Origin of the sequence: Microbaculum marinisediminis (assembly GCF_025397915.1) — a bacterium.
In the GTDB taxonomy this organism is placed as follows: domain Bacteria; phylum Pseudomonadota; class Alphaproteobacteria; order Rhizobiales; family Tepidamorphaceae; genus Microbaculum; species Microbaculum marinisediminis.
Map to the genome: position 1 here is coordinate 111,582 of NZ_JALIDZ010000005.1, position 114,181 is coordinate 225,762.

Consider the following 114,181-nt stretch of genomic DNA (forward strand, 5'->3'; position numbering starts at 1 on the left):
GCAGCACGAGATCGCCTTCGATCCGCGCGAGCTGGAGACCACCGAGGAGCGGCTGTTCGCGCTCCGGGCGGCGGCCCGCAAGCACCAGTGCGGCGTCGACGACCTGCCCGGCCTGCGCGAGGGGATGCGCGCCGCGCTGTCCGACATGGAAACCGGCGAGGAGCGCCTCGGCGCACTCGAAGTGGCGGCGAGAGCGGCCGCGGACGCCTACGACATGGCGGCGGCGAAGCTGACGGAGAAGCGGCGCAAGGCGGCGAAGGCGCTCGACAGGGCGGTGGTGGCCGAGCTGGCGCCGCTGAAGCTGGAGCGGGCCGCCTTCGAAACCCGCATCGAGACCGACGGCGACGGCGGCGGCCCGGACGGGCGCGACCGCGTCGAATTCTGGGTGCAGACCAATCCGGGCACCCATCCGGGGCCGCTTCTGAAGGTGGCCTCCGGCGGCGAACTGTCCCGCTTCCTGCTCGCGCTGAAGGTCGCGCTCGCCGACAAGGGCAGCGCGCCGACGCTGGTGTTCGACGAAATCGATACCGCCGTCGGCGGGGCCGTGTCGGATGCGATCGGGGTGCGGCTGCAGCGGCTCGCCGACCGGGTGCAGGTGCTGACCGTCACCCACGCGCCGCAGGTCGCCGCCCGCGCGCACCGGCATTTGCTGATCCGCAAGGAATCGCCGAAACGGGGCGCCGACGTCGTCACCCGGGTCGACCCGCTCGATCCGTCGCACCGGCGCGAGGAGATCGCGCGGATGCTGGCCGGTGCGACGGTCACCGAGGAGGCACGGGCGGCCGCGGGCCGTCTTCTGGCGGGAACGGAGTGAGGATGGCAGGGCTGGAGAAGACGCCGGTTTCGGACCTGACGGCCGAGGACGCGGCCGCGGAACTCGAGCGCCTGGCCAAGGAAATCGGCGAGCACGACCGGCGCTACTATCAGGAAGACCAGCCGTCGATCTCGGATGCCGCCTATGACGCGCTGCGCCAGCGCAATGCCGCCATCGAGGCCGCGTTCCCCTCGCTCGTCCGCCCCGACAGTCCCTCGCTGCGGGTCGGCGCCGCGCCGTCGGAGAAATTCGCCAAGGTCCGGCACACGGTGCCGATGCTGTCGCTCGACAACGCCTTCGACGAGGAGGATGTGGCCGGGTTCGTCGATCGCATCCGCCGGTTCCTCAAGCTCGATGGCGACACGGCGATCGCCTTCACCGCGGAGCCGAAGATCGACGGCCTGTCGGCGTCGCTGCGCTACGAGAACGGCGTCTTCGTGCAGGCCGCTACGCGCGGCGACGGCGAGGAGGGCGAGGACGTCACCGCCAACGTCGCCACCATTCCCGACATCCCCAGGCGGCTGAAAGGCGACGGCTTCGGCGACGTCTTCGAGGTGCGCGGCGAGGTCTATATGAGTCATGCCGACTTCGAGGCGCTGAACGCGCGCCAGGAGGCGGACGGCAAGCCGGTGTTCGCCAATCCGCGCAACGCGGCGGCCGGGTCGCTGCGCCAGCTCGACCCGCGCGTCACCGCCTCGCGGCCGCTGAAGTTCTTCGCCTATGCCTGGGGCGAGGTCGGCGCGCTGCCGTCCGACAGCCAGTGGGGCGTCTACCAATCGTTCCGCGACTGGGGCCTGCCGACCAACCCGCTGATGCGCCAGGTGAACTCGGTCGCCGAGATCATGGCGTTCTATCACGAAATCGAGGAGACCCGGGCGCGGCTCGGCTACGATATCGACGGCGTGGTCTACAAGGTCGACCGGCTCGACTGGCAGCGCCGGCTCGGCTTCGTCTCGCGCAGCCCGCGCTGGGCGATCGCGCACAAGTTTCCCGCCGAGAAGGCGATGACGGTGCTCGAGGATATCGAGATCCAGGTCGGCCGCACCGGCGCGCTGACCCCCGTCGCCAAGCTGACGCCGGTCACGGTCGGCGGCGTGGTGGTGCGCAACGCCACCCTGCACAACGAGGACGAGATCGCCCGCAAGGACGTGCGCATCGGCGACACGGTGATCCTGCAGCGGGCCGGCGACGTGATTCCGCAGATCCTCGGCGTCGTCTTCGAGAAGCGGCCCAAGGATGCCGAGCCCTACGCGTTCCCGCACACCTGCCCGGTCTGCGGCAGCCACGCGGTGCGCGAGGTCAACCCGCGCACCGGCAAGGAGGACGTGATCCGGCGTTGCACCGGCTCGCTGGTCTGTCCAGCCCAGGCGGTCGAGAAGCTGATCCATTTCGTCTCGCGCAACGCATTCGACATCGAGGGGCTGGGGGCCAAGCAGGTCTCCGCGTTCTTCGAGGACGGGCTGATTACGAAGCCCGCCGACATCTTCACGCTGCAGGCGCGCGACGCGCAGTCGCTGAAGCGCTTGAAGGATCGCGAGGGCTGGGGCTCGACGTCGGTGCGCAACCTGTTCGCGGCGATCGACGCGCGCCGCGACATTGACCTGCACCGGTTCATCTATGCGCTCGGCATCCGCCATGTCGGCGAGACCACGGCCAAGCTGCTCGCCCGCCACTACGGAACCTTCGAGGCGTTCCGCACGGCGATGAAGGCGGCGGGCGAGGGGGCGGACAGCGAGGCCTACCAGTATCTCCTGTCGATCGAAGGGATCGGCGACACGGTGGCCGAGGCGCTGGTCGAATTCTTCGCCGAGCCGCGCAACGAAGAGCAGATCGACGCGCTGCTGGCCGAGGTGACGCCCAGGGAGGCGCAGGCGCCGCAGGCGACCGAGTCTCCCGTGGCCGGCAAGACCGTGGTGTTCACCGGCTCGCTGGAGCGGCTCACCCGCGACGAGGCCAAGGCGATGGCCGAGCGCTACGGGGCCAAGGTGGCAAGCTCGGTCTCGGCGAAGACCGATCTCGTCGTCGCCGGGCCGGGTGCCGGGTCCAAACTCAAGAAGGCCGCCGAGCTGGGCGTTGAGGTCATAGACGAGAACGCCTGGTTCGATCTGGTTGAAAGCGGATAGTTTCGGTTTTCCCTCAAGGCTTCATTCACTGGATCGGCAGGATCGGCTGTTCGCGCATCCGGACCCGTGCCACAGTGATGACTGTCTCGGTTCTGTCGCGTCCTGGGGGTGTCATGCGCAGGTTCGTTCCAATAGTCGCTCAAGTCTTCCTGTGCATCGCGATCCTTGCGGCCGCGCCGTCCGCGTTCGCGCAACAGGAGCCGGACGCCGTCGTCGGCGAGATCTACACCAGCTATGAAGATAACGGTCTTGGCGTTTCGCCCACCGACCCGGCCTTGCGCGACCGGTTCTCCGCGCGGCTGCAGGCGCTGCTTGCCGAGGAGGACGACCGCATCGACCGCGACGGCATCGGCAACCTCGATTTCGACGTCTTCGTCGACGCGCAGGATTTCGATATCACCGGCATCGAGATCGGCACGCCCGAGATATCCGGTGATAAGGCCGAGGTCGCGGTGGGCCTGCTGAATTTCGGCCAACCGCGCAAGTTCCGCTACCTGCTCGTTATGGAGGATGGCGCCTGGCGGATCGACGATATCGTCGCGGTCAGCGACGACATGCCCTGGACCCTGTCGGTGCTGCTGGCGGGGAACTGAGGTCCGGCGCCCGTTCCACGCCCCCCACCAGCCCCAGGAGGGGGCGCAATCTCGTTCAAGACGCACAGGCGCGGGGCTGCTAGTCTCCGGGCCATGGACGTGAAAGACCAGATGACGGCGCTGTCCGAGCGCGGTCTCGACGCGGGCGACAGCGCACGCTACTGGCGTGCGCCCCGCTACGGCGGCCTGGAATGCCTGGCCGCCCGGTTCTTTTCCCACCGCTACGCCCCGCACACGCACGACACCTATGTCGTCGGCGCGATCGTCGCGGGCTGCGAGACCTTCGTGCTGCGCGGCGAGCGCCGCTACGGCCGCCCCGGCGACCTGTGCTTCGTTCATCCCGGCGATGTGCACGACGGAGAGCCATACGGAGACGGCTATGCCTACCGGATGTCCTATCCGAGCGTCGACCTTCTCCGCGAGATCGCCTGCGAGCTGACTGGCCGCGAGACCTGCGCGACGCCGTTCTTCCCTGAGCCGGTCGTCAACGACCCCGACGGGACGGCGCGCTTCGTGGCCGCCCACAAGGGGCTGGGCGGCAGCGATCTGCTCTACAGCGACGAGCGCTTCGTCTCGGTAATGGCGATGATCCTGTCGCGCCACGCCCGCCTGGGCGATCCCGCCCCGGTGGGCACGGAGCGCGGGCCCGTGCGCCGGGCGCAGGACTATCTCGACGCCCATTATGCCGAGTCGATCGACCTGCCGACGCTGGCCGGCGTCGCCGGTGTCAGCCGCTTCCACCTGATCCGCGCGTTCCGCAAGGAAACCGGCCTGACGCCCTATGCCTGGCTCGCCGACCGGCGCATCAAGGCGGCGCGTGGTCTGCTCGCCGGCGGCCGGACGCCTGGCGCGGTCGCGCTCGACTGCGGTTTCGCGGACCAGAGCCATCTGACCCGGGCCTTCAAGGCGCGCGTCGGCGTCACGCCGGCCCGGTTCCGCGCCGCCGCCCTGGATATCGCGGGCCAGGATGCGGCCTGAGACCGGGCCAGAGACCCGTCCTGAGACCGGGCCTGAGACCGGGCCTGAGACCTTGGCGGAAATGCGCGACGGCGCGATCGACGTCCTGCCGGCCGCCGTTGCCGTCGTTCCCTTCGCGCTCCTGCTCGGCGCGCTGGCGGCGCAGAAGGGCATCAGCGTGCCTGAGATGGTGCTGATGAGCGCGACGGTGTTCGCCGGCAGCGCCCAGTTCGTCGCCGTCGACATCTGGCGCGAGCCGGTGCCGTGGCTGCTGCTCACCGTTACCGCGCTGATGATCAATCTGCGGCATCTGCTGATGGGGGCCTCGCTCGCCGGCAAGATCGGGCACTTCGGCACCGGCACGAGCCTGATCGCGCTGTTCACAATGGTCGACGAGACCTGGGCGCTGGCAGAGCGCCGGGCCGCCCGCACGAAACTGTCCGCGACCTATTTCCTGACCATGGGCCTGATCCTCTACGTCAACTGGATCGGCTGGACCGGGCTCGGCGCGGCGCTCGGCGGCCTTATCGGCGATCCGTCGCGATACGGCGCCGATTTCGCGTTTCCGGCAATCTTCCTGACCCTGCTGGTCGGCCTCTGGCAGGGGCCGCGCACCGGCGTCGCCATCGCCGCCAGCGCGATTGTCGCCGCGCTCGTGTACCTGAGCTTCGAAGGCCCCTGGTTCATCGCCGCTGGCGGTATTGCCGGGGCGCTCGCCGGCGCGGTCATCGGGCCCGCCGACGAAGCGGTGACGGAGACGGTCGAATGACGCTGGACGCGCTTCAGATCGATCCGCTGGCGCTTGCCGCGATCGCGGGCATGGCGCTCGTCACCTACGCGAGCCGGATCGGCGGCTGGCTGGTGATCCGCCGGCTGGTCGTGTCCGGCCGGGCACGGGCGGCGCTCGAAGCGGTGCCCGGCGCGGTGCTGGCCGCGGTGATCACGCCCGCCGTGCTGGCCACCGGGCCGGCGGAGACGGCCGCCGCGGCGATCACGGTGGTCGCTGCGCTGCGGCTGCCGCAGCTCGCGGCGATCGTCATCGGCGTCGTCTCCGTGGTGATCCTCCGGGCCGTGCTGTACTGACTCTGCCGCTGGATGCCCTTGGGCGAGCGTCCGTTCGCACCCTCCCGACACCGTGTCTTGCTTCCGGAGCCGAAGGGCTTTCGAGACATTGCCATTTCGCAATGCACGCCCGGCCTGGCGCGCGATAGTGGTGATGAGGCGACCAAGCACTTTTGTCGCAATTGTATATATTCAATATTTGGAATATGTTTATTCGAGAGCATAATCGTGGGGCAGTCGGCCGGGGCGTCCGGTGACGCTGGGAGGGCGGCCGCCAAAGGCAGGAAACAGGCAGATGGCAAACGTAGTCGTTCTCGGTGCCGGCCTCAGCGGCGTGCTGATGGCCTACGAGCTGGTTCCCCAGATGCGGCAGGAAGACAAGGTCATCCTGATCGGGCAGGGGCCGACCTATCACTTCGTACCCTCCAACCCCTGGGTGGCGGTGGGGTGGCGCAAGCAGTCGGACATCGAGATCAACCTGCCCGACATCATGCAGCGCAAGAAGATCGAGTATGTCGGGGCGGGCGCGAAACGGGTGCATCCGAAGGAAAACCGGATCGAGCTCGAGGACGGCAACTCGGTCGCCTACGACTATCTCGTCATCGCCACCGGCCCGGACCTGGCTTTCGACGAGATCGAGGGGCTGGGACCGGAGGGCAACACCCAGTCGATCTGCCACGTCGATCACGCCTCCAGGGCCTATGACGCGTTCCAGGCCTTCGTGGAGACCCCGGCACCGATTGTCGTCGGCGCGGTGCAGGGCGCGTCCTGCTTCGGCCCGGCCTACGAGTTCGCCTTCATCCTCGACACCGAGCTGCGCCGCCGCAAGATCCGCGACAAGGTGCCGATGACCTTCGTCACCTCCGAGCCCTATATCGGCCATCTCGGCCTTGACGGCGTCGGCGATACAAAGGGCCTGCTCGAAAGCGAGATGCGCGAGCACCACATCAAGTGGATCACCAACGCCAAGGTGAAGACGGTCGAGGACGGCAAGATGATCGTCGAGGAGGTCAACGAGGACGGCTCGCCGAAGACCACGCACGAGCTGCCGTTCGGCTACGCGATGATGCTGCCGGCCTTCCGCGGCGTGCCGGCGGTGAAGGACATCGAGGGCCTCACCAATCCGCGCGGCTTCATCCTTGTCGACGAGCACCAGCGCAATCCGGCCTATCCCAACATCTTCAGCGTCGGCGTCTGCGTGGCGATCCCGCCGACGGGGCCGACGCCGGTGCCCTGCGGCGTGCCGAAGACCGGCTTCATGATCGAATCCATGGTGACGGCGACGGCGCACAACATCGGCGCGCTGCTGAAGGGCCAGGCGCCGGAGACGCAGGCGACGTGGAACGCGGTGTGCCTGGCCGACTTCGGCGATTCCGGCGTCGCCTTCGTCGCCCAGCCGCAGATCCCGCCGCGCAACGTCAACTGGGCGTCGAAGGGCAAGTGGGTCCACTTCGCCAAGATCGCGTTCGAGAAGTTCTTCCTGCACAAGATCCGGCGCGGCACCGCCGAGCCGTTCTACGAGAAGTTCATGCTCGAGCGCCTGAACATCACCAAGCTCAAGGAGGTCAAGTGAGCGCCAGCCTTCATGTGGTCTGCCCCGGCTGCGGGGCGACCAATCGCCTGCCCGAGGACAAGCCGGCAAAGGCGGCGCGCTGCGGTTCGTGCAAGGCGCCGCTGTTCGCCGCGAAGCCGCTCAACGTCGACGGCGCCGCCTTCCAGCGCCACATCGCGTCGAACGATATCGCGGTGCTGGTCGACGTGTGGGCGCCGTGGTGCGGCCCGTGCCGGTCGATGGCGCCGAACTTCGAGGCGGCGGCGGCCGAGCTGGAGCCCGACGTGCGGCTGTTGAAGCTCAACGCCGACGAGGAAGGCGAGATCGCCCGCCAGCTCGGCGTCAGCGGCATTCCCGCGCTGATCCTGTTCCACGGCGGCCGGCCGGTCGCCCGCACCGCCGGCGCCATGCCGGCCAGGTCCATCGTCGACTGGACCCGGCAGAACCTGGGCTGAACGGCGCTCAGCGCCCGCGACCCGGCCGTATTCCGGGCATGATCACCGGGGCAACGGGCCCTGACGGAGGGGCTCAGAGCGGTGCCGTCGCGGCCTCCAGCCATGCCGTGTCGTCGCCGTCGAGCTGCGGCCCGATCTCGGCCCGGACGCGGGCGTGGTAGGCGTTCAGCCACGCCTTTTCCGCCTCGCTCAGCAACGCCACGTCGACCAGCCGCCGGTCGATCGGGGCGAGCGTCAGCGTCTCGAAGGACAGGAGCGCCTTCTCGCCGCCGGGAACCGGCTCGGGCGGCTTCACCAGTTCCAGGTTCTCGATGCGGATGCCGTAGTGGCCGGTGCGGTAGTAGCCGGGCTCGTTGGACACGATCATGCCGGGCCGGAACGGCACGGTGCCGGTCTTGGCGATGCGCTGCGGGCCTTCGTGCACCGACAGGAAGCTGCCGACGCCGTGGCCCGTGCCGTGGTCGAAGTCGAGGCCGGCCTGCCACAGCGCGTAGCGGGCGAGCGTATCGACCTGCGCGCCGCTCGTGCCCTCAGGAAACCGCGCCGTGGCGATGGCGATGTGGCCCTTGAGCACCAGCGTGAAATGGCGGCGCATGTCGGCTGTCGGCTCCCCGATCGCCACCGTGCGGGTGATGTCGGTGGTGCCGTCGACATATTGCGCGCCGGAATCGACCAGATAGAGCGAATTCGGCTCCAATGGCCGGTTGGTGTCGGTGGTGACGCGGTAATGGACGATGGCGCCGTTGGGGCCGGCCCCCGAGATGGTGTCGAAGGAGATTTCCCTGAGCTGGCCCGTGGCGGCGCGGAAGCCTTCCAGCGCCTTGGCCGCACCGATCTCGTCGACGCCGCCGGACGATGCCTCGCGGTCGAGCCATGCGAGGAAGCGGCTGACGGCGGCGCCGTCGCGCAGGTGGGCGGCGCGCGCGCCGGCGATCTCGGCCTCGTTCTTGGTCGCCTTGGGCAGGGTGCAGGGATCGTCACCGTCGACGATCCGCCCGCCCGCCGCCTCGATCCGGTCCGCGATCCAGCGCGCCGTGGTCGCCGGGTCGAGGCGAATGGCGCCCTGGCCGCCCGCCGCCTGATCGAGCGCCGGTCCGAACTCGGACGGCTCGGCGATGTCGGCGACATCCTCGATATGGGCGCGCGAGGCGTTGGTGAGCTTGCGCGAATCGATCAGCAGCGTTGGCCGCCCCTCGGCGGGAACGATGGCGAAGGACAGCGGTAGCGGCGTGTGCTGCACGTCGGCGCCGCGGACGTTGAGGAGCCAGGCGATCGAATCGGGCTGTGTCAGCACGGTCGCACCGGCCCGTGCCTTCGCCAGCGTCTTCTGGATATCGGCGAGCTTGTCGGCGGCGGAACGGCCCGCGACGTCGAGCGGGTGCACGACGACCTGGCCGAGCGGCGGGCCCGGCCGGTCGCTCCAGACCGCGTCGACCGGATTGTCCGGTGTCGGCACCAGACTGGCGCCGGTCTTCTCGGCGATCTTCTCGAGCCTGCGGACGCCGGCGACGGTATGCAGCCAGGGGTCGTAGCCCAGCGTCGCACCGGCCTGCAGCTGCTCCTCCAGCCAGGCATGCCAGCCCGGATCGATCAGGTGCAGCGGCTCGAAGGCGCCGGTGTCGACCTGGTCGCGGACCTGCAGGGTATAGCGGCCGTCGACGAAGATCGCCGCGGCGTGCTTCAGCACCACGGCCAGGCCGGCGGAGCCGGAGAAGCCGGTCAGCCATTTCAGCCGCTCGGCGCCGGGCGGCACGTATTCGCCCTGATGCTCGTCGGAACGGGGGATCAGAAAGCCGTCGAGGCCGCGCCGCTCGAGCTCGGCCCTGAGTCGGGCCAGACGCTCTGCACCGTGGCTTGGATCGGCACCATCGTCGAAGGTCTGGAACATCGCTCTTAACTAATTGGTGAGGATCGGCGGATCAATCGCGATTCTCGGACGACGATATGCGCACAATGTGCGCGTTTTCCGTGTCCGGATGCCTGAATCTTTTGCAGTGCAGCAAAATTTTTGCGCATGCGAAATATGCAGGCCTGTCATGTAGCGATCGGTCTTCTAAAAAGGTCAGGGTAGCTTACCTTCCTTCTCGAAACGGCACCGAATTCAGTTCCAGCCGAGGAGGTTGTGATGGCCACGACGATTTTTGCCCCCACTCACATCGCTGTAGAGCCGCGGCAGCGCCGCAGTGTGCTCCGGCGCATGTTCGACCACATGGTGAAGGCCCGCGAGGCCGAGGCGCGCCGCCTGACGGCGCGTGCGCTCTGGTCCTACAGCGACGAGTCGCTGAAGAACATGGGGCTTACCCGCGAAGAACTCGCCCGCTGGCATTCGGGCGCGACCGACTGACCGGTCGACGGCAGATTTCCTCCTGACCTTGCGATCCCCGGTCCGGCGTCCCCGGACCGGGGATTTCTTTATCCGGAAGGTTCCCGATCAGGCCGGGGCGCTACCGCGCCTCCAGCGCCAGGGTCGCCCAGCCGTCGCGGGCGATGCGGAACAGCGGCACGCAGCCCTGCGCCCGCCAGGCCGCTTCCACCTCGCGGCGCTGGCCGACCAGCAGACCCGACAGGATGACGATGCCGCCGGGCGCGACCAGCGGCCGGACCTGCGGCGCGAGCTTGACCAGCGGCTTGGCCAGGATGTTGGCGAAGACCAGGTCGTAGGGCGCGCCCTGGCGCACGGCGGCGGTGTCGACGCCGTTGGCGGTGAACGCCTTGACCTGCCCGCCGACGCCGTTCTTGACCGCGTTCTCCTTTGTCACCGTGACCGCCAGCGGGTCGATGTCGGTCGCCATCACGGCGATGCGCGCGGCCTTGGCATGGGCTATCGCGAGGATGCCGGTCCCCGTGCCGATATCGAGGGGCCGGAAGAAGCGCCGCCGCTTCAACAGCCGGTCCAGCGCCATCAGGCAACCGAGCGTGGTGCCGTGATGGCCGGTGCCGAAGGCTTGGCCGGCCTCGATCTCGATGGGGATGGCGTTCGCCGGAATGCGGTGGCGGTCGTGATGGCCGAACACGGCGAAGCGGCCGGCATGGATCGGCGGGAGGGCCTCCAGGCTCTCCTTGACCCAGTTGCGGTCGGCGAGCGCCTCGATGGTGATCTTGTACCTGGCCGCGCCCTTGCCGAGCGCATTGACCATCACCGCGCGCAGCGTCGCCTCGTCCGGCTCGTCGGTGTAGTAGGCCTCGCCGAGCCAGCCCTTTTCGGCCTCCATCATGGAGACGGCGTTGGTCTCGGGCTCCAGCGCGTAGCTCAGCGCGTTCGAGAGGATATCGGCCTCGGTCTCGTCTTTGACCGGAATGCGGACCCTGAAAATGGCGAACCTCCAACCTGAACCGGCGAGCCTGCGAATAGGAATCCGCCTCTCATACTGCTATGCCGCTCGCGCGGATAGGGGCGTTCGATCGACGATGAGCAGCTATGGCCGGGACACTGCCTGACGAAACCGCCGGCGACGGCGGAAACCTGCGCCGCTGGCTGCCGCTCGGCGTCGTCGCGGCCGCGGCCGTGTGCCTCGTGCTCGGGCTGACCCTGCCGAGCCTGCAGTTCTACCGGTTCTTTTTCCTGTCCGAGGAGCATTCGCTGCTCGGCGTCACCGTCGCGCTGCTCGACGAGGGCGAGTATTTCCTCGGCGTCGTGCTCGGCGCGTTCTCGGTGGTGTTTCCGGGGCTGAAGCTGCTCGTACTGGCGCGGATCGCGGCCGGTCGGGCGTTCGGCCGGAACGGCTGGGCGGGGGCGGCGCGGCTTGCCGGGATCTTCGGGCGCTGGTCGATGCTCGACGTGGTGCTGCTCGCGCTCGTCGTGTTCGCCGTCAAGCGCTCGGGCCTGGCCGATGCCGCGGCGCTGCCGGGCATCTGGTTCTTCGCCGCCTCGGCGGGGCTGTCGATCGTCGCCGCCCGGCTTCTGGACGTCCACAAGGTCTCCTGACCCCCGGGGGGCTGAAACGCGGGACGCCCTTAAACGCAAAAGGCCGCCCCGATGGGGCGGCCCTGCGATTCGGTAGTGACCGAACGATCAGCGCGAGTAGAACTCGATGACCAGGTTCGGTTCCATCATCACCGGATAGGGCACCTCCGAGAGGGCAGGCACGCGGGTGATCGACGCCGTCAGCTTCTTGTGATCGACATCGAGATATTCCGGAATGTCGCGCTCGGGGCTGTCCACGGCTTCGAGGACCAAGCCGAGCTGCTTCGACTTGTCGCGCACCTCGACCACGTCGCCGACCTTCAGGCGCATGGACGGGATGTTGGCGCGGCGGCCGTTGACCTTGACGTGGCCGTGGCTGACGAACTGACGGGCCGCGAACACGGTCGGCACGAACTTGGCGCGGTAGACCACCGCGTCGAGCCGGCGCTCGAGCAGGCCGATCAGGTTCTCCGAGGAGTCGCCGCGCAGCCGCTGGGCTTCGTCGTAGATGCGGCGGAACTGCTTCTCGGAAATGTTGGCGTAGTAGCCCTTGAGCTTCTGCTTGGCCTTGAGCTGCAGGCCGTAGTCGGACGTCTTGCCACGGCGGCGCTGGCCGTGTTCGCCGGGGCCGTATTCGCGCCGGTTGACCGGGCTTTTCGGGCGGCCCCAGATGTTCTCGCCCATGCGGCGATCGATCTTGTACTTTGCCTGGATGCGCTTCGACATCGCGTGTGTAACCTCTGTATCTTCGAAAGTGTGTTCAGTTCGAGTATGACCCGCTCCTCCTCTGCCGTTCGCACGGCTGACAGGCACCGGAGAAACTCCCCGAAACCACGGAAGCGGAAAGAAATACGCGGACCCAACAGCCCGCGCACGCCGTCAAATATAGGTGCGGGGGGCCCGTGTCAAACGGCGGCGGGCGCTCACGCCGGCGCGGACAGGCGCGCGTCCATGGCGATCAGACCCGCAGGGCCAGGGCTTCGGGCGATGAGAGCGCGAAGCGATCCAGGAGCGCCGTCATCGTCTCGGCGTTTGCCGGCATCGCGGTGAACAGGACGACGGTCTTGCCGGCCGCCGGCTGGTCCGGGCGGTCGGCGAGCAGGCTGGCGACGCGCCGCGCGATCGCCGGTGCCGGGTCGATCCAGGCCACTGGCCAGGGCGCCAGGCGCTCGAGGTGGTTCAGCACGAGCGGATAGTGGGTGCAGGCGAGGACCACCGTATCGGTCCGTTTGCCGCCCTTTTCGACGAAGGCGGGGGCGATCTCGGCGCGGATCGCCTGTTCGTCGACCGATTCGCCGCGCATGGCCGCCTCGGCCAGCGCCGCCAGGCCCGTGGCCCCGACCAGCGTGACGTCGACATTGGCGGCGTAGGTGGCGATCAGGGCCTGGGTGTAGTCGCGTTTCACCGTGCCCGGCGTCGCCAGGACGCTGACGAGGCCGGTTTTCGTGCCCGCGGCGGCCGGCTTGATTGCCGGCACCGTGCCGACGAAGGGAAACGCGTGGCTGGCGCGCAGGAACGGCAGCACCAGCGTCGAGGCGGTGTTGCAGGCGATGACCGCGAGATCCGGCGCGCGGCGCGCGGCGACCCCTTCGAATGTGGCCAGCACGCGGCGGACCACCTCCTGTTCCGACAGGGCACCATAGGGAAAGCCGCCGGTATCGGCGACATAGGTGATGTCGGCGCCGGGGCGGGCGCGGCGCACCTCCTTCAGGACCGACAGGCCACCGAGGCCGGAATCGAAGACGACGATGTGCGTCATGGCCTAATTCGTATCGGTTCCGCGCCGTTGCTTCAGTTCGCTCAACGCCCTGACGACGCCGCGCAGGGAGCGGACCTCCTGGTCGGTGAGATCGGCCTTGAGGAAGATCGTGCGCAGGTTGCGCACCATGGTGGGGCGTTTTTCGGGCGGAAACAGGAAACCGGCGGCATCGAGCTCGGATTCCAGGTGCTCGAACAGGCGCTGCAGGTCGGCCTTGGGCGCCAGCGGCGGCGCGGCCTGGCGCGGCCGGCCGCCCTCCAGCCCGCGCGTGCGGAACCATTCGTAGCCCGTCAGCAGCACCGACTGGGCGAGGTTCAGCGAGGCGAATTCCGGGGCGGTCGGGAAGGTGATGACGGCGTCGGCGAGGGCCACATCGTCGTTGTCGAGCCCGGCGCGCTCGCCGCCGAACAGGATGCCGGCCGTCTCGCCCGCGTCGATACGCCCGGCCAGCCGCTCGGCGGCGGCCTGCGGATCGAGCACCGGCTTGGCCATCTCGCGCGGGCGCGCGGTGGTGGCGAGCACCACGCCAAGATCGGCGATGGCCTCGGCCGTCGACCCGTAGACGCGCGCGCCCTCGACCACCCAATCGGCGCCGGAGGCGGCGGAGAGCGCCTTTTCGCTCGGCCAGCCGTCGCGCGGATTGACCAGGCGTAGCTCGGACAGGCCGAAATTCGCCATAGCGCGGGCGACCATGCCGATGTTTTCGCCCAGTTGCGGGGCGACGAGGATGACGACGGGGGCGGGCGATGCGGTCACGGGCGGTCCGGTCGGTTGTTGTCCGGTCCGTCGGATACAGGATCAACGGCCACGAAGTCGAGGGGCGAGCGGTCCGCGCGCCTCAAGGCCGTTCCGGGCAGGATGATGGGGGTGCGGCAGATATGTGGGGCGTTTCGGACGGGATCCGGCGTCTCCGTCCAAGGGTCGGCTTCAAAGTCGCGGACGGGGGTGCTATAGGGGCCGCGACATTCGTGCTGGCGGCGCTGTCGCGCAGGTGCCGGCTTCCCATTCCATACCGTTAGCGACGCGAAAGGCCCGTTTCATGGCGAAGATCAAGGTCGAAAATCCGGTGGTCGAACTCGATGGCGACGAGATGACCCGGATCATCTGGCAGCTCATCAAGGACAAGCTGATCCATCCCTATCTGGATATCGATCTGAAGTACTATGACCTCGGCATCGAACACCGCGACGAGACCGACGACCAGGTGACCGTCGACGCGGCGGAGGCGATCAAGCAGTACGGCGTCGGCGTCAAGTGCGCGACGATCACGCCGGACGAGGCGCGCGTCGAGGAATTCGGCCTGAAGCGCATGTACCGCTCGCCGAACGGCACCATCCGCAACATCCTCGGCGGCGTCATCTTCCGCGAGCCGATCATCTGCGAGAACGTGCCGCGCCTGGTGCCGGGCTGGACCAAGCCGATCATCATCGGCCGTCACGCCTTCGGCGACCAGTACCGCGCCACCGACTTCAAGTTCCCCGGCAAGGGCAAGCTCACGGTCAAGTTCGAGGGCGAAAACGGCGAGGTGATCGAGCACGAGGTGTTCCAGTCGCCGGGCTCCGGCGTGGCGATGGCCATGTACAACCTCGACGATTCGATCCGCGACTTCGCGCGCGCCTCGATGAACTACGCGCTGAACCGCGACTATCCGCTGTACCTGTCGACCAAGAACACGATCATGAAGGCCTATGACGGGCGCTTCAAAGACATCTTCCAGGAGGTCTTCGACGCCGAGTTCAAGGACAAGTTCGACGCCAAGGGCATCACCTACGAACACCGCCTGATCGACGACATGGTCGCCGCGGCGATGAAATGGTCGGGCGGTTACGTCTGGGCCTGCAAGAACTACGACGGCGACGTGCAGTCGGACACGGTGGCCCAGGGCTTCGGCTCGCTCGGCCTGATGACGTCGGTGCTGATGTCGCCGGACGGCCGGACGGTGGAAGCGGAGGCCGCGCATGGCACCGTGACGCGCCACTACCGCCAGCACCAGGCCGGTCAGGAGACCTCGACCAACTCGATCGCCTCGATCTTCGCGTGGACGCGCGGTCTGGCGCACCGCGCCAAGCTCGACGACAACGCGGCGCTGGCCAAGTTCGCGTCGACGCTGGAGACGGTCTGCGTCGACACGGTCGAATCCGGCTTCATGACCAAGGACCTGGCGCTGCTCGTTGGCCCCGACCAGAAGTGGCTGACGACGACCGGCTTCCTCGACAAGGTCGACGAGAACCTGCAGACGGCAATGGGCTGAGCCGTCGTCCGACACGAATGCAAAAGGGCGCGGTCTTCCGCGCCCTTTTTGTTTGCGGCGTGGCTGGCCCGACGAGGTCAGATCTGCGGGGTCAGATCCGCAGGCTCAGCCTGTCGGGCTCACATCACCGAATAGGTCGCGACGGTCGCCAGGCGGTCGCCGACCTCCGCGTGCGCGGCGGAGACGTCGTCGATGTCGTCGCCGGTCAGGACCAGGAGCTGGGTTGCCTCGATGGCCCGCACGCGGGCGTCGACCTGGGTGATGCGGGTCGCGTGGATCTCGCCGAAATACCCGCTTTCGCCGAGCTGCTCGCGCCGGCCGCCGGTGTCGACCTCGACAAGGCCGGAGACGATGAAGAAGATCGCGCGGGGAACCTCGCCGCGCGGCACGATGATCTCGCCGGCGTCGACGCTGCGGGCCCGCAGCCGCGGCACGATCTCGGCGAGCGTCGCCGCGTCCAGGGCGGCGAACACCGGCAGGCGGGCGACCATGCCCCAGGTCACCACGAAGGCGCGCCGGCGGATCACCTCGATGAAGGCGGTGGCGAAGATGCCGACCGGCAGGGCGAGCATGAAGATGCCGGCGACCATGGTGACGCCGCCGATGACCCGTCCGAGCGTGGTGACCGGCACGACGTCGCCGTAGCCGACCGTCGTGACGGTGACGACGGCCCACCACATGGATTCGGGGATGGACCCGAACTTGTCGGGCTGAGCGCCGCCTTCCGCGGCATAGATCGCCGACGCGGAGACCAGGATGGACCCGGCCAGCAGCACCAGGCAGGCGACGAGGCCGTGGCGTTCGGCGCGCAGCGCCTCGATCACCGAGGCCAGGCCGGGCGAATAGCGGGCGAGCTTGAAGAAGCGCAGCAGGCGCAGGATCGCCAGGCTGCGCATGTCGGCATCGAACAGGTGGATGGCGACGAAGGGAAGGAGCGCGACGAGGTCGATGATCCCGCCCGGCGAGGTCGCGTAGCGCAGCCGCGCCTTCCAGGCGGGCAGTCCGCGATAATGCGGGCTCTCGACGCACGACCACAGGCGGGCGACGTATTCGACGGCGAAGACGAGGAGCGAGACCGCCTCGATGACGCGCAGGTCGTAGGGGAACAGGCGGGCGAAGCGGGAGTCGGTATACAGGACCGCGGCGCCGACATTGACGATGATGACGGCGACGATGATCCGCAAGACGATCTTCGCGGCCACGTCGTTGGGATCCTCCCGCTCGAGGATCGTGTTAACCCGATGCCGCAAGGTCCTTGCCCGTTCCGCCATAGTCGTTCACTCCAGCCGCGCATTCCGAATCGGTGGGATGATAAAGCGCGGCGGGCGGCGTCGTAGCGCCCGATCAGCCCTTTTTTCCGGCGTCGGTATCTTCGGCGAGCTCCAGCTCCTCGGAAATGAGGTCGCCGCCGCGCATCACGCGTTCCTTGCCGACGCGCTCGGCGGCAATCGTCTTGATGCTGTCGGCGATGTCGGGGCGCCGGTCCATGAGGGTGCGGAAATCGTCGGCGGAGAGCGTCAGCAGGTTGACGCGGGTCACGGCGGTGACGGTCGCCGAGCGCCGGGATTTCCGCAGCACCGCGACCTCGCCGAAGAAGTCGCCGGCCCCCAGGCGGAGGGTCTCGCCCTTGAGCGTCAGCTCGACCTCGCCGCTGGCGATGAAATACATCGCCTCCGCCGGCTCGCCGCGCCGCGAGATGGTGCCGCCGGGCGGCACGGTCTGGGCCTTCAGGAGCGTCATGATGTCGGCGATCTCGGAGGCGTCCAGGTTGGAGAACAGCGGCACGCGGGCGACCATGCTCCAGGTGACGACGAACTCGCGGCGATGGACCTCCTGGGCAAACGCCGTCGCGACGATGCCGATCGGCAGGGCGAACATGGCGAGTCCGAACAGCATGACGACGCCGCCGAGCATCTTGCCGCCGACCGTGACCGGCACCACGTCGCCGTAGCCGACCGTGGTCAGCGTCACCACGGCCCACCACAAGCCCTGCGGGATGGAGCCGAACACGTCCGGCTGGGCCGTGTGCTCGGCGGCGTACATCAGGGCGCCGGCGACGAGAATGAGGCCGGCCATGATGATCAGGCAGGCGGTAAGGGCCCGCCACTCCGACCGGACCGCGCGGCTGAGGCTGCGCAGGCCGGTGGAATAGCGCGCGAGCTTGAAGAACCGGACCAGCCGGAAAATGCGCAGCAGGCGCAGGTCCCACGGCATCAGGAACGTCAGATAGAAGGGCATGATCGCCAGCAGGTCGATGATCGCGTAGGGCGTGAGCGCGTAGCGCAGCCGGGCGGCATTGGGCTTCATGCCGCTATAGGGCATGTGCTCGGGCGCGACCCACAGGCGGATGGCGTATTCGACGGTGAAGATCGCCACCGATACGATCTCGATGACGATGAACAGCGTCTTGTATCTGTCGTAGATCGAGGGGACCGTCTCCAGGCAGACGGCGACGACGTTGACGGCGATGAGCGTGACCAGGAACGCGTCGACCACCGACGGCAGGACGCGGTCTGAGGGGCCTTCCTCGATGATCTCGAAGGCGGCCCGGCGTGCGGTGGGTCCCTTGCCGCGCGGGTGCGAGCGACGTTTGGTCTCGCCGATTGCAGCGAACAGCGCCGCGAACCAGCCCCGCATCGGTCCTACTCCTTCCCGCTTTCGAGCTGCACCAGCTCGCGCTCCCGTTCCTGGTCGATGCGGCGCGAGACCGCCTCGTCCGGCCATCCCAGACCGGTCAGTATGCGCCCCGCCAGCCGGAGGCTGCCCTCCACCGCCTCGGGCACCACGACCTCGGCCCCGAGCTTCGCCAGCGCCATGGCGTGGTCGGTGTCGCGCGCCCGCGCATAGACCGGAGCGTTGGGCCGGCGCCGGCAGGCGGCGCGCACCATGTGCTCGGCATTCTGCGGCGAGTCGACGGTGACGATAAAGGCCCGCGCGCGGTCGGCGCCGGCGCGGTCGAGGATCTCCTCGCGGCCGGCATCGCCGAAGAAGATATGGCGGCCGGACTGGCGCTCGCGTCCGACGAGGCGGGCGTTCTGGTCGATGGCGACGTAGGGCACGTTTTCGGATTCGAGCACCCGCGCGATGGTGCGCCCGACGCGGCCGAAGCCGCCGATCACCACATGACCCTCCAGTTCATCGATTTCCTTCTCGGGCGAGGCGGCATCCTTCTGCTCGATTTCCTCAACGCGGCGCGACACGGCGACGGAGATCCGCGACAGGAACGGCGTCACGGCCATCGACAGGCCGATCACGACGATGAGGAACTGGGTGGTCTCCACCGACAGGATGCCGTTGGAGCGGGCGAGCGCGAAGACGACGAAGCCGAATTCGCCGGCCTGTGCCAGCATGATCGCGGTCTCGGCGGCCGAATGCAGCGATACGCCGAAGACGCGGGCGGTCAGGAACGTGACGGCGGCCTTCAGCGCGATAAGGCCGATAACGGCGGGGATCAGCCAGACGATGAACTTCGCCACCACGGCAAGGTCGATGCTCATGCCGACGGTGATGAAGAACAGGCCGAGCAGCAGGCCCTTGAACGGCTCGATGTCGACTTCGATCTGGTGGCGGTACTCACTCTCGGCCAGAAGCAGGCCGGCGAGGAAGGCGCCAAGCGCGGGTGACAGGCCCGCGGCTTCGGTGCCGATCGCCGCGGCCACGACCGTGAACAGCACGATCGCCATGATCAGCTCGCGGATGCCGGTGAGCGCGGCCTGGCGCAGGAGCGGGCGCAGCACGTAGCGGCCGAAAAGGACGATGGCGGCGACGACCAGAAACGCCTCGATCATCGCGACGCCGATCTCGCTCCAGCTCGCCACGCCGGAGCCGCCGGGTTCGGAGGCGGCGAGCAGCGACACGATGATGAGCGCGGGAACCACCATCATGTCCTGCATCAGCAGCACCGACAGCGACACGCGCCCGGTGGTGGTGGCCAGGCGGCGCTCCTCGACGAGGAGCTGCATGACGATCGCCGTCGAGGACAGCGCCAGCGCCAGGCCGACGGCCAGCGCCACCGGACCCGGCTGGCCCAGAAGCGCGACGATGGCGCCGATCAGGACGGTGGTGGCGACCACCTGCACGGTGCCGACGCCGAGCACGTAGCGCTTCATCTCCCAAAGGCGCGCGAACGACATTTCAAGGCCGAGCACGAACAGCAGGAACACGACCCCCAGTTCGGCGAACGGCTCGACGCGATGCGGATCTTCTAGAACGAGGAAGCGGATCAGCGGGAAATCGAACTGGAAGCGGCCGAGCCCGAACGGGCCGACCACGACGCCGGCGACGATGAAGCCGAGCACCGTGCCGAGGCGGAAGCGATGGAACACCGGCACCACGACGCCGGCGACGATCAGGAATACGAGCGCGTCGCTGAGCCAGGCCTGATCTTCCAACCGTACTCCCCCTTCCGGCCACCGGCGTCTGGCGCGCGGCGGTACGAATCCCGTGTACGAGACATATAGCCGGTAATCCGGCCCGGCGCGAAGTCTCGCGCCCGGCGCGTCCGGGGAAATTCGGGCGTGGCCAGGGGAGAAAGTCGGGGGAGGGGGCTGCGTGCCGGTCTAGACGGCTTCGGCGATGCAGAGCTGCGGCGCGCGCGCCGGGGATGCGGACGGGCGCGCGGCCGGTGTCTTGGCCGGTGTGTTGGACGGTGTCTCGGACAACCGGGACGCCAGGGGCGCGGCCGTTCCGGCGTCTTCGAGCGCGGCGCGCTCCTCCAGCAGGTCACGGTAGGGGGCGAGATCGACTCCGGCCCTCGCGGCGACATCGATCGTCCGCTCGACGCCGAGGCGGGCGAGCGAGGCCTGCGCCCACAGAAGCGCGGCGCGGGTGCCCGTGCCGCAATAGAACAGCACCGGCCCGCCCAGGCCGTGCATCAGCGCGCGGAAGATCGCGACCGGCTCGTCCTCGGCGATATCGATGCTGGCGACGGGATGATAGTGGAAGTGCAGGCCGTTGCGCCGGGCCGCCGCATGCGCCTGCGCGCGCGGAAGCTGGTCGGCGGCTTCGCCGTCCGGGCGGTTGGCGACGACGGCGCGTATGCCCATCGCGGGCAGCCGATCGAAATCCCCCTCGCTGAGCTGCGAGGCGATGAAGATGCCCCGTTCGAGTTCGACGATGTCTGCCATTTCGCACGCCTTCCTTGCCGTGGCCGCGCTCGTTGCGTCATCGGTCGATTCACCGGCGGCGTGACCAGGGCCTTGATCTATATACGAAAATAGGCTTCGCGCGCGGCCAACCCCAAGCATTCCGAACCAAAGTTTCGAACGGCGGGGAAAAATCCTGCTCCCGCGCGCGCCGGCGATGGAAAACCGTTCCCTCGGGCGGTTCTGGCGCTCCCGGCGTGGGTGGAGAGGCGCGGGCGGAGTAGAGGGGGAGAGCGGAAAGGTCCCGGGGCCTGCACACGGGCGTGTCGGGGGGCGCGGCTCGAGAGGCGAGGTCCGCGACGTTGCGGACACTCCTGATGATCCGACGGCGCCGACGAAGCGTAGTGCGGCATGGACGACAACGCGCGCGCCAACTGGGCGCAGGCGGCGCGAATGCAACGCCGCGTTGCAAATTTGGTTAGGTGGATCATAATTTCGCCCGATCACCTCATCACGGTGGCCGAACCGGGACAGAGTGACCTATGCCGATCGTCCCGGTCACCGGGCGGCGCATCCGAACAGGGGACGTTCATGCGAACCGTGCTTTTTGCCTGCCTTTTATTCGTCGCGGCGAGCATTCAATCCGCGTTCGGCGAGGCGGACGGCCCGGATTTCTTCCGCGTGGTGAACGTCGCCGCCGATGATGCGCTCAATATCCGTACCGCGCCGGATGCCGATGCCGACCGGATCGGCGCCATCCCGCCGGATACGGATGGCGTGCGCAATCTCGGGTGCCAGGGCGGCCTCGGCTTCGCCGAATGGGAAAAGGCGACGCCTGCCGAGCGGGAGGCGGCGGCGCGCAACCGCTGGTGTCGCGTCTCGTGGGGCGGCGTCGAGGGCTGGGTGGCCGCCCGCTTCCTGGCCGAGGGGGCGGCGCCCGCCGCCACCGAAATGCCCGCCACGGGAGTGCCCGCCGCCGATGTGCCTGCGGCACCGGAAGACGGCGGACCGCGAAACTGGGAAGTCGCCGGCGTGGCGACGGCGCTGAACCTCAGGGAAGAGCCGTCGACGACGGCGCGCGTCCTCGCCCGCTATGTCCCCGGCACGATCCTGAGCAATCTCGGCTGCCGGCGCGTAGAGGGGCGCGCCTGGTGCGACGTTCAGGAGGTCGGCGGCGGTCCGCGCGGCTTCGTCGCGGCCGACTACCTCAGGCCGGCGGTGGCGCCGGACGGCGCGGTCGCGGCCGGTCCGGACGAGTCATCGCTTCGGGCGGGACAGGGCGATTTCGACGCGACCGGCAAGGTTCCCTGTGCCCAGTATCCGGGGCAGCCGATGGCGCAGTGCGATTTCGGCGTCGCCCGATCCGGCGGCGGAGACGCCACGGTCGTCGTGACGCGGCCCGACGGAACCCGGCGGGCGCTGTTCTTCGCGCGCGGCCGGTTCGTCAGCGCCGATACCAGCCAGGCCGACGGCTATCCCGCGGTCGGATCGGAAAAACAAAGCGATCTCAATAGGATCAGCGTCGGTGACGAGCGCTATGAAATCCCCGACGCGGTGATTTTCGGCGGCTGAGACGCCGCGCCGGCGCGGCCGGACCACGGCGGGCGAAACGACCATGACGCAACAGCGAGGTAAGCCATGAACCGTGTCCTCAGCATCCTGTCCGTCGTCCTCCTGATCGGTGTCGCCGCCTGTTCCGAGGAGGAGGAGACGACCGAACAGACGGCCCCGACGAGCCAGTCCGAGCCGGCCACGACCGAGCCGGCCACGACCGAGGCCCCTGCGGCCGAGACCCCGGCAGCCGAGGCGCCAACGACGCAGGCCCCAACCACGCAGGCCCCGGCGGCTGAAGCGCCGGCGACCCAGTCCCCCGCCAGCGGCACTGCCGCCGGCAGCACCGCCAGCGGCAACACCACCAGCGGTGACACCACCAGTGGTGACACCACCACCTCCGAGGTCTCGGACGCGGCGATCAACGCCTGCCTCGCCGCCGTCCGGCAGGAGACGGGCGAGCCCGACGTCGCCGTGCTCAGCACCGAGTTCTCCGAGGCCAATTCGCTGGTGATGATCGGGGTCGGGGCGCAGCGCGCGCCGTGGAAATGCCTGGTCTCCAACGACGGCCAGGGCGCCGAGGTGTCGTTTGCGGGCGACGAAGGCAAGCTGTGACGTAAGCAAGCTGTGACGTAGGCAAAGCTGTGACGTAGGTCCGGGGCGCGCATCGCGCGCCCCGGCCGCGGCGCGCGGTCAGCCGGGCGCCTTGTAGGACGCGGCGAACTTGCCGGCCTTCTTCTGCATCTCGGTGAACTCGGCCGAGGAGAAGGCGCGGATGGTCTGGACGTTGGTGACCGCCCCGGCCCCGCCGGCCGCCATCAGGCCGGCCATCAGCGACGTCACGTCGTCGATCGACACGGTCATGGAGAAGTCGGTCGGCCCCGTGGTGATGTGAAACGCCTCGAGCTTGCCGCCCGCCGCCTTGGTGATGGCCTTGGCGGCGGCCTCGCGATCGCTGGGCTTGGACATCATGCCCTTGATCGCCGTCGGGGTGTAGCAGCCCGTCACGATGAACCTTGCCATGGTGAACCTCCCTTCACGGGGGCCTCTGCGCAGCCTGCCGGCCTGCCCGGTGCAAGCCTGTTGCGGCCTGCGTGTCCCCCCGGAAACCATACACGCATTTTTAGAAGCCGGCGAAGAAAAACATGCCCCTCAGGGGGGACGCGGGCGCCGGTCAGTCGTCTGCCTCGCGGCACAGGTTTTCGATCCGCCGGGCGATTTCGTTGCGGAACTCGTCGATGTCCACCGGCCCCTCGTCCAGTGGCGGGGCAAGCGGCCCGCGGTCGCGCTGCAGCCCGCGCTCCACGTCGACCAGCGTCTGCAGGGTGCGGGCGAGGGCGGCCAGGTTCTGCGCGGCGCGAATCGTGTCGGCGGCCGCGTCCTGCGCGTGCAGGTCGCGCAGGTGCCGGTCGATCGCCCGCCACAGGCGCCCGGCCGTCGCCGCGCGGTCGATGTCGTCGTCGCCGGCCGGTGATAGGGCAACCGCCTGACGCGGATCGCCCTCGGGCAGCCCGGTCTCGCCTTCGCCGGCCAGCGCCTGCAGGGCGGGCGTCGGGGGCAGGGCTGGGCGCCGCTTCTGCCTGCGCGGGCTGACGCCGGGCCGGCGCGCGGTCGCCCACTGCTCGCGGCGGGCGCGCTGGTAGATCGCGGATTCCGACACCTCGGCGAGAATGGCGATCTCGGCGATGGTCAGTTCGCTGGCCTCGTAGAGCTTGCGGACCAGCGCCAGCCGGTCCTCGGGCAGGTGGGGCATGATGGGGCTCCGGTGTTGGAGTGGACGGGAAGGGGGTGGCGGCGCGACGGGGACAGACCGCCCCCACGCCATCCACGTCCTTGCCGGGCTTGACCCGGCAATCTCAGGCGGCGTGCCCCAAACAACGAGATGCCCGGGTCAAGCCCGGGCATGACGTGCGAGGGGGAAGGGGCCTCGATCCGGAGCCTGTCCTCGGGCCGCGCCTGCGCGGACCCGGGGGAGACGGTCGCTGTCGCGACCTCCTCAGGATGAGGAGACACTCGGAGTGAAACCCTCATGGTGAGGCGCGTCCCGGACACTCGTGTCCCGGACACTCGTGTCCCGAACCAGGCGGGCCCGGGCCTCTGCGTCGTCATCCCGGACGCGGCCCGCGACATCGGGTGCTCCCGATCTCCGCATGGGGATGAGACATCGGAAACATCCGATGTCTCGCCGCGATCCGGGATCGGAGCGCCACGGACAGCGCGGGGGCCCGCCGATCCCGGCTCTCCACTGCGTTGCGGCCGGGATGACGACGGAGAGGGCGGAGGGCGCCGCCCTGGACCCCCGCTTTCGCGGGGGCGAGCGGCTGGAGGACGGCCGCGCCACACACACCGCGCATTCCCGCGAAGGCGGGGGGCCGGAGGCGTCAGGCCCGGACGCAGAAACACCGCCGGGCTCGCCGCCTTCCCGTCATTGCCGGGCGTTCGTCGCTCGAAACGCATTTGCGTTTCGTCCGCCCAGGCGGACCGCGCCTTACCCCCTTACTCGCGCTTTTGGCGCGACCTCTCCCCGCCGGGGAGAAGTGGAGGCTTGTCGTGTGGCCGGGGGAGCGAGGCAGTCGCGCACACCCGATCCGTCGTCATCCCGGCCAAGCGACGCGCGAGCCGGGATCGGAGAGCCCCCGCACGCTCCGAGGCTCCCCGATCCCGGATAGCCGCCGCGCGGCGTCCGGGATGACGATGGTTACGTCGGGTCGAGCCGACAGGCGCAAACGCAAGAACGCCGCCGGGTTGGTTGCCGCCGGCGGCGCGCGGATTACAGGCGCAAGTGTCGAGTGTGCGAGCAGTCTACCAGAGGAGCGACACGCTGCGCAAGGAATTTATTCCTATTTTCGCGTGAAGCAATACGATTGGTCCGATGAGAGAGGATTTCCTAAGCGGATGCGGATACATCGAGTGCATGTCGCGAGGATGAGGATGAAATGAGAATCCATCTAGGGAGGGTTCATTTCTGAAAAGAGGGGAAAATTTCCTATTAGCGCCGATGGGTCACTTGCTAAGTATTTTTGGTCAGAAAGATCAATATTTATCAAATATAGTATATATTCTGATTGAATATTATTTATTATGGTTTTATTCGTAATGCATTCTAAATCTCGAATCTTTGAGTATATTTCGTGCCTTGCGGAAATAGTGAAGGGGCCGGGGCCTTTTCGCCCGTTTCGCCGAGAGGAACAGCGGTTGTTCGGATCGTTTCTATATTCGGCAAGCCATGATCGGAACGTAAAGAACGGACGAAGCTCATCGTAGCCAGAATTAATAAGATTTTCCGCAGACTTGTCATTGCGAACGACAGTGCACGTCCAGCAGCCGAACCTAGCCTTGCTGCAAGGTTTGTCTTTAAAGTCGCGGATCGCAGGGCATTCTCCACTGCCATCTTTGTAAAGAGTGGCCAGTGTTGTTACATCTATAGCATGTGGTTCCTTAAATTCGCAAAGTATATCCCATACATCAGTTGTTCCGAAATCTATAATGGGCGTCAATAGTCGAGTTTCTCTGTTTCCTTCACGCTGTCTCTGAATAAACCGACTAGGTGAAGACGAATCTTCGTGCTTCTTAAGGGACCGATCCCGCTGAGCGCTCTCACCATATCTCGTCCCAATTGCTATCCATGGAACTTCATTTTTCGATCCAAGATAAAGCTGAAAGGGGCGAATTCGGATATCTTTTGTGCACCATCGAAAGCTATTTGTGGGGGGTGGATATCCGCGGCCAATTATCCGAACGAAAAATCCTCGATGTATTTCAGGTTTAATTACTTCGCAAGAAATACGAATTCCGTTATCATTAGCTTCTGCTTGCAGCATGCGCAGGGTTTTTTTTACATGAGAGTCGATTACGGGATTTTCGACTTCCGTGTCGCAATATACAATTTTTAGTGGTGGGCAGTCAGTTTTCAAAATTCGGGCGCAGGCCCATAAGAGCTTTACGACGGCGCTGCTATCTTTGCCGCCGCTGAAACCTACCGTAAGCGGATAGTCAATAGACTTAAGAATTTCGCAAATTTCGTGCACGCGTTGAAACTTATCTATCATCGGTTTGAGCAACTTTAACGATGCCTTTCTCAAGTTCATCTTTTCTGTGACGTATGATATAATTGCATTGTCCTCGCACCATGGTGCGATGTCGCGATGTTAGAGTCCAGGAAATTGGAAAAGAAGAAATGAAACCGACAGAAAATATTACCCAGCTCTTTAGAATTTCATTTTCGTTAAAGTCGTTGTATATTCCGCATTTTGATGCAATCAAAAATAAAATTAGAATTAATAATGACACCCCTGATATTGCCCGAAGATCAGCTGCGCTACTCCAAAGCGTTCCATTAAATCGAATGGTTTGAGATCTCATTTTTAGTGTTTCATCATTATCAATTAATTTATAATAAATATCTTTAAACTCATCCCATTCTATTCTATCCAAATTGTTGTTATTGCGGATAAATGGTTCTTTTAGAGTCGTTATTATATATTTATTGATGATATCTTCGTGTTTCGAATTTGCGAGTTTTCTAAGCGGCAATAAATCATAAAAAAACGCAATCAGAAATACAGCCGTTAGCTTCATAACCTCATCTAAACTGGCCGGCCAGTCAATGTTGCAGAAATTCCCTCCAAGGCATATGAAATAAAGGGAGAAGTACCCCAGCATTCCGGGAATAACGAAGCGCAAATAACGTTGCGTAGTGTAGCTCATATCACCCTTGTGTTTTTCTGACAGGTACTAGAAAGGGCTTATGATACATCATGTTCGCACCTATATCGATGCTTAGCAAGGCCGGTTGCCTATCCCAATCAGTTTCTTACGTGGTTCCTCGTCGAGGCTTCACTGTGGAATCTGAAGTGGCTGTTCATCCGTCGTGATTGTATGAAGCTATTCATTGCGAGATGCCACGAAGCAGGTACCGAGGAGTGAAAGCCTCGCCCGCAGATGCACACAGGTCCCGCGGGCTGGATTGGTGACGGTGGAGGCATCGTCGAGAAGAATTTTCCGGTCGTGGAGATCGCTGCGGGCTTCCCCGTCAGTGTACGGATGGCCCGCAAATTGTTGGTGCGCCAGTGGAAAGAAGTATCAAGGCGCGGGATTACCGCTGGTGTTTCTCCTCGGACTGGCTAAAGGCCAGATACGGGGGCGGCACCGCGCGGAAGTAGAACGCTGAAATACGCGGGAGAAGGCGGGAAAACTTGGGGCTCTAGGCCGGGGCCTTCTCCTCCAACGCTGCCGTATTTGCTTGGAGTGCCCCGTCGTTTTCGCCGGCCTGGTCCATGTCGACGGGGCCGCGGTCCTTGCTACCCAGCGCCCCCGGACGCGCGCCTTCGCGGTAATGAGCGGTGGGGGAGGGCCGTGCCATAGACCGCGTGTCCCCGCGAAAGCGGGGACCGGGCTGCGGGAAGGCTGAGGGCTCTGGCGCGCGAGTTCCGCCGCCGCTTGTCCGCGGACCGGCCGAAGGCCGAATCCGGGGCGGGACCGCGCAGGAAGCAAACCGCGGACTGAGGCGGGAGAGGGCGCGGGGATTGGGGGAGGGCGTCAGGCCGGAGCCTTTTCCCCCAACGCCGCCGTGATCGCTTCAAGCGCCTCTTGGGCCTTGGCCCCCTCGGGTCCGCCGGCCTGGGCCATGTCGGGGCGGCCGCCGCCGCCCTTGCCGCCCAGCGCCGCGGCGCCGACGCGCACCAGATCGACGGCGCTGATCGTATCCGTCAGATCATCCGTGACGCCGACGACGAGGCCGGCCTTGCCGTCCTCGGTGACGCCGACGATGGCGACGACGCCCGAGCCGATCTGCTTTTTCGCTTCGTCGGCGAGCGGGCGCAGGTCCCTGGGCTGGACGCCCTCGACCGCGCGGCCGAGGAACCTGACGTCGCCAACGGTCACGATCTCGGGGCCGCCGCCGCCCCCGGACCCATCACTCATCGCGAGCTTGCGGCGGGCCTGGCCAAGCTCGCGCTCCAGCGTCTTGCGCTCGTCCAGCAGGCTTTTCAGCCGCTCCTCGACCTCGTCGGGCGACACCCGCAACTCGGCGGCGACGGACCGCAGGCGCTGGTCCTGGCGGCTGAGATAGTGGCGGGCGGCATCGCCCGTCAGCGCCTCCAGCCGGCGCACGCCGGCGGCCACCGCGCCCTCGCCGACGATCGCCACCAGGCCGATATCGCCGGTGCGGCGCACATGCGTGCCGCCGCACAGCTCCACCGACCAGGGGGCATTCGCCCCCGTTCCCTTTGAGCCTGACGTACCCTCGGAAGGCTGGCCCCCCGGAGGATTGCCCATCGAGACGACGCGGACCTCGTCGCCGTATTTCTCGCCGAACAGCGCCATGGCGCCGGACTCGATCGCCTCGTCGACATCCATGACGCGGGTGACGACCGCGTCGTTCTGCAGGATCACGTCGTTGGCGAGATCGGCGATGGTCTCGATCTCGGCGGCCTCGACGGGCTTGGGATGGGAGAAGTCGAAGCGCAGCCGGTCGGGCGCGACCAGCGAGCCCTTCTGGGCGACGTGATCGCCCAGCACCTGGCGCAGCGCGGCATGCAGCAGGTGGGTCGCCGAATGGTTGGCGCGCACCGCGGCGCGGCGGGCGTGGTCGACGGCGAGCTCCAGCGGCTGGCCGATCTCCAGCGCGCCGGCCTCCAGCCGGCCGACATGGGCCCAGATCCCGTGCAGCTTCTTCTGGGTGTCGGTGACGCGGAAGAGGGCGCGCGCGTTCCCCGAGTCGGGGCCGGCAGCGTCGGGGCCGGCGTCGGGGCCGCGCATGACGCCGGCATCGCCCACCTGGCCGCCGGATTCGGCGTAGAAGGGGGTCTGGTTGAGGACGACGATGCCCTCGTCGCCGGCCTCCAGGCGCGAGACCTCGTGGCCGTCCTTCAACAGCGCGGTGACGACGCCCTCGGCGGTCTCGGTGTCGTAGCCGAGGAACTCGGTGGCGCCGGCCCGGTCGCGCAGCGCGAACCAGACGGTCTCGGTGGCCGCCTCGCCGGAGCCGGCCCAGGCGCGGCGGGCGTCCTCGCGCTGGCGCGCCATGGCGGTGTCGAAGCCGGCGGTGTCGACGGCGATGCCGCGCGACTTCAGCGCGTCCTGGGTGAGATCGAGCGGGAAGCCGTAGGTGTCGTAGAGCTTGAAGGCGGTCTCGCCGGCGAGCTCGGCGCCGGCGGCCATGCCTGCGGTCGCCTCGTTGAGCAGGTCGAGGCCGCGCGCCAGCGTCTTGCGGAAGCGGGTCTCCTCCAGCTTCAGCGTCTCGGTGACCAGCGGTTCGGCGCGGACGAGCTCGGGGTAGGCGCGGCCCATCTCGGCGACGAGGACGGGGACCAGGCGCCACAGCAGCGGCTCGCGGACGCCGAGCAGCTCGGCGTGGCGCATGGCGCGGCGCATGATGCGGCGCAGGACGTAGCCGCGGCCCTCGTTGGAAGGCAGCACGCCGTCGGCGATCAGGAAGGCTGAGGCGCGCAGGTGGTCGGCGATGACGCGGTGGCTCGGCCCGTGCGCGCCCTCGGCCGGCACGCCGGTCAGCTCGACGGAGGCCGCGATCAGGTGGCGGAACAGGTCGATCTGGTAGTTGTCGTGGGTGCCCTGCAGCACCGCGGCGATGCGCTCCAGCCCCATGCCGGTGTCGATCGAGGGCCGCGGCAGGGACACGCGCTCGTCCGGCGTGACCTGCTCGAACTGCATGAACACGAGATTCCAGATCTCAATAAACCGATCCCCATCCTCATCCGGGCTGCCGGGGGGGCCGCCGGGGATATGGGGGCCGTGGTCGAAGAAGATCTCGGAGCAGGGGCCGCAGGGGCCGGTCTCGCCCATCGCCCAGAAATTGTCGCTCGTGGGAATGCGGATGATCTTGTCGTCGGACAGGCCGGCGATCTTCTTCCACAGGCCGTGCGCCTCGTCGTCCTCGGCGTAGACGGTGACGATCAGGCGGTCCCTGTCGAGGCCGAACTCGCGGGTGACGAGGTTCCAGGCCAGCTCGATGGCGAGATCCTTGAAGTAGTCGCCGAACGAGAAATTGCCGAGCATCTCGAAGAAGGTGTGATGCCGGGCGGTGTAGCCGACATTGTCGAGATCGTTGTGCTTGCCGCCGGCGCGCACGCACTTCTGGGCCGTCACCGCGCGGGAGTAGGGCCGGTGCTCGGCGCCGGTGAAGACGTTCTTGAACTGCACCATGCCGGCGTTGGTGAACATCAACGTGGGATCGTTGCGGGGCACGAGCGGGCTCGAGGCGACGATCTCGTGGCCGTTCTTGTTGAAGTAGTCGAGGAACGCGGTGCGGATCTCGTTGACGCCGGTCATCGGGCGGTACACCTGTCTTGCACTGGAAAGGGCCCTGCACTGAAAGTGTCGGGGCGGCGGGCCGATCCCGCCGGTCCGGCCAAATCGGACGGCCGCGCGTGGTTTTAGCGACGGGTCCGCAGGCTGTCCACAGGATCACATAAGCGAAACGGCGCATCGCACAAGGCGACGCGCCGTCCCGGCACGGAATTGCGATGGTGACGGGCCGGTCAGGCCTTCAGCGCGGCGTCGCCATCGTCAGCGGCCCCGTCATCACCGGACTTGCTGGCCAGGGAGATCGAAAGACCCGCATTCTGGCGGATCGCCGTCTCGATCTCGTTGGCGATCTCGGGGTTGTCGCGCAGGAACTGCTTGGAGTTCTCGCGGCCCTGGCCGAGGCGCTGGCTGTCGTAGGAGAACCAGGCGCCGGATTTCTCGACGACGCCGGCCTTGACGCCGAGGTCGAGCAGCTCGCCGGTCTTGGAGATACCCTCGCCATACATGATGTCGAACTCGATCTCGCGGAAGGGCGGGGCGAGCTTGTTCTTCACCACCTTCACGCGGGTCTGGTTTCCGACGACCTCGTCGCGGTCCTTGATGGCGCCGATGCGGCGGATGTCGAGGCGGACGGAGGCATAGAACTTGAGCGCGTTGCCGCCGGTGGTGGTCTCGGGGCTGCCGAACATCACGCCGATCTTCATGCGGATCTGGTTGATGAAGATGACCATGGTGTTGGAGCGGGAGATGGAGCTGGTCAGCTTCCTGAGCGCCTGGCTCATCAGGCGGGCCTGCATGCCGGGCAGGGAGTCGCCCATCTCGCCTTCCAGCTCGGCGCGCGGGGTCAGCGCCGCGACGGAGTCGATGACGAGAACGTCGATCGCGCCGGAGCGCACCAGCGTGTCGGCGATCTCGAGCGCCTGCTCGCCGGTGTCGGGCTGGGAGATCAGCAGGTCGTCGACACTGACGCCGAGCTTCTTGGCATAGGTCGGGTCGAGGGCGTGCTCGGCGTCGACAAAGGCGCAGATGCCGCCGCGCTTCTGGGCTTCGGCGACCGTGTGCAGCGCCAGCGTCGTCTTGCCGGAGGATTCCGGCCCGTAGATCTCGACGACGCGGCCGCGCGGCAGGCCACCGATGCCGAGTGCGATATCGAGGCCAAGCGACCCGGTCGGGATCGCGGCGATCTCGACGACCTTGCCGTCCTGGCCCAGCCGCATGATCGAGCCCTTGCCGAAGTGGCGTTCGATCTGTCCGAGCGCGGCTTCGAGTGCCTTGTTCTTGTCCATTCCGTCTCCTTCAACGACGCGCAGCGGAGATACAGCCATCGGTCCCACTCCTTATTCCACAAGGGGCTCGTGATTCACCAGAGCGAATGCGATCCGGTTGTGAAGAATGTACCCGGTTTGTTCCATGAACACAATAGGAACATCTTGCCGGGGTTGGTTCGGCGGTGTGGCCGTGGTTCGGCAGGTTGTCGCGTGCCTAAGTCTTGGAGTGTTTCTGATAAACATGATCGATCACAATTCGAGACTGTGCGGTTATTGAGTTTAACAGCACGAACCAAGGCTATTTCGTCGTTGTCTATCGAGGCAAAAGGAGTAGCAAGGCAAAAAAGTAGGGATTTGTCCGGTTCGGCCAACAGGGTGAATTTCGCGGTACTTGTCACCGCGCTACAAACGCACTGGGGAAAGTTATCGGCCCGGTTTCCGGGCATCGACGATATCACCGTTATTGGGATCGGTCTTACGCTGAGATCGAAGTAGATACGGCCACAGTCGGTACACGGCCCGGGGAGTTTCACATATGCTTCCACAGCCGGCGCGGCGCCAGCTCCAGCAGGTGCCCGTCGGGATCGCGGAAATAGATGCTGCGGCCGCGCTTGTCGGGCCAGTCGACGGTGCTCTCGATCTCGATGCCGGCGGCGGCGAGATGTCTTTCCCAGGCGGCCAGGCTGCGGGCGGAGACGGCGAAGGCGATGTGGATCGGGCCGGAGCCGTCGTGCGGCGGAATGATGCCGCCCGGCAAGTGCGCCTCGACCGCGCTCGCGCCGCGCTTGAAGAGCAGCAGCACCCGGTCGTCGCCGACGGCGAAGGCGGCCATCCGCGCGTCGGAGAGGATTTCCGCAAACGCCATCGTGTCGGCGTAGAAGGCCCTGGCGATATCGAGATCCTCGACATAGAGCGCGGTCTCGAGGATTCCGTCGAGCGCAGGGGCCTTGCGTCTCGTTCGGGGGGCGGTCACGCCGACATCACCTCCTTAACGGTGGCCGCGAGTTCCTTCAGGTTGAACGGCTTGGGCAGGAAGTGGAACTGCTCGCCGCCCTCCAGGTTCTTGGCGAAGGCGTCCTCGGCATAGCCGGAGACGAAGATCACCTTCAGCTTGGGATTGCGCTTGCGCACTTCCTTCAGCAGCGTCGGCCCGTCCATCTCCGGCATCACCACGTCGGAGACGACCAGATCGACTGTGCCCTCGTGGCTGTCCATCACCTCGAGCGCGGCCACGCCGGTATCGGCCTCGAGCACGGTGTAGCCGCGCGAGGCGAGCGCCCGGGCGGCGAAGGCGCGGACCGCCTCCTCGTCCTCGACGAGCAGGATCGTGCCGCGTCCGGTCAGGTCCCTGGGCGCCTCTGCGGCGACTTCGCGCTTCGGTGCCGCTTCCTCTTCCGTGGGCACGTGACGGGGCAGGTAGATGCGGAAACACGTGCCCTTGCCCGGCGTGGAGTCGGCGAAGATGAAGCCGCCGGTCTGCTTGATGATGCCATAGACGGTCGACAGGCCGAGGCCGGTGCCCTTGCCGACCTCCTTGGTGGTGAAGAACGGATCGAAGATCTTGGCCATGACCTCCGGCGGCATGCCGGTGCCGGTGTCTTCGACCTCGAGCAGGACGTACTCGCCGGCCGGCATGGTGGCGTCGCCGCTGGTCATCGGCTCGTCGCGGCCGTCGTTGCGGGTCCGGATCGTCAGCTTGCCGCCTCCGGGCATGGCGTCGCGGGCGTTCACGGCGAGGTTGATGATCACCTGCTCGAGCTGGTTGACGTCGGCCCTGATCAGCCACAGGTCGCGGGCCTGGTCGAGGTTGAGCTCGACCTTGGCGCCGAGCAGGCGGGCGAGCAGGACCTGCATGTCGGCGGACATCACGTCGGCGAGCTTGAGGACCTGCGGCCGCAGGGTCTGGCGGCGCGAGAAGGCAAGCAGCTGCCGCACCAGGCCGGCGGCCCGGTTGGCGTTGTGCTTGATGTTCATGATGTCGTTGAACGAGGGATCGGTCGGCCGGTGATTGGCCAGCAGCAGGTCGGAAAAGCCGATGATCGCCGTCAGCACGTTGTTGAAATCGTGGGCGATGCCGCCGGCGAGCTGGCCCACCGCCTGCATCTTCTGGCCCTGGGCGAACTGGGCTTCCAGCGCCTTCTGCTCGGTGATGTCGAGGGCGTAGACGATCGCCGCCTCGCCGTCGCCGTCCTCGACCGGGCTGGCGTAGAACCGGGCGATGCGCACGGCGTCGCCGGCCACGGGCGCGTCGACGGGCTTCAGTTCGGCCTGGCCCGAGAACGCCGCATCGAGCGTGTCGAGCAGGGCCTCGCGGTCGCGGTCGCCGACGCAGTCGGCGATGTTGCGCACGCTGCGGTCCTTGCCGGCGAACAGGCGGGCGAAGGCGGCGTTGGTGCGCTCGATGCGGCCGTTGCGGTCGACGGTCGCGATCGCCAGCGGCGTGTTGTTGAAGAAGCGGGCAAACCGCACCTCGGCGGCGCGCAGGGTCTCGGCGACATCGCCCGCGCCGGCGCTGCGGTTGAGCACGATGGTGCGCGAGGTGCCGGGGTTGCCGGCCTGGTCGAAGGCGACGCGGTGCAGCAGGCGCACCGGCAGGGTGCGGCCGTCCCGGCGCACCAGATCCAGGTCGATGGTCTCGACCCGCACCTCGCCCGGCGCCGGCTCCATGTTGTGGACGAGGGCGGCGGAGTCGCCCGACATGATCCGGTCGAGCGTGAGCGATGCCGTTTCGGTCTCGGCGATATCGTAGCCGAGCCAGCCGGCCAGCGTGGCGTTGACGTAGCGGATGCGACCGGTCGCATCGGCGGAGAAGAAGCCGGCGGGCGCGTGGTCGAGATTGTCGATCGCCCGCTGCAGCTCGCGGAACACGTCCTCCTGGCGCACGCGGTCGTGGGTGATGTCGGCGACCTGCCACAGCAGGTCGCGCTTGCCGCGGCTGGCCAGCGGCTGCACGCGGATGCGGTACCAGGTGGCGCGCCGGCCCTCGCCATCGGGCGCGGCGCGTTCGGTGCGCACCTCTTCCTCGGCGCGGCGGCCGGCGGCGGCGGCCTGGGACAGGCGGAATATGGCTTCGGAGGCTTCCGCGTCGCCGGCGAAGGCGCGCTCGACGCCGCGTACGTCGGCGGCGCGTTCGGCATCGGTCAGGCGCATATAGGCGGCGTTCGCGAACAGGATGCGGCCGCCGCGGCCGGTGACCAGCATGCCTTCCGGCACGTCCTCGGCGATTATCTCGCCGAAACCGTCGCCGCGGCGCTTGTCGGAAAAGCGCACGAGGCCGACGGAGGCGGCGAACAGCGAGAACACGCCGACGACGGCAAGGAAGGCAAGCAGGCCCAGCACCACCGGACGGGCTTCCTCGCGCCCCATCAGCGCCAGCGCCACGGCGATGGTGATCAGCGCCATGGCGAGCAGGATCACGACGCCGATCGACCCTTCCTTCTCGGGCTTCTCGGGCGCGGTGTCGCTCGCCGGCGGATCAAGTCGCGTTTCGGTCATCCCTCAAGGCCATCGCTCGGGCCGGGGCCGGACGTGCAGATCGGCGGGCCTTCGGCCGGCAACGATACGATCTGCGCAATCTGACGGTCCCATCTGGCCGGATTGGGGCAATCACGCACCAAGTTTACCGCATGGTGTCCTGATTCGACCGCCATGCGGACCTGGCTTTCTTCTGCATAACGTAGCCGATGATTTCCGCAACCGCCTTGTAATGATCGGGCTGGATCGTTTCGTCGACGTCGACGGCGGCGTGCAGCGAGCGGGCGAGCGGCGGATTCTCGATGACGGGGATGTCGTGCGCCTCGGCGATCTCGCGGATGCTGAGGGCGACCCGGTCGATACCCTTGGCCACGCAGACCGGGGCCGCCATGCCTTTCTCGTATTTCAGCGCCACGGCGTAGTGGGTCGGGTTGGTGACCACCACCGTGGCCTGCGGTACCTGCGCCATCATGCGCTGGCGGCCGCGCTCGGCGCGGACCTGGCGGATCTTGGCGCGCACCATCGGGTCGCCTTCGGTCTGCTTGTACTCGTCCTTCAGCTCCTTCAGCGACATGCGCTGGCGCTTGTACCAGCTGTGTCGCTGCCAGGCGTAGTCGAGGGCCGCAACGATGGTCATCACCGCGATGACGCCGGCGAGCAGCTTCAGCGCCATTTCCTGAACCGTCGACATCAGCATGGCCGGGTCCATGCTCATCAGGCTGTCGAGACGGTCGCGCTCCGGCCAGGCGATGACGAACATGACGCCCGAGACGATGGCGAGCTTGGCCAGGCCCTTGGCGAAATTGATGAGGCTCTGGGGCGAGAACAGCCGCTTGAACCCCGCGATCGGCGAGACCTTCGAGGCCTTGGGTTTCACTGGATCGAGCGACCAGACGAACTTGTGCTGGATGGCGTTGCCGGCGAAGGCGGCGACCATCAGCACGAACAGGGGCAGGCCGATCGCGGCGATGCTGGCCAGCGTCACCCGCACGAAGACGTTGCGCAGGCCGTGGCTGTCCATCGGGATCTGGTGGAGATTGCCGAGCAGGCCGGCGAAGGCCTCGGTCAGGCTCGCGGTCATGGAATGACCGAAGACCAGCAACACCAGGGTCGCCCCGGTCAGCACGAACCAGGTGTTGACCTCCTGGCTCTTGGCGACATCGCCGCGCTTGTGGGCTTCTTCCAGTTTTCGGTCTGTCGGGTCTTCCGTGCGTTCCGACTGGTCCTGTTCTTCGGCCATGGCGGTCCCGTCGGGCTAGCGCAGGAGGAAGGGCTCGATGGAGCCCGCCACATGCTCGAGGAACCACGCCATGGTGCTGCCCAGCACGAGGGCCAGGAGCAGGAAGCCGATCAGGATGTTGGCCGGCATGGCGACGAAGAAGATCTGGATCTGCGGCATCAGGCGGGAGAGCACGCCGAGGCCGAGATAGAAGATCAGGCCGAAGGCGATGAAGGGGGCGGACATCTGGACGCCAACCTTGAAGGTGCCGGCGAAGGTCTCCAGCGCGATCAGCGCCGCGTCGCGGACGGGCAGGGGGGCGCCGGGGCGGAACAGGACGTAGCTGTCGCGGATGGCGCCGAGGAACAGATAGTGCAGGTCGGTGGCGAAGATCAGCGTAATGCCGAGCATCGACAGGAAGCTGGCGAACAGCGCGCCCTGGATGCCCTGGGTGGGATCGACGTTCTGGGCGAAGCCGAGGCCGATCTGGAAGGCGATGGTGGAACCCGCGACCTGGAGGCAGAAGGTGATGAAGCGCGTGGTGAGGCCGATCAGGAAGCCGATCGCGAACTCGATGATCAGCAGCCGGAGGATGGTGCCGAAATCCGCAGGGACCGGGGGATAGTCCGGGCCGACGACGGGATAGAGCACCAACGCCAGCGCCAGCGCGAACACGAGCCGGAGGCGGGCGGGAAACGAGGATTCGCCCAGCGCCGGCATCAGCATCAGCATCGTGCCGACCCGGGCGAAGATCAGCATGAAGACGAAGGCGACGCCGGGGAGGAGCTCGATCTGCATCGGGAGGGCTGTAGGGCGCTTCGCTTGGGGCGCGATCGCGCTCAGCCGGCCACTATATGCTCGGCGATCCGGACCATGAAACTGCCCAGTGCCTCGCTCATGAAGGGCAGGGTGACGATGAGCGCCAGGAACATCGCGATGATCTTCGGCACGAAGACCAGTGTCATCTCCTGGATCTGGGTGAGGGCCTGGAACAGCGCCACGACGAGGCCGACGACCAGCCCGACGAGCATCAACGGGCTCGACACCTTGATCAGCGTCCAGACGCCGTCGCGGGCGATATCGAGGACTTCCGCACCGTTCATTCGCTCAATCCTCCCTCGATTCAGTCGGCGGTCAGCCGACAGCCAGCCCGCTGGCCGTCAGATCGGCATCCTGAGAATTTCCTCGTAGGCGGCGATCACCTTGTCGCGGATCGAGACCATCGTCTCAAGCGCCAGTTCGGTCTCGGCGACGGCGGTGACGACATTGACCGGATCGGTGCCGCCGGTCAGCGCGGCGACGCTGGTTTGTTCGGCGGCGCGGCCCTGCTCGACCACGTTGGTCATTGCGGTGCCGAGCATCTCTCCGAAATCCGGCATTCCGGCCGTCTTTTCGGTGCCGGGCGCCTTCGTCATCGCGGCGTCGGCCGCGGCGGCATAGGCCTTGATCGCTGCTGCCGGGGTCATGCGTGCTCTCCTCTCGAATCGGGTTGGGCGCGGCTCAGGCGCGCAGGATGTCCAGGGTGCGCTGGATCATCGTTCGGGCCGAGCGGACGATGTTCAGGTTGGCCTCGTAGCTGCGCTGGGCCTCGCGCATGTCCATCATCTCGACCAGGGTGCTGACGTTGGCGGTCTTCACGTAGCCCTTTGCATCCGCGGCCGGGTGGCCCGGCTCGTAGCGGGTCGAAAACTCGCTCATGTCCTCGCGCACGCGCCCCGGCTTGACGATATGGGCGCCGAGTTCGCGGTCGAAATCGGCCTTGAAGGTGGGGATCTGCCGGCGATAGGGATCGCCTCCGGCGGTGCGCGCGGTCGAATCGGCGTTTGCCAGGTTCTCCGAGACGATGCGCATCCGACTCGACTGGGCACGGAGGCCCGCGGCGGCGATCTTGAGGCTTTTCATCAGGTCCATCGGCGGCTATTCCCTTCAGGCGCGGCGCCCGAGCGCGGTTTTCAACAGGCCAATTCCGCGCGCGTACAGGCCGGTGGCCATCTGGTAATCGAGCTGGGTCTCGGCGACCTTCATCATCTCTTCCTCGAGAACCACCGAGTTTCTGGACGGGGTGACCTCGAAAGTATCCTTGTCGTCTTGGTCCCAGGGCGACGCGGTGCCGGCGAAGCCCGCGAGGTGTCGGGAATGCGTGGCGAGCGGAGCGATGCGGCCGGGCGTGGCCACGCGATCGGCGCCGGGGAGGACGAAGGTCTCGACGTCGTTCGCGCGATATCCGGGCGTGTCGGCGTTGGCGACATTCGCCGCAAGCACGGTCTGGCGGGCCTGCAGCCAGGACATCTTCGACTTGAGGGCGGAGAAAATCGGGATCTCGGCGATCGACACGATTGCTCCTTTCCAGCTTGCCATGTCGTCGTAGAATGGGCACACATTGCCGGGTCCATGGTTAATGGGATGTTAATGCCGTTAACCGCTTGTTCATGATCCGATGGGGCGGAAAGTCGGGATTCCGGTGTTTCTGGCCTAATGTGTTAACTTTTTGTTAGCCTTGATCCCGGCAAATTCTGCCGACGAACGTTAACGAGTTCCGTGTGCGCGGCGGACGCAGGAGGCACGTCTGATGGAGTTTCTCGAAAACCTTTTAGGGGTCCAGCTGGGACTGCCGGCGAGATTCATCATCGCCTTCGTCTTCGTGCTGCTGCTGATCGCGGTGACCGCGTGGATCATCCGGCGCGTCGCAGCGGGGCGGGGCGGATTCGGCGGATCCCTGCGCGCCAAGCAGGACCGGCTGGCCATTGTGGACGCGACCCATGTCGACGCCAAGCGACGGCTGGTGCTGGTGCGCCGCGACGATGTCGAGCATCTTATCCTGATCGGCGGCCCGGCCGACGTGGTGGTGGAAGCGGGCATCGGCGACCGGTCGGTGGCCCATGCCGCCGAGCGCGTGCGCATGGAAGCGCCGGAGCCGGCAAGGCCGGCACCGCGCGGTCCGGAAGCCCCGATGCGGACGATGCGCGCCGAACCCAGCGTGCCGCCGCGCCTGTCCGACACCCAAGGCACGCGGCCGATGCGTGCCGTCGAACCGCCGGTCCCGCCGCGGCCCGCCGCGCCGCCACCCCGGCCCGCGGCCCCGGTGCGCCCGCCTGTGAGCGAGCGTCCGGCGCCCTCGGCACCGGCGCCCTCCGGACCTGAAGCCTCCGCCCCGGCACCCTCCGCACCGTCGGTGCAGCCGCCCAGGCCTTCGCCGGCCCCGGCGGCTCAGGCCCCCGAACGCCAGGCCCCTGCGACCGAGGCTCCCGCGCCCCAGGCCCCGGCGGCCAAGCCGTCCGCGCCTCAGCCCGCAGCTCAGCCGCCGGCCCAGCCGCGTGTAACGCCGCCTCCGCCTCCTTCCGCGGCGCCCGCTCCGGCGGCCCCTCCCGCAGCGCCGCCTCCGCCATCTGCGGCCAAGCCTGCCGCGCCCAGGGAGCCGTCGCATCCCGAGCCGAGCCGCCCCGAGCCGCCCCGGCAACCCATAGCAAGGCCGTCTGCGCCATCGCCATCGCCTTCGGCGCCGCCCTCAGTTCCGCGGCCCGCCGTGCCGCCGCTCGCCGTGCCGTCGCCTGCATCGTCGACTGCGGCAGGATCTACGCCTTCAGAGCGGCCGAAAGCGCCGGAACCGGTCGCGGCAAGGCCTTCGCCAGCGCCGGTGCCGCCGGCTCCGTCCCCAGCTTCGGCTCCGGCCCCTTCGGCACCGTCCCCGGCGCCCTCCGCGCCGAAGCCGGAAGCGTCTGCGGACGACGAGGCCAAGCCGGCCGGCGCCGCGCAGGGGCGCGATGCACAGCTGGAGGAAATGGCGCAGCGTCTGGAAGCCGCATTGAAGCGACCGCTGACACCGTCCGGCACACCTACGCCAGGAGCGCCTGCGTCCGGGGCGCCCGCCCGTCCGGCGGCCCCACTTCCGGCCGCTCCGCCCCCGGCGGCACCGCCGCCTTCCTCCGGATCGGGCGAAGCCGGTGCTTCGGCACCTCCGCCGCCGAAGCGGGAACCGGACTTCGATCTGGCGGCCGCCGTTGCCGCGGAACTCAATCTCGAGGCTGACAAGCTCGAAGACGAGGCCGACGCCGAGAAGAAGTCGGCGAAAGACATCAGCATCTACGACGAGATCCTGAAGCGGGATACCTGATCATGCGCCGCTCTGCGCTGCGCCGGCGCACCGTGAGCGGTGCGGCGGTCCCGGGAGGAGTCCGCCTGCTGCTTGCGATCCCGGCGATCGCGATGCTGGCGGTCACTGTCCTGACGGTCACGGTCCTGGCGGTCGGGGGGCTGGCGCTCCTGCCGGCAACTGCGGCGGCGCAGTCCATCAACATCGATCTCGGCGAGGGAGTCGGCCTGACCGAGCGGGCGGTCCAGCTCGTCGCGCTGATCACGGTCCTGAGCCTGGCCCCGTCGATCCTGGTGATGGTGACGTCCTTCACCCGCATCGTCGTGGTGCTGTCGCTGCTGCGCACGGCCATCGGCCTGCAGACGGCGCCGCCCAACTCGGTGATCATCTCGCTGGCGCTGTTCCTGACGGCCTTCGTCATGGCGCCCGCGTTCCAGACCGCCTACCAGGACGGAATCGAGCCGATGATCAACGAGCAGATCGAGCCGTCCGAGGCGTTCACCCGTTCGGTCGCGCCGTTCCGTACCTTCATGCTAGCCCAGGTGCGTGAAAAGGACCTGGAGCTTTTCGTGAACATGGCCGGCGCCGAGCGCCCGGCGACGCCCGACGACATCGAGCTGCGGGTGCTGGTGCCCGCCTTCATGATCTCGGAGCTGCGCCGGGCCTTCGAGATCGGCTTCCTGATCTTCGTCCCCTTCATCGTCATCGACATGGTGGTCGCCTCGATCCTGATGTCGATGGGCATGATGATGCTGCCTCCGGTGATCATCTCGCTGCCCTTCAAGCTGATCTTCTTCGTGCTGGTGGACGGCTGGAGCCTGATCGCCGGCAGCCTGGTGGAAAGCTTCAACGCGGTCTGACGTCCGCGCGCCCGGAGTCCGCTATCGGTCCGGAGTCCGCGCCGCGCCCGGACACTGCGACGCGCCTGGACCCTGTTTTTGCGCGTCAAAACGGGGCCGCCCATACCGTCTGACAATCCGTGTGGCCTGCCTGCGCGCCCGAACCGCTGCGGGGCCGTATCAATTTTTTTGTTGCGAATGAGTTGCATTTCCATTCTCGGGCGATAACGTATTGCAAGTCATTCGCAACACGGAGATCAATCGGCATGGCAGGCACCTTTGGGGGCAGGAGACTGGCGGGCATCGCGACCGGATTGGCGATGACGCTCGCGGTCGCGGCGGTGCCGGCCGTGGCGCAGGACAAGTTCAAGGCGGTCACCACCTTCACCGTCATCGCCGACATGGCGCGCAACGTCGCCGGCGACGCGGCGATCGTGGAGTCGATCACCAAGCCGGGCGCGGAGATCCATAACTACCAGCCGACGCCGCGCGACATCCTCAAGGCGCAGGACGCCCGGCTCGTCTTCTGGAACGGCCTGAACCTGGAACTGTGGTTCGAGAAGTTCTTCCGCAACCTCAGGGATGTTCCCGGCGCGGTGGTATCGCAGGGCGTCGAGCCGATGAGCATCGGCGAGGGGCCGTATACGGGCAAACCCAATCCGCATGCATGGATGTCGCCGGACACCGCGCTGATCTACATCGACAACATCCGCGACGCCTTCGTGGAGCACGATCCCGACAACGCGGAGACCTACAAGGCCAACGCCGAGGCCTACAAGGCGCGGGTCACCCAGGCGATCGGCCCGATCCGCGACAAGATCGCCGCGATACCCGACAACCGGCGCTGGCTGGTGACGAGCGAGGGCGCGTTCAGCTACCTGGCGCGGGACTTCGGTCTCAGGGAGGCCTTCCTGTGGCCGATCAACGCCGATCAGCAGGGCACGCCGCAGCAGGTGCGCAAGGTGATCGACCTGGTTCGCGACAACGACATTCCCGTCGTGTTCTCGGAAAGCACCGTGTCGGCCGATCCGGCCCAGCAGGTCGCCCGCGAGACGGGAGCGGCCTATGGTGGCATTCTGTACGTGGACTCGCTGAGCGAGGCGGACGGGCCGGTGCCGACCTATATCGATCTCCTGAAGGTAACCTCCGATACGATCGTCAGGGGGCTCGCCGAATGAACGACCAGCGCGGCCATCGCGCCGACGTTGCGTCCATGGATGCAGGGTCGGGACTGTCGGTGAAGGACGTGACCGTCACCTACCGCAACGGCCATACGGCCCTGCGCGACGCGACCTTCGAGACGCCTGTCGGCACGATCACCGCGCTCGTCGGCGTCAACGGCAGCGGCAAGTCGACCCTGTTCAAGGCGATCATGGGCTTCGTGCGCGTCGCCAGGGGCTCGATCTCCATCCTCGGCAAGTCGGTCGACGCGGCGTTGAAGGCCAACGTCGTCGCCTACGTGCCGCAGGCCGAGGAGGTCGACTGGAGCTTTCCCGTCCTCGTCGAGGACGTGGTGATGATGGGCCGCTACGGCCACATGAACATGCTGCGCATTCCCCGAGCCGCCGATCACGCGGCGGTGGAGGAGGCGCTGGCGCGGGTCGGCATGAGCGAGTTCCGCAAGCGCCAGATCGGCGAACTGTCGGGCGGCCAGAAGAAGCGCGTTTTCCTGGCGCGCGCGCTCGCCCAGGACGGGCAGGTGATCCTGCTCGACGAGCCGTTCACCGGCGTCGACGTGAAGACCGAGGAGGCCATCGTCGCCCTGCTGCGGTCGCTGCGGGAGGAGGGCCGGGTGATGCTGGTCTCCACCCACAACCTGGGCAGCGTGCCGGAGTTCTGCGACCGGACGGTGCTGCTCAAGGGAACCGTGCTCGCCCACGGCCCGACCGAGCGGATATTCACGCAGGCCAATCTGGAGAAGACCTTCGGCGGCGTGCTGCGCCATTTCGTGCTGGGCGGCACGGATCTGCACGAGGATGCCGACGACCGGCGCCTGACCGTCCTGACCGACGACGAGCGGCCGCTGGTCTTCTACGGTGACGACGACGATGCCCGGACGTCGGACCGGACGGCGGGCCGGTCGTCAAACCGGGCAGGCAAACGCGGACCGGCACCATGATGGCGACGCTGCTGGAACCCTTTGCCTACGGCTACATGGTCAACGCCATGTGGGTCAGCGCGCTGGTCGGCGCGGTCTGCGCCTTCCTGTCGGCCTACCTGATGCTCAAGGGCTGGTCGCTGATCGGCGACGCCCTGTCCCATTCGATCGTGCCCGGCGTCGCCGGCGCCTACATGCTGGGCCTGCCGTTCTCGCTCGGCGCGTTCCTGTCGGGCGGCCTTGCCGCCGGCGCCATGCTGTTCCTCAACCAGCGTACCCGGCTGAAGGAGGACACCATCATCGGCCTGATCTTCACCTCCTTCTTCGGGCTCGGGCTGTTCATGGTGTCGCTGTCGCCGACCTCGGTGAACATCCAGACCATCGTGCTCGGCAACATCCTGGCGATCACGCCCGGGGATACGCTGCAGCTCGCCATCATCGGCTTCGTCTCGCTCGCGGTGCTGGCGGCGAAGTGGAAGGACCTCATGGTGACCTTCTTCGACGAGACCCATGCCCGCTCCGTCGGATTGCGGCCGACGCTGCTCAAGATCGTGTTCTTCACCCTGCTGTCGGCCTGCACGGTGGCGGCCCTGCAGACCGTGGGCGCCTTCCTGGTGATCGCTATGGTGGTGACGCCCGGCGCGACGGCCTATCTGCTCACCGACCGGTTTCCCCGGCTCATCCTGCTCAGCATCGCGATCGGGGCCGCGACCAGCTTCGTCGGCGCCTATGCGAGCTATTTCCTCGACGGGGCGACCGGCGGCATCATCATCTGCCTGCAGACGCTGATCTTCCTGACGGCCTTCTTCCTGGCGCCCAAGCACGGGATGCTGGCGGCGCGGCGGCGCGCGGCCGAGGCGCTGAAGGCGGGCCGGCTTGCGGAGCCGGCGCTGGAACGCGAAGCGGAGGCGGCGCAATGAGCCTGATCGAGACCCTCGTCCAGCCGTTCCAGTTCGCGTTCATGCGCGACGCGCTCTTGATCTCCGTCCTGGTCGCGGTGCCGACGGCGCTGCTGTCGTGCTTCCTGGTGCTGAAGGGCTGGTCGCTGATGGGCGACGCCATTGCCCATGCGATCCTGCCCGGCGTCGTGATCGCCTACATCCTGGCGATCCCGCTCGCCATCGGGGCCTTCGCGGCCGGCATGACCTGCGCGCTCCTGACCGGCTTCCTGAAGGAGAACAGCCGCATCAAGCAGGATACGGTGATGGGCGTGGTGTTCTCCGGCATGTTCGGGCTCGGCATCGTGCTCTACACCAAGGTCCAGTCGGATGTGCATCTCGACCACATCCTGTTCGGCGACATGCTGGGCGTCGGCCCGGCCGACCTGTTGGAATCCGGTGTCATCGCGCTGGTGGTAACGGCGATCATCGCGGTGAAGTGGCGCGACCTGCTGCTGCACGCCTTCGATCCGGCGCAGGCGCGCACCCTCGGCCTGCCGGTGCGCCTGCTGCACTACGGCCTGTTGTCGATCCTGTCGCTGACCATCGTCGGCGCCCTCAAGGCCGTCGGCATCATCCTGGCGATCGGCATGCTGATCGCGCCGGGCGCCATCGCGTTCCTGATCACCCGCAGCTTCGGGGCGATGCTGGTGGCGGCGGTGCTGATCGCCGCCGGCGCGTCGTTCACCGGCGTCTATCTCAGCTTCTTCATCGACAGCGCGCCGGCGCCGACCATCATCCTGCTGATGACGGGACTGTTCGTCGTCGCCCTGGTCGTGTCGTCGCGGCGGATCGCACGGGCGCAGCGGCTGGAGCACGCGGAGACGCCCCGGACGTCCTGATCGCGACGGTGTCCGGCTGATCTTCGATCAGAGGCAGTCGGGGCTACGGTCGAAACGTCTAGACTTCCTGGCGGCAGCCTGCGGTCGCTCATGGAGGAATCCGGCCTCGACCCGGCTTCGTCTCCCGACAGGCAAGAGGCCCTTCGCGAGGACGCCAGTACCCTCTATTTCGCGGCTAGCATCAACCGGGTCTGGGTGCTGGGGCTGATATTCGTCGGCGCCGCGATCCGGATCGCGATCGAGCTCGTGCGGGCCTGGCAATGGCTTGAGACGTTCGCGCCCGGCTAGGCCGGGCCGACCGCCTCAGTGCTTCTCGACGAAGCTGTCGAGCACCCGCTTCGGGCCCGAATGGTCGAACTTCACGGTCAGCTTGTTGCCGTCGACCGCGGTGATGCGGCCGTAGCCGAACTTCTGATGGAAGACGCGCTCGCCGACGGAATAGCCGGAGTCGGTGCCGGTCGAGCGGGCGAGCACCTCGCCCTCCAGCATCGGCGGTTCCTTCCACGGATTGCTGTTCGCCGTGCGCTCCCGGTTCTTCTGCGCCCGCTGCCAGCCAGGGGTGGAATAGGTCGAGGCGAAGGGCTCGCGCTCGTCGAAGCGGCTGTTGCCGTAGCCGCCCCCGTAGCCGCCGCCGCTCGTCCTCAGCGAGCCGGTGTCGACGACCTCGACATTCTTTTCCGGCAGTTCGTCGAGGAAGCGCGAGGCCGCCGTCGACTGCCACAGGCCGTGGATGCGGCGGTTGGTGGCGAAAAAGAGCGCGGCGCGGCGCTTGGCCCGCGTGATGCCGACATAGGCGAGGCGGCGCTCCTCCTCCAGCCCGGCGCGGCCGCTCTCGTCCAGCGAGCGCTGATGCGGGAACAGGCCTTCCTCCCAGCCGGGCAGGAAGACGGTGCCGAATTCCAGGCCCTTGGCTGCGTGGAGGGTCATCAGGCTGACCTTTTCCCCGTCGTCGCCGGACTCGGTGTCCATCACCAGCGAGATATGTTCGAGGAAGCCGAGCATGGACTCGAACTCCTCCATGGAGCGCAGCAGTTCCTTCAGGTTCTCCAGCCGGCCCGGCGCGTCGGCCGAGCGTTCGCGCTGCCACATCTCGGTATAGCCGGATTCCTCGAGGATGATCGCGGCGAGCTCCGCCTGGGGCAGGGCGTCGAGCTGGCCGCGCCAGCGCGCGAAGGATTCCATCAGGCTGCGCAGGCTGTTGCGCGCCTTGGCCTTCAATTCCTCGGATTCGGTCAGCTCCAGCGCCGCCTGCATCATCGGGATGCCGCGCGCCCGCGCCACGTCGTGGATGGTGCGCACGGTGGCGTCGCCGATGCCGCGCCGCGGCGTGTTGACGATGCGCTCGAAGGCGAGGTCGTCGGCCGGCTGCATGGTGGCGCGCAGATAGGCCACGGCGTCGCGGATCTCGGCGCGCTCGTAGAAGCGGGGGCCGCCGATGACGCGGTAGGGCAGGCCCAGCGTGATGAAGCGGTCCTCGAACTCGCGCATCTGGAACGACGCGCGCACCAGGATCGCCATGTCGTCGAGCGATTCCCCGTCGCGCTGCAGCCGCTCGATCTCGTCGCCGATCAGCCGGGCCTCCTCCTCGGAATCCCAGGCGCAGGTGACGGTCACCTTGTCGCCGGCGTCGCCCTTGGTGTGCAGGGTCTTGCCGAGCCGGCCCTCGTTGTGGGCGATCAGGTGCGAGGCGGCCTCGAGGATGTTCGACGTCGAGCGGTAGTTCTGCTCCAGCCGGATCACCACGGCGCCGGGGAAATCCTTCTCGAAGCGCAGGATGTTGTCCACCTCGGCGCCGCGCCAGCCGTAGATCGACTGGTCGTCGTCGCCGACGCAGCACAGGTTCGGCTCGTCCTTCTGGGCGAGCAGGCGCAGCCACAGGTACTGGGCGACGTTGGTGTCCTGGTACTCGTCGACCAGCATGTAGCGGAAGCGGTCCTGATAGCTCGTCAGGATGTCCGGGTTCTCGCGGAACAGTCGTATGACCTCCAGGAGAAGGTCGCCGAAATCCACCGCGTTGAGGGTCTTCAGCCGCGCCTGATAGGCCTTGTAGAGCTCGTCGCCCATGCCGGCGAAGGCGTAGGCGTCGCCCGACGGCACCTTGTCGGGGGTGAGCGCGCGGTTCTTCCAGCGGTCGATGGAGGCGGCGAGCTGGCGCGCCGGCCAGCGCTTCTCGTCGAGGTCGGCGGCCTGGATCACCTGCTTCAGAAGGCGGATCTGGTCGTCTGTGTCGAGGATGGTGAAGTCGCGCTTGAGGTCGACGGCCTCGGCGTGGCTGCGCAGGATCTTCACGCAGATCGAATGGAAGGTGCCAAGCCAGGGCATGCCCTCGACGGATTCGCCGATCAGCTTGCCGATGCGCTCCTTCATCTCGCGCGCCGCCTTGTTGGTGAAGGTCACCGCCAGGATCTGGCCGGGGCGGGCAAGGCCCTGCGTGAGGATGTGGGCGATCCGCGTGGTCAGCACCCGCGTCTTGCCGGTGCCCGCGCCGGCGAGCACCAGCACGGGACCTCCCAGCGTTTCGATCGCGCGCGATTGCTCCGGGTTCAGCCCCTGGAGATACGCGGGGCCCGCGGCCGCGCGCGCCCGCGCGGCAATGCCGCCGGGGCGGGGAGATGTCGCCGGTGGGGGCGTGTCATGCATGGGGTCTATGTGGCGTTCGGCCATCGGATGGATATGGCGTGTTCCTGATTCGGGCTCAAGAGACTGTAGCGCGAAATGGCGGCGGGGAGGGGAATTGGCGGGTTTGTTCCCCTACTCCCCCATTCGCGCATCAGCCGTTCGATCAGCGCGACCGCCTGGTCCCGACACGGGACCCGGTCCTTCACCCGCCCCGGCGGCCTAGCGCTTCGGCCAGTCCCACGCCGGCGGATCGGGACAGTCGGTGACCGTTTCGCCGAGTTCCTTTCGCAGCTCGTAGGCGACGGTGTCGCGCTCCCCCGACAGCGCCTCGACGAGGCCCGAGGCATGGGAGACCACGATCACCTGGGAGCGCTCCGCCGCCGTCGCGATCAGCCGGGCGAGTGCCGGCAGCAGGTTCGGATGCAGGCTCGTTTCCGGCTCGTTCAGGACGATCAGCGGCGCGGGGCGCGGCGTCATGAGCGCGACGGCGAGCAGCAGGTAGCGCAGGGTCCCGTCGGACAGCTCGGCGGTCGACAGCGGCCGCAACAGGCCGTGCTGATGCATCAGGAGTTCGAACAGGCCGTTGCCGACCGACACTTCAATGGAGGAACCGGGAAAGGCGTCGGCGATTGCCTCGTCGAGCGCCACGGGATTGCCGATCTCGCGGATGGTCTGGAACGCGGCCGCGAGGTCGGCGCCGTCGCCGGCGAGCGTCAGGGTGCGCGTGCCGATCTGCGGGCGGCGCGCCGGCGCGTCACGGTCGGTGCGCAGGTGGTCGTAGAAGCGCCAGCCGCGCATCCGCTCGCGTAGCTCCAGAAGCTCCGGCGCGCTCGTCGGGTCGGCGGCGTGCGTCATCATGGAATCGAAGCTCGGCAGCGTCGACAGGACGGTGTCGCGCGTCCCCGTCTCGCTGAGCACCTGCACGGCCGGTCCGCGCCGCGAGGCGATCTCGTTGGCGCGGCGCAGGCACTCGCCCGCCCACAGCGCCTCGGCCTTGATCTCGGGATCCTGGTTGAAGGCCGAGGTCGCGTCTGCGGGCGGCAGGCCGAGATCGATCGCGTAGCCGTAGTCGTCGCTGGCGAAGCCGAGCTTCAGCGCGACCCGGCCCTTGCGCAGCGTACCCTGGACGGGCTGGTGTCCGGCCTTCATGGCTCGCGAGAAGGCTTCCGGCCCCGCCCAGAGCGTCGACTCCAGCCCGCCCTCGCGGGCCAGCGCGCCGATCACCCGCCCTTGCGCCACATCGGCGAGCAGGCGGACGGCACGGTAGAGGCTCGACTTGCCGCTGCCGTTGGCGCCGGTGACGAGCGTCAGCCGCTCGAGCGGCATCACCAGCTCGCGGATGGAGCGGTAGCCGGAAATGGCCAGCGTGGTGATCATCGGCGCACTAGAGACGGATTCGCGCCCCACGTCGCCGGTATGGCGGTGTGCCCGCCGGCGGGCCCCCGGGGCCGTCCACGGCTCCACCGATCACGCGCAGTCGCACATCAGCCGTTCGATCAGCGCGACCGCCTGGTCCTGGCTCAGGCCCTGTTCCTTCACCAGTGCGCGCCATGTCTCGAAGCTGAGCGCCATGACGAGGCCGGCGCGCAGCGCCGTCTCGTCGTCGCGCGGCAGCCAGGCGTCCAGAATGATGTCGGCAGCCGCCGCCCACAGGGCGTGGTAGGGTCGCACGACTGGATGGTCGCGCGCGTCGGCCAGGACGTGGCCCATCATCTGCTGCGTCTCGGCGTGATAGGCGTAGGCCTCGCCCAGCCCGTGGCGCAGCCGTTCCAGCGGATCGTCGATCCGCCGCCAGGTCTGCGGGTCGGGGAAGGGGTGGCGCTCGAAATAGAGGCCCGAGCAGGCGCGCGACAGCGTCGGCTCGTCGGGAAAATGGCGATAGACCGTGACCTTGCCGACGCCGGCCTGCTTGGCGACGTCGGCCATGCTGGTCGCCGCAGGGCCCTTGGTCTGATGCAGCGCGATCGTCGCCTCGACGATCCTGCGCCGCGTCTCGGCCTGGCTTTCGGCGCGCTTCCGCATCCGGTAGGGGCGTTTGTTCATGACGTTCGGAGTATAGCAGATCCGGGCTATGTCGTGCGGTCAGCCGATGATGTCGATCAAAGCGTGGCGGGCGTCACGGGGCGCCCGCGCGCCGGCGCATCCACTCGGCGAGCGCTTCGTGATCGCGCTGCGGGCAGGCGCTGTGGCGGTCGAGAAACGCGGCGAGCTCGGCCTGCCGCGCGCGGGCGGTTTCGCCGCCGGTGCCCGCGAAATAGGCCCCGGCGAGCTTGTTCGCCTCGTGGCAGCGTCCGCAATAGGCATCGAAGATCGCCGCCCCGGCCGCGTCGTCGCCGGCAGACATCGGCGGAACGTCGGGACAGGCCTCGGGTTGCGTCTCCTGCGCGTGCGCCGGCCCTGCCACCAGGGCCGTCATCAGGGCCAGGCCCATGAGAGCCGAAAGGATCACCGACATCCGCATCCGAAAAGCCCGCTTCTGCGCGTCCGACAGGGATGGCGACAGATTACCGGGTCTCGATCGGCGCTGCCAACGGTCACGCTGTCACAGGCCGATCACATCGGTCCGTCTGCCGAAACGGCAGGCATGGCTACGGATGCGCCGTGACCCGGGCCGACAGCGTGTTGCTCTTATAGAGCCGTCCGGCGGTCTGGTACTCCACATAGCCAGCGATCGTGTAGGCCTTCGCCTCCTTCATCGTGAGGCCGGTGTTTATCTGTCTGGCCTGGGCGTCGACGCTCAGGAAGTCCCAGCAATAGGGCCCGTCGCCCGACCAGAGGAAGCAGACGCGCTTCACGTCGGGCGCATGGTCGCCGGCATAGGACAGCGAGACCGGAACGCTGGCGCCGACGGACGGATCGGGATCGATGCGCATCGCCGTCAGTTCGATGTGATGGGGCCTCTCCACCGCCGGTGCGGGCGCCGGCGCCGCCCGGGGCGCCTGGGGCAGGGTCGCTACCGCCATCTCCTGCGGGGGAGCCGCGTCGCCGTCGCTGCCGTCCGCCGGCGTGGCGGCGCTATCCCCGGATTGCGGGATTGCGGTCTCGACCGCATCCGGGGACGCGCCGAGTTGCGTGCCAAGTTGCGTGTAGGAAGGCCTGGGCCCCTCGCATGCGGCAGCGAGGCCTGCAGCCAGCACGATGACGATAAGTCTCATAAGCGGCGATGTGCCCTGATTGGCCGACTGTTCGGGATAGCCCGCGCTCAGTGACGGCCGCGCGATTTCGATTGCTCCGGGGCGATCGGTCGGATCGCCATGCCGATGTGCGACGCCGGATAACAAAGATCCTATACGTATGGACGAGGGCGGTGGACAAGTCCCCTGACGGGTATCCGACAGGATTATTTTTCCGGCGCGGCGTCGTGGGCACCGGGCTGTGGCTTTCTGCTGAAATATCCGGCTTTGGCCGCCCCATGCCGCCGGTTCGTCGGGCGCCGATTACGTCGGCCGGCCCTGAGTCCCCGGAAGTCGGGCGCCCCTTCGTCCCCGGTCGTCGGCCGCCCCTTGCTACCCGGCCGTCGGCTGCCCGCTGCTTCCCGGCCGTCGGCCACGTGGCCTCCGGCGTTCGGCGCTCGAAACGCGATGCGTTTCGTCGGCGCTTTCAGCGCCGACCGCGCCTCACCCCATCTCGCGGGTCGCGAGGAACCGGATGTCGGGATAGTTCTTCGCCGCGCGGTCAAGCGCCCATCTGGAATTGGCGAAGAAGACGGGTGATCCGTGCCGGTCCTGGCCCATGGTCGAGCGGTTCGCGGCGATGAAGTCCTTCAGCGCCTTGGCGTCGTCGCTGGCGACCCAGCGGGCCGTATCGTAGTTCATGCTCTCGAAGGCGATCGGCACGCCGTATTCGTTCTGCACGCGGGTGGCCAGAACGTCGAGCTGCAGCGGGCCGACGACGCCGACGATCCAGTCGGCGCCGATCATCGGGCGGTAGACCTGGGTGACGCCTTCCTCGGCCAGATCGTTCAGCGCCTTGGCGAGCTGCTTGGCCTTCATGGCGTCCGACAGGCGCACGCGGCGGATGATCTCGGGCGCGAAGTTCGGGATGCCGGTGACCTTGACGGCCTTGCCTTCGGTCAGCGTGTCGCCGACGCTCAGGGTGCCGTGATTGGGGATGCCGATGACGTCGCCGGCGACCGCCTCGTCGGCGGTCTCGCGGTCCTGGGCGAAGAAGAACATCGGGTTGGACACGGCCAGATCGCGGCCGGCGCGTACGTTCCGGAGCTTCATGCCGCGCTTGAATGTGCCCGAGCACAGCCGCAGGAACGCGATACGGTCGCGGTGGTTCTTGTCCATGTTGGCCTGGACCTTGAACACGAAGCCGGTCACGTCGTCGGAGGCCGCGGAGATCGGCTCGGGATCGGCCGGTTGCGGGCGCGGGGCGGGCGCCCAGTCGCCGATCGCGCGCAGCAGTTCGGGCACCCCGATCGCCTTCAGCGCCGAGCCGAAGAAGACCGGCGTCATATGGCCGCCGCGATAGGCCTCGACGTCGAAGTCCGGCAGGGCGGCGCTGGCGAGCTGGAGGTTCTCGATCGCGCTGGCCGCATACGGGTTGGCCATCAGCTCGGAATCCTCGGAGAGCGCGTCGATATCGCCCGCGATCGCCCGGCCCGGCGCGCCGTCCTTCCCGATCAGCCGGTGCTGGCCGAGATCGACGCAGCCCTGGAAATCGACGCCCATGCCCAGCGGCCAGACGACCGGCACGACGTCGAGCGCCAGCGTGTCGGCGATCTCGTCGAGGATCTCCAGCGGATCGCGGCCCTCGCGGTCGATCTTGTTGACGAAGGTGATGATCGGGATGTCCCGGAGACGGCAGACCTCGAACAGCTTCAGGGTCTGGCTCTCGATGCCCTTGGCCGCGTCGACCACCATGACGGCGGAATCGACCGCCGTCAGCGTACGGTAGGTGTCTTCGGAGAAATCCGAGTGGCCCGGCGTGTCGAGCAGGTTGAAGGTCAGCCCGTCGCGCTCGAAGGTCATCACCGAGGACGACACCGAGATGCCGCGCTTCTGCTCGATCTCCATCCAGTCGGAGCGGGTGCGGCGTTGCTCGCCGCGGGCGCGCACCTGGCCAGCCTGGCGGATCGCGCCGGAGGCGAACAGCAGCTTTTCGGTCAGCGTCGTCTTGCCGGCGTCCGGATGCGAGATGATCGCGAAGGTGCGCCGCGCCTCATAGGGCTTGAGGCCGCCGGCGGCGGGGCGGACGGCTTGCGCAGACGTGGCGTCTAGGGTGTCGGTCATCGGCTGTTCAGGGCGATTTCAGGAAAAAGCGCGCGGACCATAAGGGAACCGCGCGCTAAAGTGTAGTCCGCCGGTGGAAATGGCGGTCAATGAGGTCACTCATACAGGTGGTGGTTCCGGGGCCGGATTACCAGAGGGGGGGCGCCGATTTCCGCTCGCTCCCGCTTTCGCGGGGATGCGGGGCATCTTGAGACGTCAGCGGGCCAGATGCTCGTCGAACCAGCGCAGGGTGCGCCCCCAGGCGATCACCGTGCTGCCGGGATCGAAGCTTGCCCGCTCGTCGCAGGAAAAGCCGTGCCCGGCCGGATAGACGTGGATGTCGCAGTCCGGCCGCTTGGCGATCACCGTCTCGACGTCGCGCATCGGGATCGACTGGTCGGTCTCGCCGTAGTGGAGCTGCGTCGGCACCTTGGGCGTCTCGTCGGCATGGGCGGTGATGCGGCCGCCGTAATAGCCGACGGCGGCGGCGATGCCGTTCAGGCGGGTGGCGGCGAGGAAGGCGATCGAGCCGCCGAGGCAATAGCCGACCACGCCGGCCTTGCCGGTGCCGGACAGGGCGGCGATAGCGGCCTTGGTGTCGCGCAGCATGGCATTGACATCGATGTCGGCGAGGAATTTCCGGGCCGCTTCCACCTCCTCGGGCGTGTAACCGCTCTCGAAACCGGGTTGCTGGCGGTCGAACAGGGCCGGCGCGACGGCCGCGTAGCCGAGCGCCGCGTAACGGTCGCAGACGGCGCGGATATGCGTGTTGACGCCGAAGATCTCCTGGACGACGACCAATCCGCCGCGAGGCCTTCCCTCCGGGTCGGCGCGGTAGGCGCCGAGCTCGAAGCCGTCCTCGGCGGTAAGCTTGATCATCTGGCCCATGGGTCCCTCTTGTCCGTCGGTTCGTCGGTCCTCCCGGCTCTAGCACCGTTTCGGGACGGAATCATGTTCGATCGGACGCCCGTTACCGGTGCTCCTCGACGTTGGCTTCCACCAGTTCCTTGGAAAACCGTTCCAGCGCGTCGATCTGGTGGGCCCAGCCGATCACCATGGGCGGTTCGGTGCGGGAGACGACCGGAAGATGCGGATTGCCGGTCTCGTCGAAGCGGCGCAGGGCAACTTCGAGGATGTCGTCGGCCTTGAGGGTCGGCGTTTCCTCGGATTCGATCTGTTGCGGCATCTCGCCGGAGGCGAGTGGGCGCATGAAGTCGGACACGCGGACGTTGCGGACGATGCGGCGGTGGGCTCCCTCGGTCAGGAACAGGCCGCGGCTTTCCAGCTGCCACTGGAAATAGGATCGGCCGTGGATCGCCCGGTTGAAGCCGTTGGCGATGGAGACGGTCAGAAGCAGCGCGATGGAGAGCGCGTAGCCGCCGGTGAGCTCGAACACGATCAGCGTCGTCGAGATCGGCGCGCCCAGCACGGCGCCGGCGACCGCGCCCATGCCGAGGATGGCATAGAGACCGTGGCTGGAGGCCATGTCCGGGAAGGCGCTGGCGGCGATCAGGCCGAAGGCGCCGCCGGTCATGGCGCCGAGATAGAGCGAGGGCGAGAAGATGCCGCCGCCGAAGCGGCTCGCCAGCGTGATGGCGGTCGCCGCGGTCTTCACCACGATCAGCGACAGCATGATCGTCAGCGGCAACTGGTGCCGCAGCGCGAGATCGGTCGCCTCGTAGCCGACGCCGAGGATCTCGGGGAAGGCCAGGCCGATGGCGCCGACCGCCAGGCCGCCGAGGACCGGGCGCAGGATTAGCGGCATCGGCGTGCGGCGGGCCAGCCAGTCGGTGCCGATCAGGCCGAACTGGAACAGGATCGCGACCAGCCCGCAGGTCAGGCCCAGCAGCGCGAAGGCCGGCACCTCCCAGTACGAGGTCACCTGATAGTGCGGCACCACGAAGGCGGGAAAATCGCCGAACCAGGTGCGCGAGATGACGGCGGCGACCGTCGAGGCGATGACGATCGGCACGAAGGCGGTCGGTGCGAAATGGCCGAGGATGACCTCGTGGGCGAACAGGACGCCGGCGATGGGAGCGTTGAACGAGGCCGAGATCGCCGCGGCGACGCCGCAGCCGAGCAGCGTGCGGCGCGCCGCCATCGGCAGGCTGAGCAGGCGCGTGAGGGCGGCGGCGAGCGAGGCACCGAGATGGACGACGGGCCCCTCGCGCCCGGCGCTGGCCCCGGTTCCCAGCGACAGCGCGGAGATGAAGGCGCTGCCGAGGCCGACGCGCATGGTCAGCTGGTGCGAGGGCAGGGCGCGCGCCTCGATGACGTCGGCGACGACCTCGACGCGTTTCCCGGGCATGAAATACTGGAGCAGCAGCCCGACGATCAGGCCGCCGGCGGCAGGCGCGAGCAGCACCATCCACCACGGCGCGGCGCGGGCGGCGGTGGCGACGTGCTCGCTCATGGTGCCGAGCCACGGCAGCTGGAAGACGGCGATGCCGAGCCGGAAGAGGATGGCGCCGACGGCCGCCGCGACGCCGACGACGATCGCCGTCAGCCAGACGACTGGCTGGCGTGAACCGATGAAGACGCGCACATTCGGAGCGATCCAGTCGCCGACCAGGCCGATACCGCGACGCAACAGACCGATCATCCGGCCAAATTCCCCGCCGATATTCGTTTTCGATTTTCAAGACATACGCTGCTATGCGGATTCGTGCGAGGCCGCGGCCGGGAATCCCCAAAAAGCGCGGTTCGGGCGCCGTTTCAGCGTCTTCGGGCCGATGCGATGCGCGAATGCAGGGGACGCGGCGCCGGTCCGCAAGCCGCCCGTGCTTGGCGCTCGGGTCGAGTCGGGTAATGTTTGCGGCCAGTATTCGCGTGGCAGAGGCCGCGCGTTTTCGGGCAGGGGACGGCCGGGTGGCGAAGAAGCAAGGCGAAACGCGGCGCACGGAGGGGCGTTTCTTTCTGCTCGCCGCACTTGTCGGCATCGGCGCCGGGGTCGGCGGCACCGCGCTGCACCTGTCCGTCGACGCGCTGATGACCTGGCCGCGGCTGCTGGTCGACCAGGTCGGCAAGGGCGCGCTCGCGGTCGTGCTGGCGGCCCTGATCACGGCCCTGATGGTTGTTCTGTCGGCGGCGATCGTGCGCCGGTACGCCCCGGAAGCCGCCGGCAGCGGCGTTCAGGAGGTCGAGGGTGCGCTGGAAGGCCTGCGGCCGCTGCGCTGGCGCAGGGTGCTGCCGGTCAAGTTCGTCGCCGGCGTGCTGTCGCTGTCCTCCGGTCTCGTGTTGGGCCGCGAAGGCCCCACCATCCATATCGGCGCGTCCATCGCCGCGGCGGTGTCGGACTGGCGCAGGCTGGGCAAGCTCGAGCGCAACGGGCTGATCGCCGCCGGGGCCGCGGCGGGGCTCGCGGCCGCCTTCAACGCGCCGCTCGCCTCGGTGCTGTTCGTCATCGAGGAGACCCGGCGGCAGTTTCCCTACACCTTCAAGACCTACATGGGCGTCACCATCGCGTGCGTCCTGTCGGCCTTCGTGACCGAGGACATCGCCGGGGTCGGACCGGATCTCGATATCGCGGTGGCCGCGGTGCCGCTGTGGAGCCTGACCGCCTTCCTGGGGCTCGGTCTGGTCATCGGCGCGCTCGGCGTTTTGTTCAACTTCCTGGTGCTCAGGGGCCTCAATCTCGCCGCGGCCATCGGCGCGCGCGCGCCCCACGCGGTGCCGATCGGCGTCGGGCTCGTGATCGGGGCGCTGGTCATCGTGCTGCCCGAGGCGACGATGGGCCACGAGGAACTCATCCTCGAGTTGGTCGCGGCCAAGAACGGCGCGATACTGCTGCTCGCCGTCGTCGCGGTGCGGCTGATCACCTCCGTGGCGAGCTATTCGTCCGGCGTGCCCGGCGGCATCTTCGCGCCGATCCTGACGCTCGCCGCCTGCACGGGACTGGCCTTCGGCGGCGTGCTCGGCACGGTTCTGCCGGACTTCGGGCCGGTCTCGGTCGCCCTTGCCGTCGCCGCGATGGGGGGACTGTTCACCGCCTCCGTCCGTGCGCCGCTGGTCGGCGTCGTGCTGACGCTGGAACTCACCGGCGCCTACGAGATCCTGCTGCCCGTGCTGGTGACGTGCCTGGTCGCCAACGTCACGGCGGAATGGCTCGGCGGCCGGCCGATCTACGAGCAGCTTCTCGACCGCACGCTGAAGCGGGCGGGGATCGAACGCACCAGACCGGAACGCGAGACGAGCGGCCTCGCGTGAACGCCTAGCGCCGGATCTTCATCACCCGGCCGACCTGCGGCGGGACCGGCAGCCCGGCATGGGCGGTCTGCATCGCCTGAAGGCGTTCCAGCACATCGTCCGGCCACCGGGCCGCCTTTCTGGCGGTCATGTCGACATGCAGCGACATCTGTTCCAGCGTGGCGGCGGTCCAGCCCTCCTCGGCATGCACCAGTTCCTCGAAGAAATGGGCGCGCTTGCCGTCGTGGTCGAGCAGCCGCAGGCGGACGCGGACCGGATCGTCGAGCCCGATCTCGCGCAGGTAGCAGACATGCGCCTCGACGGTGAAGAAGGACGCCTGGCGGGTCTTCATGTACTCCTCGCTCAGGCCGAGCAGCAGGACCGCCTGGTCGATGCCGCGGTCGAACAGGACATGATAGTAGGCCATGTTCAGGTGGCCGTTGTAGTCGATCCATTCCGGCTGGACGGTCATGACCGTCGAGACGAACGGGGTGGGCATCGGGGTATCGGCTGGGATATCGGGCATTGCTCGTTCCAATGGGCCGCGGTTCGGTCCGGCTATGCCGTTTTGCGAACCGGGGCATTCTGCTAGTGTGCGGCGAACATTAACGGTTTTCGCCCCGTACGGAAGAGTGTGCACGGCGTGAAAACCCGCGAAATCGCCTGAAAGGACGCGAATGTCGGGTACGGTGCAGTGGGGTGTGAGGGAAGCCGGCGATCTCGGCGCGGCTCTGGCGGCGTTGTCCGGCCGGTTCCATAACCGGCTGAGCACGGCGCAGGCGGTGCGCGAGCAGCACGGGCACACCACCACCTGGCACGACAACATGCCCCCGGACGCCGTCGTCTTCGCCCAATCGACCGAGGACGTGGTCGATGTGGTGAAGATCTGCGCCGAACATCGCGTTCCGATCATTCCCTTCGGCACGGGAACGTCGCTCGAAGGCCAGGTAAACGCGCCGTATGGCGGCATATCGATCGATCTCAGCCAGATGGACCAGGTGCTCGACGTCCATGCCGAGGACCTCGACTGCGTGGTCCAGCCCGGCGTCACCCGCAAGCGGCTCAACGAGGAACTGCGGGCCACCGGGCTGTTCTTCCCGATCGATCCCGGTGCGGACGCCAGCATCGGCGGTATGGTCGGCACGCGCGCGTCCGGCACCAACGCCGTGCGCTACGGCACCATGAAGGACAACGTGCTGGCGCTGAAGGCGGTGATGGCAGACGGCTCGGTGATCCATACCGGCACGCGGGCGAAGAAGTCCTCGGCGGGCTACGACCTGACCAGGCTCCTCGTCGGCTCGGAAGGCACGCTCGGCATCGTCACCGAGATCACGTTGAAACTGCACGGCATTCCCGAGGCGGTCGCCGGCGGCGTCTGCCCGTTCCAGACGCTCGAGGACGCCTGCAACGCGGTGATCGCGACCATCCAGTCGGGCATCCCGGTCGCCAGGATCGAGTTGCTCGACGATTTGCAGGTGCGCGCCTCCAACGCCTATTCCAAGCTGGAGCTGCGCGAGGTTCCCACGCTGTTCCTGGAGTTCCACGGCACCGAGGCCGGCGTGAAGGAGCAGTCCGAGCTGTTCGGCGAGATCGCCGAGGATCTCGGCGGCGGGCCGTTCGAATGGGCCGACGACCCCGACGTGCGCGCCCGGCTGTGGCAGGCGCGGCACGATGCCTATTTCGCCGACCTGTACCTTCGGCCCGGCGTCGACGGCGTCGCCACCGACGTGTGCGTGCCAATCTCGCGCCTTGCCGAATGCATTCTGGCGACCAAGGCCGATATCGACCGGCTCGGGCTGGTGGCGCCGATCGTCGGCCATGTCGGCGACGGCAATTTCCACGTCTCGGTGATGGTCGACATGGACGACAAGGCCGAGGTCGCGCGGGTCGAGTCCTTCATGGAGGCGCTGGTCGAGCGCGCCATCGCCATGGACGGCACCTGCACCGGCGAGCACGGTGTCGGTCACGGCAAGACGAAGTATCTCGATGCGGAACTCGGCGGCGCCGTCGACGTGATGAAGACGATCAAAAAGGCGCTCGATCCACTGAATATTCTGAACCCTGGGAAAATTGTCCGCATATAGTAGCCGTTTAGAGGCAATGGGAGGCGCGATGTCGCCTTGGCGGCGGCACCGTGTCTTCGCTGTCGGAAAACGGGATAGGGCCAGGTGAACTCGTTCCTGCTATCGCTGGGAATTGCCGTCGCGCTCATCCTGATCGCGGCGTTCGGCGCGCCGTTCTTTATCGACTGGTCGAGCTACCGGACCTATTTCGAAACGCGCGCCACCGAAATGATCGGCCGGCCGGTCGTTTTCGAGGGCGATCTGAACGTTCGCATCGTGCCGTTCCCCAGCCTGACCGCCGACGGCGTGCGGATCGGCGGGCCGGGCTCCGGCGAGGGCATCGAGCGCATCGACGTGCGCGCCGGCCTGACGCCGCTTCTGAGCGGCGAGCTGGACATCACCGACCTCATCCTCGAGCGGCCCCGTGCCGTGCTGCGCATCGACGGGGCGGGCCGCATCGCCTGGGGCGAGGCCGGCGACCTGATGACGCCGCCGGTCGATCCCGACCGCGTCGCCATCAAGCGCTTCGAGATCGTCGAGGGCGAATTCGCCGTCGAGGACGCGCGTTCGGGCGAGACGCAGATGCTGACCGGCGTCAACCTGAGCGGTTCGGCGACGTCGCTACTCGGGCCGGTCAAGGTGGAGGGCGGCGGCGTCCTGAACGGCGAGCGCTACACGGTCCGGGTCGCGACGGGCCGCGTCACCGAAGACGGCAGCGGCATGCGGATCAAGGCGTCGATCCTGCCGGCCGCCAGGCCGATGGCGGTGGAGCTCGACGGCGCGCTGCTGCGCATCGAGGACGTCCTCGCCTTCGACGGGCGGCTGATCATGGAACGCCCGGCGCCGGATCCGGATACCGCGACATGGCGGATGGACGGCCGGCTGACCGCGTCTGCCGAGCAGTTGGTGCTGGAGGACCTGTCGGTCCGACTCGGGACTGAGACGCAGAACGTGTCGCTTGCCGGCGCGGCCAACGTCCGGCTTGGTGCCGATCCCCGTTTTGACGCGGTGATCTCGGCGCGGCAGGTCGATCTCGACCGGGCGTTCGGGGCCGGGCCGGACAGTCCGGTCAGCCCGAGCCAGGCGATCGCCCGGCTCGGCGCGCTGCTCGATCCGGACATCTTTCCGCTGCCGGGCCATCTCGCCCTCGATGTGGAGTCGACCGTGCTCTCCGGCGGGCTGCTCGAGGGCCTGTCCATCGACCTGGAGGTCGACGCGGCGACGTGGTCGCTCGAGCGGGCGACCGTATCGGCACCGGGGCGCACCAGCCTCGGGCTGGCCGGAACCATCGGCTTCGGCGGCGAGGCGCCGGTGTTCGACGGCGCCGCCCGCCTTTCGACCGATCAGGCGACGGTCTTCGCCAACTGGGTGTTCGGGCCGCAGGCGCGGCTGCCCGGCTTCGCCATCCCCGCCGGCGACCTGGACGCATCCGGCCAGCTGCGCATCGACGGCGCCGGCATGATGTTCGACCGCGCCGAGGTGCGCACCGGCGACTCCCGCATCGAGGGCTCGATCGGCTACCGCGCGCCGACTTCCGGATCGCGCGGGGCGGTGGCGCTGTCGCTGACGGCGGACGAGCTGGACCTCAGCAAGCGCGGGGCGCGGCCCTTGCGCGACGAGATCACGGTGGCCGGCGCGGTCGAGGCGCTTCTGTCGGGGGTCGACCTGGAACTGGAACTCGGCGTCGGCAATCTGGCGGTCGACACGATCCAGGCGCGCGACGTGCTGGTCTCCGGCCGGGTCTCGGAAGGCGACATGCGCTTCGACCGGCTCGAGATCGGCGATATCGGCGGGGCCAGGCTGGCCGGCGGTGGCGAGATCCGCAGCTATGCCAAGGCGCCCGACGGCACTCTCGGTCTCGAGGTTTCGGCGGGATCGCTCACCGGCGTCGTCGCGGCGCTGCGCGCTCTGGACCTGCCCGCGCTCGCCGACGCCTTGGACGAACGGGCGCAATCGCTGGTCCCCGCCGCTGTGACGGTCGACCTGTCGGCGACGCGGACGGAGACCGGCAGCAGGGGCACGCTGACGCTTGCCGGGACGCTCGACGGCAGCCGGCTCGACGGCAGCTTCGGCTATGACGGCGCGATCGACGATCTCGGCGCGGCGGCGATCACCGTCGCCGTCGACGCCGCCAATCCGGACGGGGCCGGGCTCGCCCGGCAGATCGGACTGATTGCGACGGAGGCCGGAGCCGTACCGGGCAGGATATCGCTGGCGGCGAAGGGCCGGCCGCGCGACGCGGTGACCTTCACGCTGGAAACGGCCGGAATCGGCATCGACGGCACAGCCGAAGGAAGCGCGCGCTGGCCGCGCGCGGGCGGCAAGGAGATCACGGCGGAAATCGGGATCGGCATCGCCAATGCGGAAGCGATGCTGGCGCTCGCCGGTATCGCCGTGCCACCGGATGGCGGCACGGCGCTGCGGGTCGACGGCACCCTGTCGGTGACGGATGACATCTGGCGGATGTCGGGCCTGACGATCGGCCATGGCGGCGATCCGGTCACCGGGGCGCTGACGGTGGACCTGGGCGGAGCGGAGCGGATCGTCGGCGGCAGGCTCGAAACCGCCCGCATCGATCTCGCCTGGCTGCTCGGGGCGCTGGTCGGCGCCGATGCCGTGCAGTTTCCGGACGCTGCCTACGGCGATCCCGCCTGGCCGTCCATGGCGCTGATCCCGGCGCGCAAGCCCGGCTGGCGCGGTCGGATCGAACTTCACACGCCCGAGTTCACGCTGTTCGACGATCTCGCTCTCAAGGGGGCGGAGACGATCTTCAGCTTCGATGCGCGGCGCGTGTCGCTCGAGACCCTCAGGGGCGATCTGGTCGGCGGACGTCTGGTCGCCGGGTTCGACCTGACGGAGGCCGACGGCGTCGCCGTGCTGTCCGGCCGGGCCGAGCTCGCCGACGGGCGCCTGGAGGAAATCGTCTGGAAGGAGCGCGGCAGGGCGGTGGCGACCGGCGCCGTGTCCGCCGGCGTCGAGTTCGACGGGCGCGGCCGCAGCCTCGCCGCCATCGTGGCGTCGCTGTCGGGCACCGGCTCGTTCAAGGTCACAGACGGCGCGCTGCGGCGGTTCAACCCGAATGCCTTCGACCAGATCGTCAGCGCCGCCGACGCCGGGCTCGATCTTACCGAGGACCGCGTTCGCCAGACCTTCGCGGCCCACCTGGATTCCGGCAGCCTGCCGTTCGAGACGCTGGAAGGCGCGTTCTCGATCACCTCCGGCATCCTGAGGGCGAGCACCATCCGCATCGATGCCGAGGCGCTGACGTCCTTCGCCTCGGCAACGGTCGATCTGCCCGTGCTCGGGCTCGATTCCGAATGGACGCTGCGGACCGACGCCGAGGAGGAGGGCGGGCGCAGCCGCGAGGTCGGCGTCGTGTTCGCCGGGCCGATCGACGCGCCGACGCGCCAGATCGACGTCAGTCCGCTGCTCGGCTACCTGACCGTGCGCGCCTTCGAACAGGAGGTCGAACGGCTGGAGACGCTGCAGTCGGAAATTCTCGAGCGGCAGAAGCTCGGCCGCGAGCTCATCCGCCAGGGCGAGGAGCGCGCGCGCCGGGCCCGGGAGAGCCAGGAACGGGCGCGCCAGGAGCAGGACCGCCAGGAACGCGACCGCCAGGAACGTGAGCGTCAGAAACGCGAGCGCGAAGAGGAGGAAGCCAAGCGGCGGGCGGCGGAAGAGGCCGCCGCGGAGGACGCCAGGCGGCAGGCGGAGGAAGCGGCCCGTCGCCGGGCCCGGGAGCAGGCGCAGCCGCCGGCGAGTCCGCAGGCGCCCCCGCCGGTGAGGCCGCCGTCGCCCCTGCCGCAGATGGAGTCGCAAGGCGGTCCTGTCGGCATCGAGGACACGAGCGAACTGCAGCGCCGCATCGAGGAGATCCTGCGCGAGGTGCCCTCGGAGCGGGACGGCGACCTGCCGGTCGGCGGTGCCATCGCGCGCGAGCCGGTCGCGCCTCCGGCCCCCGCGCCCGGCACGACGACTCCCGCGCCCGGCACGCCGGCGCCCCCGCTCGGGGAACCGCTGGTGATCTCGCCGCAGCCGGGCCGGCCCCAGGCGGCCCCTTCCCAGATCGGGCCTACCCAGATCGTGCCGCCGCAGACCATCATCCGCGAGACGCCGGAGCCGTTGGTGGAAAATCCGGTGGAGCCGGACGACAGGGTCTTCCGCTAGACCCGTTCCGGCCCGCGCCTGTCGCGGAAATAGGCGAGCACATGGACGCGGATCGCGGCCGACAGGCCGCGCGGGCCGCGGTTTTCGTCGATCTCGGCGATCAGGCTGGACACCGACATGCCGCGCTCGCCGGCGATGTCGCCGAGTGCCTGCCAGAATTCGTCTTCCAGGGAAACGCTGGTGCGGTGGCCGGCGACGGTGACCGAGCGCTTGCGGTCGTCGGCAGGCTCCCGGGCGCTCATTCGGCCTCGTCGTCGGTCAGGCGATGGCCGGCGAGATCGCGGGCGGCCTTGTCGGCGCGCGCCTTGTCCAACGCCTTGTCCGCCTTCGGGCGTCCGAATTTCGCGCGGTTCTCGGTGGCCCGCGCCTGCTTGTCGGCGCGGGCCTTCTTCTTGCGGGCCTTATTCAGATTGACGATGTCAGCCATGGGCCTGCTGCCGTCCAATCCAATGCCACGGGGGCGAGGGGTGTCGCCGTCCCTGTCAGTTCGTCCCGATCAGTTCGGATGCACCATCTTCTCCGGCCGGACGATCTCGTCGAACTCGGCCTCCGTCACGTAGCCGAGGCGGGTGGCCTCCTCCCGCAGCGTCGTGCCGTTCTTGTGCGCGGTCTTCGCCACTTCGGTCGCCTTGTCGTAGCCGATCTTCGGGGCGAGGGCGGTGACCAGCATCAGCGAGCGTTCCATCAGCTCCCGGATGCGCTTCTCGTCCGCCTTGATGTCGACGACGCAGTTGTCGGTGAACGAGATCGAGGCGTCCGCGATCAGCCGGATCGACTGCATCATCGCGTTGGCCATGACCGGCTTGTAGACGTTGAGCTCGAAGTGGCCCTGGCTGCCGGCGACGGTGATGGTGGTCTGGTTGCCGAACACCTGGCAGCAGGCCATCGTCAAGGCCTCGCACTGGGTCGGATTGACCTTGCCGGGCATGATCGAGGAGCCGGGCTCGTTCTCCGGCAGGATCAGCTCGCCGAGGCCCGAGCGCGGGCCGGAGCCGAGGAGGCGGATGTCGTTGGCGATCTTGAACAGCGAGGTCGCCACCGTGTTCAGGGCGCCGTGGGCGTAGACATAGGCGTCATGGGCGGCCAGCGCCTCGAACTTGTTGGGCGCGGTGCGGAAGGGAAGGCCGGTGATTGCGGCAACCTTCGCGGCGAACGTCTCGGCGAAGCCCTTCTTGGTGTTGAGGCCGGTGCCGACCGCGGTGCCGCCCTGGGCGAGGTCGTAGAGGCCGTCGAGGCCTTCCTTCACGCGCCGGATGCCGAGCTCCACCTGCGCGGCGTAGCCCGAGAATTCCTGGCCCAGCGTCAGGGGCGTGGCGTCCTGCGTGTGGGTTCGGCCGATCTTGATGATGTCCTTGAATTCCTTCGCCTTCCTGTCGAGCGCGGCATGCAGGTGCTGCAGCGCCGGGATCAGCGACGTATTGAACTCCTCGGCCGCGGCGATGTGCATGGCGGTAGGGAAGGTGTCGTTGGAGGACTGGCCGCGGTTGACGTGGTCGTTCGGATGGACCGGCGTCTTCGACCCCATCGTGCCGCCGAGCAGCTCGATCGCGCGGTTCGAGATCACCTCGTTGGCGTTCATGTTCGACTGGGTGCCCGAGCCGGTCTGCCAGACCACGAGCGGGAAGTGGTCGGTCAGCTTGCCGTCGATCACCTCCTGGGCGGCCTCGGAAATCGCCTTGGCGATCTTCGGGTCGAGGTTGTCCTGCTCCTGGTTGGTCTCCGCGGCGGCCCTCTTGATGATGCCCAGCGCGCGGACGACGGCCGGCGACATGCGCTCTCCCGAGATCTTGAAGTTGCCGAGCGAGCGCTGGGTCTGGGCGCCCCAGTAGCGGTCGGCGGGAACTTCGAGCGGGCCGAAGGAATCGGTTTCGGTGCGAGTCGACGACATTCTTGGTGTCCTCAGGCGATTGATGAAGGATTTTCGCCGGCCTTCTAGCACGCCTTGCCGGGCTTCGGAATTCGCCCGGGGCCGCAAAACGTATCGAATGGATGGATTCTAGGGCGCAAGCCCGGCACGGCTATGCGCCAAGACAATGCTGCTGGGGCTATACGGCGGGGGGGGGGATGCGGCTGGGGGGCGCCGTCAGGTCTTCTTGCGGAAGGTGTCGAGGCTGACGACTTCGGCGCCCTGGCTTTCCTGCGGCTCGGCCTCGGCGTCGGCGGCGTCCTCGGCCGTTTCCGCGGCGGGCGCGGCCTTGTCCTTCTTGCGCCTGGCCGGCTTGGCCGGCTTTGCCGGGGCCGCCGCGTCATCGGGTGCCGCCTCGGCGGCGGGCTCGGTCACCGCGCCGGCATCGTTGGCTTCCTCCGGCAGGCCGGTTTCGAACTGCAGGCCGAACTGGACGCTCGGGTCGAGGAAGCCCTTGATGGCGGAGTAGGGCACCACCAGGCGCTCGGGGATGCCGTTGAAGGACAGGCTCACGGAAAAGCCGGAGTCGGTGACCTCGAGATCCCAGAACTGGTGCTGCAGGACGACGGTCATCTCTTCCGGGTAGCTTTCGCGCAGCCGGTTGGAGACGCGCACGCCCGGCGCGGTGGTCGAGAAGCCGATGAAGAAATGATGGTCGCCGGGAAGGCCGTTCTTGGCGACGTCGGCCAGCACGGTACGCACGACGCCGCGCAGCGCGTCCTGGGTCAGCAGATCGTAGCGAATGAGATCCTGCGCCATTGCCTGCCCTGATCGACCCCCGATTGAAATCCCGCTTTACAATGAACACGGCCGTCAGCGCGGCCGTGAAATTAAGTGGAGGCTTCTGTTGCCAGGTGCCTCCGAACCCCGCCTGACGGAGCTAACCCGTCAGGGCTTTGATCGGTGTTTCAAACCGCCTTACGCGGCCTGAGCAACCGGAGCATAGTTGTCGTTGGCAACTATAAAGATGGCCCGATACGGTGGTACCATGCCGAGCGAAAGTCCGCCCTTTACGCCCTCGTCGATCCTGTTTCGCCCCCGCCACAGCCGACCGACATCCGGTTCGATCGGTTCTGGTGGAGGCGCCGGGTACTGCCCCCGGGTCCGATGGGTTTATTCCGACGGCCGTTTATCGCCATAGTCGGCTCGCGCCGACGCACCCAATATAGGGACGGAATCGGGCCGTGAAAAGGCGCGCGCCCGACCGGAAAAGCGAAACGGGATAATCAGATCGCCAAAAAACGGGGGAATTGAGCCATGAGCGTGACGATCGAGCGCAACGGCGGGGTCCGGACCGTCGTCCTGAGCCGGCCGCAGGCGCGCAACGCCGTCGATCCCGACACGGCGGAGGCGCTGGTCGCGGCCTTCGACGCCTTCGAGGCGGACGAATCCGCCTCCGTCGCGGTGTTTTGGGGCGCGGGCGGTACATTCTGCGCCGGTTTCGACCTGAAGCACGCCGCCGGCGGGGCTGCCGAGATCGGCAATCTTTCGTTCTCCGAGGTGCCTGCCGACGACAGGGTGGGCGATCCGGCGGTTGAACCGCGCGGGCCGATGGGACCGACGCGCATGCAGCTGTCCAAGCCGGTGATCGCCGCGGTCTCCGGCCCGGCGGTCGCCGGTGGCATGGAGCTGGCGCTGTGGTGCGACATGCGGGTGATGGAGGAGAATGCCTATTTCGGCGTCTACTGCCGCCGCTGGGGGGTGCCGCTGATCGATGGCGGCACGATACGCCTGCCGCGCCTCGTCGGCATGGGCCGGGCGATGGACCTGATCCTGACCGGGCGAAAGGTGGCGGCGGACGAGGCGCTGCGCATCGGCCTGTGCGACCGGGTGGTGCCGCCCGGACAGGCGCGCGCGGCGGCGGAGGACCTGGCCCACGAAATCGCGCGATTTCCCCAGATGTGCCTGCGGGCCGACCGGGCGTCGGCCTATGCCCAGTGGGACATGGACATGCGGGCGGCGCTGCGCCGCGAGTTCGAGGGCGGGTTGCCGGCGCTGGAAGCCGAGGCCATCGGCGGCGCGGCCCGGTTTGCCGGTGGCAAGGGACGCGGCGGCGACTTCAACGCGATTTGAGTTGGCCGCGCCGTCGCGGTGGTGGATGCTGCCTGTCGGTGCTGGAACCGGAGCCTGTCACCGGGGGCCCTACACCGGGGAGACAACGATGGATCGATCCGCCGTCCTTGCCAGCGTATTCGGCGCGACCGTGCTGGCCGTTGCCTTCGCCGGTCCGGCGCGGGCGGATGCGATCGACGGGACGTGGTGCGCCGCCGACGGCCGGATCATGGAAATCCATGGCCCCGCCATCACCACGCCGGGCGGCACGGAGACGATCGGCGACTACAGCCGCCACGCCTTCGCCTACGAGGTTCCCGACGGTGAAACGGCCGCTGGCGCGACCGTGCGCATGGTGCTGGCGAGCGAGGACATCATCCACCTGACAGTCGGCCACCCGAAATTCGGCGCACAGGCCGCCGATCCCGAGGTCTGGCAGCGCTGCGACACGGTCAGCCGGCTTCAGGTCATCCCCTCGGTCTCGATGTTGATGAGCCGGCCGCAATGCTTGCAGTGGACCGCGTCCGGATCGTGCAGCGTCAGGCCGCAATCGGGGCAGGTGTAGCGGACCTTGTTGGGCCGGAAGACGGTCTGCACCAGCCGCAGGAACAGGGCCACGCCGACCACCATGATGACGATCGACAGCAGGCGGCCGTTGCGGTCCTGCAGGGTGATGTCGCCGAACCCCGTCGTCGTCAGCGTCGTCACCGTGAAATAGAGCGCGTCCAGATAGTTGGTGATCTGCGGATTGATCTCGTCCTCGATGACGTAGACCAGCGCGGTGATCGTGAACACGAAGACGGCGAGATTGATCAAGCTGTGCAGCATTTCCTCGTTGCGCCGCACGAAGGGCACGTCGCGCCGCAAGTCCCGCATGACGTGATGGGAGCGCAGCAGCCGCAGCGAGCGCAGCACCCGCAGGAAGGCCAGGTTCTCGAAGAACAGCGGCAATAGCAGCGAAACGATGATCAGCATGTCGGCGATCGAGGTGATCTGGAGCAGGTAGGCCGACTTGCTCCGCGATATCCAGAGGCGCGCCACGAAGTCGAGCGTGATCGGGATCACGATGATGATGTCGAGGACGATGATCCAGGGCGGATTGTGCAGCGGCGTCGTCAGGACGAAGAACGCGATCAGCGCCAGATCGAAGGCCAGCAGACCGTAGCGGAACCGGCTCGCCCGCTTGTCGGTCCCCTCGTAGAGGCGGAGGACCTGCGCCTTGCGCTCGCGCCACGCCGCCGCCCGGGGGGATTCCGTCTTTCCCGTCGCGCGCGCAGGCTTGTCCGTCGCCGGTTTCCGCGCCGCCTTCGCGGCGGCTCCCTCGGCGGTCTTGGCGCCTTGCTTCTTTGCCGCCCTTGCCATGGATGACAGCAGACCCGATCCCGCTGCCGAGGTCCAGATGCCCGCGGCCGCGGGCTACCCGCGGCGGATCAGTCGGGCAGGCCCGCCTTCGCCAGGCCCTCGCGGATCCGCTGGGGGTATTCGGGCCGCTGGAACGGCAGGCGGCCGACATGGGCGTCGAACGAATAGCTCGGGTTGATCGTCTTCAACTCGCCCCAGACCCGCCGCGCCTCGTCGATCTCGCCGAGGTGGCCGAGCGTGGCGGCCAGATAGGCGCGCGACATGTCGGTTTCCGGAACCTGCACAATGCGGGCGCGCAACTCGGCGGCGGCGGTTTCGTACTTGCCGGACAAAAGGTGGGCGAGGCCCAGGAAATGCAGGTAGCTGTGGCCGTTCGCCGGATCCAGGCGCAGGGCGCGCTCGATCTCCGGGACGGCCGCGTCCGGTTGCCCGCCGAAGATGTGGCGGACGCCCTTGGAGTTGATGGCGGGCGCGAAGTTGGGGCTTAGCGCGAGCGCCTTCTCGACCTCGATTTCGGACCGGTCGTAGTCCTTCGAGAACCCGGCGGCGACCGAGGCCACGTAGTGGCAGTAGGGATCGTTCGGCGCCTTCTCGACCGCCTGGTCGGCATAGCGCATCGCGGTCTCCAGCGATCGATCGGGTTCGTCGCTCCAGCGGTTCTGGAAGTCGTAGAGATAGGCCATCGCCATGCCGCCGTAAGATTCGCCGTAGTCGGGATCGAGCGCGATGGCGCCCTCGAGCAGGGCGACGGCGCTGCGGAAGATCGCGGCGTCCTTGGCCGCGCCGTGCAGAAGGGCGCGGGCGCGCAGGACCAGATCATGCGCCTCCACGTTCGTCGTCGCTTCGCCGGACAGGCGGGCGGATTCGGACGCGCTCAGCTTCACCTTCAGCGCGTCGACGATCATCCGTGTCACCTCGTCCTGAAGCTCGAAGATGTCGGTCAGGTCGCGGTCGTAGCGCTCCGCCCACAGGTGCGCGCCGTTGGCCGCGTCGATGAGCTGGGCGTTAATGCGCACCCGGTTGCCGGCCCGGCGGATCGAGCCTTCCAGCACCGACTTCACGCCGAGTTCGCGGGCGACCGTGCGGATGTCGATGCTCCGGCCCTTGTAGGCGAAGCTCGAGTTCCGCGCGATCACGATCAGGCCGGCGACCTTCGACAGGTCGGTGATAATGTCCTCGGAGATGCCGTCGGAAAAATACTCCTGCTCGGGATCGCCGGACATGTTGTCGAACGGCAGCACCGCGATCGAGGCCCGGCCATTGGACTTTTGCGCCGGCTCGGGCGCCTGCCGATCCGGCTGGGCGGCCGCCCCGTCGCCGTCGGGATGCCATTTCCACGTGCGGATGGGGCGGTCGATGTTCTTGGCGCTCACCTCGCCGCAGTCGCTGAAGGCGATGTCGATCCGGCCCTGGACGCTTTCGTTGACGATCGAGGAGATGCACACGCCGCCGGGCTCCGCCAGGGATTCCAGGCGCGCGGCGATATTGACGCCGTCGCCGTAGATGTCGTCGCCCTCGATGATGACATCGCCCAGATTGACGCCGATCCGCAGGACGATGCCGTCGTCGTCGGACCCGGCCGCCGCCTTGACCGCGCGCTGGATGGCGAGGGCGCACCGCACCGCGTCGAGCGCGCTGGCGAACTCGACCAGGGTGCCGTCGCCGACAAGCTTGACCACCCGCCCGTTGTTCTCCGCGACGGTCGGATCGAACAGGGCCTCGCGATGGTGCTTCAGCGCTTCGAGCGTGCCGGCCTCGTCGGCCCCCATCATGCGGGAATAGCCGACGACGTCGGCTACCAGAATGGCCGCGAGCCGCCGATTTGTGCGTATTTCAGGCATGCCCCATTCGTAGCGGATAATCGCTGAAGCCGATAGTCTGGCAATAGCGCCGCGACACGGGACCGGCGCGCGAAGCACTAGGCCGGTCTGGGGCGTTTTCCCCCGAAGAGCCGGTCCTGCTTCTAGTCGGTGCCGCCACCGCTGAACGCGGCGGCGGAATCGCGTAGACTGGCGTGCCGAGACTGGAAACCGCCATGCGCCAATATCAAGATCTGCTGCGCCGCATCCTGGATGACGGCCTGGAAAAGGACGACCGCACCGGCACGGGCACTCGTAGCGTGTTCGGCCATCAGATGCGCTTCGATCTCGCCGAGGGCTTCCCGATGGTGACGACCAAGAAGCTGCACCTGAAGTCGATCGTCCACGAGCTGCTGTGGTTCCTGAAGGGCGATACCAACATCGCCTATCTGAAGGAACACGGCGTCAGGATCTGGGACGAATGGGCCGACGAGAACGGCGATCTCGGCCCGGTCTACGGCCATCAGTGGCGCTCGTGGCCGACACCGGACGGCGGGGCGATCGACCAGATTTCGCAGGTGGTCGCGCAGATCCGCTCCAATCCGGACTCGCGCCGCCTGATCGTCACCGCCTGGAACCCGGCGGACGTGGAGAAGATGGCGCTGCCGCCGTGCCACTGCCTGTTCCAGTTCTGGGTGGGCGACGGCAAGCTGTCGTGCCAGCTCTATCAGCGCTCGGCCGACGTGTTCCTCGGGGTGCCGTTCAACATCGCCTCCTATGCGCTGCTCACCATGATGGTGGCGCAGGTGACGGGTCTGAAGCCCGGCGACTTCGTGCACACGCTCGGCGACGCGCATCTGTATTCGAACCATCTCGAGCAGGCCCGGCTGCAGCTTTCGCGCCCACCGCGTCCCCTGCCGACGATGCACATCAATCCGGCCGTCACCGACATCTTCGGCTTCGTCTACGAGGATTTCGCGCTGGAAGGCTACGACCCGCACCCGCACATCAAGGCCGAGGTGGCCGTCTAGGCCGCCCCACGGCGTTTTTCCCGGAGCACGCATGCCGATCCATCTGGTGCATCTGATTGTCGCCATCATCGCGGAAGTCATCGCGACGTCGGCGCTGAAGGCCTCGAACGGCTTCACGGTGCTGGTGCCGTCCATCGTCGTCATCGTCGGCTATGCGATCGCGTTCTATTTCCTCGCCCTGACGCTCAAGGTCATGCCGGTGGGCGTGACCTACGCGATCTGGTCCGGGCTCGGCGTCGTGCTCGTCGCCATGGTCGGGACCGTCCTGTATCGGCAGGTCCCGGATGTCTGGGCGATGCTGGGGATCGCCCTGATCATGGCGGGGGTCATCGTCATCAACCTCATGTCCAAGACGGTGACGCATTGAAGACGGTCGCGGGGGACCATGCCGAAAACCGATAGGTCCGGACGCGACGGCCGAATCGCCATACGACCCGCCTGGCCCGGCGAGGCGGGGCTGGTGCTGTCCTTCATCCGGGAGCTCGCCGAGTTCGAGAAGCTCGGACACGAGGTGACCGCGAGCGAGCAGCGCATCGACCGGGCCCTGTTCGGGCCGATGCCGCGCGCCTACTGCGACATCGCCGAGTGGGAGGGCGAGCCGGCCGGCTTCGCGCTGTGGTTCTACAATTTCTCGACCTTCCGCGGGCAGCACGGCATCTACCTGGAAGACCTGTTCGTGAAGCCCGGGTTCCGCGGCAAGGGAATCGGCAAGGCGTTGCTCGCCCGGCTGGCGCGGCGCTGCGTCGAGGAGGGGCTGGGCCGGCTCGAATGGTGGGTGCTCGACTGGAACGAGGCGGCGATAGACGTCTACCGGTCGCTCGGCGCCGAGGCGATGGACGAGTGGACGGTCTTCCGGCTCAGCGGCGAGGCGCTGGACCGGCTGGCGGGGCAAGCGGAATGACCATTCGACTTTCGATCATCGTCGCCATGGCCGAGAACCGCGTCATCGGGCGCGACAACGGGCTGCCGTGGCGGCTGCCGACGGACCTGCGGCACTTCAAGGCGGTGACGATGGGCAAGCCGGTCGTCATGGGCCGCAAGACCTTCGACTCGATCGGCCGGCCGCTGCCGGGGCGCGACAACATCGTGGTCACGCGCGGCACCGGGATCGCCTCCGACCAGGTTCACGTCGCCTATTCGCTGGGCGAGGCGGTGGGCCTGGCCGAGGATTTCGCCCGCGACCGCGGGCTCGACGAGATCTTCATCATCGGCGGCGCGCAGATCTACGAGGAGGCGATCGGCCGGGCGGAGCGACTTTATGTCACCGAGGTCGCCGGGACACCGGACGGCGACGCCCATTTCCCGGTCATCGATCCGAAGGCCTGGCGGCAGGTTTCCCGCGAGGGACCGGTGCAGGGCGAAAAGGATTCCGCGCCGATGACCTTCGTGGTCTACGAGCGGGTCATTTGAAGGGCACTTTTTGTGGGCTGCCGGAGCCGGGCCCGGACAATGCGCGATGGCCGGATGGCTTGTTCACACAAGGTTAGGCCTAAATGGCCAAATTCGGTGGCCTGTCCGGGGAGGGCTAATCGGTCCGGATGGCGACGAGAACAAATATGACAGGAAAATCAAAATGATGGATCGACGCGGCGTACTTGGTTTGTCAGTCCCGGCGGCTCTTGGGGTAATGACCCTGCCAGCGGCGGCGGAGCGACGTCCGAGGTTCAATATCGACGAGCCGTTGCAAAAGCTCGCCGAGCTGCCCGGCACGTCGAGCTACAAATTCGAGGTCGGAACGAACGGCACGATTTTCAATGCTGCATACCGCTCGGATGCTCAGATGTTCGTCGGCAGCGCGGTCAAGACATTCTTCCTTTTGAAGTTCCTCCAGGACGTGGAGCGCGGCAAGAAATCGGAATCGGACTTGCTGCCGGTCAACAATAAAATCCGTTCCCTCAGCAGCCCGGTTTTCCTGAATTTGAGGGGGGAGACGCCGGCCCGCTCGCTGCTCGAGGCGATGATCACGCACAGCGACAATACGGCAACCGATGCCATCCTGAAGAGCGTTGGCCCGCAGCGGGTTCGCAGGTTGGTCAGGCGCATGGGCCTGAAATCCATCAGGTTTCCGGGATCCACCCGGCTCTTGTTCTCCTATCTCGCCGGAGCGCCGTACGGCGTCGACAAGGGATGGCGGGGCATGAAGGCGATCATGCAGGACAAGCTGTTCGGCTTTCCCCGGTCCCCGGACAACGGCCGCGAGACGATGAAGGGGTCGGCGGATGACTTCGTCGAGTACTATACGCGGGCTCTTTCCGGCGAATTCTTTAAAAGCCCGGCGACGCTGACGGAGTTCAAGAGAATCCAGGCCATGGCGAGTGCCATCGTGCGCGTCGTTCCCGCCGATACGGTGGCCTACGCCAAGGGCGGTAGCATCGAGTGGCTGGACTTCAATGCTTTATGTCTGCCCGGCCAGATGATCGTCTCCGGAACCCCGGTCACGTTCTGCGTCACCGTGAACTGGGATGGCCCTCCTGATACGATCCCCGTAGTCTCGGGGCAGTTGGTGGAGGCGATGTCCGAAATCTTGCTGGAAATCGCCAAGACGCTGGCGCCCGGGCAGTACAGCTAGGCATTTGGCCCCTTTGTCGGGTATTCACGCTGCGGACTTCAGGCGCCGCTGTTTGTTTTGAAAAGGAGATCACACGTATGAAATCTCGCGCCGCTGTGGCCTTCGAGGCCGGTAAGCCGCTCGAAATCGCCGAAGTGGACCTGGAGGGCCCGCGCGAGGGCGAGGTCCTTGTCGAGATCAAGGCGACCGGCATCTGCCACACCGACGAATTCACGCTTTCGGGCGCCGATCCGGAGGGGTTGTTCCCCGCGATCCTCGGCCACGAGGGCGCCGGCGTCGTCGTCGACGTGGGAGCGGGCGTGAAGGGCCTGAAGAAGGGCGACCACGTCATCCCGCTCTACACGCCGGAATGCCGCGAGTGCCCGTCCTGCCTGTCGCAGAAGACCAACCTGTGCACCGCCATCCGCGCCACCCAGGGCCAGGGCCTGATGCCCGACGGTTCGTCGCGCTTCTCGCTCGATGGCAAGCCGCTGTTCCACTACATGGGCACGTCGACCTTCTCGAACTACACGGTGCTGCCGGAGATCGCCCTGGCGAAGATCCGCGAGGACGCGCCGTTCGACAAGGTCTGCTACATCGGCTGCGGCGTCACCACCGGCATCGGCGCGGTGATCCACACGGCCAAGGTCGAGGAGGGCGCCACCGCCGTCGTGTTCGGCCTCGGCGGCATCGGCCTCAACGTCATCCAGGGGCTCAGGCTCGCCGGCGCCGACATGATCATCGGTGTCGACCTCAACAATTCCAAGAAGGAATGGGGCGAGCGATTCGGCATGACCCATTTCGTCAACCCGACCGAGATCGGCGGCGACCTGGTGTCCTATCTGGTCGACCTGACCAAGCGCGGCGCCGACCAGATCGGCGGTGCCGACTACACGTTCGACTGCACCGGCAACGTGACGGTGATGCGCCAGGCGCTGGAATGCGCCCATCGCGGCTGGGGCCAATCGATCGTCATCGGCGTGGCGCCGGCGGGGGCGGAGATCTCCACCCGGCCGTTCCAGCTCGTCACCGGCCGGGTGTGGAAGGGCACCGCCTTCGGCGGCGCGCGCGGCCGCACCGACGTGCCGAAGATCGTCGAATGGTACATGGACGGCAAGATCGAGATCGATCCGATGATCACCCACACCCTGCCGCTTCAGGACATAAACAAAGGCTTCGACCTGATGCACGCGGGTGAATCGATCCGTTCGGTGGTGATTTACTGAGAAAGCCGCTCGACCGTTGACATTTTTGCCGGCGGAACCCACGTCTGCCGGCAACTCGGCTTTCGTTGAAAGGCCGTGAAGCCTGACCTATAACCCCGGCGACAAGCAAAACGCCGGGGACCGGCACAATTCCGACAAGGAGCATTCATGCCCTGGAGCAATCAAGGCGGCGGCGGCGGTGGCTGGCGCGGAGGCAGCGGGGGCCCCTGGGGCAGCCCGCCGAGCGGCGGCGGATCGGGCGGACAGCCGCCGGATCTCGAGGAAATCCTCCGACGCAGCCAGGACCGGTTGAAATCGGTCATGCCGGGCGGTTCCATGGGCGGCAAGGGCCTTGCCCTGATCCTGCTCGTGCTGATCGCGCTTTGGGGCTTCAGCGGCGTCTACCGCGTCAACACGGACGAGCAGGGCGTGGTGTTGCGCTTCGGCCAGTTCGTCACCCAGACCGGTCCGGGCCTGCACTATCACCTGCCGTATCCGATCGAGTCCGTGCTGACGCCGCAGGTGACGCGCATCAACCGCATCGACATCGGCATGCGCCTGCTCGAGAACGGCCGTTCGACGACGACGAGCGACGTGCCGGAGGAAAGCCTGATCCTGACCGGCGACGAGAACATCATCGACGTCGACGTGTCGGTGTTCTGGAAGATCAACAATGCGCCGGACTATCTGTTCAATATCCAGAATCCGGAAGGGACCGTGAAGGCGGTGGCCGAAAGCGCCATGCGCGAGGTCATCGGCCGCAGCCAGCTGCAGCCGGTTCTGACCCAGGCGCGCGCCATCACCGAGCAGGACGTGCTGGAGCTGATGCAGCAGACGCTGGATACCTATGGATCGGGCATCCAGATCACCCAGGTGCAGCTGCAGAAGGTGGACCCGCCGGCGCAGGTCATCGATGCGTTCCGCGACGTGCAGGCCGCCCGCGCCGACCAGGAGCGGCTGCGCAACGAGGCCCAGGCCTACGCCAACCGGGTGGTCCCGGAAGCGCGCGGTCAGGCGGCCCAGATCACCCAGCAGGCCGAAGCCTATCGTGAGCGCACGGTCAACGAGGCGAAGGGTCAGGCCGACCGCTTCACCAAGGTCTACGAGGAATACAAGAAGGCGCCGGAAGTGACCCGTGAACGCCTGTTCCTGGAGACCATGGAACGGGTGCTCGGCCAGACCGACAAGATCATCATCGACGAGAAGGCCGGCGGCTCGGGCGTCGTGCCCTACCTGCCGCTCGATCAACTCAATCGCCAGAGCCCGCGCGCGACGGGCACCGCTTCGGGAGCCGCGCAATGAACCGGTCGTTCCTCATAGGTTTCCTGGTTCTCATCGTGATCGGGCTGGTGGCGCTGTACAGCTCGCTGTTCACCGTCTACCAGACCCAGCAGGCGCTGGTGCTGCGCTTCGGCGAACCGCTTCGCACCATCAGCGAGCCGGGGCTGCACTGGAAGGTGCCGATCGCGGATAACGTGGTGTTTCTCGACAAGCGGATCCTCGACCTCGATTCGCCGGTTCAGGAGGTCATCGCCTCCGACCAGAAGCGGCTCGTCGTCGATGCCTTCGCCCGCTACCGGATCACCAATCCGCTGGTGTTCTACCAGTCGATCGGCAACATCAGGGACGCGAACTCCCGCCTGTCCACGATCCTCAATTCGGCGGTCAGGCGTGTGCTCGGTGATGCGACCTTCTTCGCGGTGGTGCGCGACGACCGGCCTCAGCTGATGGCTCAGATCACGAGCCAGATGAACCGCGAGGCGCAGAGCTTCGGCATCACCGTCGTCGACGTGCGCATCCGCCGCGCCGACCTGCCTCAGGCCAACTCGGAGGCGATCTTCCGGCGCATGCAGACGGAACGTCAGCAGGAGGCCGCCCAGATCCGCGCCGTGGGCGAGGAGCAGGCGCGCCGCATCCGCTCGCGGGCCGATCGCGACGCCACGGTGATCGTGGCGGAGGCGAACCGGGAATCCGAGCAGATCCGAGGTTTGGGCGATGCCGAGCGCAGCGGCATCTTCGCCGAGGCGTTCAACCAAGACCCGGACTTCTTCGCCTTCTATCGGTCGATGCAGGCCTATGACCAGGCGCTGGCGCAGCAGGATACCCGGTTCCTGCTGTCTCCGAATTCGGATTTCTTCCGCTATTTCGGCACGCCGTTCGGGGCCGAGCGTAGGCCCGGTATCGGAGGTCCGCCCGCCGCTCCGACTCAATGAGCGACCTCGTCGTCGCGCTCGGGCTGGTGCTGGTGATAGAAGGCGTGATCTACGCCGCATTTCCGTCCGGCTTGAAGCGGATGCTGGCGAGTGCGCTCGCCACGCCCGATTCGACGCTCCGCGCCGGCGGGCTGGCGGCCGCGGTCTTCGGCCTGCTGCTGGTTTGGCTGGTCAGGGGCTGAGGGCCCTCGGGCTTGGGGCACACCAGCCCGGGGCACACGAATGCGTGACTACCGGCCGCGCCGTCGGCCGGTAGTATAGTCTGTTCCAAACCACGGTCGGCGCAGATGCCAGTGAGCATCGGCGTTACCCTCTTGCAGGTAATCGGAGGCTTTCACATGGCGGTTGAGCAACGGTCGTTCCCCCGCGAAATCGGGCGCCGGATCGGGCGCGGGATCGGGCGTCTGGGGGCCGTCGCGTTGGCGGCGACCCTGATCGGCACCGCCGGGATCGGCGGCATTGGCGATGCCAGCGCGAAAGGCGCGCCGGATTCGTTCGCCGATCTGTCGGAAACGCTGATCGACGCGGTCGTGAACATTTCGACGTCACAGCGTGTGTCGGGATCGCGCGGCCTGCCCATGCCGAACGTGCCGGAAGGTTCGCCCTTCGAAGAGTTCTTCGACGAATTCTTCGACCGCAAGGGCGACAACGAGGAGGAGGACCGGCCGCGGCGGGTCAACTCCCTCGGCTCGGGCTTCGTCATCTCCGAGGACGGCATCATCGTCACCAACAACCACGTGATCGCCAAGGCGGACGAGATCGTCGTCAACTTCAACGACGGCTCGAAGCTTCCCGCCGAACTGATCGGCTTCGACGAGAAGACCGACGTGGCGGTCCTGCGGGTCCAGCCGCCGGAGCCGCTGAAGGCGGTGACTTTCGGCGATTCAGAATCGCTTCGCGTCGGCGACTGGGTGCTGGCGATCGGCAACCCGTTCGGCCTCGGCGGAACGGTGACGGCCGGCATCGTCTCGGCCCGCAACCGCGACATCAACGCCGGGCCCTACGACTCCTTCATCCAGACGGACGCGTCGATCAACCGGGGCAATTCCGGCGGGCCGCTGTTCGACATGGACGGCAAGGTCGTCGGCATCAACACCGCGATCATCTCGCCGTCGGGCGGCTCCATCGGCATCGGTTTCGCCGTCCCCGCCAACCTGGCCAAGAACGTCATCGACCAGCTCATCGAGTACGGCGAGACCCGGCGCGGCTGGCTCGGCGTGCGCATCCAGACGGTGACCGACGACATCGCCGAGAGCCTGGGCATGGATACGGCGAAGGGCGCGCTCGTCGCCGGCGTCAGCGAGGGCGGCCCGGCCGAGGACGGCGGGCTCGAGACCGGCGACGTCATCCTGGAGTTCGACGGCCGGCCCATCGACGAGATGCGCGAACTGCCGCGCGTGGTCGCCGACACCGAGATCGGCAAGGAAGTCGACGTCAAGGTGCTGCGCAAGGGCGAGGAGCAGACGCTCAAGGTCACAGTCGGGCGCCTCGAGGAGGGCGAGAAGCTGGCCGCGCTCAAGGACGAGCAGGACGAGGCGGAGCCGGACGGGCCGAAGAGCACCACGGTGAGCGCGCTCGGGCTCGACCTGTCGGACCTCAACGACGAGCTGCGCGAGCTCTATCAGGTCGACGAGTCGATCGCCGGCGCCGTCGTCACCGAGGTCGATCCCGCCGGGCCCGCCGCCGAGCGGCAGATCCGCGCCGGCGACGTGATCGTCGAGGTGGCGCAGGAGAAGATCGCCTCGGCCGACCAGGTCCAGGACGAGCTCGAGAAGCTGAAGGACAAGGGCCGCAAGTCGGCGCTGCTGCTGGTCGCCAATCCGGCCGGCGAGCTGCGCTTCGTGGTCGTGCCCTTCGAGGACTGACCGGGCCTTATCGGACAAATGCGGACGGCGGGTCGGAAACGGCCCGCCGATTTCGATTCAGGCGGGGCGATTCATGCGCTTCGCGTCAGGCGCTTCACAGCAGCTGGTTCGGGTCAGGCGCGGAATTCGCCGGCGTCGTAGCCCTGCAGGAACAGCAGCGCGGTGAGGTCGCCGTGGTCGATGCGTACATCGGCGACTTCGGCGACGGCGGGCTTGGCCCGGTAGGCGACGCCGAGACCGGCGGCATCCAGCATGGCGAGGTCGTTGGCACCGTCGCCGACGGCCAGCGAGGCGTTGTCGGCGATGCCGAGGCGCTCGGTGAGATCGGCGAGCGCCTGGCGCTTGGCGTCGCGGCCGAGGATCGGCTCGCGCACCACGCCGACCAGCCGGTCGCCGTCGACCATCAGCTCGTTGGCGCGGTTTTCGTCGAAGCCGACACGCGCGGCAATCTGCTCGGTGAAGAAGGTGAAGCCGCCGGAGACCAGCGCGGCGTAGGCGCCGTCGGCGCGCATGGTGGCGACGAGCGCCGCGGCGCCGGGATTGACGGTGATGCGTTCGGCGATCAGGCGGTCGAGCGTGGCGACCTCGATGCCCTTCAGCAGCGCGACGCGTTCGCGCAGCGCCGGCTCGAACGCGATCTCGCCGCGCATGGCCCGCTCTGTGATCGCGGCGACATGCTGCTTGAGGCCGACCAGGTCGGCGAGCTCGTCGATGCATTCCTGGCCGATGATGGTGGAATCCATGTCGGCGATGAGCAGTTTCTTGCGCCGGCCGTCCGCCGGCAGCACGGCGACGTCGACGGGCGCGCCGCCCAGGCCTTCGCGGAGGCGGGCTTCCAGCGATTTCGGTTCGGCAACCGCCTGCGGCAATGCTATGTCGCAGGCAACCGCCTGCATCAGCCAGCGCGGCGCGGCGCCGTCGACGCCGGAGCGGACCTGGTCCGCCAGCTCGGGCGTCACGGCGGGGGCGGCGGGATCGGAGATCAGAACGACGACGTGGGACATGAACGGTCGCGAAATACCTGTAGTTGAGCGGGAAACCGGCGCGGTGCTGATCGCCGGGCCGACGGCCAGCGGCAAGTCGGCGCTGGCGCTCGAGATCGCCGAGCGCCTCGCCGGACACCGCGCGGCTACCGTCATAAACGCGGACTCGATGCAGGTCTACGGGGAGCTGCGCATTCTCACCGCCCGGCCGAGCCCGGAGGAGGAGGGCCGCGTGCCGCACCGCCTGTACGGCCACGTCCCGATCCGGACGCCCTATTCGGTCGGCCGCTGGCTCCAGGACGTCGCGGCTGCGCTCCGCGAGACATGGGCCGGGGGCGGCATTCCGATCGTCGTCGGCGGCACCGGCCTCTATTTCAAGGCGCTGACCGAAGGGCTGTCGCCGGTCCCGGACATCCCCGACGCGGTGCGGGCGTCCGTCCGCGGCCGGCTCGATGCGGAGGGCGCCGAGGCGCTGCATGCCGAGCTCGCCGCGCGTGATCCGGCGTCCGCCGGCCGCATCTCGCCGCGCGACCCCCACCGCATCGTGCGCGCGCTGGAGGTGCTGGAGGCGACCGGACGGCCGCTGTCGGACTGGCAGAAGGAGCCGGCGGGATCGCCGCTGCTCGATCCGCGGTCGGCGCGCCGCCTGGTGCTGTGGCCCGACCGGGACTGGCTGCGCGCCCGGATCGACGCCCGGTTCGGGGCCATGCTGGAGGCCGGCGTGCTGGACGAGGTGCGCGCCGTCATGGACATGGATCTCGAACCGGATCTGCCGGGCTACCGCGCCCACGGCCTGCGCCCGCTGATCGCGCATCTTCGCGGCGAGATCACGCTCGAGGAGGCTGCGGAACGGACCAGGGCCGAGACCCGGCAGTATGCCAAGCGGCAGTTCACCTGGTTCCGCCACCAGATGGCGGACTGGGAGCGGCTGGCGCCGGGGGAGGGGCTCGCCGACGTCCTGGTCGCCAGCTAGTCGGACCCTTTCACGCGGCGCCTACCGGCCCATCGGCGGCCTCGAGATCGAGATGGACGTCGTCGCGCGGCTCCGCTTCCAGTCGCGGTTGCCGCGGAAGATCACCTTCAGGGCGTGCCGGCCCGGCCCCAGGGCGCCAAGCCGGACATTCGCCCGGCCGCTACGCACCTTGAAGGTGCCGACCTTGCGGCGGCCGTCGCGCACGATCAGCTTGCCGGCAGGGCGTCCCTTGGCCGGTGCCAGCGCCTTCACCCGCACATTGAGGCGGACGAGGCTCCGTGTGTTCGGTTTGCCCGGCCTGACCGCGATCTTCGTCCTCGTCTTGCCCTTCCGCACGACCTGCGTCAGGGGCGGAAAGGCCGTGGCATCGTAGACGCCGTCGCTGCCGTATTGGGCGGTGATGCGGCGTTTGCCGCCCCTCAGTTTCGCGGTCGAGATCGTCGCCTCGGCCCGAACCAGGGCCGTGCCGGCGCCGAAGCCGACGACGTCGACCGGGGTGTCGCTGTCCGTCGGCGCATTGCCGTCGCCGAGTTGTCCCCAATTGTCGTTGCCCCAGCACTTCACCGCGCTGCTCCTGGTCAGCGCGCAGCTGTGAAAGCTGCCGCCGGCAAGGGTGGCGGTGCTGCCGGAAAAGCCAATGACCGGCACCGGTGTGTTGGTGGCGACCGGAGCACCGCCATTGCCGAGCTGCCCGTAGGTGTTGTTGCCCCAGCAGAATGCGGTGCCGGCGTCCGTCGCGGCGCAGCTGTAGCCCCAGGCGGTATCGATCGCGGCGACGCCGCTGCCGAGCCCGATGACCGCCACCGGCGCGTTGCTGTTGGCGTTGTCGCCATTACCGAGTTCGCCGCTCGTGCCGTCACCCCAGCACCAGGCGGCGCCTGCCTTGGTGACAGCACAGGTCTGATTACTGGCCGGCTTGATGGCCGCGACGGGGCCCGGCAGTCCTATGACATCGACCGGCGTGTCGCGGTTCGTCTGCGTGCCGTCGCCGAGCTTGCCGTGAGCATTGCTGCCCCAGCACCTGGCGGCGCCTGTCTCGGTGATGGCGCAGGTGGATTGTGACCCGGCGGCGATGGCGACGACACCGCTGGACAGCCCCTGAACGGGCACGGGGCTCGCGCTGTCGACCCCCATGTTGCCGTCGCCGAGCTGGCCGCTGCCGTTGTCGCCCCAGCATTTGACGGTGCCGGCGGCGGTGACGGCGCAGGCGCTGTGGAAGCCCGCGTCGATGGCGGTGACACCGCTGGCGAGGCCGACGACCGCCATGGGTACGTGGGCGTTGTTCGGTGCGTTGCCGTCGCCGATCTGGCCGTTGCTGTTGTCGCCCCAGCATCTGACGCCGCCGGCAACGGTCAGCGCGCATGTAAAGGTGCTGCCCGTGCTGATGGTGCGTGGATCAGACCGAAAGCGCAGGGCGCCGCTGCCGAGTAGCTTCGATCCATCCTTGAGCGTCACCGTTCCGGTCGGCGCGCCGCCATTCACCCGGGCGGTGAAGGTCACCGTCTGGCCGACGGTCGAGGGATTGGGCGTGCTGGTCAGCGCGGTCGGCGAGGATCCCGCAAGCGCGGGGCCGGCAAACAGGGGGCCGACGGACAGCCCCGTGAGGGCCACAACCGAGAGGGCGATCCGGGAAAAGGAAGAAGACGCGCGAACGAAGCAGACAACGGCGATAGACCGCATCGAGAAACCCCTCCGAGAACCCGCGGAAGGCATTTCCCCCGCATTCCGATCGCCCGCCGAATCCGTATGCGGTACCGGCGAATGCTACCAGCATAAAGCGACGTAAGGGAAGGATGTCAACCGGAGGGTGAGGCGATCGCTCCGGCCGGCGCCTAACGGCCCATCGGCGGCTTCGGAATCGTGACGGACGTCGTCGCGTGGCTCCGCTTCCAGTCGCGGTTGCCGCGGAAGAGCACCTCCAGGGCGTGCCTGCCCGGGGCCAGGGCGCCTAGGCGTACATTCGCCCGGCCGCGGCGGACCTTGAAGGTTCCGATCTTACGGCGGCCGTCGCGCACGGTCAGCTTGCCGGCGGGGCGGCTTTTGGCTGGCGACAGCCCCTTTACCCCCACATTGAGGCGGACGAGGCTCCTTGCGTTCGGCTTGCCCGGGCTGACCGCGATTTTCGTCCTCGTCTTGCCCTTCCGTACGATCTGCGTCAGGGGCGGAAAGGCGGAGGCATCGTAGACTCCGTCGCTGCCGTACCGGGCGGTGACGCGGCGTTTGCCGCCCCTCAGTTTCGTGGTCGAGATCGTCGCCTCGGCCCGAACCAGGGCCGTGCCGGCGCCGAAGCCGACGACGTCGACCGGGGTATCGCTGCCGGTCGGCGCGTTGCCGTCGCCGAGCTGGCCCCAGGCGGCGTTGCCCCAGCACTTCGCCGCGCCACTGCTGGTCAGCGCGCAGGTGTGTATGCTTCCGGCGGAAACGGCCACGATGCGGTCGGAGAGGCCGGTGACCGGCACCGGTATGTTGGTGGCGACCGGCTCGCCGCCATTGCCGAGCTGACCGCTGCTGTTCCGGCCCCAGCACCAGGCGGTGCCGGCGTCCGTTACGGCGCAGCTATGGTTCCCGCCGGTATCGATGGTCGCGACCCCGCTACCCAGTCCGCTGACGGCGACCGGAACGTTGGAGACGGCGTTGGCGCCGTTGCCGAGCTGGCCGTCCCAGCCGTAGCCCCAGCACCAGGCTGCGCCGGCCTCGGTAACGGCACAGGTATGTGTGTGGTGCGGGCTGATGGCCGCGACGGGGCCCGGCAGTCCAATGACGTCGACCGGCGTATCGCGGTTCGTCTGCGTGCCGTCGCCGAGATTGCCGTAGCCGTTGCTGCCCCAGCACTTGGCGGCGCCCGTCTCCGTCACGGCGCAGGTGTCGTCGCCATACCCGGCGGCGATGGCAACGACGCCGCTGGACAGTCCCTGGACGGGCACGGGGATCGCGCTGTCGACCCCCATGTTGCCGTCGCCGAGCTGGCCATCGCTGTTGTCGCCCCAGCACCAGACGGCGCCGCCATCGGTCAGCGCGCACGCATGGAGGTAGCCCACCGCGACCGAGACGATCCCGGCGGGAAGGCCGAGAACGTCGACGGGCCGGTCGCTGCCGTTCGGCGCATTGCCGTCGCCGAGCTGGCCTATGCTGTTGTCGCCCCAGCATTTGACGGTGCCGGCGTCGGTGACGGCGCAGGCGGTGTAGAAGGCCATTTCGACGGCGGTGACGCCGCTGTCGAGGCCGATGACGGTCCCGGGGACGTCGGTGCCGTTCGGTGCGTTGCCGTCGCCAAGCTGGCCAGAGGTGTTGTTGCCCCAGCATTCGACGCCGCCGGCAGAGGTCAGGGCGCAGACGGTGTTGCGGCCCGCGCTGAGCGCGCGCGTGTCAGGAAGGAAGCGCAGCGCGCCGCTGCCCAGCACCTTCGATCCATCCTTGAGCGTCACCGTCCCGGTCGGCGCGCCGCCGCTCACCCGGGCGGTGAAGGTCACCGTCTGGCCAACGGTCGAGGGATTGGGCGTGCTGGTCAGCGCGGTCGGCGAGGATCCGGCAAGCGCAGGGCCGGCAAGCGCAGGGCCGGCAAGCGCAGGGTCGGCAAGCACGGGGCCGACGGACAGCCCCGCGAGGGCTCCAATCGCCAGGGCGAGCCGCCCGGAGCGGGCAAAAGACGCGCAAACGAAACCGGCAACGGCGACAAACCGCATCGAGAAATCCCTCCCTGAACCCGCGGAAGGCATTTCCCCCGCATTCCGATCGCCCGCCGAATCCGTATGCGGTACCGGCGAATGCTACCAGCATAAAGCGACGCCAGGGAAGGATGTCAACCAGGGCGTGAGACGATCGCTCCGGCGATCGCTCGGGCCGGCCTCTCCGGCCGGCCGCCGCAACTGGCCGCGCGCGAGGCGCCTAGAACGACGGGCGTGTGGTATCCGATCCATTCGCCGTCACGGTCACGGTCTTCTTCACCCGGCTGCGCTTCCAGTCGCGATTGCCGCGGAAGAGCATCTTCAGGGCGTGCCTGCCCTGATCCAGGGTGCCCAGCCGGACATTCGCCCGGCCGCGGCGGACCTTGAAGGTGCCGATCTTGCGGCTGCCGTCCCGCACGGTCAGCTTGCCGGCGGGGCGGCCCCTGGCCGGCGACACCGCCTTCACGCGAACCCTCAGGCGGATATGGGTCTCGGTATCCGGCTCGCGCGGCCGGACCGCGGCCTTCGTCTTCGACTTTCCCTTCCGCACGACCTGCGTGAGGGCGGGGGAGACCGAGGGGTCGTTCCCGCTGTCGCCGCCGTAGTGAACCGTGATGGGGCGCTTGCCGCCGCGCACGTCGCGGGTCTTGAGCTCGGCCCGGGCCGGAACCAACGCGGCACCGGCGCCGAAGCCGGCGATCTGTACCGGCGTGTCGCTGTCGGTCGGATTCTTCCCGTCGCCGAGCTTTCCGTTGGCGTTGTCGCCCCAGCACATGACAGCGCCGGCCGCGGTCACGGCGCAGGTGTGGTACTGGCCCGCCGCGAGGGTCACGACGTTCGACAGACCGGAAACGGCCTGCGGCGTGTTGGCCTGGGCGGGCGCATTGCCGTCGCCGAGCTGGCCGGCATTGTTGTAGCCCCAGCAGAAGGCCGCTCCGGCTTCGGTCGCGGCGCAGGTGTGGGCCCAACCGACCTCGATCGTGGCGACACCGGCGCCCAGTCCGCTGACGGGGACCGGGGATGCGCTGTTGCCGTTGGCGCCGTTGCCGAGCTCGCCCTCGCCGCCGTAGCCCCAGCACCAGGCGGCGCCGGCCTGCGTCACGGCGCAGGTGTGGTTCTGCTGCAGGCTGATGACGGAGACCGGACCCGGCAGCCCGATGACGTCGACGGGGGTCTGGCGGGGCGTAGTGGTGCCGTCGCCGAGCTTGCCGTCCCCATTGGAGCCCCAGCACTTGGCGGCGCCCGTCTCGGTGATGGCGCAGGTATGTCCGAACCCGGCGGCGATGGTGGCGACGCCGCTGGACAGCCCCTGAACCGTGACCGGGACCGGGACGTCGACCACTGTGCCGTTGCCGACCTGGCCGGCGTTGTTGCTGCCCCAGCACCAGGCGGCGCCGCCATCGGTCAGCGCGCAGATATGGGAGCCGCCGACGCTGACGGCCGTGATGTCGTCGGGAAGACCGGGGATATCGACGGGTTCGTCGCTGTCGTTCGTCGTGCCGTCGGCGAGCTGACCGAACTGGTTCCTGCCCCAGCATTTGACGGTGCCGGTCCCGGTCAGGGCGCAGGAATTGTAAAAGCCCACGGAAATGGCGACGATGCCGCTTTCAAGGCCGACGACCGGGACGGGCGTGGTGGCGTTGACACCCATATTGCCGTTGCCGAGCTGGCCGTAGGTATTAACGCCCCAGCATTCGACTCCGCCCGCGGCGGTCAACGCGCAGGTGTGGTTTGCCATTATTCCGAGCGATGTGGTGGCGTCGAGCAGGCTGAGCGTGCCGGTTCCGAGCGTTTTCGACCCGTCCTTGAACGTCACCGAGCCGGTGGGACCGCCACCGTCGAGCCGAGCCGTGAAGGTGACCTTCTGACCGTAGGTCGAGGGATTGAGCGAGCTCTCGACGTCGATCGACATCGGGCCGGCCAATGCAGGCCCGGCGATCGCCAGGGCGACCCCGGCAGGAACAAGGGCGGCATGAGCAAGGACCGTGCGGAGCACCCGGGAAACGGCGGCAAACGGCATAGCGAAACTCCTTCCCTGGAACGCGGAAGGACTTCCGCGCAAATTGCTATCGGTTCCGTGCTTCGATTCGATGCGCGGTCCGATTTCGGAATTAGGCGGCATAACAACGGTGATCGGATAACAAGTCAACTAAATTGAGGGGGCCGGACGAGGCGGCTTCCCGTTGCGTAAACGGCTCCGAATGCCGCATGGCCGCTTGACGCAGTGCGGCCCCGCGACTACCTTGCGCGCGCAACTTTGGTGATGGAGACCCGGTGTGACCGGCAACATCCTTATCGTAAGACAGCGCACCACGGACGTGACGGCCCGATAACCGTCGCGAACGCCGGTGCGCATCCCAGGCCCCTCGAGGGCCTTTTTTATTGCCTGAATGCGCGCTTTTAGGGAGAAAGCCCGGGCGCGAGCGTGCGAGGAAGAGGAATTTCGCCATGAGCGAACCCCGGAATGAGCCATTGAACGGCGCAGAGATCGTCCTGAAGGCCCTGAAGGATCAGGGTGTCGAATTCATTTTCGGCTATCCCGGCGGGGCGGTCCTTCCGATCTACGACGCGATCTTCCAGCAGGACGACCTCCAGCACGTACTCGTGCGCCACGAGCAGGGCGCGACGCATGCGGCGGAAGGCTATGCCCGCTCGACCGGCAAGGTCGGCGTGGTCCTCGTCACCTCCGGCCCCGGCGCGACCAACGCCGTCACCGGGCTCACCGACGCGCTGATGGACTCGATCCCGATGGTCTGCATCTCGGGCCAGGTGGCGACGCACCTGATCGGCAACGACGCCTTCCAGGAATGCGACACCGTCGGCATCACCCGGCCGTGCACCAAGCACAACTGGCTGGTGAAGGACGTCAACGATCTGGCCCGCGTCATCCACGAGGCCTTCTATATCGCCAAGAGCGGCCGTCCCGGCCCGGTCGTGGTCGACATCCCGAAGGACGTGCAGCTCTCGCTCGGCGAGTATGTCGGGCCGAAGAACATCGAGCACCGCACCTACAAGCCGCGGCTGAAGGGAGACCTGGACGCGATCCGCACGGCCGTCGACCTGATGGCGAACGCCAAGAAGCCGATCTTCTATACCGGCGGTGGCGTCATCAATTCCGGTCCCGAGGCGAGCCAGCTGCTGCGCGAACTGGTGCACATGACCGGTTTCCCGATCACCTCGACGCTGATGGGGCTCGGCGCCTACCCGGCCTCCGACAAGCAGTGGCTGGGCATGCTGGGCATGCACGGCACCTACGAGGCCAACATGACGATGCACGGCTGCGACGTCATGGTCTGCGTCGGCGCGCGCTTCGACGACCGCATCACCGGGCGTCTCGACGCGTTCGCGCCGAATGCCACGAAGATCCACATCGACATCGATCCCTCGTCGATCAACAAGAACGTCAGGGCGGACGTGCCGATCGTCGGCGACGTCGGCTACGTGCTCGAGGACATGATCCGGATCTGGCGGGCCAATTCCGCCCAGCCCGACAAGGCCGCGATGGCCGAGTGGTGGAAGCAGATCGACGCCTGGCGGGCGCGGGACAGCCTGCGCTACACGCCGAACGAAGACGTCATCATGCCGCAATACGCGATCCAGCGACTCTACGAGCTGACCAAGGACCGGGACACCTACATCACCACCGAAGTCGGCCAGCACCAGATGTGGGCGGCGCAGTTCTACAGGTTCGACGAGCCGAACCGCTGGATGACGTCGGGTGGCCTCGGCACCATGGGCTACGGCCTGCCGGCGACGCTGGGCGTGCAGATCGCCCATCCGGATTCGCTGGTCATCGACATCGCCGGCGACGCCTCGGTGCTGATGACCATGCAGGAGATCTCGACGGCGGTTCAGTACGAGCTGCCGGTGAAGATCTTCATCCTCAACAACCAGTACATGGGCATGGTGCGCCAGTGGCAGCAGTTGCTGCACGGCAACCGCATCTCGCATTCCTACAACGAGTCCCTGCCGGACTTCGTGCGGCTCGCCGAGGCCTATGGCGCCGTCGGCCTGCGGGTCGACAAGCCGGCCGATCTCGACGGGGCGATCGAGGAGATGATCAAGGTGAAGCGGCCGGTCATCTTCGACTGTCGCGTCGCCGCGCTCGCCAACTGCTTCCCGATGATCCCCTCGGGCAAGGCGCACAACGAGATGCTGCTCGGTGCCGAGGTCGACGACGAGGCGGTGGCCAAGGCGATCGACAAGGAAGGCGCGATGCTCGTGTAAGGCGGGGTGGCACGCGCCCCGTGCGCCGGCATCCCGGACCGCCGCCTTCGCGCCGGCCGGGATGACGAGGGCAGGGGGCGGCTCCCGCATGAAGATGGAACGGTTCTGTCATGCTGACGCTGGTAATCGGTAACAAGAACTATTCGTCCTGGTCGCTCAGGCCGTGGCTGGCCATGCGCCATTTCGAGATCCCCTTCGAGGAGGTGCTGATCCCGCTCGATCAGCCGGACACCAAGACGCGGATCCTCGCCCAGTCTCCGGGGGGCAAGGTGCCCGTCCTCAAGGATGGCGACCTGACCATCTGGGATTCCCTGGCGATCCTGGAATATCTGGCCGAGAGGTTTCCGGAGAAGCGGCTGTGGCCGGAACGTCCGGCGGCGCGGGCGCTGGCGCGCTCGATCGCGTGCGAAATGCATTCCGGCTTCACCGCGATCCGGTCGGCCTGTCCGATGAACCTGCGCAAGCGGTTCGCCTACCGCGACCGCGGCGCCGACGTGACCCGCGATGCCGTGCGCATCCAGCAGGTATGGGCGGACTGCCGCCGCCGCTATCGCGACGAAGGGCCGTTCCTGTTCGGGGCGTTCGGTGCCGTGGACGCGATGTTCGCGCCGGTGGTAACGCGCTTCGAGACCTATGCGATCCCCGTCGACGATGAGGTCGGCGCCTATATGAATGCTGTCCTGTCGCTGCCGGCCTTCCTGGAGTGGAAGGACGCCGGCGTGCAGGAATCCTGGGTGCTCGACCACGACGAGGTCGACGAGCCGGCGATCACGGCCGCCTGAGTTTCAAGAGGAAGAACCATGCTCCAGACTGTTCCGACCGTCGAGCAGCACACGCTTTCGGTGCTTGTCGACAACGAGCCGGGCGTTCTTGCCCGCGTCATCGGCCTGTTCTCCGGCCGCGGCTACAACATCGACTCGCTCACCGTGTCGGAGACCGAGCACGAGAAGCACCTGTCGCGGATCACCATCGTGACCACCGGCACGCCGATGGTGATCGAGCAGATCCGCCATCAGCTCGAGCGGCTGGTGCCGGTGCACCGCGTCGTGGACCTGACCGCCGGCGGCCCCCCGATCGAGCGCGAGCTGGCGCTGGTCAAGGTGGCCGGCAAGGGCGATCTCCGGGTGGAGGCGCTGCGCCTGGCCGATGCCTACCGCGCCCAGGTGATCGACGCGACGACCGACCATTTCGTTTTCGAGATCACCGGGCGGATCTCCAAGATCCAGCAGTTCATCTCGATCATGCAGCCGCTCGGCCTCGTCGAGGTGGCGCGCACCGGCGTCGCCGCCATCCAGCGCGGGCCGGAGCCGATGTGACCGGCTATCCGCCCGGCTGCGCCTTTTTCGATGGGCGCTTCTGCGCGATAGAGGACGCCAGGATCTCGGTCCTTGACTGGGGTTTCCTGCGCTCCGACGCCACCTACGACGTCGTCCATGTCTGGAAGGGCCGGTTCTTCCGGCTCGACAGGCATCTCGACCGTTTCTTCGCCTCCGCCGAGACGCTGAAACTCGCCATTCCCCACAGCCGCGACGCGGTCGCCGCGATCCTCGCCGAGTGCGTGCGCCGGTCCGGCCTGGAGGACGCCTATGTGGAGATGGTGATCACCCGCGGCGTCTCCCCCACCTTCAGCCGCGACCCGCGCGACGCCGTAAACCGCTTCTTCGCCTTCGCCATCCCGTTCGGCTGGATCCTAAGGCCCCAGGAGCGCGAGGCCGGGCTGGCGGTGGCCGTGGCGCGGACGCAGCGCATCGGGGCCGCGTCGGTCGACCCCACGGTGAAGAACTACCACTGGCTCGATCTCGTGATGGGGCTCTACGAGGCCTACGACAAGGGCGCCGGCACCGTCGTGCTGCCCGATGACGCGGGCAACGTCACCGAGGGCCCCGGCTTCAACATCTTCGCCGTCAGGGACGGCCGCGTCGCGACCCCGGCCGCCGGCGTGCTGCACGGCATCACCCGGCTGAGCGCGCTCGAGCTGCTGGCCGAGGCCGGCATCGCGACCGAGACCCGCGCGGTGCCGCTCGACGAGCTGCGCGCCGCCGACGAGATCTTCGCCACCTCGACAGCCGGCGGCATCATGCCGGTGACCTCGCTCGACGGTAGCCCGGTCGGCGACGGGCGTCCGGGACCGGTCACGCGCGATCTGATCGCCGCCTACTGGGTCGCCCACGCCAGACCCGACTGGAGCACCGCGGTAGCCGACCCCGCGGCGACCGAACCGACCGGATAGCCGACCCGGACCTGCGGCAATGCGGCGCCGCCGCGCGGTCCGTATCCGGGGGGCAAACCCGCGGGCGCGGATGGTGTAGATTGGTCGGGCAGGAAGTGATTCACGGACCCGTTTGTCTTGAAACTCTCGCCCGAACAGGACGATGCCCTGATGGCGGTGTCGCGGTGGCTGAAGGCCCCGGGACCGCAGGTGTTCCGGCTGTTCGGCTTCGCCGGAACCGGCAAGACCATGCTCGCCCAGCACTTCGCCCAGGGGCTCGACGGCGACGTGCTGTTCGCCGCCTTCACCGGCAAGGCGGCGCAGGTGATGCGCGCGCGCGGCTGCGAGAGCGCGCGCACCCTGCATTCGCTGATCTACCGGCCGCGCGGCGAGGAGGTGGTCGAGGACGAAGAGAGCGGGAAAACCCAGGTAAATCCTACGTTCTCGCTCAATCGCACCAGCCCGGTCGCCAAGGCGAAGCTGGTCATCGTCGACGAATGCTCGATGGTCGACGAGGCGCTCGGCCGCGACCTGCTGAGCTTCGGCACGCCGGTCCTGGTGCTCGGCGATCCCGGCCAGCTGCCGCCCGTCTCCGGCGGCGGTTTCTTCACCGACCACGAACCCGATGCGATGCTGACCGAGATCCACCGGCAGGCGCGCGACAATCCGATCATCCAGCTCGCCCAGATCGTTCGCGAGGGCGGCACGCTCGACTACGGCGCCTATGGCGACAGCCGGGTGATTAGCCGCGGCGATATCGACAGCGACCGGGTGCTCGATGCCGACCAGGTGCTGCTCGGGATCAACCGCACCCGGCGGCGCTACAATCAGCGCATCCGCCAGCTCAAGGGGTTCGAGGGCGCGCTGCCGGCCGCCGGCGACAAGCTGGTGTGCCTGCGCAACAACTCCGAGAAGGGGCTTCTGAACGGCAGCCTGTGGCAGGTGATGTCGGTCGGGCGCGGCAAGGCGCAGGCGCTGTCGATGATGGTGCGGGCCGAGGACGAGGGGCCCTACGCGAATATCGTCAAGATCCGCGTCCTGAAGGCGCTGTTCGAATCCGCGGAGGAGGTGCCGTGGGCGCAGCGGCGCAATTCCGACGAGTTCGATTACGGATACGCGCTGACGGTCCACAAGGCGCAGGGCTCGCAATGGGACGACGTGGTGCTGTTCGACGAGAGCTTCGCCTTCAAGGAGACCCGCGAACGCTGGCTCTATACGGCGATCACGCGGGCGGCGGAGCGGATCACGATCGTCCGGTGACGCCTACGGTTCTGCCGGTGCCCAGGGCGGGGCGACGATCTCCATCGCCTCGTCGGCGAACCGCGTCGCCTCTTCGCCGATCACGCGGCCGGAGAGCACCAGGCCGGGCCGGATCTCGGCGAGCGGGACCAGAACGAAGCCGCGGTTGAAAAGCTCCCTGTGCGGGATCGCCAGGCCCGGCTCGGAAATCTCGTCGCCGCCGTAATAGAGGATGTCGACGTCGATGACGCGCGGCCCCCAGCGGAACGTGTCCTGACGGCCGACGACCTGCTCCACGTGCTTGCAAAGGGCGAGTAGGCGTTCCGGCGGCAGGCTGGTCTCCCCGACGGCGCAGAGGTTCACGAACCAGTCCTGGTCGGCGTAGCCCCAGGGCGCGGTCTTGTAGAACGAGGAGCACGCGACGAAGGCGAGGTCCGGGCCGGCGAACAGGGCCTCGAGGGCGCGGATCAGACGGCCGGTCTTGTCGCCGATATTGCTGCCGAGGCTGAAGCCGACTTCCGTCATGGTCGCTTTCGGTCGCGGTGGATCTCGATGCCGACCGTCTCGAAGACCCCGGGAATCGGGGCCGACGGCTTGCGGATCTCGACGCGGACCGCTTCCAGCGGCTCGAACGCGGCGAGGAGGCGGTCGGCGATCCGTTCCGCCAGGGCCTCGATCAGCTTGTAGCGCTCTTCCTCGATGATGGCGCGCACCGTCTCGTAGACGCGTCCGTAGTCGATCGTGTCTCCGAAATGGTCCGATTTTCCGGGCTTCGACAGGTCGACGTGGCAGTCGAGGTCGATCTCGAAACGCTGGCCGAGCCGCTCTTCCTCCTCGAACAGGCCGTGGCGGCCGAACAGGACGATGCCGCGGAAGAAGATGCGGTCGCTCATGTCAGGCTCCCTCGATCGCGGCGACGATCTCGCGGGCGTCGACATGCTCGGCGACGTCGTGGACCCGGATGATGTCGACGCCGTCGCGCATCGCCCACACGTTCATGGCGACCGTGCCGATCAGCCGCTCGTCGACCGGCTTGTCGAGGATGCGGCCGATGGAGGATTTGCGGGAGACACCGAGCAGGACGCGAAAGCCGAGCGCCTTGATCTCGGGAAGCCGTTTCACGGCCGCGAGGTTCTGCTCGAGCGTCTTGCCGAAGCCGATGCCGGGATCGAGGATCAGCTTCTCGTCGCGCACGCCGGCTTGTCTTGCGATCGCGATCGACCGATCGAAGAACCGGCGGATATCGTCGACGATGTCGATCGTGGCGTCGATCTCGTCGCGGTTGTGCATGGCGACGACATCGGCATCCGCGTCCGCCGCCACGCGGGCGATCGCGTCGTCGCGCTGCAGGCCCCAGATGTCGTTGACGATCGTCGCGCCTGCCTGGATCGCGGCGGCCGCGACCTCGGCCTTGCGGGTGTCGACGGAGATCGGGATGGAGAGCCGGGGGGCGACGGCCTCTATGACCGGCAGGACACGGGCGCGTTCGGTCGCCGCATCGATCGGCTCGTAGCCGGGACGCGTCGACTCGCCGCCGATATCGACGATATCGGCGCCCGCTACGGCCATTTGCAGGGCCTGGGCGACGGCGGTGTCGACCGCCTCGAACCGTCCGCCATCGGAAAAGGAGTCCGGCGTGACGTTCAGTATTCCCATGATACGAGTGCGGGGGGCACCGGAATCGCCATGCGTTCCGCTCATGGCTCGCTCGCCTTCCTACGCATTACGCCGCTTTTCTCTTCCAACACGCCGTCGCCGACGCTACAACCCCTGCCGACCCTTTCCGGCGCGGGGCGATCCAAGGTCTCCCCGCGTCATTCACACGGATTCCCAAGGAGAAGCAATTCCATGCGCGTCTACTACGATCGTGATGCCGATCTCAATCTGATCAAGGGCAAGAAGGTCGCCGTCGTCGGCTACGGCAGCCAGGGCCATGCCCATGCGCTGAACCTCCGCGATTCCGGCGTAAAGGACCTGTGCGTCGCCCTGCGTCCCGGATCCGCCTCGGCGAAGAAGGCCGAGGCCGAAGGCATCGAGGTCAAGTCCGTCGCCGAGGCGGCCGCTTGGGCCGACATGATGATGATGTGCACGCCCGACGAGCTGCAAGCCGACATCTGGCAGGACCACATCGAGCCGAACATCCGCGACGGCGCGGCGATCGCCTTCGCCCACGGCCTGAACATCCATTATAACCTGATCGAGCCGAAGCCGACCATCGACGTCATCATGATCGCGCCGAAGGGCCCGGGCCACACCGTGCGCGGCGAATACGTCAAGGGCGGCGGCGTGCCCTGCCTGATGGCGATCTCGCAGGACGCGTCGGGCAACTCGCACGACATCTGCCTGTCCTACGCCTCGGCGATCGGCGGCGGCCGCTCGGGTATCATCGAGACCACCTTCCAGGAAGAGTGCGAGACCGACCTGTTCGGCGAGCAGGTCGTCCTGTGCGGCGGCCTGGTCGAGCTGATCCGCGGCGGCTTCGAGACGCTGGTCGAGGCCGGCTACGCGCCGGAGATGGCCTATTTTGAGTGCCTGCACGAGGTGAAGCTGATCGTCGACCTTATCTACGAGGGCGGCATCGCCAACATGAACTACTCGATCTCCAATACCGCCGAGTTCGGCGAATACGCCTCCGGCCCGCGCATCGTGACCGACGAGACCAAGGCCGAGATGCGCCGCGTGCTGAAGGACATTCAGACCGGTGCCTTCACCTCGGAATGGATCCGCGAGTGCAAGGCCGGCCAGCCGAAGTTCAAGGCGACGCGCCGCATGAACGACGCCCACCCGATCGAGGAAGTCGGCGAGAAGCTGCGCGGCATGATGCCGTGGATCAAGGCGAACCAGCTCGTGGACAAGGAAAAGAACTGATCGCCTCGCGCGTTCGGATCGTTTCGAGGGCCGGCGGAGACGCCGGCCCTTTTCTTTTGATTTATCAAATGCTCTATTTCGCCGCCTGCCTTTTCAGGCCGGATTCGGCCATAAGTCCCTGTTATTTATAAGGTAACAAAAATGCAGAATTGTCTTTCCAGGCTCATTGCGGCCTTGGTTTGCCTTGTTCCCATTGCGGTGTCCGGGCCGGTCGGTCCGGCGCGGGCGGACGGTGCAAAGGTCATCCTCGTTCTCGACGCCTCCGGTTCCATGTGGGGCCGGATCGACGGCCGGACGAAAATCGAGGTGGCGCGCGAGACGGTCGGCGGCATCGTGTCGAGCTGGCGCGCCGACGACGAGATCGGACTGATTGCCTACGGGCACCGGCGAAAGGGAGACTGCTCCGACATCGAGCTCCTGATGGAGCCGGGGCCGCTCAACGGCGACCGGTTCTCGAGCCTCGTCAACGGGCTCAACCCGAAGGGCAAGACACCGATGACCGAGGCGGTGCGCCAGGCCGCGGAGGCCCTCAGGTCGAGCGAACAGAAGGCCACGGTCATCCTTGTCTCCGACGGGGAGGAGACCTGCAACGCCGATCCGTGCGCCGTCGCGCGCGAGCTGGAGGAAGCGGGCGTCGATTTCACGGTCCACACGGTGGGCTTCGATATCGCCGACCCGAAGACGAAGGCACAGCTGCAGTGCCTTGCCCGCAATACCGGCGGCATGTTCGTCACGGCGGATGACGCGGAGGAGCTGGAAAAGGCGTTGCGCACGACGGTTGCCGCAGCGCGGGACGGGACGGTCGCCGCTCCGGTCGCCACTCCGGTCGACGAACCGGCCGAAACAGCGGACCCCGCGCGGACGCTCTCGGCAACGGCGTTCGAGACCGACGGCGGAACCCGGATCGAGACCGACATCGCCTGGGAGGTCTACAAGGCCGGAGCCGGCGGCGAGGCGGAGGGCGACCTGGTCGAGTCCGGTTACGACGTGCCCTGGCAGCCCGCCATCGATCCCGGTGCGTACGTCTTGCGCGCCCGCTACGGGATGGCGACGGTCGAGCAGCCGGTGACCATCGAGGCCGGCGAGGTCGCCGAGGTGTCCGTCGTGATGAACACGGGTGTCGCGCGTATTCGTGCCTACGAGAGCGAGGACGCCGACGAACCGATCGATGGCAGCTTCACCCTGTCGAACGGGACGGAAGAGGACACGCAGTACGGTGTGGAGGCCGCGTTCGTCGCACCGGCGGGCCGCTGGACGCTCGCCGTCAAGCACGGGGAAGTGACGTTCCAGACCACCGTCGAGGTGGAAGCCGGCAAGACGACGGAACTGGATCTCGTCGTGGGCGCCGGATCGGTGGCGGTGAACGCCGTTCTGGTCGAGGGCGGGGCGCCGCTCGAAAGCGATATCGTCTTCGAGATATTCCCCGACGGCGGCGATATGAATGATCCGCTGACCTACTACTATGATCCGACGTCGGTCTTCACGATGCCGCCCGGGCGCTATGTGCTTCGCGCCACGTCGGGGCTGGCTAAGGCGACGCAGGCGGTTGAGATCGAGGCAGGCGGAGAGGGGTCGACGACGATCATTCTCGATGCGGGTGTTCTCGTCGTCCGGAAGGACCCGGCCTTCTCCTCCTGCGAGCTGTTCGATGCCGCGACGCCGGAGTCGGGCGAGCGCGTCTCGCACGGCTACTGGTACGACGAGGAGCACCGGACCGCGGCGCCGGCCGGCGACTATGGTGTGATCTGCACGCGGGAGGACGGCAGCACTGCCGAGGCAGCCGTCTCCGTTTCGCCCGGACAGGTATCCGACGCCAGCCTGTAGGTGACTCGAAGACGTCTTGGATGGGGCCGGCGATTACGCCGGCCCTATTCGTTTGTCCCGTTCCGTTCGGGCGACTTGAGAAACCGATTCAACGACTTCACGCTCCGGCTCAAGACGGTGGATAGCGAGTCTCCTCAATCCCTTACGGCGATATTTGAATGGCCCGATTCAGGCGCTTTCGATAGGCTCGTTCGCATGCTGGAGGAGCCGCATATCCGCCGCGCCCGCGTCGACGAAGCCGGGCTGCTGACCGATCTGGTCCTGCGCGCCAAGGCGCATTGGGGCTACGACGACGCCTTCATCGAGGCGTGCCGGGAGGAGCTGACGGTGCAGCCGCGGCGCATCGAGACCGGGGAACTGTGGGTCGTCGAGGCCGAGGGTAGGCCCACCGGTGTTCTGGAGGTGCTGTTGGAGGATCGACACGCCGAGGTCTTCCTGTGCTTCGTCGATCCGTCCGCGATGGGCCGCGGCATCGGACGGGTGCTCTGGACAAAAGCGGAAGAGATCGCGCGCAGGGCGGGACTGGACGTGATCGGCGTGGATTCCGACCCTTACGCGGAGGGTTTCTACAGGACAATGGGCGCGGTTCGGGTCGGCGAGGCGCCGTCGGGATCCATTCCCGGGCGGATGCTGCCGCGCCTCGTCAAACAGCTCGACTGAAAGCGGTCCTATCGAGGGGGCAGCCTACCGCTGCGTCGGCGTTCATGCTAAAGGGCGGCTCCCGCCGGGTTCAACAGTTCGAGAGCCGAAATCCCGTGAAACGCGCCTATCACGTCCTCGACGTATTCACCGACAAGCCGCTGGCCGGCAATCCGCTCGCCGTGGTGCATGATTGCGAGGGGCTCGACGGAGAGGCGATGCAGCAGATCGCCCGCGAGTTCAACCTGTCCGAGACCGTGTTCCTGCTGCCGCCGGAGAACCCGGCACACACCGCCAGGGCGCGGATCTTCACGCCGGGAACGGAGCTGCCGTTCGCCGGCCATCCGATTGTCGGCTCCTCGGTCATCCTGGCGCGCAAGCGCTGGGGCGCGCCGGAGGCGGGCAAGGAGCAGGACGGTATCGTCGTGCTGGAATGCAAGATCGGCATCGTGCGCGTCGGCGTCGTTTTGCGGAACGGCACGTCGTTTGCCGAATTCGACATTCCGAAGAAGCCGGAGTCGCTTGAAAGCGGGATCGATGCCGAGCTTGCCGCCGCGGCGCTGGGGCTGGCGAAATCCGAGGTCGGCTTCGAGAACCACAAGCCCAGCCGCTGGTCGGCGGGGGTCGACTTCGATTTCGTCCCCGTCCGCGATCTCGCGGTCTTGAAGCGCTGCCGTATCGACCGGCGGGTTTTCGACAAGGCGTTCGCGTCTGGCTCTGCCTACGTCTATACCCGCGAGACCTTTTCCAACGGGAACGACTTCCACGCCCGCATGTTTGCGCCCGGCCTCGGCGTGGAGGAGGACCCGGCGACCGGATCGGCGGCGGCGGCGTTTGCCGGTGTCGTCAGGCGGTTCGACCAGCCGCCGGGCGGCCAGCATCGCTATCGTATCGAGCAGGGTCACTTCATGGGCCGACCGAGTTTGATTTCGCTGGAGATCGACGTGCAGGGCGACATTCACGCGGTGCGGATCGGCGGCGGGGCCGTTGTGGTCTCCGAAGGCATCATAGACGTGTAGGGGGGGGGATGGTCACGACGCTGCTCATCGTCCACTACCTGAGCTTCGTCGTCGGCGCCGGCGGTTCCTTCATCGCGTTTCTGATCGCCCGCCGGATCGCGGCGAGCCGGCCCGAGGAGGCGGCGGTGCTGCGCACCCTGCCGCCGCGGATCAGCGATGCCGCGATGGTGTCGCTCGCCCTGCTGTGGCTCACCGGGATCGCGCTCGGCCTGCTGAAGTACGGCGGCTTCTCCGGGCTCGGCTGGGCCTTTTCCGTCAAGATGGTGTTCGTCGTGGCGCTGACGCTCGTCGGCGTTGCAATCCGGATCGAGATGCGGCGGGCGCGCCGCGGCGTCGCGGTCGCGGTCGCCAACCTGGCCCGCCTCGGCCCGTGGACGCTGGTCACCAGCTGGCTCGCCATCGTCTTCGCGGTGATCGCCTTCGGATAGGCGAGATCGCAAGCCGCTTGCCTCATCCCGACTGCTCGTCTACATAAGTCGGGTTGCGGCGCGCGCGCGAAAGCAATCGTTAACGCTCGGGTCGCACCATCGCCTCACACGGCGGGAACGACAGGGTTTCGCGATGTTTGAACGGGACGTCATCGGTATGAACGGGGCCAACGCGCCTCGCGCCGACGCGTGCCCGGCGGCCCGCGACCTTATCGCGCTCCTTCTCCTTACCGGCCCCTGAGAGCCGGCGGCCCGCGCGTGCGGGCAGGCACTCAGGGGAGCGATACCGGTAACCTGCGCCCAGGCCCCAAGGAGCATCCCGGGGGGCCGTACGTATCGAGAAGGACTACATCAATGACCACGGAACATGGTAACGGCGGCGTATCGCAGTCCGACAGCGACCGCGTCGTCATCTTCGACACCACCTTGCGCGACGGCGAGCAGTGCCCCGGCGCCTCGATGACCTTCGAGGAGAAGCTGGAGGTGGCCGAGCTTCTCGACAGCATGGGCGTCGATATCATCGAGGCCGGGTTCCCGATCGCCAGCCAGGGCGATTTCGAAAGCGTCCAGGAGATCGCCCGGCGGTCGAAGACGGCGGTGATCGCCGGCCTGTCGCGCGCGGCCTTCAAGGATATCGACCGTTGCGGCGAGGCGGTGAAGGTCGCCGCCAGGCCGCGCATCCATACCTTCATCTCCACCTCTCCGATCCATATGAAGCATAAGCTGCAGATGGAACCGGAGGCGGTGCTGGAGGCGGTCATCGCGTCGGTCGCCCGGGCGCGCAATCACGTCGAGGACGTGGAGTGGAGCGCCGAGGACGGCACCCGCACGGAGTTCGAATTCCTGTGCCGCTGCGTCGAAGGCGCGATCAATGCCGGCGCCACCACCATCAACATCCCCGACACCGTCGGCTACACGACGCCCGAGGAATATACGGAGCTGTTCCGCAAGGTGCGCGAGACCGTGCCGAATTCCGACAAGGCCGTGTTCTCGGTCCACTGCCACAACGATCTCGGCATGGCGGTCGCCAACTCACTGGCCGGCTTGAAGGGTGGGGCACGGCAGATCGAGTGCACCATCAACGGCATCGGCGAGCGGGCCGGCAACGCGGCGCTGGAGGAGATCGTGATGGCGATCAACACGCGCCGCGACGTTCTGCCGTACACGACCGGCATCGACGCGACGATGCTGACGCGGGCCTCCAAGCTTGTCGCGGCGGTGACCTCGTTCCCGGTGCAGTACAACAAGGCGATCGTCGGCCGGAACGCGTTCGCCCATGAGTCCGGCATCCACCAGGACGGCATGTTGAAGCACACCCAGACCTACGAGATCATGACGCCGGAATCGGTCGGCGTGAAAGCGACCTCGCTGGTGATGGGCAAGCACTCGGGCCGTCACGCTTTCGTCGAGAAGCTGAAGGAACTCGGCTACGACCTGGGCGACAATGCCTTCCAGGACGCCTTCAAGCGGTTCAAGGATCTCGCCGACCGCAAGAAGCATGTCTACGACGAGGACATCGAGGCGCTGGTGGACGAGGGCATCGGCGCCGCGCATGACCGCATCAAGGTCGAGGCGCTGACCGTGATCGCCGGCACGGGCGGGCCGCAGAAGGCGACGCTGACGCTCAGCATCGACGGCGAACGGCACACGCGCGAGGCGACCGGCAACGGCCCGGTGGACGCGATCTTCAACGCGATCCAGGCGCTGGTGCCGCATCAGGCCAAGTTGGCGCTGTATCAGGTCCATGCCGTCACCGAGGGCACCGACGCGCAGGCCGAGGTCTCGGTCCGGCTCGAGCGCGACGGCCGCGAGTTCTCCGGCCGCGGCGCCGATCCCGACACCCTGACGGCCTCGGCGCGCGCCTACGTGCATGCGTTGAGCAAGTTCCTGGCGAAGCGCGACCGGCTGCACGCCCAGGCGGGCTGACGGGTCGCGCTGTCCCGGATAGTCGGGCACAGACGCTTCAGGCGCGGATACTTCCGGCGAGGGGGCATAGGCCCCCTCGCTTACAATTTGCGACAGTTTCCCTTGATCGAAATCACTGTGGCGTCGCGGCGGATGCGGATACGCTCCCACGGATACTCGTGAGGAACGGAGACGCCGCCCATGGCCGCTCGAATGGTTCGCGTATGGGATCCGCTGGTGCGGATCATTCACTGGCTTCTCGTCATTGCCTTCATCATCGGATACGTCACCGAGGGCGATCCATTGTGGCTGCACACCTGGGCCGGCTACGTGGTTGCCGGACTGGTGGTGGTGCGCATCGTCTGGGGATTCGTCGGCCCGCGGCACGCGCGCTTTTCCGATTTTGTCACCGGACCGCGCAAGGCGGTCGGCTATCTGGCCGGGCTCATACGGCGAAAGGCGCCGCGCTACATCGGCCATAGCCCGGCCGGCGGTGCCATGACCGTCGCGCTGCTGGTCTTCCTCGCGGCCATCAGCGTCACCGGCATGATGACGCTAGCGGACACCGACAATGCCGGGCCCCTGGCGGCCTGGTTCGGCAATCCGGACGTCGTCGCCGCGCGCGAGGCCGCGCTGGCCGCCGGGCAGGAATTCCGCTACCGCTCGCCCTTCAAGGAACCGCACGAGGTGCTGGTGAACATCACGCTGGTGCTGATCATTCTGCATCTGGTGGGGGTGGCGCTGGCGAGCGTCGTGCACAGGGAAAGCCTGCCGCGCGCGATGGTCACCGGCATGAAGCGCGCCGAGTGAGCGTTCGATACGGCGCGTCGAGGGCGAGGGGCTCTGCCAGAGCGACCAGATGTGCCGGGCAGGCTGTGCAGTCGCTGGCGCCGAAACCGGGCAGCGGGATGGTGGCGCCGGGCAGGTCGCGGAGCCGGGCAAGCAGGAGGCATTCGTACGCCCCGGGAAACGCGAGCGCGTCGATCCGGGCTGCGGCGCAGGTCAGCCGGTCGACGTGCCAATGCGGCGTCTTTCCGATTCGCAGGTGCCGCGCGATCCGCGCCGCCAGCCCGCCGGGCCCGCGCGCCGAGCCGGCATAGGCATACCAGCCCGGCCGCAGGCTCGCCGCCGGCAGGCCGCGCACGGTGATCTCGACAGGTCGCGCGGTGCGGATCGCCAGTATGTAGGCGCCGGAAATCGGCGGGATATCGGCGACGTTCGGTCCGCGTGCGCCGGATTTGCGATCCAGGTCAGTGGTCATCTGGCCATTCTGACGCCTATTAAGGACGGGTGAGGAAAACGTACCAGGGTATCTGGACGCGGGCGGTTTGCATTGCTATATCCCGCCAACGGACCTCGCGGCGTCTCGGCCGCATTCTCCGCTTTTTCGGCGGGCGCATAGCTCAGTTGGTAGAGCAGCTGACTCTTAATCAGCGGGTCCACGGTTCGAGTCCGTGTGCGCCCACCAATCTTCACAATACCTTAGCTCTAATCGGCCCGAGTTGGTTAAACCGGCTCGGCAGCACGTTGGCAGCACCGAGCGCGAGCGTGATAGCATCCGTGCGCGCCAGGGGCATTGCGTACCCGAAGAGACCGACCTCCCGCACTGTCCGAACTGGCCCCATGACTATTTGGCAAGGCCCGAAGTCGGCGCAGGCAGCGGACGCGGATAGATGACATACGAGATAGTCTGCGTATCCAGCGTCCGTTCCGACCTCGGCGAAGGGCCGGTGTGGGACGATCGCGATCGTTGCCTCTGGTGGGTGGACATCACGGCAGGCCTGATCCACCGGTACGACCCCGGGACGGATACCGACGACAGCTTTGTCTGGGGAGAGCCTGTTGGGTGCCTGGCGGTCCGCGAGGCGGGTGGGCTCGTCCTGGCGACGAAATCGGGATTCTGGTTCTTCGATCCGCAGACCGGTGACCGGGACTTGATCGCGGACCCGGAAGCACACCTGCCGGAAAACCGGTTCAACGACGGCACGACCGATCCGCTGGGCCGGTTCTGGGCCGGGTCGATGAACACGCAGGGGGCTGCGGATCCTGCGGGCAGCCTCTATTCTCTCGAGCGAGACCTCTCGGTTCGATGCTGGAAGAGCGGGTTCAGAACCGCCAATGGTCTCGCCTTCTCTCCCGATGGCAGCCGCATGTACTATTCGGACAGTTATCCGTCCGTCCGCACGATCTGGTGCTGCGACTATGACGTCGGCACGGGCATGCCGGGGAAGGAGAGGGTGTTCTTCGACACCCGGTCCGTCGCGGGGCGACCGGACGGTGGCACGGTTGATGCGGACGGCTGCTACTGGCAAGCCGGCGTTTCCGGGTGGGAACTCTACCGCCTGTCGCCCGACGGCTCGGTTGTCACGGTGGTCGAGATGCCGGTGGAGAAGCCGACGAAGGCTGCCTTCGGCGGTGCGGATCTCGACATCCTTTTTGTCACGTCGATCGGTGCCGGCCTGGAAGGATCCCCCGCTCAACCGGACGCCGGACGGCTGTTCGCGATAACCGGGCTCGGCGTCCGGGGTGTTCCACAGGCGCGGTTTTCAGGGTGAAATGGCCCGATCTGCACCGGGAGCGGGGCGAACCCATTGCATGCGAGAGCGGGGACTGACGACATGAGAAGACTGGAACGCCTGCTGATCACCGGTGCCGGCGGCAGTCTCGGAAGGGTCTGCCGGGACCGGCTGACCCATCTGGCCCGCGTTATCCGCGTGAGCGACCTGTCGGACCTCGGTCCGGCCGCGCCGCACGAGGAAGTCGTTGCCTGCGATCTGTCGGACAAGTCGGGGGTCGAGGCGCTGGTGGCGGGCTGCGACGGGATCGTCCATCTGGGCGGCCAGTCGGTCGAGGCTCCATGGGACGTCGTCCGGGATGCAAATATCGAAGGCGTGGTCAACCTCTATGAGGCGGCCCGCAAGGCAAGCGTTGCCCCGCGTATCGCGTTCGCCAGCTCCAACCACGCGATCGGGTTCTACAACCAGAGCCAGCGGCTGGACGCCAACGCTCCGACAAGACCCGACAGCCTTTATGGCGTGTCGAAGGTCTTCGGGGAGGCGCTCGCCTCGATGTACCATGACAAGTTCGGGATCGAGACGGCCCTAATTCGGATCGGCTCCTGCTTTCCGGAACCGCGGACCCACCGGATGCTGTCGACCTGGCTGAGCCACGACGACTTCGTTCGGCTGCTCGAACGCATCTTCACGGTTCGCCGTCTCGGCTGCCCGGTGATCTACGGCGCCTCGGACAATTCGTCCTCGTGGTGGGACAACAGGGAGGTCGCCTATATCGGGTGGCGTCCCGAAGACAATGCGGAAGTCTTCCGCGAAAGGCTCGACGCCGAGATCGCCCCGCCGGGGCCGCGGGATGCCGAAGCCCTCTACCAGGGCGGACGGTTCTGCAGCGACGGCATCCACGAAGACTGAGCGGGCGCACCTTACGCGAAATAGGCGCGATTGGCCTCCATGATTTCCGGAAGCCGCCCGATGGTGCCGGACAGGTGATCCCGCATGGCGTCGACGGCGGCGTGGCGATCGCCGGCCTCGATCCGCTCCATGACCTTGCCGTGCCCCTCGATCACCGATTGCAGCTTGCGGTTCCTCGGCAGGTCGAGGGTGCGGAGACGGGCCATGTGGCTTGAACGCTCGGTAACATGGGCGTGGAGTGCTGCCTGTCCGGCGGCGACGAAGAGCGCGTGGTGGAACTTCTCGTCGAGTTCCCGGAAGAGTTCGATCTGGTCCGGGTCGTCGACCAGCGCCTTCTGCATCTTCAGGTATCCTTGCGCCTTCGTGAGATCGGCCGCGCCGGCCTTCCGGCACAGTTGGTCGACGATCTCGCATTCGAGCGCCGTGCGCAGCACATGCTCCTGCTCGAGACGGGCCGGGTTGATATGCGTGACCTCCGTGCGCGACTGGGGATAGGAGATGACGAGGCCGATCTCCTCGAGGCGAAGGATGGCCTCCCGGATCGGGGACTGACTGACGCCGAATGCCTCGGCCAGCTCGGCGCGGTGCAGGATCGTCCCGGGCGGCAGCTTGAGCGCGACCATCCGCGACCGCAATTCCCGGAAGACCCGTGTCGCGGACGACATGCTCGGACCGAGCGACAGCGTATCCGTCCCGGCGTCTGCGGCGCCGGCACCGGCCAGGGAGATAACTCGAGACTTAGACGCAGCCACGACCAGTTCCTTCTTCAGTTCATGACGGCGTTCGGCAACGCGAGCGATAGCCAGGGAAAGATCAGCAACAGGGCGAAGAATCCCGCCAGGGCGACGAAAAAGGGGATCGCCGCGCGTGTGTAGGCTCCCGTCTTTACGTCGAGAATCCCGCAGACCGTGAACATGATGACGCCGACGGGCGGCGTCAGCCCTCCGAAGTTGATGAGCAGTACAATAATGATGCCCATGTGCACCGGGTCAAACCCCGCGTGCACGAGGACGGGCATGACGATCGGCGTGACGAGGAGGATGTTCGCCGCGCCTTCGAGGAACATCCCCGTCACGACGAGTATCCCGCAGACGATGAGAAGCAGCCCGATCGGGTTCTCGGTCAGCGAGGTCATGAACGCCGTGATTTCCTGCGGCGCGCGCTCGATGGTCATCGCATAGCCCAGCACTGCGGCCATCATGATCAGGAGCATCACCATGCCGAGATCGGACATGGTGGCGTGGAACGCGGCGAGGATGCGTTTGATGCTCAGTTCGCGGTAGACGAGGGTGCCGACCGCGATGGCGTAGAGGACTAGGAAAACGCCTGCCTCCGTGGCGGTGAAGAAGCCGAAGCGGAAGCCGATCACCAGGAAGACCGGAAACATCAGCGCCCAGATGCTGTCGAGGAAGCTGCGCCCGAGCTCGCCTGCCCTGGGCCGGGCAGGCAGATCCGGCGCGTAGCCGTGGTGTCGCGCGACCAGGAAGGTCGCAAGTATGAGGATGAGCGTCAAAAGCAGTCCGGGCAGAAGGCCGCCGATGAAGAGCCGGCCGATGGACACCTCGTTGATGTAGCCGAAGAGGATCAGGCCGATCGAGGGGGGGATCGTCGCCGTGATGATCGAGCCGAAGGCGAGGACGGCGGCGATGAACGGTTGCGAATATCCCTGCGCGCGCATCGAGGGGCCGAGGAGGCGGGCCTCCATCGACGCGTCGGCGACGGCGGACCCGGATATTCCGCCCATCAGCATCGACAGGACGATCGAGACCTGCGCCAGACCGCCGGAGACCCAGCCGGTCAGAAGCCGCGAGAAGCGGACGAGGCGTTCGGTTATTCCCGCCTCGTTCATGAGGTTTCCCGCGAGGATGAAGAACGGAACGGCGAGGAGAGGGAAATTCTCCAGCGCGGTGACCATCTTCTGAATGGCGACCGTGGTGGGCATCGCCCCGGTCAGGACGAAGACCGGGATCGACGCCAGCATCAGCGCGAAGGCGACGGGCAGGCCGGCAACCAGGAAGACCGTGAAGAGGAGGGCGATGAGAAGCAGCATCAGCCGCTCTTCCAGATGGCGTGGAACTTGAACGCAAGCGTGCGCAGCCACAGCAGCAATCCGACCGGCATGGCCAGATGTATGTAGGACTTGGGAATCTGCAGCGCGCCGAGCATGCGCTTGTGCATCAGGGGTACGTTTGCCACGGCGTAGTAAAGAAGGTAGCAGAGCAGGACCATGACGACGGCTATGTTCGTCACCTCGATGATCCGGCGTAGCCTCGGGGTCGCATTATCGCTGACGATCGAGAGCCCGAAGTGTCGGTCGTCCTGCATAGCGATGTCGACGGTGAGCACCACGAGCCACACGAACAGCGCGGTCGAGACCTCGAGCGACCAGATGATCGGGCTGCCGAACTTGCGCGAGACGGCCGAGACGGCGACGAGGGCGACGATGGCGACCAGAAGGCAAGTGGCCAGGGCCAGTTCAATGCGCCGAAACATTCACGCCTTCTGATTTCGTGGCCTCGGATGCGGGGTCGAGCGGGCCGGGGCGCATTCGCCAGCGCTGCCCCGGCCGCCCGGCCGGTACGGTATCAGCGACCCAGCACCTTGTGGACCATATCGGCTTCCGCGGTCAGGTTCAGCTTTTCGTAGACCGGCTTGACCGCTTCCTTGAAGGGCGTGAGATCGACCTCCGAGATCGTGACACCCGCGGCCTCGACATCGGCGAGTGCCTCGTCGCCCATATCTATGGTCAGGTTCGACGCAAAGCGGCCGTTCTCCACGGCGAGGTCCCGGACGATCTTCTTGTGTTCGTCGGAGAGCTGATTGAAGGCGTCGGCGGAGACGACGAGCGCGGTCACGAGCTGGATATGCCCGGTCTTCGTGACGTTCTTGATCACCTCGTAGAGCTTCGCGCCGCGGATCGCGGTCGGCTGCGCCTCGGCGGCGTCCAGCGTTCCAAGCTGCAACCCGGAATAGACCTCGCCCCAGGGCATCGGCGTCGGTTCGGCACCCATCGCGCGGATGGTCTCGATCCAGATCGGCGCCCCGATGGTGCGCATCCTGACACCCGCCAGGTCCGCGGGTCCGCTGATTGGCTTCTGGGTCAGGGCGTGGCGGGGCCCCTGATACCAGTTGGAGGCCAGCATCACGAGGCCGGCCTTCTCGGCCAGCTCGTCGCCCCATCCCAGATAGGCGTCCGACAGGGCGAACTTGTCCGCGTCCTCGTAGGTGTCGAAGAGGAAGGGGGCCGACATGATCGCCAGCGAGGGCACGAATTCCGAAAGACGCGCCACGTCCGTCACCGTTCCGATCGCCGCGCCGGCGCGCGCCTGGTCGAGCATCTCCGTCGTGTCGCCGAGCTGGCTGTTATGGAACACCTCGACCACGACCTCGCCGCCGGTGGCCTTGGCGACCTCGGCGGCGAATTTGTCCAGCCCTTGCCCCATGGGATCATCGGGCGCGAGCACGGTCCCGATGCGCAAGGTGGTCTCCGCGAAGGCGACCGTGTTCAGCCCGATCAGACAGGCCGTAGCCACCGCGAGCGTCGCGGCCTTCATGGATATGGTCATGAATTTCCCTCCCTTTCACGACGTTCTAGATTGATATATTAGTATAGCTACAATACTATTGCGTTCGTAGTTGTTGTCAACTGCGCGTGAACGTGCGTCGGGAGGATGCGTGAAAAAGTACGAAGACCTAAGAAGCGCGCGCTTTTTCGCGGCGGACGATTTCCGGTCCTTCGGGCACCGCAGCCGGGCGATGCAGATGGGGCTGTCCCACGAGGACTGGGAGGGCAAGCCCGTCATCGCCATCATCAATACGTGGTCCGAGGCGCAGCCGTGCCACATGCACTTCAAGGACCGCGTCGAATGGGTGAAGCGCGGCATCCTCCAGGCCGGCGGGATGCCGATGGAGCTTCCCGCGCACTCGTTGTCCGAGCAGTTCCTGAAGCCCACCTCGATGCTCTACCGCAACATGGCGGCGATGGAGGTCGAGGAAATCCTGCGCGCGCATCCCGTGGACGGTGCCGTCCTCATGGGCGGGTGCGACAAGTCCACGCCGGCGCTGGTGATGGCGGGTATCTCCTGGGGGTTTCCCTTCCTCTTCCTGCCGGCGGGACCGATGTTGCGGGGCAATTACGCGGGCCGGGTGCTGGGGTCCGGATCAGACGCCTTCAAGTACTGGGACGAAATGCGCGCGGGAACGATCACCCAGGAGGAATGGAAGGGGATCGAAGGCGGCATCGCGAGGTCCTACGGCCACTGCATGACGATGGGCACGGCCTCGACCATGACGGCGATCGCCGAAGGGTTCGGCCTGACGCTTCCCGGCGCCTCGTCGATCCCGGCGGCCGACGCCAATCACCAGCGCATGGCGGCGGCCTGCGGGCGGCGGATCGTCGACATGGTCTGGGAGGATCTCACGCCGGATCGGATTCTGACCCGCGCCGCCACCGTGAACGCCGCAACGGTTGCCATGGCGACGGGGTGCTCCACCAACGCCGTCATCCACCTCGTCGCGATGGCGCGCAGGGCCGGGATCGACTGGGGGCTCGATGACCTGGACCGCATCGGCCACACGGTGCCGGTGATCGCCAACATCCGGCCATCGGGGTCGCAGTACCTGATGGAGGATTTCTTCTATGCCGGCGGCCTGCCGGCGCTGATGAAGGAACTCGGCGACACGCTCGATCTGTCGGCGCTGACGGTCAACGGCCGGACGCTGGGCGAAAACATCGCCGATGCGGTGAACTATAACGACGACGTGATCCGGCCGTTGTCCAATCCCGTCTATCACGAGGGCTCGCTCGCTGTACTGAAGGGCAACCTGGCGCCCGACGGAGCGGTCATCAAACCGGCTGCGTGCGACCCGAGGTTCCACCGCCACACGGGGCCCGCCATCGTCGCCGACAGCTATCCCGACCTGAAGAAGATCGTGGACGATCCGCACTATCCGATAACGCCGGACCATGTCCTGGTCCTCAGGAATGCCGGCCCCCAGGGCGGGCCGGGAATGCCCGAATGGGGCATGTTGCCGATGCCCAAGGCCCTTCTGAACCGGGGGCACCGCGACATGCTTCGCCTGTCGGACGCGCGGATGTCGGGAACGAGCTTCGGCGCGTGCATCCTTCATACCGCGCCCGAGGCGTATATCGGCGGGCCGCTTGCGCTGATCCGCAACGGCGACATGATCGCGGTCGACGTGCCCGTGCGGACGTTGAACGTGCTGCTGAGCGACGAGGACATGGCCGCACGCCGCGCCGCCTGGACGCCTCCGGCCCCGCAGTATGAGCGCGGTTACGGCTGGATGTTCTCGCGGCACGTCCAGCAGGCCAACCTGGGATGCGATTTCGATTTCCTGACAAGCGAATTCGGCGCGCCTGTGCCGGAACCGGACATCTACTGACGCGCGCCGGCGAGGATCTTGGGATGAAAGCAGCAGCCGGAGAGCGACACAAATGACCGAAGCGACCCCCGAAACCCTGGAAAAGCTGCGGCACGTCAGCGTCGCGACATTGGCGACGGCGCTCTTCAGGCGGGGCCTCAGATCTCAGGTGATCCAGAGCGTGGGGCCGGTGAGGCCGAAGGGCCGCAACATGGTGGGCCCGGCCTTCACGCTGCGCTACATGCCGGCGCGAGAGGACCGCAACCAGCTCGCCGTGTTCCGCAATCCGGCGCATCCCCAGCGCCATGCCGTCGAGACCTGTCCGCCGGGGCACGTCCTCGTCATGGACAGCCGCAAGGACGCGCGGGCCGCGTCGGCGGGCGACATCCTGATCACGCGGCTCATGGTCCGGGGCGGTGCGGGCGTGGTGACCGACGGCGGATTCCGCGACGCCATGTCGATCGCCGAACTCGATATGCCGGCCTATCACGCGCGTCCGTCGAGCCCGACGAACCTCACCAGCAACGAGGCCATAGACATCAACGTGCCCATCGGGTGCGGCGACGCGCCGGTCTTTCCGGGAGACATCGTTGTCGGCGACGACGAGAGCGTGATCCTCATCCCGGCGCATCTGGCCGACGAGGTCGCAGACGAGGCTACCGAGATGACCGCCTACGAGGATTTCGTAATCGGACAGGTCCGATCGGGCGAGACGATCATCGGCCTCTACCCTGCGACCGGGGAAGAGGTTCTCAAGAAATTCGCCGAATGGCGGAAAGCGAACGGACGCTGAAGCCGGCTTCGCGCGGGGGAGGCCAAACGCCGCCGCACACGATAGGCATCGATCGGCGGTCGCTGCGACCAGGGTGGAAAACGACCACCTCGACCATGCCGCATCCGCCCTGAGCAGGCGGCGTATTCGCGCCCGTTGCGCGGGCCCGAATGGCCGACGCCCCTTCGCACCACCCGCCTGGTAATCCATCGGGGCAATCCATCGGGGGCAATCGATCATCGCGGCTCGTTTTTTTTGAGCCGGGCACAGACCTCCTTAACATTTTGCCGGACAGTATTCGCGCCGCCTCGTGACGTCGGGCGTGCGACCTGCCGGTCCGACATTCCGGCCACGGCGGTTGTGACAAAACGAGATCAGCGGCGTTTCGCTGGCCTCGCGTCTGGCCCCGTCGACCGGGGCGGACGAAACAAGGGCCTGCCTTGCCTCAGAGCGGCAATTCGCCAGTAGCCCCAGAAAACAGGAGACACGCCGTGATCGGTTCGCCCCCCTCCACACGCGCCAACCGACTGGCAATCGACGGCGGAACGCCGGTTCGAACCGCCCCGCTGCCGTGGGAGCTTCCGGGCGCGCACTGGATCGGAGAGGAGGAGCGCGAGCTGGTCGATCGCGTCGTCCGCGCGCAAAGCCCGTTCCGCTTCTACGGTCCCGACCCGCAGCACATGGTCGAAACGCTGGAGACCGAATGGTGCGAGCGCTTCGGGCACCGGCACGCGCTGGCCGTATCGTCGGGAACGGCGGCGCTGACCATCGCGCTTTCCGCGCTGGAGATCGGTCCGGGCGACGAAGTGCTGGTCGCCGGCTACATGTGGGTGAGCTGCCTTTCCGCGATCGTGCGCAACGGCGCGATCCCGCGGCTCGTCGACATCGACGCGACCTTCTGCATGGATCCGGACGACCTGGAAGCGAAGGTCAACCCGCGCAGCCGTGCCATATTGCTGGTGCACATGAGCGGCGCGCCGGGTCATGTGCGGCGGATATCCGAGATCGCGCGCAAGCACGGCATTCCGCTGATCGAGGACTGCGCCCAGGCGGCGGGTGCCAGCCAGGACGGCACGCCGGTCGGTCGGTTCGGCGACATCGCCACCTTCAGTTTTCAGCTGAACAAGAACATGACGTCCGGCGACGGCGGCATGGTGGTCAGCGACGACGATCACCTGTTCCGCCGCATCGTCGCGCTGCACGATCTCGGATACGCCCGCAATGCGGCGGGTCGGCTGGATACGTCCGACGAGACCTGCCAGCTCTGGGGCGTCGGCGCGCGCATGTCGGACCTCGCCGGTGCGATGGCCCTGGCGCAGTCGCGCAAGCTGCGCGCGATCACCGGCGCCATGCGCGGTGCCAAGTGGCGGATCCGCGAGGCGCTGTCGGATATCCCGGACCTGACGTTTCGCGCGGTGCCCGACCCCAAGGGCGATAGCGGTCCCTTCCTCATCACCACATTCGCCAGCGCCGAGATATGCACGCGGTTCGTCGATGCGCTGCGGGCGGAGGGTATCCGCGGGCCCGAAGGTGCGCTGAGCTGCCTGACCATGCGCGAATGGGGCCTGCACTGGTATTTCAACATTCCGAGTCTGACCCACAAGCGATCGAACGCACGGGACGGATTCCCCTGGACCCACCCCGCGAACGCGTTCGCGGCGGAGATGTCCTACGACCGCGGAAACCTGCCGGTCTGCGACGATCTGCACGACCGGTCCGCGCTCCTGTCCATCGCGTCGAAGCTCAGTGACGACGACGTCGGGGACATCATTCTGGCTTTTCAGAAAGTCGCCAACGGCCTTTTCAATCGCTGATACCCCCGGGAGGAAACGTGTCGACACTCACATCGGTTCTCGCTGCAGATCCCTTTTCCATCGCCAAGGCGACGACGAATATCGACGCGCTGGTCGTCGGCTCGGGAACGGCCGGCGTCACCACCGCCATCGAACTCGCCCAGAATGGCCACTCGGTAGTCATTCTGGAGGCCGGTCCCTTCGTGCTGCCGAGCCATGTCGGATCGACCCCGTTCCGCAGCCGCGGCGATATCACGCCGCAGATCCACAATCTGGTGCGGTACCGGACCGCCTGGTCGGACCGCGAGCACTACCAGGATGGTGTCGCCTCGCCGCTCAACAACGATGCCTGGTCGGCCGTTGGCGGCCGCACCCTGTTCTGGGGCGGCTGCACGCCGCGCTTTTCCGAATGGGACTTCGCGGACTGGCCGTTCAGCTACGATGATTTCGAACCGTACTATCAGACCGCGGAACGGCTGATGCACGTGTCCGGCCGCAGCGCCAAGCGGCCGCCATTTTTTCGCGGCGAAGCGCAGGACACGCTCTTGCGGCGCTGCGAAAAGGCCGGCATCGGTGCCGAGCACGCCTATCTCGGGATCGATACCCAGGAGCCCCGCAACGGCTACGTGCCGCGGGGCTTCGATTGCGCCATCGACCGGCTGTTGCGCAGCGGGCTTCTGGCCCGCGAGGTGACGCGCGGACGGATCGTCGTCGTCCCCGACACGATTGCCGAGCGCGTCGACCACAACGGCAGGGAAGTCACCGGGCTGATCGCCAAGGAAACGCATGCAGACCGGCGGTTCCGCATCGTCGCGCGCCAGTATGTGCTTGCCGGTGGCGCCATTCAGTCGACCCGCCTGGCGCTGGCGTCCGGGCTGAAGGATCTGCATCCCCATGTCGGCACCCATATCGCGGACCACCTGTTCATCCAGGGGCTGTTCAAGCTGAAGGAACCGCTGAACGAGCCGATCTACGCCTTCATTCCGCCGACGGAGTCGCGGCCCTTCCACATGCAGATCCAAGGGCCGTTCAACGAGACCTGGTACAGTCCCTACCACGCGACGGTGTGGCTCGATTGCGATCCGCAGGGGCTCTACCTGCTCGCCTACTGCTTCGGTGTCGGCGATGCCGCCGAGCACAACGAAGTGATGCTGACGGACGGGCAGAGCGACGGCCCGGACTCGCTCGGGAAATACGTCGTTCTCAACGACCGAACCGCCAACGACCTGCGCATCCTCGATGAAATGCAGGCCTTCCTGCCGGACGTGGCAGACGCCATCGAAGGGGACCTCGTGCGCAGCCAGATCAACCCGCCCGGCGCGGCACTGCACGAGATCGGTGGCTTGCGCATGTCCGAGGAGCCGGGTGTGGGCGTCACCGATACATTCGGCCGGTTCTGGACGCTGCCCAACCTTTCCGTCGCGGACTCGGCGGTGTGGCCCTCGCAGGGATCGGCGAACA

Annotated in this window: 104 protein-coding genes, 1 tRNA gene and 1 other RNA gene (2 of these 106 only partly in view); 55 read left to right on the top strand and 51 right to left on the bottom strand. The window is 67.3% G+C overall.

Annotated elements, in window-relative coordinates:
• From recN to trxC, 8 genes are all read left to right on the top strand, one after another.
• On the top strand, positions 1-814 hold the 3' end of the coding sequence (recN, locus tag MUB46_RS12050) for a DNA repair protein RecN (protein ID WP_261616169.1). Its footprint begins 857 nt before the window's first position; the window shows 814 of its 1,671 coding nt (coding positions 858-1,671); the start codon falls outside the window, past its left edge; it ends in the stop codon at positions 812-814.
• Positions 815-816: 2 nt separating this feature from the next.
• Positions 817-2,937, top strand: coding sequence for an NAD-dependent DNA ligase LigA (gene ligA / locus MUB46_RS12055; protein WP_261616170.1), 2,121 nt, complete (start codon positions 817-819; stop codon positions 2,935-2,937).
• A gap of 113 nt (positions 2,938-3,050) precedes the next feature.
• Entirely contained in the window at positions 3,051-3,530 is a 480-nt protein-coding gene (locus MUB46_RS12060; RefSeq protein ID WP_261616171.1) for a YbjP/YqhG family protein, read from the top strand.
• 111 nt (positions 3,531-3,641) lie between these two features.
• On the top strand, positions 3,642-4,508 hold the full coding sequence (locus MUB46_RS12065; RefSeq protein WP_261616172.1) for an AraC family transcriptional regulator: 867 nt from the start codon (positions 3,642-3,644) through the stop codon (positions 4,506-4,508).
• A 61-nt stretch (positions 4,509-4,569) separates the two neighbouring features.
• Positions 4,570-5,256: an AzlC family ABC transporter permease gene (locus MUB46_RS12070; RefSeq protein ID WP_261616173.1), complete on the top strand. Its 687-nt coding sequence runs from the start codon at positions 4,570-4,572 to the stop codon at positions 5,254-5,256.
• The gene (locus MUB46_RS12075; protein WP_261616174.1) at positions 5,253-5,570 is read left to right on the top strand and encodes an AzlD family protein; all 318 of its coding nucleotides are present in this window, start codon (positions 5,253-5,255) and stop codon (positions 5,568-5,570) included. Before MUB46_RS12070 ends, MUB46_RS12075 begins: the two co-directional genes overlap by 4 nt.
• 274 nt (positions 5,571-5,844) lie before the next feature.
• Complete coding sequence (locus MUB46_RS12080) at positions 5,845-7,122, top strand: NAD(P)/FAD-dependent oxidoreductase (RefSeq protein ID WP_261616175.1); 1,278 nt, start codon at positions 5,845-5,847, stop codon at positions 7,120-7,122.
• Positions 7,119-7,556: a thioredoxin TrxC gene (gene trxC / locus MUB46_RS12085; protein WP_261616176.1), complete on the top strand. Its 438-nt coding sequence runs from the start codon at positions 7,119-7,121 to the stop codon at positions 7,554-7,556. The genes MUB46_RS12080 and trxC overlap by 4 nt, the downstream gene beginning before the upstream one ends.
• 73 nt (positions 7,557-7,629) lie before the next feature.
• Here trxC and MUB46_RS12090 read toward each other — a convergent pair whose 3' ends face one another.
• Positions 7,630-9,444, bottom strand: coding sequence for an aminopeptidase P family protein (locus MUB46_RS12090; RefSeq protein ID WP_261616177.1), 1,815 nt, complete (start codon positions 9,442-9,444; stop codon positions 7,630-7,632).
• Positions 9,445-9,681: 237 nt separating this feature from the next.
• On the opposite strand from MUB46_RS12090, the gene MUB46_RS12095 reads away from it, so the two are divergent.
• Entirely contained in the window at positions 9,682-9,900 is a 219-nt protein-coding gene (locus tag MUB46_RS12095; RefSeq protein ID WP_261616178.1) for a hypothetical protein, read from the top strand.
• A 100-nt stretch (positions 9,901-10,000) separates the two neighbouring features.
• Here MUB46_RS12095 and MUB46_RS12100 read toward each other — a convergent pair whose 3' ends face one another.
• The gene (locus tag MUB46_RS12100; RefSeq protein WP_315902739.1) at positions 10,001-10,912 is read right to left on the bottom strand and encodes a 50S ribosomal protein L11 methyltransferase; all 912 of its coding nucleotides are present in this window, start codon (positions 10,910-10,912) and stop codon (positions 10,001-10,003) included.
• 62 nt (positions 10,913-10,974) lie between these two features.
• On the opposite strand from MUB46_RS12100, the gene MUB46_RS12105 reads away from it, so the two are divergent.
• The gene (locus MUB46_RS12105) at positions 10,975-11,481 is read left to right on the top strand and encodes a paraquat-inducible protein A (RefSeq protein ID WP_261616179.1); all 507 of its coding nucleotides are present in this window, start codon (positions 10,975-10,977) and stop codon (positions 11,479-11,481) included.
• Positions 11,482-11,568: 87 nt separating this feature from the next.
• On the opposite strand, the gene rpsD is transcribed toward MUB46_RS12105, so the two are convergent.
• From rpsD to MUB46_RS12120, 3 genes are all read right to left on the bottom strand, one after another.
• Positions 11,569-12,186 carry a 30S ribosomal protein S4 gene (gene rpsD / locus MUB46_RS12110; RefSeq protein ID WP_261616180.1) on the bottom strand — a complete coding sequence of 206 codons (618 nt, stop codon included), beginning with the start codon at positions 12,184-12,186 and terminating at the stop codon, positions 11,569-11,571.
• Positions 12,187-12,418: 232 nt separating this feature from the next.
• On the bottom strand, positions 12,419-13,219 hold the full coding sequence (gene murI / locus MUB46_RS12115) for a glutamate racemase (protein ID WP_261616181.1): 801 nt from the start codon (positions 13,217-13,219) through the stop codon (positions 12,419-12,421).
• 3 nt (positions 13,220-13,222) lie between these two features.
• Entirely contained in the window at positions 13,223-13,975 is a 753-nt protein-coding gene (locus tag MUB46_RS12120) for an RNA methyltransferase (RefSeq protein ID WP_261616182.1), read from the bottom strand.
• A 283-nt stretch (positions 13,976-14,258) separates the two neighbouring features.
• Between MUB46_RS12120 and MUB46_RS12125 the strand changes: the two genes are divergently transcribed.
• Positions 14,259-15,470, top strand: coding sequence for an NADP-dependent isocitrate dehydrogenase (locus MUB46_RS12125; RefSeq protein ID WP_261616183.1), 1,212 nt, complete (start codon positions 14,259-14,261; stop codon positions 15,468-15,470).
• 119 nt (positions 15,471-15,589) lie between these two features.
• Here the strand turns inward: MUB46_RS12125 and MUB46_RS24275 are convergent, their stop codons facing one another.
• The 4 genes from MUB46_RS24275 to MUB46_RS12150 form a co-directional block, all read right to left on the bottom strand.
• The gene (locus tag MUB46_RS24275) at positions 15,590-16,720 is read right to left on the bottom strand and encodes a cyclic nucleotide-gated ion channel (protein WP_315902733.1); all 1,131 of its coding nucleotides are present in this window, start codon (positions 16,718-16,720) and stop codon (positions 15,590-15,592) included.
• 94 nt (positions 16,721-16,814) lie between these two features.
• Positions 16,815-18,107, bottom strand: coding sequence for a cyclic nucleotide-gated ion channel (locus MUB46_RS12140; protein ID WP_261616184.1), 1,293 nt, complete (start codon positions 18,105-18,107; stop codon positions 16,815-16,817).
• A gap of 5 nt (positions 18,108-18,112) precedes the next feature.
• On the bottom strand, positions 18,113-19,861 hold the full coding sequence (locus tag MUB46_RS12145) for a cation:proton antiporter domain-containing protein (RefSeq protein ID WP_261616185.1): 1,749 nt from the start codon (positions 19,859-19,861) through the stop codon (positions 18,113-18,115).
• Between the two features lie 168 nt (positions 19,862-20,029).
• Positions 20,030-20,596: a protein tyrosine phosphatase family protein gene (locus MUB46_RS12150; protein WP_261616186.1), complete on the bottom strand. Its 567-nt coding sequence runs from the start codon at positions 20,594-20,596 to the stop codon at positions 20,030-20,032.
• A 549-nt stretch (positions 20,597-21,145) separates the two neighbouring features.
• On the opposite strand from MUB46_RS12150, the gene MUB46_RS12155 reads away from it, so the two are divergent.
• On the top strand, positions 21,146-22,126 hold the full coding sequence (locus MUB46_RS12155) for an SH3 domain-containing protein (RefSeq protein WP_261616187.1): 981 nt from the start codon (positions 21,146-21,148) through the stop codon (positions 22,124-22,126).
• Positions 22,127-22,192: 66 nt separating this feature from the next.
• Positions 22,193-22,720 (top strand): hypothetical protein, encoded by a 528-nt coding sequence (locus MUB46_RS12160; protein WP_261616188.1) that lies wholly within the window; start codon positions 22,193-22,195, stop codon positions 22,718-22,720.
• A 78-nt stretch (positions 22,721-22,798) separates the two neighbouring features.
• On the opposite strand, the gene MUB46_RS12165 is transcribed toward MUB46_RS12160, so the two are convergent.
• The 14 genes from MUB46_RS12165 to MUB46_RS12230 all read right to left on the bottom strand — a co-directional run bounded on the left by MUB46_RS12165 (position 22,799) and on the right by MUB46_RS12230 (position 38,620).
• The gene (locus MUB46_RS12165) at positions 22,799-23,128 is read right to left on the bottom strand and encodes a GYD domain-containing protein (RefSeq protein WP_261616189.1); all 330 of its coding nucleotides are present in this window, start codon (positions 23,126-23,128) and stop codon (positions 22,799-22,801) included.
• A gap of 151 nt (positions 23,129-23,279) precedes the next feature.
• A complete protein-coding gene (locus MUB46_RS12170) occupies positions 23,280-23,858 on the bottom strand; it encodes a hypothetical protein (RefSeq protein ID WP_261616190.1) in 579 nt (192 codons plus the stop codon).
• 1,195 nt (positions 23,859-25,053) lie between these two features.
• Complete coding sequence (locus MUB46_RS12175; RefSeq protein WP_261616191.1) at positions 25,054-26,193, bottom strand: phosphoadenosine phosphosulfate reductase domain-containing protein; 1,140 nt, start codon at positions 26,191-26,193, stop codon at positions 25,054-25,056.
• A complete protein-coding gene (locus tag MUB46_RS12180; RefSeq protein ID WP_261616192.1) occupies positions 26,144-26,812 on the bottom strand; it encodes a hypothetical protein in 669 nt (222 codons plus the stop codon). Before MUB46_RS12180 ends, MUB46_RS12175 begins: the two co-directional genes overlap by 50 nt.
• 831 nt (positions 26,813-27,643) lie before the next feature.
• The gene (gene alaS / locus MUB46_RS12185; protein ID WP_261616193.1) at positions 27,644-30,394 is read right to left on the bottom strand and encodes an alanine--tRNA ligase; all 2,751 of its coding nucleotides are present in this window, start codon (positions 30,392-30,394) and stop codon (positions 27,644-27,646) included.
• Between the two features lie 209 nt (positions 30,395-30,603).
• On the bottom strand, positions 30,604-31,695 hold the full coding sequence (gene recA, locus MUB46_RS12190; protein WP_261616194.1) for a recombinase RecA: 1,092 nt from the start codon (positions 31,693-31,695) through the stop codon (positions 30,604-30,606).
• 472 nt (positions 31,696-32,167) lie between these two features.
• Positions 32,168-32,611 carry a VOC family protein gene (locus MUB46_RS12195; RefSeq protein ID WP_261616195.1) on the bottom strand — a complete coding sequence of 148 codons (444 nt, stop codon included), beginning with the start codon at positions 32,609-32,611 and terminating at the stop codon, positions 32,168-32,170.
• Entirely contained in the window at positions 32,608-35,133 is a 2,526-nt protein-coding gene (cckA, locus tag MUB46_RS12200) for a cell cycle histidine kinase CckA (protein ID WP_261616196.1), read from the bottom strand. Before cckA ends, MUB46_RS12195 begins: the two co-directional genes overlap by 4 nt.
• A gap of 124 nt (positions 35,134-35,257) precedes the next feature.
• The gene (flhB, locus tag MUB46_RS12205; RefSeq protein ID WP_261616197.1) at positions 35,258-36,352 is read right to left on the bottom strand and encodes a flagellar biosynthesis protein FlhB; all 1,095 of its coding nucleotides are present in this window, start codon (positions 36,350-36,352) and stop codon (positions 35,258-35,260) included.
• 15 nt (positions 36,353-36,367) lie between these two features.
• A complete protein-coding gene (fliR, locus tag MUB46_RS12210) occupies positions 36,368-37,129 on the bottom strand; it encodes a flagellar biosynthetic protein FliR (RefSeq protein ID WP_261616198.1) in 762 nt (253 codons plus the stop codon).
• Positions 37,130-37,170: 41 nt separating this feature from the next.
• A complete protein-coding gene (gene fliQ, locus MUB46_RS12215; RefSeq protein WP_261616199.1) occupies positions 37,171-37,434 on the bottom strand; it encodes a flagellar biosynthesis protein FliQ in 264 nt (87 codons plus the stop codon).
• 57 nt (positions 37,435-37,491) lie between these two features.
• Positions 37,492-37,797, bottom strand: a complete 306-nt coding sequence (fliE, locus tag MUB46_RS12220; RefSeq protein WP_261616200.1) for a flagellar hook-basal body complex protein FliE — start codon at positions 37,795-37,797, stop codon at positions 37,492-37,494.
• 34 nt (positions 37,798-37,831) lie between these two features.
• On the bottom strand, positions 37,832-38,242 hold the full coding sequence (gene flgC, locus MUB46_RS12225) for a flagellar basal body rod protein FlgC (protein ID WP_261616201.1): 411 nt from the start codon (positions 38,240-38,242) through the stop codon (positions 37,832-37,834).
• A gap of 15 nt (positions 38,243-38,257) precedes the next feature.
• Positions 38,258-38,620, bottom strand: coding sequence for a flagellar basal body protein (locus tag MUB46_RS12230; RefSeq protein ID WP_425256264.1), 363 nt, complete (start codon positions 38,618-38,620; stop codon positions 38,258-38,260).
• 280 nt (positions 38,621-38,900) lie between these two features.
• On the opposite strand from MUB46_RS12230, the gene MUB46_RS12235 reads away from it, so the two are divergent.
• The 7 genes from MUB46_RS12235 (at position 38,901) to MUB46_RS12265 (ending at position 45,426) form a co-directional block, all read left to right on the top strand.
• A complete protein-coding gene (locus MUB46_RS12235) occupies positions 38,901-40,442 on the top strand; it encodes a FliO/MopB family protein (RefSeq protein WP_261616203.1) in 1,542 nt (513 codons plus the stop codon).
• Positions 40,443-40,534: 92 nt separating this feature from the next.
• A complete protein-coding gene (fliP, locus tag MUB46_RS12240) occupies positions 40,535-41,281 on the top strand; it encodes a flagellar type III secretion system pore protein FliP (protein ID WP_261616494.1) in 747 nt (248 codons plus the stop codon).
• Positions 41,282-41,580: 299 nt separating this feature from the next.
• Positions 41,581-42,438: a metal ABC transporter substrate-binding protein gene (locus MUB46_RS12245; RefSeq protein ID WP_261616495.1), complete on the top strand. Its 858-nt coding sequence runs from the start codon at positions 41,581-41,583 to the stop codon at positions 42,436-42,438.
• The gene (locus MUB46_RS12250) at positions 42,435-43,379 is read left to right on the top strand and encodes a manganese/iron ABC transporter ATP-binding protein (protein ID WP_425256258.1); all 945 of its coding nucleotides are present in this window, start codon (positions 42,435-42,437) and stop codon (positions 43,377-43,379) included. The genes MUB46_RS12245 and MUB46_RS12250 overlap by 4 nt, the downstream gene beginning before the upstream one ends.
• Positions 43,376-44,278 carry a metal ABC transporter permease gene (locus MUB46_RS12255; protein WP_315902735.1) on the top strand — a complete coding sequence of 301 codons (903 nt, stop codon included), beginning with the start codon at positions 43,376-43,378 and terminating at the stop codon, positions 44,276-44,278. Before MUB46_RS12250 ends, MUB46_RS12255 begins: the two co-directional genes overlap by 4 nt.
• Positions 44,275-45,138: a metal ABC transporter permease gene (locus tag MUB46_RS12260; RefSeq protein WP_261616204.1), complete on the top strand. Its 864-nt coding sequence runs from the start codon at positions 44,275-44,277 to the stop codon at positions 45,136-45,138. The genes MUB46_RS12255 and MUB46_RS12260 overlap by 4 nt, the downstream gene beginning before the upstream one ends.
• Positions 45,139-45,228: 90 nt before the next feature.
• Positions 45,229-45,426 carry a hypothetical protein gene (locus MUB46_RS12265; RefSeq protein ID WP_261616205.1) on the top strand — a complete coding sequence of 66 codons (198 nt, stop codon included), beginning with the start codon at positions 45,229-45,231 and terminating at the stop codon, positions 45,424-45,426.
• Positions 45,427-45,441: 15 nt separating this feature from the next.
• On the opposite strand, the gene MUB46_RS12270 is transcribed toward MUB46_RS12265, so the two are convergent.
• The 8 genes from MUB46_RS12270 to MUB46_RS12305 form a co-directional block, all read right to left on the bottom strand.
• Positions 45,442-47,778 carry an ATP-dependent helicase gene (locus tag MUB46_RS12270; RefSeq protein ID WP_261616206.1) on the bottom strand — a complete coding sequence of 779 codons (2,337 nt, stop codon included), beginning with the start codon at positions 47,776-47,778 and terminating at the stop codon, positions 45,442-45,444.
• Positions 47,779-47,976: 198 nt separating this feature from the next.
• Positions 47,977-49,134 carry an AAA family ATPase gene (locus MUB46_RS12275; protein WP_261616207.1) on the bottom strand — a complete coding sequence of 386 codons (1,158 nt, stop codon included), beginning with the start codon at positions 49,132-49,134 and terminating at the stop codon, positions 47,977-47,979.
• Positions 49,135-49,224: 90 nt separating this feature from the next.
• A complete protein-coding gene (locus MUB46_RS12280; protein ID WP_261616208.1) occupies positions 49,225-49,800 on the bottom strand; it encodes a TetR/AcrR family transcriptional regulator in 576 nt (191 codons plus the stop codon).
• Positions 49,801-49,873: 73 nt separating this feature from the next.
• Positions 49,874-50,212 (bottom strand): hypothetical protein, encoded by a 339-nt coding sequence (locus MUB46_RS12285; RefSeq protein ID WP_261616209.1) that lies wholly within the window; start codon positions 50,210-50,212, stop codon positions 49,874-49,876.
• A 133-nt stretch (positions 50,213-50,345) separates the two neighbouring features.
• Positions 50,346-50,912 (bottom strand): hypothetical protein, encoded by a 567-nt coding sequence (locus MUB46_RS12290; RefSeq protein WP_261616210.1) that lies wholly within the window; start codon positions 50,910-50,912, stop codon positions 50,346-50,348.
• Between the two features lie 462 nt (positions 50,913-51,374).
• Positions 51,375-52,994 carry a peptide chain release factor 3 gene (locus tag MUB46_RS12295; protein ID WP_261616211.1) on the bottom strand — a complete coding sequence of 540 codons (1,620 nt, stop codon included), beginning with the start codon at positions 52,992-52,994 and terminating at the stop codon, positions 51,375-51,377.
• A gap of 195 nt (positions 52,995-53,189) precedes the next feature.
• Complete coding sequence (locus tag MUB46_RS12300; RefSeq protein WP_261616212.1) at positions 53,190-53,861, bottom strand: dienelactone hydrolase family protein; 672 nt, start codon at positions 53,859-53,861, stop codon at positions 53,190-53,192.
• 82 nt (positions 53,862-53,943) lie between these two features.
• Entirely contained in the window at positions 53,944-55,575 is a 1,632-nt protein-coding gene (locus tag MUB46_RS12305) for a chloride channel protein (RefSeq protein ID WP_261616213.1), read from the bottom strand.
• Positions 55,576-55,841: 266 nt separating this feature from the next.
• Here MUB46_RS12305 and clcA point away from each other — a divergent pair, with 266 nt between their 5' ends.
• Entirely contained in the window at positions 55,842-57,179 is a 1,338-nt protein-coding gene (clcA, locus tag MUB46_RS12310; protein ID WP_261616214.1) for a H(+)/Cl(-) exchange transporter ClcA, read from the top strand.
• A 4-nt stretch (positions 57,180-57,183) separates the two neighbouring features.
• On the opposite strand, the gene MUB46_RS12315 is transcribed toward clcA, so the two are convergent.
• Positions 57,184-57,684, bottom strand: a complete 501-nt coding sequence (locus MUB46_RS12315) for a thioesterase family protein (protein WP_261616215.1) — start codon at positions 57,682-57,684, stop codon at positions 57,184-57,186.
• Between the two features lie 151 nt (positions 57,685-57,835).
• Here MUB46_RS12315 and MUB46_RS12320 point away from each other — a divergent pair, with 151 nt between their 5' ends.
• Together MUB46_RS12320 and MUB46_RS12325 are read left to right on the top strand one after the other, a co-directional pair.
• On the top strand, positions 57,836-59,242 hold the full coding sequence (locus MUB46_RS12320) for an FAD-binding oxidoreductase (RefSeq protein WP_261616216.1): 1,407 nt from the start codon (positions 57,836-57,838) through the stop codon (positions 59,240-59,242).
• An 84-nt stretch (positions 59,243-59,326) separates the two neighbouring features.
• A complete protein-coding gene (locus MUB46_RS12325; RefSeq protein WP_261616217.1) occupies positions 59,327-63,388 on the top strand; it encodes an AsmA family protein in 4,062 nt (1,353 codons plus the stop codon).
• Here the strand turns inward: MUB46_RS12325 and MUB46_RS12330 are convergent.
• From MUB46_RS12330 to ssrA, 5 genes are all read right to left on the bottom strand, one after another.
• Positions 63,385-63,630, bottom strand: coding sequence for a ribbon-helix-helix domain-containing protein (locus MUB46_RS12330; protein WP_261616218.1), 246 nt, complete (start codon positions 63,628-63,630; stop codon positions 63,385-63,387). The genes MUB46_RS12325 and MUB46_RS12330 overlap by 4 nt on opposite strands.
• Positions 63,627-63,815, bottom strand: a complete 189-nt coding sequence (locus tag MUB46_RS12335; RefSeq protein ID WP_261616219.1) for a DUF4169 family protein — start codon at positions 63,813-63,815, stop codon at positions 63,627-63,629. The genes MUB46_RS12330 and MUB46_RS12335 overlap by 4 nt, the downstream gene beginning before the upstream one ends.
• Before the next feature lie 69 nt (positions 63,816-63,884).
• Positions 63,885-65,276 carry a class II fumarate hydratase gene (fumC, locus tag MUB46_RS12340; protein WP_261616220.1) on the bottom strand — a complete coding sequence of 464 codons (1,392 nt, stop codon included), beginning with the start codon at positions 65,274-65,276 and terminating at the stop codon, positions 63,885-63,887.
• Between the two features lie 195 nt (positions 65,277-65,471).
• A complete protein-coding gene (locus MUB46_RS12345; RefSeq protein WP_261616221.1) occupies positions 65,472-66,053 on the bottom strand; it encodes an SspB family protein in 582 nt (193 codons plus the stop codon).
• A 74-nt stretch (positions 66,054-66,127) separates the two neighbouring features.
• Positions 66,128-66,489: a transfer-messenger RNA gene (ssrA, locus tag MUB46_RS12350) on the bottom strand.
• 62 nt (positions 66,490-66,551) lie between these two features.
• Between ssrA and MUB46_RS12355 the strand changes: the two genes are divergently transcribed.
• Both MUB46_RS12355 and MUB46_RS12360 read left to right on the top strand, forming a co-directional pair.
• Positions 66,552-67,367, top strand: coding sequence for a crotonase/enoyl-CoA hydratase family protein (locus MUB46_RS12355; RefSeq protein ID WP_261616222.1), 816 nt, complete (start codon positions 66,552-66,554; stop codon positions 67,365-67,367).
• A gap of 88 nt (positions 67,368-67,455) precedes the next feature.
• Positions 67,456-67,911, top strand: coding sequence for a hypothetical protein (locus MUB46_RS12360; protein WP_261616223.1), 456 nt, complete (start codon positions 67,456-67,458; stop codon positions 67,909-67,911).
• On the opposite strand, the gene MUB46_RS12365 is transcribed toward MUB46_RS12360, so the two are convergent.
• Positions 67,809-68,708, bottom strand: coding sequence for a potassium channel family protein (locus MUB46_RS12365; RefSeq protein ID WP_261616224.1), 900 nt, complete (start codon positions 68,706-68,708; stop codon positions 67,809-67,811). The two genes, MUB46_RS12360 and MUB46_RS12365, sit on opposite strands and share 103 nt — an antisense overlap.
• Before the next feature lie 68 nt (positions 68,709-68,776).
• On the bottom strand, positions 68,777-70,549 hold the full coding sequence (locus tag MUB46_RS12370) for an adenylate/guanylate cyclase domain-containing protein (protein ID WP_261616225.1): 1,773 nt from the start codon (positions 70,547-70,549) through the stop codon (positions 68,777-68,779).
• Between the two features lie 194 nt (positions 70,550-70,743).
• Between MUB46_RS12370 and MUB46_RS12375 the strand changes: the two genes are divergently transcribed.
• The 10 genes from MUB46_RS12375 to MUB46_RS12420 all read left to right on the top strand — a co-directional run bounded on the left by MUB46_RS12375 (position 70,744) and on the right by MUB46_RS12420 (position 79,369).
• Positions 70,744-71,538 (top strand): thymidylate synthase, encoded by a 795-nt coding sequence (locus MUB46_RS12375; protein WP_261616226.1) that lies wholly within the window; start codon positions 70,744-70,746, stop codon positions 71,536-71,538.
• Between the two features lie 31 nt (positions 71,539-71,569).
• Positions 71,570-71,905: a DMT family transporter gene (locus tag MUB46_RS12380; RefSeq protein ID WP_261616227.1), complete on the top strand. Its 336-nt coding sequence runs from the start codon at positions 71,570-71,572 to the stop codon at positions 71,903-71,905.
• An 18-nt stretch (positions 71,906-71,923) separates the two neighbouring features.
• A complete protein-coding gene (locus tag MUB46_RS12385) occupies positions 71,924-72,439 on the top strand; it encodes a GNAT family N-acetyltransferase (RefSeq protein ID WP_261616228.1) in 516 nt (171 codons plus the stop codon).
• Entirely contained in the window at positions 72,436-72,948 is a 513-nt protein-coding gene (locus MUB46_RS12390; RefSeq protein WP_261616229.1) for a dihydrofolate reductase, read from the top strand. The genes MUB46_RS12385 and MUB46_RS12390 overlap by 4 nt, the downstream gene beginning before the upstream one ends.
• A gap of 163 nt (positions 72,949-73,111) precedes the next feature.
• On the top strand, positions 73,112-74,107 hold the full coding sequence (locus tag MUB46_RS12395; protein WP_261616230.1) for a class A beta-lactamase-related serine hydrolase: 996 nt from the start codon (positions 73,112-73,114) through the stop codon (positions 74,105-74,107).
• Positions 74,108-74,184: 77 nt separating this feature from the next.
• Positions 74,185-75,312, top strand: a complete 1,128-nt coding sequence (locus tag MUB46_RS12400) for an S-(hydroxymethyl)glutathione dehydrogenase/class III alcohol dehydrogenase (protein ID WP_261616231.1) — start codon at positions 74,185-74,187, stop codon at positions 75,310-75,312.
• A 147-nt stretch (positions 75,313-75,459) separates the two neighbouring features.
• Complete coding sequence (gene hflK, locus MUB46_RS12405) at positions 75,460-76,593, top strand: FtsH protease activity modulator HflK (RefSeq protein WP_261616232.1); 1,134 nt, start codon at positions 75,460-75,462, stop codon at positions 76,591-76,593.
• Positions 76,590-77,504 carry a protease modulator HflC gene (gene hflC / locus MUB46_RS12410; RefSeq protein WP_261616233.1) on the top strand — a complete coding sequence of 305 codons (915 nt, stop codon included), beginning with the start codon at positions 76,590-76,592 and terminating at the stop codon, positions 77,502-77,504. The genes hflK and hflC overlap by 4 nt, the downstream gene beginning before the upstream one ends.
• Positions 77,501-77,686: a DUF2065 domain-containing protein gene (locus tag MUB46_RS12415; RefSeq protein WP_261616234.1), complete on the top strand. Its 186-nt coding sequence runs from the start codon at positions 77,501-77,503 to the stop codon at positions 77,684-77,686. The genes hflC and MUB46_RS12415 overlap by 4 nt, the downstream gene beginning before the upstream one ends.
• A 156-nt stretch (positions 77,687-77,842) precedes the next feature.
• Entirely contained in the window at positions 77,843-79,369 is a 1,527-nt protein-coding gene (locus MUB46_RS12420; RefSeq protein WP_261616235.1) for a DegQ family serine endoprotease, read from the top strand.
• 113 nt (positions 79,370-79,482) lie between these two features.
• Here MUB46_RS12420 and serB read toward each other — a convergent pair whose 3' ends face one another.
• Positions 79,483-80,373: a phosphoserine phosphatase SerB gene (gene serB / locus MUB46_RS12425; RefSeq protein ID WP_261616236.1), complete on the bottom strand. Its 891-nt coding sequence runs from the start codon at positions 80,371-80,373 to the stop codon at positions 79,483-79,485.
• Here serB and miaA point away from each other — a divergent pair.
• A complete protein-coding gene (miaA, locus tag MUB46_RS12430; protein WP_261616237.1) occupies positions 80,372-81,325 on the top strand; it encodes a tRNA (adenosine(37)-N6)-dimethylallyltransferase MiaA in 954 nt (317 codons plus the stop codon). The genes serB and miaA overlap by 2 nt on opposite strands.
• A 21-nt stretch (positions 81,326-81,346) precedes the next feature.
• On the opposite strand, the gene MUB46_RS12435 is transcribed toward miaA, so the two are convergent.
• The 3 genes from MUB46_RS12435 to MUB46_RS12445 all read right to left on the bottom strand — a co-directional run bounded on the left by MUB46_RS12435 (position 81,347) and on the right by MUB46_RS12445 (position 87,010).
• A complete protein-coding gene (locus MUB46_RS12435) occupies positions 81,347-83,005 on the bottom strand; it encodes a chromosome condensation regulator RCC1 (protein ID WP_261616238.1) in 1,659 nt (552 codons plus the stop codon).
• Positions 83,006-83,157: 152 nt separating this feature from the next.
• Entirely contained in the window at positions 83,158-85,008 is a 1,851-nt protein-coding gene (locus MUB46_RS12440) for an RCC1 domain-containing protein (protein WP_261616239.1), read from the bottom strand.
• Between the two features lie 202 nt (positions 85,009-85,210).
• Positions 85,211-87,010, bottom strand: coding sequence for an RCC1 domain-containing protein (locus tag MUB46_RS12445; RefSeq protein ID WP_261616240.1), 1,800 nt, complete (start codon positions 87,008-87,010; stop codon positions 85,211-85,213).
• A gap of 428 nt (positions 87,011-87,438) precedes the next feature.
• Between MUB46_RS12445 and MUB46_RS12450 the strand changes: the two genes are divergently transcribed.
• The 5 genes from MUB46_RS12450 to MUB46_RS12470 all read left to right on the top strand — a co-directional run bounded on the left by MUB46_RS12450 (position 87,439) and on the right by MUB46_RS12470 (position 92,686).
• On the top strand, positions 87,439-89,217 hold the full coding sequence (locus tag MUB46_RS12450; RefSeq protein WP_261616241.1) for an acetolactate synthase 3 large subunit: 1,779 nt from the start codon (positions 87,439-87,441) through the stop codon (positions 89,215-89,217).
• A 110-nt stretch (positions 89,218-89,327) separates the two neighbouring features.
• Complete coding sequence (locus tag MUB46_RS12455; RefSeq protein ID WP_261616242.1) at positions 89,328-89,999, top strand: glutathione S-transferase family protein; 672 nt, start codon at positions 89,328-89,330, stop codon at positions 89,997-89,999.
• 18 nt (positions 90,000-90,017) lie between these two features.
• Entirely contained in the window at positions 90,018-90,533 is a 516-nt protein-coding gene (ilvN, locus tag MUB46_RS12460; RefSeq protein WP_261616243.1) for an acetolactate synthase small subunit, read from the top strand.
• Positions 90,530-91,447 (top strand): aminotransferase class IV, encoded by a 918-nt coding sequence (locus MUB46_RS12465; RefSeq protein ID WP_261616244.1) that lies wholly within the window; start codon positions 90,530-90,532, stop codon positions 91,445-91,447. The genes ilvN and MUB46_RS12465 overlap by 4 nt, the downstream gene beginning before the upstream one ends.
• A gap of 150 nt (positions 91,448-91,597) precedes the next feature.
• The gene (locus MUB46_RS12470; RefSeq protein WP_425256265.1) at positions 91,598-92,686 is read left to right on the top strand and encodes an ATP-dependent DNA helicase; all 1,089 of its coding nucleotides are present in this window, start codon (positions 91,598-91,600) and stop codon (positions 92,684-92,686) included.
• A gap of 3 nt (positions 92,687-92,689) precedes the next feature.
• On the opposite strand, the gene folK is transcribed toward MUB46_RS12470, so the two are convergent.
• From folK to folP, 3 genes are read right to left on the bottom strand one after another with little or no spacing between them, the layout of a single operon-like run.
• Positions 92,690-93,190: a 2-amino-4-hydroxy-6-hydroxymethyldihydropteridine diphosphokinase gene (gene folK / locus MUB46_RS12475; RefSeq protein ID WP_261616246.1), complete on the bottom strand. Its 501-nt coding sequence runs from the start codon at positions 93,188-93,190 to the stop codon at positions 92,690-92,692.
• A complete protein-coding gene (gene folB / locus MUB46_RS12480) occupies positions 93,187-93,558 on the bottom strand; it encodes a dihydroneopterin aldolase (protein WP_261616247.1) in 372 nt (123 codons plus the stop codon). The genes folK and folB overlap by 4 nt, the downstream gene beginning before the upstream one ends.
• A gap of 1 nt (position 93,559) precedes the next feature.
• Entirely contained in the window at positions 93,560-94,366 is an 807-nt protein-coding gene (folP, locus tag MUB46_RS12485) for a dihydropteroate synthase (protein WP_261616248.1), read from the bottom strand.
• A gap of 147 nt (positions 94,367-94,513) precedes the next feature.
• Between folP and ilvC the strand changes: the two genes are divergently transcribed.
• From ilvC to MUB46_RS12520, 7 genes are all read left to right on the top strand, one after another.
• Positions 94,514-95,533, top strand: a complete 1,020-nt coding sequence (gene ilvC, locus MUB46_RS12490; RefSeq protein WP_261616249.1) for a ketol-acid reductoisomerase — start codon at positions 94,514-94,516, stop codon at positions 95,531-95,533.
• A gap of 141 nt (positions 95,534-95,674) precedes the next feature.
• On the top strand, positions 95,675-97,357 hold the full coding sequence (locus MUB46_RS12495) for a vWA domain-containing protein (RefSeq protein ID WP_261616250.1): 1,683 nt from the start codon (positions 95,675-95,677) through the stop codon (positions 97,355-97,357).
• Between the two features lie 195 nt (positions 97,358-97,552).
• The gene (locus MUB46_RS12500) at positions 97,553-98,017 is read left to right on the top strand and encodes a GNAT family N-acetyltransferase (RefSeq protein WP_261616251.1); all 465 of its coding nucleotides are present in this window, start codon (positions 97,553-97,555) and stop codon (positions 98,015-98,017) included.
• 95 nt (positions 98,018-98,112) lie between these two features.
• Positions 98,113-99,015 (top strand): PhzF family phenazine biosynthesis protein, encoded by a 903-nt coding sequence (locus MUB46_RS12505; RefSeq protein WP_261616252.1) that lies wholly within the window; start codon positions 98,113-98,115, stop codon positions 99,013-99,015.
• 8 nt (positions 99,016-99,023) lie between these two features.
• Positions 99,024-99,443, top strand: coding sequence for a hypothetical protein (locus MUB46_RS12510; RefSeq protein WP_261616253.1), 420 nt, complete (start codon positions 99,024-99,026; stop codon positions 99,441-99,443).
• A gap of 354 nt (positions 99,444-99,797) precedes the next feature.
• A complete protein-coding gene (locus MUB46_RS12515) occupies positions 99,798-101,369 on the top strand; it encodes a 2-isopropylmalate synthase (RefSeq protein WP_261616254.1) in 1,572 nt (523 codons plus the stop codon).
• Between the two features lie 180 nt (positions 101,370-101,549).
• Positions 101,550-102,158, top strand: a complete 609-nt coding sequence (locus tag MUB46_RS12520; RefSeq protein ID WP_261616255.1) for a cytochrome b/b6 domain-containing protein — start codon at positions 101,550-101,552, stop codon at positions 102,156-102,158.
• Here the strand turns inward: MUB46_RS12520 and MUB46_RS12525 are convergent.
• Positions 102,133-102,609 carry a GIY-YIG nuclease family protein gene (locus MUB46_RS12525; protein ID WP_261616256.1) on the bottom strand — a complete coding sequence of 159 codons (477 nt, stop codon included), beginning with the start codon at positions 102,607-102,609 and terminating at the stop codon, positions 102,133-102,135. The two genes, MUB46_RS12520 and MUB46_RS12525, sit on opposite strands and share 26 nt — an antisense overlap.
• Before the next feature lie 131 nt (positions 102,610-102,740).
• On the opposite strand from MUB46_RS12525, the gene MUB46_RS12530 reads away from it, so the two are divergent.
• The 3 genes from MUB46_RS12530 (at position 102,741) to MUB46_RS12540 (ending at position 104,773) form a co-directional block, all read left to right on the top strand.
• Positions 102,741-102,816: transfer RNA gene (locus MUB46_RS12530), tRNA-Lys, on the top strand.
• Positions 102,817-103,021: 205 nt separating this feature from the next.
• Entirely contained in the window at positions 103,022-103,903 is an 882-nt protein-coding gene (locus tag MUB46_RS12535) for an SMP-30/gluconolactonase/LRE family protein (protein WP_261616257.1), read from the top strand.
• Positions 103,904-103,975: 72 nt separating this feature from the next.
• On the top strand, positions 103,976-104,773 hold the full coding sequence (locus MUB46_RS12540) for an NAD-dependent epimerase/dehydratase family protein (RefSeq protein WP_261616498.1): 798 nt from the start codon (positions 103,976-103,978) through the stop codon (positions 104,771-104,773).
• A gap of 11 nt (positions 104,774-104,784) precedes the next feature.
• Here the strand turns inward: MUB46_RS12540 and MUB46_RS12545 are convergent, their stop codons facing one another.
• The 4 genes from MUB46_RS12545 to MUB46_RS12560 all read right to left on the bottom strand — a co-directional run bounded on the left by MUB46_RS12545 (position 104,785) and on the right by MUB46_RS12560 (position 108,339).
• Positions 104,785-105,525 (bottom strand): GntR family transcriptional regulator, encoded by a 741-nt coding sequence (locus MUB46_RS12545; RefSeq protein ID WP_261616258.1) that lies wholly within the window; start codon positions 105,523-105,525, stop codon positions 104,785-104,787.
• 14 nt (positions 105,526-105,539) lie between these two features.
• The gene (locus tag MUB46_RS12550; protein ID WP_261616259.1) at positions 105,540-106,823 is read right to left on the bottom strand and encodes a TRAP transporter large permease; all 1,284 of its coding nucleotides are present in this window, start codon (positions 106,821-106,823) and stop codon (positions 105,540-105,542) included.
• On the bottom strand, positions 106,823-107,266 hold the full coding sequence (locus MUB46_RS12555) for a TRAP transporter small permease (RefSeq protein ID WP_261616260.1): 444 nt from the start codon (positions 107,264-107,266) through the stop codon (positions 106,823-106,825). The genes MUB46_RS12550 and MUB46_RS12555 overlap by 1 nt, the downstream gene beginning before the upstream one ends.
• 92 nt (positions 107,267-107,358) lie before the next feature.
• Positions 107,359-108,339: a C4-dicarboxylate TRAP transporter substrate-binding protein gene (locus MUB46_RS12560; RefSeq protein ID WP_261616261.1), complete on the bottom strand. Its 981-nt coding sequence runs from the start codon at positions 108,337-108,339 to the stop codon at positions 107,359-107,361.
• Positions 108,340-108,448: 109 nt separating this feature from the next.
• Between MUB46_RS12560 and araD the strand changes: the two genes are divergently transcribed.
• The 4 genes from araD to MUB46_RS12580 all read left to right on the top strand — a co-directional run.
• Positions 108,449-110,176 carry an L-arabinonate dehydratase gene (gene araD / locus MUB46_RS12565; protein ID WP_261616262.1) on the top strand — a complete coding sequence of 576 codons (1,728 nt, stop codon included), beginning with the start codon at positions 108,449-108,451 and terminating at the stop codon, positions 110,174-110,176.
• A 52-nt stretch (positions 110,177-110,228) separates the two neighbouring features.
• On the top strand, positions 110,229-110,948 hold the full coding sequence (locus tag MUB46_RS12570; protein WP_261616263.1) for a ribonuclease activity regulator RraA: 720 nt from the start codon (positions 110,229-110,231) through the stop codon (positions 110,946-110,948).
• A gap of 470 nt (positions 110,949-111,418) precedes the next feature.
• Entirely contained in the window at positions 111,419-112,741 is a 1,323-nt protein-coding gene (locus MUB46_RS12575; protein ID WP_261616264.1) for a DegT/DnrJ/EryC1/StrS family aminotransferase, read from the top strand.
• Between the two features lie 17 nt (positions 112,742-112,758).
• Positions 112,759-114,181 carry the 5' portion of an FAD-dependent oxidoreductase gene (locus MUB46_RS12580; RefSeq protein WP_261616265.1) on the top strand. It continues 68 nt past the right edge of the window, so the window shows 1,423 of its 1,491 coding nt (coding positions 1-1,423); its start codon is at positions 112,759-112,761; its stop codon lies beyond the right edge, outside the window.

Bases quoted from the DNA above. Each gene is read 5' to 3' on its own strand.
- MUB46_RS12125 (WP_261616183.1), top strand. From the start codon at position 14,259: ATGGCGAAGATCAAGGTCGAAAATCCGGTGGTCGAACTCGATGGCGAC.
- MUB46_RS12450 (WP_261616241.1), top strand. From the start codon at position 87,439: ATGAGCGAACCCCGGAATGAGCCATTGAACGGCGCAGAGATCGTCCTG.
- MUB46_RS12520 (WP_261616255.1), top strand. From the start codon at position 101,550: ATGGCCGCTCGAATGGTTCGCGTATGGGATCCGCTGGTGCGGATCATT.
- MUB46_RS12560 (WP_261616261.1), bottom strand. From the start codon at position 108,339: ATGACCATATCCATGAAGGCCGCGACGCTCGCGGTGGCTACGGCCTGT.
- MUB46_RS12515 (WP_261616254.1), top strand. From the start codon at position 99,798: ATGACCACGGAACATGGTAACGGCGGCGTATCGCAGTCCGACAGCGAC.
- cckA (WP_261616196.1), bottom strand. From the start codon at position 35,133: ATGACCGAAACGCGACTTGATCCGCCGGCGAGCGACACCGCGCCCGAG.
- MUB46_RS12095 (WP_261616178.1), top strand. From the start codon at position 9,682: ATGGCCACGACGATTTTTGCCCCCACTCACATCGCTGTAGAGCCGCGG.
- MUB46_RS12255 (WP_315902735.1), top strand. From the start codon at position 43,376: ATGATGGCGACGCTGCTGGAACCCTTTGCCTACGGCTACATGGTCAAC.
- MUB46_RS12070 (WP_261616173.1), top strand. From the start codon at position 4,570: ATGCGCGACGGCGCGATCGACGTCCTGCCGGCCGCCGTTGCCGTCGTT.
- ilvN (WP_261616243.1), top strand. From the start codon at position 90,018: ATGCTCCAGACTGTTCCGACCGTCGAGCAGCACACGCTTTCGGTGCTT.
- MUB46_RS12065 (WP_261616172.1), top strand. From the start codon at position 3,642: ATGACGGCGCTGTCCGAGCGCGGTCTCGACGCGGGCGACAGCGCACGC.
- ligA (WP_261616170.1), top strand. From the start codon at position 817: ATGGCAGGGCTGGAGAAGACGCCGGTTTCGGACCTGACGGCCGAGGAC.
- MUB46_RS12285 (WP_261616209.1), bottom strand. From the start codon at position 50,212: ATGTCGGTGATCCTTTCGGCTCTCATGGGCCTGGCCCTGATGACGGCC.
- MUB46_RS12235 (WP_261616203.1), top strand. From the start codon at position 38,901: ATGGAGTTTCTCGAAAACCTTTTAGGGGTCCAGCTGGGACTGCCGGCG.
- MUB46_RS12435 (WP_261616238.1), bottom strand. From the start codon at position 83,005: ATGCGGTCTATCGCCGTTGTCTGCTTCGTTCGCGCGTCTTCTTCCTTT.
- MUB46_RS12375 (WP_261616226.1), top strand. From the start codon at position 70,744: ATGCGCCAATATCAAGATCTGCTGCGCCGCATCCTGGATGACGGCCTG.
- MUB46_RS12440 (WP_261616239.1), bottom strand. From the start codon at position 85,008: ATGCGGTTTGTCGCCGTTGCCGGTTTCGTTTGCGCGTCTTTTGCCCGC.
- MUB46_RS12470 (WP_425256265.1), top strand. From the start codon at position 91,598: ATGGCGGTGTCGCGGTGGCTGAAGGCCCCGGGACCGCAGGTGTTCCGG.
- MUB46_RS12260 (WP_261616204.1), top strand. From the start codon at position 44,275: ATGAGCCTGATCGAGACCCTCGTCCAGCCGTTCCAGTTCGCGTTCATG.
- MUB46_RS12295 (WP_261616211.1), bottom strand. From the start codon at position 52,994: ATGACCGACACCCTAGACGCCACGTCTGCGCAAGCCGTCCGCCCCGCC.
- MUB46_RS12150 (WP_261616186.1), bottom strand. From the start codon at position 20,596: ATGGCAGACATCGTCGAACTCGAACGGGGCATCTTCATCGCCTCGCAG.
- fliQ (WP_261616199.1), bottom strand. From the start codon at position 37,434: ATGAACGGTGCGGAAGTCCTCGATATCGCCCGCGACGGCGTCTGGACG.
- MUB46_RS12275 (WP_261616207.1), bottom strand. From the start codon at position 49,134: ATGATCACCACGCTGGCCATTTCCGGCTACCGCTCCATCCGCGAGCTG.
- rpsD (WP_261616180.1), bottom strand. From the start codon at position 12,186: ATGTCGAAGCGCATCCAGGCAAAGTACAAGATCGATCGCCGCATGGGC.
- MUB46_RS12175 (WP_261616191.1), bottom strand. From the start codon at position 26,193: ATGAACTTGAGAAAGGCATCGTTAAAGTTGCTCAAACCGATGATAGAT.
- MUB46_RS12290 (WP_261616210.1), bottom strand. From the start codon at position 50,912: ATGAGACTTATCGTCATCGTGCTGGCTGCAGGCCTCGCTGCCGCATGC.
- MUB46_RS12075 (WP_261616174.1), top strand. From the start codon at position 5,253: ATGACGCTGGACGCGCTTCAGATCGATCCGCTGGCGCTTGCCGCGATC.
- flgC (WP_261616201.1), bottom strand. From the start codon at position 38,242: ATGGACCTGATGAAAAGCCTCAAGATCGCCGCCGCGGGCCTCCGTGCC.
- MUB46_RS12370 (WP_261616225.1), bottom strand. From the start codon at position 70,549: ATGCCTGAAATACGCACAAATCGGCGGCTCGCGGCCATTCTGGTAGCC.
- MUB46_RS12555 (WP_261616260.1), bottom strand. From the start codon at position 107,266: ATGTTTCGGCGCATTGAACTGGCCCTGGCCACTTGCCTTCTGGTCGCC.
- MUB46_RS12395 (WP_261616230.1), top strand. From the start codon at position 73,112: ATGATGGATCGACGCGGCGTACTTGGTTTGTCAGTCCCGGCGGCTCTT.
- MUB46_RS12155 (WP_261616187.1), top strand. From the start codon at position 21,146: ATGCGAACCGTGCTTTTTGCCTGCCTTTTATTCGTCGCGGCGAGCATT.
- MUB46_RS12230 (WP_425256264.1), bottom strand. From the start codon at position 38,620: ATGTCCTGGCTGCAGGCCCGCCAGACCGTGCTTGCGGCGAATGTCGCC.
- serB (WP_261616236.1), bottom strand. From the start codon at position 80,373: ATGTCCCACGTCGTCGTTCTGATCTCCGATCCCGCCGCCCCCGCCGTG.
- MUB46_RS12330 (WP_261616218.1), bottom strand. From the start codon at position 63,630: ATGAGCGCCCGGGAGCCTGCCGACGACCGCAAGCGCTCGGTCACCGTC.
- alaS (WP_261616193.1), bottom strand. From the start codon at position 30,394: ATGACCGGCGTCAACGAGATCCGCACCGCGTTCCTCGACTACTTCAAC.
- MUB46_RS12385 (WP_261616228.1), top strand. From the start codon at position 71,924: ATGCCGAAAACCGATAGGTCCGGACGCGACGGCCGAATCGCCATACGA.
- MUB46_RS12250 (WP_425256258.1), top strand. From the start codon at position 42,435: ATGAACGACCAGCGCGGCCATCGCGCCGACGTTGCGTCCATGGATGCA.
- MUB46_RS12140 (WP_261616184.1), bottom strand. From the start codon at position 18,107: ATGCGGGGCTGGTTCGCGGCGCTGTTCGCTGCAATCGGCGAGACCAAA.
- MUB46_RS12535 (WP_261616257.1), top strand. From the start codon at position 103,022: ATGACATACGAGATAGTCTGCGTATCCAGCGTCCGTTCCGACCTCGGC.
- folP (WP_261616248.1), bottom strand. From the start codon at position 94,366: ATGAGCGGAACGCATGGCGATTCCGGTGCCCCCCGCACTCGTATCATG.
- fliE (WP_261616200.1), bottom strand. From the start codon at position 37,797: ATGACCCCGGCAGCAGCGATCAAGGCCTATGCCGCCGCGGCCGACGCC.
- MUB46_RS12365 (WP_261616224.1), bottom strand. From the start codon at position 68,708: ATGGCAAGGGCGGCAAAGAAGCAAGGCGCCAAGACCGCCGAGGGAGCC.
- fumC (WP_261616220.1), bottom strand. From the start codon at position 65,276: ATGTCGTCGACTCGCACCGAAACCGATTCCTTCGGCCCGCTCGAAGTT.
- flhB (WP_261616197.1), bottom strand. From the start codon at position 36,352: ATGGCCGAAGAACAGGACCAGTCGGAACGCACGGAAGACCCGACAGAC.
- MUB46_RS12525 (WP_261616256.1), bottom strand. From the start codon at position 102,609: ATGACCACTGACCTGGATCGCAAATCCGGCGCACGCGGACCGAACGTC.
- MUB46_RS12495 (WP_261616250.1), top strand. From the start codon at position 95,675: ATGCAGAATTGTCTTTCCAGGCTCATTGCGGCCTTGGTTTGCCTTGTT.
- MUB46_RS12090 (WP_261616177.1), bottom strand. From the start codon at position 9,444: ATGTTCCAGACCTTCGACGATGGTGCCGATCCAAGCCACGGTGCAGAG.
- ilvC (WP_261616249.1), top strand. From the start codon at position 94,514: ATGCGCGTCTACTACGATCGTGATGCCGATCTCAATCTGATCAAGGGC.
- MUB46_RS12180 (WP_261616192.1), bottom strand. From the start codon at position 26,812: ATGAGCTACACTACGCAACGTTATTTGCGCTTCGTTATTCCCGGAATG.
- MUB46_RS12160 (WP_261616188.1), top strand. From the start codon at position 22,193: ATGAACCGTGTCCTCAGCATCCTGTCCGTCGTCCTCCTGATCGGTGTC.
- MUB46_RS12380 (WP_261616227.1), top strand. From the start codon at position 71,570: ATGCCGATCCATCTGGTGCATCTGATTGTCGCCATCATCGCGGAAGTC.
- MUB46_RS12280 (WP_261616208.1), bottom strand. From the start codon at position 49,800: ATGAACAAACGCCCCTACCGGATGCGGAAGCGCGCCGAAAGCCAGGCC.
- MUB46_RS12305 (WP_261616213.1), bottom strand. From the start codon at position 55,575: ATGATCGGTCTGTTGCGTCGCGGTATCGGCCTGGTCGGCGACTGGATC.
- MUB46_RS12335 (WP_261616219.1), bottom strand. From the start codon at position 63,815: ATGGCTGACATCGTCAATCTGAATAAGGCCCGCAAGAAGAAGGCCCGC.
- fliP (WP_261616494.1), top strand. From the start codon at position 40,535: ATGCTGGCGGTCACTGTCCTGACGGTCACGGTCCTGGCGGTCGGGGGG.
- murI (WP_261616181.1), bottom strand. From the start codon at position 13,219: ATGACGCACATCGTCGTCTTCGATTCCGGCCTCGGTGGCCTGTCGGTC.
- MUB46_RS12270 (WP_261616206.1), bottom strand. From the start codon at position 47,778: ATGCATGACACGCCCCCACCGGCGACATCTCCCCGCCCCGGCGGCATT.
- MUB46_RS12170 (WP_261616190.1), bottom strand. From the start codon at position 23,858: ATGCCCCACCTGCCCGAGGACCGGCTGGCGCTGGTCCGCAAGCTCTAC.
- MUB46_RS12355 (WP_261616222.1), top strand. From the start codon at position 66,552: ATGAGCGTGACGATCGAGCGCAACGGCGGGGTCCGGACCGTCGTCCTG.
- MUB46_RS12420 (WP_261616235.1), top strand. From the start codon at position 77,843: ATGGCGGTTGAGCAACGGTCGTTCCCCCGCGAAATCGGGCGCCGGATC.
- MUB46_RS12060 (WP_261616171.1), top strand. From the start codon at position 3,051: ATGCGCAGGTTCGTTCCAATAGTCGCTCAAGTCTTCCTGTGCATCGCG.
- MUB46_RS12415 (WP_261616234.1), top strand. From the start codon at position 77,501: ATGAGCGACCTCGTCGTCGCGCTCGGGCTGGTGCTGGTGATAGAAGGC.
- MUB46_RS12320 (WP_261616216.1), top strand. From the start codon at position 57,836: ATGTCGGGTACGGTGCAGTGGGGTGTGAGGGAAGCCGGCGATCTCGGC.
- folK (WP_261616246.1), bottom strand. From the start codon at position 93,190: ATGACGGAAGTCGGCTTCAGCCTCGGCAGCAATATCGGCGACAAGACC.
- MUB46_RS12510 (WP_261616253.1), top strand. From the start codon at position 99,024: ATGGTCACGACGCTGCTCATCGTCCACTACCTGAGCTTCGTCGTCGGC.
- MUB46_RS12390 (WP_261616229.1), top strand. From the start codon at position 72,436: ATGACCATTCGACTTTCGATCATCGTCGCCATGGCCGAGAACCGCGTC.
- MUB46_RS12105 (WP_261616179.1), top strand. From the start codon at position 10,975: ATGGCCGGGACACTGCCTGACGAAACCGCCGGCGACGGCGGAAACCTG.
- MUB46_RS12300 (WP_261616212.1), bottom strand. From the start codon at position 53,861: ATGGGCCAGATGATCAAGCTTACCGCCGAGGACGGCTTCGAGCTCGGC.
- hflK (WP_261616232.1), top strand. From the start codon at position 75,460: ATGCCCTGGAGCAATCAAGGCGGCGGCGGCGGTGGCTGGCGCGGAGGC.
- MUB46_RS12315 (WP_261616215.1), bottom strand. From the start codon at position 57,684: ATGCCCGATATCCCAGCCGATACCCCGATGCCCACCCCGTTCGTCTCG.
- MUB46_RS12445 (WP_261616240.1), bottom strand. From the start codon at position 87,010: ATGCCGTTTGCCGCCGTTTCCCGGGTGCTCCGCACGGTCCTTGCTCAT.
- MUB46_RS12245 (WP_261616495.1), top strand. From the start codon at position 41,581: ATGACGCTCGCGGTCGCGGCGGTGCCGGCCGTGGCGCAGGACAAGTTC.
- MUB46_RS12165 (WP_261616189.1), bottom strand. From the start codon at position 23,128: ATGGCAAGGTTCATCGTGACGGGCTGCTACACCCCGACGGCGATCAAG.
- fliR (WP_261616198.1), bottom strand. From the start codon at position 37,129: ATGCAGATCGAGCTCCTCCCCGGCGTCGCCTTCGTCTTCATGCTGATC.
- MUB46_RS12455 (WP_261616242.1), top strand. From the start codon at position 89,328: ATGCTGACGCTGGTAATCGGTAACAAGAACTATTCGTCCTGGTCGCTC.
- MUB46_RS12080 (WP_261616175.1), top strand. From the start codon at position 5,845: ATGGCAAACGTAGTCGTTCTCGGTGCCGGCCTCAGCGGCGTGCTGATG.
- MUB46_RS12550 (WP_261616259.1), bottom strand. From the start codon at position 106,823: ATGCTGCTTCTCATCGCCCTCCTCTTCACGGTCTTCCTGGTTGCCGGC.
- miaA (WP_261616237.1), top strand. From the start codon at position 80,372: ATGAACGGTCGCGAAATACCTGTAGTTGAGCGGGAAACCGGCGCGGTG.
- folB (WP_261616247.1), bottom strand. From the start codon at position 93,558: ATGAGCGACCGCATCTTCTTCCGCGGCATCGTCCTGTTCGGCCGCCAC.
- MUB46_RS12360 (WP_261616223.1), top strand. From the start codon at position 67,456: ATGGATCGATCCGCCGTCCTTGCCAGCGTATTCGGCGCGACCGTGCTG.
- MUB46_RS12500 (WP_261616251.1), top strand. From the start codon at position 97,553: ATGCTGGAGGAGCCGCATATCCGCCGCGCCCGCGTCGACGAAGCCGGG.
- MUB46_RS12570 (WP_261616263.1), top strand. From the start codon at position 110,229: ATGACCGAAGCGACCCCCGAAACCCTGGAAAAGCTGCGGCACGTCAGC.
- MUB46_RS12400 (WP_261616231.1), top strand. From the start codon at position 74,185: ATGAAATCTCGCGCCGCTGTGGCCTTCGAGGCCGGTAAGCCGCTCGAA.
- MUB46_RS12265 (WP_261616205.1), top strand. From the start codon at position 45,229: ATGGAGGAATCCGGCCTCGACCCGGCTTCGTCTCCCGACAGGCAAGAG.
- recA (WP_261616194.1), bottom strand. From the start codon at position 31,695: ATGGCTGTATCTCCGCTGCGCGTCGTTGAAGGAGACGGAATGGACAAG.
- hflC (WP_261616233.1), top strand. From the start codon at position 76,590: ATGAACCGGTCGTTCCTCATAGGTTTCCTGGTTCTCATCGTGATCGGG.
- MUB46_RS12345 (WP_261616221.1), bottom strand. From the start codon at position 66,053: ATGGCGCAGGATCTCATTCGCTACGATCTGCTGACCCAGGACGCGCTG.